The 113835-nt window shown below is 72.0% G+C and carries 107 protein-coding genes and 1 pseudogene (2 of these 108 only partly in view); 51 read left to right on the forward strand and 57 right to left on the reverse strand.

Going from position 1 to position 113835, the window contains the following annotated elements:
- Nucleotides 1-489, reverse strand: partial view of a methyltransferase gene (locus tag NI25_RS35680; protein WP_061446436.1) — the 5' end (the start) only. The gene continues 540 nt to the left of window position 1, outside the view; 489 of the gene's 1029 nt are visible here — the first part of the coding sequence; it begins with the start codon at nt 487-489; its stop codon lies beyond the left edge, outside the window.
- A 64-nt stretch (nt 490-553) separates the two neighbouring features.
- Nucleotides 554-1624, reverse strand: coding sequence for a right-handed parallel beta-helix repeat-containing protein (locus NI25_RS35685; protein WP_061446437.1), 1071 nt, complete (start codon nt 1622-1624; stop codon nt 554-556).
- 144 nt (nt 1625-1768) lie between these two features.
- Here NI25_RS35685 and NI25_RS35690 point away from each other — a divergent pair, with 144 nt between their 5' ends.
- Nucleotides 1769-2557: a restriction endonuclease gene (locus tag NI25_RS35690; RefSeq protein WP_061447241.1), complete on the forward strand. Its 789-nt coding sequence runs from the start codon at nt 1769-1771 to the stop codon at nt 2555-2557.
- Between the two features lie 74 nt (nt 2558-2631).
- Nucleotides 2632-3168, forward strand: a complete 537-nt coding sequence (locus tag NI25_RS35695) for a cysteine hydrolase family protein (protein WP_061447242.1) — start codon at nt 2632-2634, stop codon at nt 3166-3168.
- Nucleotides 3169-3208: 40 nt separating this feature from the next.
- Here NI25_RS35695 and NI25_RS35700 read toward each other — a convergent pair whose 3' ends face one another.
- A complete protein-coding gene (locus NI25_RS35700) occupies nt 3209-3700 on the reverse strand; it encodes a DUF5949 family protein (RefSeq protein WP_061446438.1) in 492 nt (163 codons plus the stop codon).
- 247 nt (nt 3701-3947) lie between these two features.
- Here NI25_RS35700 and NI25_RS35705 point away from each other — a divergent pair, with 247 nt between their 5' ends.
- Entirely contained in the window at nt 3948-4313 is a 366-nt protein-coding gene (locus tag NI25_RS35705; protein WP_061446439.1) for a transglycosylase family protein, read from the forward strand.
- Nucleotides 4314-4483: 170 nt separating this feature from the next.
- Here the strand turns inward: NI25_RS35705 and NI25_RS35710 are convergent, their stop codons facing one another.
- From NI25_RS35710 to NI25_RS35730, 6 genes are all read right to left on the reverse strand, one after another.
- Nucleotides 4484-5806 carry an LLM class flavin-dependent oxidoreductase gene (locus NI25_RS35710; protein WP_061446440.1) on the reverse strand — a complete coding sequence of 441 codons (1323 nt, stop codon included), beginning with the start codon at nt 5804-5806 and terminating at the stop codon, nt 4484-4486.
- Nucleotides 5803-6597 carry an ABC transporter ATP-binding protein gene (locus NI25_RS35715; RefSeq protein ID WP_061446441.1) on the reverse strand — a complete coding sequence of 265 codons (795 nt, stop codon included), beginning with the start codon at nt 6595-6597 and terminating at the stop codon, nt 5803-5805. The genes NI25_RS35710 and NI25_RS35715 overlap by 4 nt, the downstream gene beginning before the upstream one ends.
- A complete protein-coding gene (locus NI25_RS35720) occupies nt 6573-7433 on the reverse strand; it encodes an ABC transporter permease (RefSeq protein ID WP_061446442.1) in 861 nt (286 codons plus the stop codon). The genes NI25_RS35715 and NI25_RS35720 overlap by 25 nt, the downstream gene beginning before the upstream one ends.
- Entirely contained in the window at nt 7430-8506 is a 1077-nt protein-coding gene (locus NI25_RS35725) for an ABC transporter substrate-binding protein (RefSeq protein ID WP_078884807.1), read from the reverse strand. Before NI25_RS35725 ends, NI25_RS35720 begins: the two co-directional genes overlap by 4 nt.
- A gap of 50 nt (nt 8507-8556) precedes the next feature.
- On the reverse strand, nt 8557-8631 hold the full coding sequence (locus NI25_RS40855; protein ID WP_356609822.1) for a putative leader peptide: 75 nt from the start codon (nt 8629-8631) through the stop codon (nt 8557-8559).
- 86 nt (nt 8632-8717) lie between these two features.
- Complete coding sequence (locus tag NI25_RS35730; protein WP_061446444.1) at nt 8718-9557, reverse strand: ABC transporter ATP-binding protein; 840 nt, start codon at nt 9555-9557, stop codon at nt 8718-8720.
- A 221-nt stretch (nt 9558-9778) separates the two neighbouring features.
- Between NI25_RS35730 and NI25_RS35735 the strand changes: the two genes are divergently transcribed.
- The gene (locus NI25_RS35735; RefSeq protein WP_061446445.1) at nt 9779-10837 is read left to right on the forward strand and encodes an SCO7460 family lipoprotein; all 1059 of its coding nucleotides are present in this window, start codon (nt 9779-9781) and stop codon (nt 10835-10837) included.
- Nucleotides 10838-10871: 34 nt separating this feature from the next.
- On the opposite strand, the gene NI25_RS35740 is transcribed toward NI25_RS35735, so the two are convergent.
- Together NI25_RS35740 and NI25_RS35745 are read right to left on the reverse strand one after the other, a co-directional pair.
- Nucleotides 10872-11600, reverse strand: a complete 729-nt coding sequence (locus NI25_RS35740) for a S1 family peptidase (protein WP_061446446.1) — start codon at nt 11598-11600, stop codon at nt 10872-10874.
- A gap of 156 nt (nt 11601-11756) precedes the next feature.
- Entirely contained in the window at nt 11757-12509 is a 753-nt protein-coding gene (locus tag NI25_RS35745; protein WP_199561141.1) for a sulfite exporter TauE/SafE family protein, read from the reverse strand.
- A 332-nt stretch (nt 12510-12841) separates the two neighbouring features.
- Here NI25_RS35745 and NI25_RS35750 point away from each other — a divergent pair, with 332 nt between their 5' ends.
- From NI25_RS35750 to NI25_RS35775, 6 genes are all read left to right on the forward strand, one after another.
- Complete coding sequence (locus NI25_RS35750; RefSeq protein ID WP_061446448.1) at nt 12842-14029, forward strand: sensor histidine kinase; 1188 nt, start codon at nt 12842-12844, stop codon at nt 14027-14029.
- Nucleotides 14026-14427 carry a roadblock/LC7 domain-containing protein gene (locus tag NI25_RS35755; protein WP_031047288.1) on the forward strand — a complete coding sequence of 134 codons (402 nt, stop codon included), beginning with the start codon at nt 14026-14028 and terminating at the stop codon, nt 14425-14427. The genes NI25_RS35750 and NI25_RS35755 overlap by 4 nt, the downstream gene beginning before the upstream one ends.
- A complete protein-coding gene (locus NI25_RS35760; protein ID WP_061446449.1) occupies nt 14424-14801 on the forward strand; it encodes a DUF742 domain-containing protein in 378 nt (125 codons plus the stop codon). The genes NI25_RS35755 and NI25_RS35760 overlap by 4 nt, the downstream gene beginning before the upstream one ends.
- On the forward strand, nt 14776-15369 hold the full coding sequence (locus NI25_RS35765; RefSeq protein ID WP_061446450.1) for a GTP-binding protein: 594 nt from the start codon (nt 14776-14778) through the stop codon (nt 15367-15369). Before NI25_RS35760 ends, NI25_RS35765 begins: the two co-directional genes overlap by 26 nt.
- A gap of 14 nt (nt 15370-15383) precedes the next feature.
- Entirely contained in the window at nt 15384-16733 is a 1350-nt protein-coding gene (locus NI25_RS35770; protein ID WP_061446451.1) for a cytochrome P450, read from the forward strand.
- A 207-nt stretch (nt 16734-16940) separates the two neighbouring features.
- Complete coding sequence (locus tag NI25_RS35775) at nt 16941-18068, forward strand: tryptophan dimethylallyltransferase family protein (protein WP_061446452.1); 1128 nt, start codon at nt 16941-16943, stop codon at nt 18066-18068.
- Between the two features lie 106 nt (nt 18069-18174).
- On the opposite strand, the gene NI25_RS35780 is transcribed toward NI25_RS35775, so the two are convergent.
- The 3 genes from NI25_RS35780 to paaI form a co-directional block, all read right to left on the reverse strand.
- On the reverse strand, nt 18175-19473 hold the full coding sequence (locus NI25_RS35780) for a flavin-containing monooxygenase (protein WP_061446453.1): 1299 nt from the start codon (nt 19471-19473) through the stop codon (nt 18175-18177).
- Nucleotides 19474-19584: 111 nt separating this feature from the next.
- Nucleotides 19585-20931 carry a phenylacetate--CoA ligase PaaK gene (gene paaK, locus NI25_RS35785; RefSeq protein WP_061446454.1) on the reverse strand — a complete coding sequence of 449 codons (1347 nt, stop codon included), beginning with the start codon at nt 20929-20931 and terminating at the stop codon, nt 19585-19587.
- Nucleotides 20928-21341: a hydroxyphenylacetyl-CoA thioesterase PaaI gene (gene paaI / locus NI25_RS35790; protein ID WP_061447243.1), complete on the reverse strand. Its 414-nt coding sequence runs from the start codon at nt 21339-21341 to the stop codon at nt 20928-20930. The genes paaK and paaI overlap by 4 nt, the downstream gene beginning before the upstream one ends.
- Nucleotides 21342-21556: 215 nt before the next feature.
- On the opposite strand from paaI, the gene paaA reads away from it, so the two are divergent.
- The 5 genes from paaA to paaE are packed head-to-tail and all read left to right on the forward strand — an operon-like array spanning nt 21557 to nt 25300.
- Nucleotides 21557-22543, forward strand: a complete 987-nt coding sequence (paaA, locus tag NI25_RS35795) for a 1,2-phenylacetyl-CoA epoxidase subunit PaaA (RefSeq protein WP_061447244.1) — start codon at nt 21557-21559, stop codon at nt 22541-22543.
- Nucleotides 22540-22842, forward strand: coding sequence for a 1,2-phenylacetyl-CoA epoxidase subunit PaaB (gene paaB / locus NI25_RS35800; RefSeq protein ID WP_061446455.1), 303 nt, complete (start codon nt 22540-22542; stop codon nt 22840-22842). Before paaA ends, paaB begins: the two co-directional genes overlap by 4 nt.
- 9 nt (nt 22843-22851) lie before the next feature.
- Nucleotides 22852-23679 (forward strand): 1,2-phenylacetyl-CoA epoxidase subunit PaaC, encoded by an 828-nt coding sequence (gene paaC, locus NI25_RS35805; protein ID WP_061446456.1) that lies wholly within the window; start codon nt 22852-22854, stop codon nt 23677-23679.
- Entirely contained in the window at nt 23673-24194 is a 522-nt protein-coding gene (gene paaD, locus NI25_RS35810) for a 1,2-phenylacetyl-CoA epoxidase subunit PaaD (RefSeq protein WP_061446457.1), read from the forward strand. Before paaC ends, paaD begins: the two co-directional genes overlap by 7 nt.
- The gene (paaE, locus tag NI25_RS35815) at nt 24194-25300 is read left to right on the forward strand and encodes a 1,2-phenylacetyl-CoA epoxidase subunit PaaE (RefSeq protein WP_061446458.1); all 1107 of its coding nucleotides are present in this window, start codon (nt 24194-24196) and stop codon (nt 25298-25300) included. Before paaD ends, paaE begins: the two co-directional genes overlap by 1 nt.
- 22 nt (nt 25301-25322) lie before the next feature.
- On the opposite strand, the gene NI25_RS35820 is transcribed toward paaE, so the two are convergent.
- Nucleotides 25323-26540 carry an alginate lyase family protein gene (locus tag NI25_RS35820; protein WP_061446459.1) on the reverse strand — a complete coding sequence of 406 codons (1218 nt, stop codon included), beginning with the start codon at nt 26538-26540 and terminating at the stop codon, nt 25323-25325.
- 265 nt (nt 26541-26805) lie between these two features.
- On the opposite strand from NI25_RS35820, the gene NI25_RS35825 reads away from it, so the two are divergent.
- The gene (locus NI25_RS35825) at nt 26806-28284 is read left to right on the forward strand and encodes a DUF6351 family protein (protein WP_061446460.1); all 1479 of its coding nucleotides are present in this window, start codon (nt 26806-26808) and stop codon (nt 28282-28284) included.
- Here the strand turns inward: NI25_RS35825 and NI25_RS35830 are convergent, their stop codons facing one another.
- A complete protein-coding gene (locus tag NI25_RS35830; protein WP_061447245.1) occupies nt 28285-29187 on the reverse strand; it encodes an aminoglycoside phosphotransferase family protein in 903 nt (300 codons plus the stop codon). It lies immediately after the preceding gene.
- A 74-nt stretch (nt 29188-29261) separates the two neighbouring features.
- Entirely contained in the window at nt 29262-29843 is a 582-nt protein-coding gene (locus tag NI25_RS35835; protein WP_061446461.1) for a tellurite resistance TerB family protein, read from the reverse strand.
- A gap of 269 nt (nt 29844-30112) precedes the next feature.
- Here NI25_RS35835 and NI25_RS35840 point away from each other — a divergent pair, with 269 nt between their 5' ends.
- Nucleotides 30113-30520, forward strand: coding sequence for a RidA family protein (locus NI25_RS35840; protein ID WP_061446462.1), 408 nt, complete (start codon nt 30113-30115; stop codon nt 30518-30520).
- Nucleotides 30521-30599: 79 nt separating this feature from the next.
- Here the strand turns inward: NI25_RS35840 and NI25_RS35845 are convergent, their stop codons facing one another.
- Nucleotides 30600-30938, reverse strand: a complete 339-nt coding sequence (locus NI25_RS35845; protein ID WP_061446463.1) for a hypothetical protein — start codon at nt 30936-30938, stop codon at nt 30600-30602.
- Nucleotides 30939-31113: 175 nt separating this feature from the next.
- Here NI25_RS35845 and NI25_RS35850 point away from each other — a divergent pair, with 175 nt between their 5' ends.
- On the forward strand, nt 31114-32043 hold the full coding sequence (locus NI25_RS35850) for a GNAT family N-acetyltransferase (protein WP_061446464.1): 930 nt from the start codon (nt 31114-31116) through the stop codon (nt 32041-32043).
- A gap of 50 nt (nt 32044-32093) precedes the next feature.
- Here NI25_RS35850 and NI25_RS35855 read toward each other — a convergent pair whose 3' ends face one another.
- From NI25_RS35855 to NI25_RS35870, 4 genes are all read right to left on the reverse strand, one after another.
- Nucleotides 32094-32744 (reverse strand): GntR family transcriptional regulator, encoded by a 651-nt coding sequence (locus NI25_RS35855; protein WP_061446465.1) that lies wholly within the window; start codon nt 32742-32744, stop codon nt 32094-32096.
- Nucleotides 32745-32868: 124 nt separating this feature from the next.
- A complete protein-coding gene (locus NI25_RS35860) occupies nt 32869-33594 on the reverse strand; it encodes an aspartate/glutamate racemase family protein (RefSeq protein ID WP_061446466.1) in 726 nt (241 codons plus the stop codon).
- A gap of 110 nt (nt 33595-33704) precedes the next feature.
- Entirely contained in the window at nt 33705-35192 is a 1488-nt protein-coding gene (locus NI25_RS35865) for an NCS1 family nucleobase:cation symporter-1 (RefSeq protein WP_061446467.1), read from the reverse strand.
- Nucleotides 35193-35357: 165 nt separating this feature from the next.
- Nucleotides 35358-36401, reverse strand: a complete 1044-nt coding sequence (locus NI25_RS35870) for a LacI family DNA-binding transcriptional regulator (protein ID WP_061446468.1) — start codon at nt 36399-36401, stop codon at nt 35358-35360.
- A 197-nt stretch (nt 36402-36598) separates the two neighbouring features.
- Between NI25_RS35870 and NI25_RS35875 the strand changes: the two genes are divergently transcribed.
- The 4 genes from NI25_RS35875 to NI25_RS35890 all read left to right on the forward strand — a co-directional run bounded on the left by NI25_RS35875 (nt 36599) and on the right by NI25_RS35890 (nt 41724).
- A complete protein-coding gene (locus NI25_RS35875; RefSeq protein WP_061446469.1) occupies nt 36599-37972 on the forward strand; it encodes an extracellular solute-binding protein in 1374 nt (457 codons plus the stop codon).
- A gap of 21 nt (nt 37973-37993) precedes the next feature.
- A complete protein-coding gene (locus tag NI25_RS35880; protein ID WP_061446470.1) occupies nt 37994-38935 on the forward strand; it encodes a carbohydrate ABC transporter permease in 942 nt (313 codons plus the stop codon).
- A gap of 2 nt (nt 38936-38937) precedes the next feature.
- Complete coding sequence (locus NI25_RS35885; protein WP_061446471.1) at nt 38938-39837, forward strand: carbohydrate ABC transporter permease; 900 nt, start codon at nt 38938-38940, stop codon at nt 39835-39837.
- Nucleotides 39838-39903: 66 nt separating this feature from the next.
- Entirely contained in the window at nt 39904-41724 is a 1821-nt protein-coding gene (locus tag NI25_RS35890) for a glycoside hydrolase family 2 protein (protein ID WP_061446472.1), read from the forward strand.
- Nucleotides 41725-41779: 55 nt separating this feature from the next.
- On the opposite strand, the gene NI25_RS35895 is transcribed toward NI25_RS35890, so the two are convergent.
- From NI25_RS35895 to NI25_RS35925, 7 genes are all read right to left on the reverse strand, one after another.
- Nucleotides 41780-42718: a TauD/TfdA dioxygenase family protein gene (locus tag NI25_RS35895; RefSeq protein ID WP_107071969.1), complete on the reverse strand. Its 939-nt coding sequence runs from the start codon at nt 42716-42718 to the stop codon at nt 41780-41782.
- 309 nt (nt 42719-43027) lie between these two features.
- Entirely contained in the window at nt 43028-43861 is an 834-nt protein-coding gene (locus NI25_RS35900) for a class II glutamine amidotransferase (RefSeq protein ID WP_061446473.1), read from the reverse strand.
- A gap of 40 nt (nt 43862-43901) precedes the next feature.
- Nucleotides 43902-45380: a glutamate-cysteine ligase family protein gene (locus NI25_RS35905; RefSeq protein WP_061446474.1), complete on the reverse strand. Its 1479-nt coding sequence runs from the start codon at nt 45378-45380 to the stop codon at nt 43902-43904.
- Nucleotides 45381-45528: 148 nt separating this feature from the next.
- Complete coding sequence (locus tag NI25_RS35910) at nt 45529-46026, reverse strand: peptidylprolyl isomerase (protein WP_061446475.1); 498 nt, start codon at nt 46024-46026, stop codon at nt 45529-45531.
- Nucleotides 46027-46075: 49 nt separating this feature from the next.
- Complete coding sequence (gene gap / locus NI25_RS35915) at nt 46076-47074, reverse strand: type I glyceraldehyde-3-phosphate dehydrogenase (RefSeq protein ID WP_061446476.1); 999 nt, start codon at nt 47072-47074, stop codon at nt 46076-46078.
- 125 nt (nt 47075-47199) lie between these two features.
- Entirely contained in the window at nt 47200-48156 is a 957-nt protein-coding gene (locus tag NI25_RS35920) for a GlxA family transcriptional regulator (RefSeq protein WP_061446477.1), read from the reverse strand.
- Between the two features lie 28 nt (nt 48157-48184).
- Complete coding sequence (locus NI25_RS35925) at nt 48185-49060, reverse strand: SGNH/GDSL hydrolase family protein (protein WP_061446478.1); 876 nt, start codon at nt 49058-49060, stop codon at nt 48185-48187.
- A 191-nt stretch (nt 49061-49251) separates the two neighbouring features.
- Here NI25_RS35925 and NI25_RS35930 point away from each other — a divergent pair, with 191 nt between their 5' ends.
- The 3 genes from NI25_RS35930 (at nt 49252) to NI25_RS35940 (ending at nt 53401) form a co-directional block, all read left to right on the forward strand.
- Nucleotides 49252-49767 carry a DUF2975 domain-containing protein gene (locus tag NI25_RS35930; RefSeq protein ID WP_061446479.1) on the forward strand — a complete coding sequence of 172 codons (516 nt, stop codon included), beginning with the start codon at nt 49252-49254 and terminating at the stop codon, nt 49765-49767.
- 120 nt (nt 49768-49887) lie between these two features.
- On the forward strand, nt 49888-51795 hold the full coding sequence (gene htpG, locus NI25_RS35935; protein ID WP_061446480.1) for a molecular chaperone HtpG: 1908 nt from the start codon (nt 49888-49890) through the stop codon (nt 51793-51795).
- A gap of 307 nt (nt 51796-52102) precedes the next feature.
- Complete coding sequence (locus NI25_RS35940) at nt 52103-53401, forward strand: YeeE/YedE family protein (protein WP_061446481.1); 1299 nt, start codon at nt 52103-52105, stop codon at nt 53399-53401.
- Between the two features lie 61 nt (nt 53402-53462).
- On the opposite strand, the gene NI25_RS35945 is transcribed toward NI25_RS35940, so the two are convergent.
- The 4 genes from NI25_RS35945 to ligA all read right to left on the reverse strand — a co-directional run bounded on the left by NI25_RS35945 (nt 53463) and on the right by ligA (nt 58057).
- A complete protein-coding gene (locus tag NI25_RS35945) occupies nt 53463-54038 on the reverse strand; it encodes a TetR/AcrR family transcriptional regulator (protein WP_061446482.1) in 576 nt (191 codons plus the stop codon).
- 10 nt (nt 54039-54048) lie between these two features.
- The gene (locus tag NI25_RS35950; protein ID WP_061446483.1) at nt 54049-54630 is read right to left on the reverse strand and encodes a sugar O-acetyltransferase; all 582 of its coding nucleotides are present in this window, start codon (nt 54628-54630) and stop codon (nt 54049-54051) included.
- 67 nt (nt 54631-54697) lie between these two features.
- Entirely contained in the window at nt 54698-55912 is a 1215-nt protein-coding gene (locus NI25_RS35955) for an MFS transporter (protein WP_061446484.1), read from the reverse strand.
- 57 nt (nt 55913-55969) lie between these two features.
- Nucleotides 55970-58057, reverse strand: coding sequence for an NAD-dependent DNA ligase LigA (gene ligA / locus NI25_RS35960; protein WP_061446485.1), 2088 nt, complete (start codon nt 58055-58057; stop codon nt 55970-55972).
- Between the two features lie 140 nt (nt 58058-58197).
- On the opposite strand from ligA, the gene NI25_RS35965 reads away from it, so the two are divergent.
- Nucleotides 58198-59406 (forward strand): Cmx/CmrA family chloramphenicol efflux MFS transporter, encoded by a 1209-nt coding sequence (locus NI25_RS35965; protein WP_061447247.1) that lies wholly within the window; start codon nt 58198-58200, stop codon nt 59404-59406.
- Between the two features lie 176 nt (nt 59407-59582).
- Here the strand turns inward: NI25_RS35965 and NI25_RS35975 are convergent, their stop codons facing one another.
- On the reverse strand, nt 59583-60569 hold the full coding sequence (locus NI25_RS35975) for a helix-turn-helix transcriptional regulator (RefSeq protein WP_061446486.1): 987 nt from the start codon (nt 60567-60569) through the stop codon (nt 59583-59585).
- Between the two features lie 146 nt (nt 60570-60715).
- Between NI25_RS35975 and NI25_RS35980 the strand changes: the two genes are divergently transcribed.
- Complete coding sequence (locus NI25_RS35980) at nt 60716-61138, forward strand: VOC family protein (protein WP_061446487.1); 423 nt, start codon at nt 60716-60718, stop codon at nt 61136-61138.
- On the forward strand, nt 61135-62235 hold the full coding sequence (locus NI25_RS35985; RefSeq protein ID WP_061446488.1) for a winged helix DNA-binding domain-containing protein: 1101 nt from the start codon (nt 61135-61137) through the stop codon (nt 62233-62235). The genes NI25_RS35980 and NI25_RS35985 overlap by 4 nt, the downstream gene beginning before the upstream one ends.
- Before the next feature lie 36 nt (nt 62236-62271).
- Here the strand turns inward: NI25_RS35985 and NI25_RS35990 are convergent, their stop codons facing one another.
- Nucleotides 62272-63348: a MerR family transcriptional regulator gene (locus tag NI25_RS35990; protein WP_199561076.1), complete on the reverse strand. Its 1077-nt coding sequence runs from the start codon at nt 63346-63348 to the stop codon at nt 62272-62274.
- The gene (locus tag NI25_RS35995) at nt 63336-63977 is read right to left on the reverse strand and encodes an acyltransferase family protein (protein ID WP_233520809.1); all 642 of its coding nucleotides are present in this window, start codon (nt 63975-63977) and stop codon (nt 63336-63338) included. The genes NI25_RS35990 and NI25_RS35995 overlap by 13 nt, the downstream gene beginning before the upstream one ends.
- An 830-nt stretch (nt 63978-64807) precedes the next feature.
- Between NI25_RS35995 and NI25_RS36005 the strand changes: the two genes are divergently transcribed.
- The gene (locus NI25_RS36005; RefSeq protein WP_061446490.1) at nt 64808-67027 is read left to right on the forward strand and encodes an MMPL family transporter; all 2220 of its coding nucleotides are present in this window, start codon (nt 64808-64810) and stop codon (nt 67025-67027) included.
- Nucleotides 67028-67090: 63 nt separating this feature from the next.
- Here NI25_RS36005 and NI25_RS36010 read toward each other — a convergent pair whose 3' ends face one another.
- Nucleotides 67091-68404, reverse strand: coding sequence for an aspartate aminotransferase family protein (locus NI25_RS36010; protein ID WP_061446491.1), 1314 nt, complete (start codon nt 68402-68404; stop codon nt 67091-67093).
- A 107-nt stretch (nt 68405-68511) separates the two neighbouring features.
- On the opposite strand from NI25_RS36010, the gene NI25_RS36015 reads away from it, so the two are divergent.
- Nucleotides 68512-69459, forward strand: a complete 948-nt coding sequence (locus NI25_RS36015; RefSeq protein WP_061447248.1) for a LysR substrate-binding domain-containing protein — start codon at nt 68512-68514, stop codon at nt 69457-69459.
- A 14-nt stretch (nt 69460-69473) separates the two neighbouring features.
- Here NI25_RS36015 and NI25_RS36020 read toward each other — a convergent pair whose 3' ends face one another.
- From NI25_RS36020 to NI25_RS36030, 3 genes are all read right to left on the reverse strand, one after another.
- Nucleotides 69474-70145, reverse strand: a complete 672-nt coding sequence (locus NI25_RS36020) for a CBS domain-containing protein (protein ID WP_061446492.1) — start codon at nt 70143-70145, stop codon at nt 69474-69476.
- Nucleotides 70142-72298: a SpoIIE family protein phosphatase gene (locus NI25_RS36025; RefSeq protein ID WP_061446493.1), complete on the reverse strand. Its 2157-nt coding sequence runs from the start codon at nt 72296-72298 to the stop codon at nt 70142-70144. The genes NI25_RS36020 and NI25_RS36025 overlap by 4 nt, the downstream gene beginning before the upstream one ends.
- A gap of 136 nt (nt 72299-72434) precedes the next feature.
- Nucleotides 72435-73793 carry a family 43 glycosylhydrolase gene (locus NI25_RS36030; protein ID WP_061446494.1) on the reverse strand — a complete coding sequence of 453 codons (1359 nt, stop codon included), beginning with the start codon at nt 73791-73793 and terminating at the stop codon, nt 72435-72437.
- A 248-nt stretch (nt 73794-74041) separates the two neighbouring features.
- Between NI25_RS36030 and NI25_RS36035 the strand changes: the two genes are divergently transcribed.
- The 6 genes from NI25_RS36035 to NI25_RS36060 are packed head-to-tail and all read left to right on the forward strand — an operon-like array spanning nt 74042 to nt 80589.
- Nucleotides 74042-75307, forward strand: a complete 1266-nt coding sequence (locus tag NI25_RS36035) for an ROK family transcriptional regulator (protein WP_061446495.1) — start codon at nt 74042-74044, stop codon at nt 75305-75307.
- Nucleotides 75294-76193, forward strand: a complete 900-nt coding sequence (locus NI25_RS36040; protein ID WP_228952854.1) for an ABC transporter permease — start codon at nt 75294-75296, stop codon at nt 76191-76193. The genes NI25_RS36035 and NI25_RS36040 overlap by 14 nt, the downstream gene beginning before the upstream one ends.
- Nucleotides 76190-77002, forward strand: a complete 813-nt coding sequence (locus NI25_RS36045) for an ABC transporter ATP-binding protein (protein ID WP_061446496.1) — start codon at nt 76190-76192, stop codon at nt 77000-77002. Before NI25_RS36040 ends, NI25_RS36045 begins: the two co-directional genes overlap by 4 nt.
- A gap of 20 nt (nt 77003-77022) precedes the next feature.
- The gene (locus NI25_RS36050; RefSeq protein WP_061446497.1) at nt 77023-78024 is read left to right on the forward strand and encodes an aliphatic sulfonate ABC transporter substrate-binding protein; all 1002 of its coding nucleotides are present in this window, start codon (nt 77023-77025) and stop codon (nt 78022-78024) included.
- The gene (locus NI25_RS36055; RefSeq protein WP_078884808.1) at nt 78021-79577 is read left to right on the forward strand and encodes a sulfatase-like hydrolase/transferase; all 1557 of its coding nucleotides are present in this window, start codon (nt 78021-78023) and stop codon (nt 79575-79577) included. The genes NI25_RS36050 and NI25_RS36055 overlap by 4 nt, the downstream gene beginning before the upstream one ends.
- A 34-nt stretch (nt 79578-79611) precedes the next feature.
- Nucleotides 79612-80589, forward strand: a complete 978-nt coding sequence (locus NI25_RS36060) for a formylglycine-generating enzyme family protein (protein ID WP_199561077.1) — start codon at nt 79612-79614, stop codon at nt 80587-80589.
- On the opposite strand, the gene NI25_RS36065 is transcribed toward NI25_RS36060, so the two are convergent.
- Both NI25_RS36065 and NI25_RS36070 read right to left on the reverse strand, forming a co-directional pair.
- Nucleotides 80576-81433: a glycerophosphodiester phosphodiesterase gene (locus tag NI25_RS36065; protein ID WP_061446498.1), complete on the reverse strand. Its 858-nt coding sequence runs from the start codon at nt 81431-81433 to the stop codon at nt 80576-80578. The genes NI25_RS36060 and NI25_RS36065 overlap by 14 nt on opposite strands.
- A gap of 170 nt (nt 81434-81603) precedes the next feature.
- The gene (locus NI25_RS36070) at nt 81604-81807 is read right to left on the reverse strand and encodes a hypothetical protein (RefSeq protein ID WP_061446499.1); all 204 of its coding nucleotides are present in this window, start codon (nt 81805-81807) and stop codon (nt 81604-81606) included.
- A 209-nt stretch (nt 81808-82016) separates the two neighbouring features.
- On the opposite strand from NI25_RS36070, the gene NI25_RS36075 reads away from it, so the two are divergent.
- Together NI25_RS36075 and NI25_RS36080 are read left to right on the forward strand one after the other, a co-directional pair.
- Complete coding sequence (locus NI25_RS36075; protein WP_061446500.1) at nt 82017-82463, forward strand: nuclear transport factor 2 family protein; 447 nt, start codon at nt 82017-82019, stop codon at nt 82461-82463.
- 67 nt (nt 82464-82530) lie between these two features.
- A complete protein-coding gene (locus NI25_RS36080; RefSeq protein ID WP_061446501.1) occupies nt 82531-82926 on the forward strand; it encodes a YunG family protein in 396 nt (131 codons plus the stop codon).
- A gap of 12 nt (nt 82927-82938) precedes the next feature.
- Here NI25_RS36080 and NI25_RS36085 read toward each other — a convergent pair whose 3' ends face one another.
- Complete coding sequence (locus NI25_RS36085) at nt 82939-83952, reverse strand: LacI family DNA-binding transcriptional regulator (protein WP_061446502.1); 1014 nt, start codon at nt 83950-83952, stop codon at nt 82939-82941.
- A 328-nt stretch (nt 83953-84280) separates the two neighbouring features.
- Here NI25_RS36085 and NI25_RS36090 point away from each other — a divergent pair, with 328 nt between their 5' ends.
- The 4 genes from NI25_RS36090 to NI25_RS36105 all read left to right on the forward strand — a co-directional run bounded on the left by NI25_RS36090 (nt 84281) and on the right by NI25_RS36105 (nt 89169).
- Nucleotides 84281-85591, forward strand: a complete 1311-nt coding sequence (locus tag NI25_RS36090; protein ID WP_061446503.1) for an ABC transporter substrate-binding protein — start codon at nt 84281-84283, stop codon at nt 85589-85591.
- A 107-nt stretch (nt 85592-85698) separates the two neighbouring features.
- The gene (locus tag NI25_RS36095; protein ID WP_061446504.1) at nt 85699-86694 is read left to right on the forward strand and encodes a carbohydrate ABC transporter permease; all 996 of its coding nucleotides are present in this window, start codon (nt 85699-85701) and stop codon (nt 86692-86694) included.
- Nucleotides 86695-86706: 12 nt separating this feature from the next.
- The gene (locus NI25_RS36100; protein WP_061446505.1) at nt 86707-87630 is read left to right on the forward strand and encodes a carbohydrate ABC transporter permease; all 924 of its coding nucleotides are present in this window, start codon (nt 86707-86709) and stop codon (nt 87628-87630) included.
- 99 nt (nt 87631-87729) lie between these two features.
- A complete protein-coding gene (locus NI25_RS36105) occupies nt 87730-89169 on the forward strand; it encodes a GH1 family beta-glucosidase (protein ID WP_061446506.1) in 1440 nt (479 codons plus the stop codon).
- A gap of 67 nt (nt 89170-89236) precedes the next feature.
- Here NI25_RS36105 and NI25_RS36110 read toward each other — a convergent pair whose 3' ends face one another.
- The 5 genes from NI25_RS36110 to NI25_RS36130 all read right to left on the reverse strand — a co-directional run bounded on the left by NI25_RS36110 (nt 89237) and on the right by NI25_RS36130 (nt 94770).
- Complete coding sequence (locus NI25_RS36110; RefSeq protein ID WP_061446507.1) at nt 89237-90433, reverse strand: glycoside hydrolase family 64 protein; 1197 nt, start codon at nt 90431-90433, stop codon at nt 89237-89239.
- 140 nt (nt 90434-90573) lie between these two features.
- Complete coding sequence (locus tag NI25_RS36115; protein WP_061446508.1) at nt 90574-91107, reverse strand: nucleotide triphosphate diphosphatase NUDT15; 534 nt, start codon at nt 91105-91107, stop codon at nt 90574-90576.
- A 44-nt stretch (nt 91108-91151) separates the two neighbouring features.
- On the reverse strand, nt 91152-92003 hold the full coding sequence (locus NI25_RS36120) for a glycerophosphodiester phosphodiesterase (protein ID WP_233520810.1): 852 nt from the start codon (nt 92001-92003) through the stop codon (nt 91152-91154).
- 5 nt (nt 92004-92008) lie between these two features.
- Nucleotides 92009-94258: an alpha-N-acetylglucosaminidase gene (locus NI25_RS36125; protein ID WP_233520811.1), complete on the reverse strand. Its 2250-nt coding sequence runs from the start codon at nt 94256-94258 to the stop codon at nt 92009-92011.
- A gap of 167 nt (nt 94259-94425) precedes the next feature.
- Complete coding sequence (locus NI25_RS36130) at nt 94426-94770, reverse strand: STAS domain-containing protein (RefSeq protein ID WP_061446510.1); 345 nt, start codon at nt 94768-94770, stop codon at nt 94426-94428.
- Nucleotides 94771-95021: 251 nt separating this feature from the next.
- Here NI25_RS36130 and NI25_RS38990 point away from each other — a divergent pair, with 251 nt between their 5' ends.
- Nucleotides 95022-95168 carry a hypothetical protein gene (locus NI25_RS38990; RefSeq protein WP_061446511.1) on the forward strand — a complete coding sequence of 49 codons (147 nt, stop codon included), beginning with the start codon at nt 95022-95024 and terminating at the stop codon, nt 95166-95168.
- 87 nt (nt 95169-95255) lie between these two features.
- On the opposite strand, the pseudogene NI25_RS36140 reads toward NI25_RS38990, so the two are convergent.
- The 3 genes and pseudogenes from NI25_RS36140 to NI25_RS36150 all read right to left on the reverse strand — a co-directional run.
- Nucleotides 95256-96107 (reverse strand): annotated as a pseudogene (locus tag NI25_RS36140) (glycoside hydrolase family 16 protein); the annotation flags it as partial.
- Between the two features lie 103 nt (nt 96108-96210).
- Nucleotides 96211-97404, reverse strand: a complete 1194-nt coding sequence (locus tag NI25_RS36145; protein WP_061446513.1) for a glycoside hydrolase family 64 protein — start codon at nt 97402-97404, stop codon at nt 96211-96213.
- Between the two features lie 72 nt (nt 97405-97476).
- Entirely contained in the window at nt 97477-97980 is a 504-nt protein-coding gene (locus NI25_RS36150; protein WP_061446514.1) for a hypothetical protein, read from the reverse strand.
- Nucleotides 97981-98250: 270 nt separating this feature from the next.
- Between NI25_RS36150 and NI25_RS36155 the strand changes: the two genes are divergently transcribed.
- Nucleotides 98251-99126, forward strand: a complete 876-nt coding sequence (locus NI25_RS36155) for a helix-turn-helix domain-containing protein (RefSeq protein WP_061446515.1) — start codon at nt 98251-98253, stop codon at nt 99124-99126.
- Nucleotides 99127-99179: 53 nt separating this feature from the next.
- Nucleotides 99180-99995: an SAM-dependent methyltransferase gene (locus NI25_RS36160; protein WP_061446516.1), complete on the forward strand. Its 816-nt coding sequence runs from the start codon at nt 99180-99182 to the stop codon at nt 99993-99995.
- A gap of 21 nt (nt 99996-100016) precedes the next feature.
- Here the strand turns inward: NI25_RS36160 and NI25_RS36165 are convergent, their stop codons facing one another.
- Together NI25_RS36165 and NI25_RS36170 are read right to left on the reverse strand one after the other, a co-directional pair.
- The gene (locus NI25_RS36165; protein ID WP_061446517.1) at nt 100017-101663 is read right to left on the reverse strand and encodes a vWA domain-containing protein; all 1647 of its coding nucleotides are present in this window, start codon (nt 101661-101663) and stop codon (nt 100017-100019) included.
- A gap of 18 nt (nt 101664-101681) precedes the next feature.
- A complete protein-coding gene (locus NI25_RS36170; RefSeq protein WP_061446518.1) occupies nt 101682-102899 on the reverse strand; it encodes an AAA family ATPase in 1218 nt (405 codons plus the stop codon).
- Nucleotides 102900-103039: 140 nt separating this feature from the next.
- On the opposite strand from NI25_RS36170, the gene NI25_RS36175 reads away from it, so the two are divergent.
- Complete coding sequence (locus NI25_RS36175; protein ID WP_061447253.1) at nt 103040-104947, forward strand: glycoside hydrolase family 9 protein; 1908 nt, start codon at nt 103040-103042, stop codon at nt 104945-104947.
- 42 nt (nt 104948-104989) lie between these two features.
- Here NI25_RS36175 and NI25_RS36180 read toward each other — a convergent pair whose 3' ends face one another.
- Entirely contained in the window at nt 104990-105562 is a 573-nt protein-coding gene (locus NI25_RS36180) for a TetR/AcrR family transcriptional regulator (protein ID WP_061446519.1), read from the reverse strand.
- 228 nt (nt 105563-105790) lie between these two features.
- Here NI25_RS36180 and NI25_RS36185 point away from each other — a divergent pair, with 228 nt between their 5' ends.
- A complete protein-coding gene (locus NI25_RS36185; RefSeq protein WP_420710817.1) occupies nt 105791-107080 on the forward strand; it encodes a phosphatase PAP2 family protein in 1290 nt (429 codons plus the stop codon).
- Between the two features lie 16 nt (nt 107081-107096).
- On the opposite strand, the gene NI25_RS36190 is transcribed toward NI25_RS36185, so the two are convergent.
- Together NI25_RS36190 and NI25_RS36195 are read right to left on the reverse strand one after the other, a co-directional pair.
- Nucleotides 107097-108017 carry an SDR family oxidoreductase gene (locus tag NI25_RS36190; protein WP_061446521.1) on the reverse strand — a complete coding sequence of 307 codons (921 nt, stop codon included), beginning with the start codon at nt 108015-108017 and terminating at the stop codon, nt 107097-107099.
- 208 nt (nt 108018-108225) lie between these two features.
- Nucleotides 108226-109746: a catalase gene (locus NI25_RS36195; protein ID WP_061446522.1), complete on the reverse strand. Its 1521-nt coding sequence runs from the start codon at nt 109744-109746 to the stop codon at nt 108226-108228.
- Between the two features lie 372 nt (nt 109747-110118).
- On the opposite strand from NI25_RS36195, the gene NI25_RS40410 reads away from it, so the two are divergent.
- On the forward strand, nt 110119-110517 hold the full coding sequence (locus tag NI25_RS40410) for a hypothetical protein (protein ID WP_061446523.1): 399 nt from the start codon (nt 110119-110121) through the stop codon (nt 110515-110517).
- A 169-nt stretch (nt 110518-110686) separates the two neighbouring features.
- Here the strand turns inward: NI25_RS40410 and NI25_RS36205 are convergent, their stop codons facing one another.
- Complete coding sequence (locus tag NI25_RS36205) at nt 110687-111640, reverse strand: LysR family transcriptional regulator (RefSeq protein ID WP_078884811.1); 954 nt, start codon at nt 111638-111640, stop codon at nt 110687-110689.
- A gap of 112 nt (nt 111641-111752) precedes the next feature.
- Here NI25_RS36205 and NI25_RS36210 point away from each other — a divergent pair, with 112 nt between their 5' ends.
- The 3 genes from NI25_RS36210 to mgrA form a co-directional block, all read left to right on the forward strand.
- Entirely contained in the window at nt 111753-112646 is an 894-nt protein-coding gene (locus NI25_RS36210; RefSeq protein WP_061446524.1) for an NAD(P)H-binding protein, read from the forward strand.
- A 41-nt stretch (nt 112647-112687) separates the two neighbouring features.
- On the forward strand, nt 112688-113053 hold the full coding sequence (locus NI25_RS36215) for a darcynin family protein (protein ID WP_061446525.1): 366 nt from the start codon (nt 112688-112690) through the stop codon (nt 113051-113053).
- 130 nt (nt 113054-113183) lie between these two features.
- A protein-coding gene (gene mgrA / locus NI25_RS36220; RefSeq protein WP_061446526.1) for an L-glyceraldehyde 3-phosphate reductase crosses the window boundary here: on the forward strand, nt 113184-113835 show its 5' portion. 395 nt of this gene lie beyond the right edge of the window; 652 of the gene's 1047 nt are visible here — the first part of the coding sequence; it begins with the start codon at nt 113184-113186; the stop codon falls past the right edge of the window.

A 113835-nucleotide genomic window follows, 5' to 3' on the forward strand; every position in this document is an offset into this window, starting at 1 on the left:
GGCCGACTGCCGGCTGGACGTCGTCATGGCACGGTTGAAGACCTCGGCCGACTGCGGCGCGTCCTCGTTGAGGTAGGTGAAGAACTCCTTGCCGTACAGGCCCTCGACGACGTTGGAGCCGGTGCGCACCGCCTCGTCGAGCAGGGGCCAGGCGTCCCAGGTCCACGGTTCGGTGCACCACAGGGTGATGTTGCGCAGGCTGTGCGGGTCGTCCTCGCGCAGCAGCCGGGACATGTCGGTGTGCGCGAACGTCCCGTTCTTGTGCTCGGTGAAGACGCCGTAGCAGGTCAGGGCGCGCAGCAGCCGGCGCAGCGGCTTGGGCTCGGTCTTCACCGCGGCCGCGAGGTCCTCCACGGCCATGGGGGTGTCGCCGAGCGCGTCGGCGACGCCGAGCCGTGCGGCCGCGCGGAGGGCGGCGGCACATGCCGCCCCGAACACGAGCTCCCGCAGCCGCATCGGCGGGGGTGGGGCAGTCTGTGCGGTCGTCATGTGCCGCTTTCCTTCCTTCTTCGGTCCATGGGCCTTCTTCGGGCCACGGGTCGTTGCGGCCGGCTCAGCACAGACCCGCGGGCTTGGAGGCGCCGCAGGTGTTGCCGGTGAAGGTGTTGCTCTTGGCGGTGTCACCGGTCCCGGCGTTGACCAGGTCGGCGGGGGAGTTGTCGCTCAGCCGGTTGCCGTTGATCTCGTTCTTCGCGTTGGCGGTGCCCACCATGCTCGCGGCCAGGACGATGCCGCCCGACATCGACGACTTGCCCGCGTTGCCCTCGACCGTGTTGTCGGCGACCAGGACCTTCTCGACCCCGGTCAGCACGATGCCGGAACCCTGGAGCGCCTCCAGCCGGTCGGTCTTCGGGCACGACTTGTTGTTGCGCACGACGTGGTTGTCGCGCACGACCAGGTCGCCGGCCTTGGGCGTGTTCTCGTCGCCGACGACGAAGACGCCCGCGCAGTTGCCGGCGATGTGGTTGTCCGCGACGGCGAGGTTGCGCAGGCGCCGGACGGTGACGCCGATGCGGTTGCCCTCGAGCCGGTTGTGCGCGACGAGCGTGCCCTCGGTGTCGGCGGCGCCCTCCTCGGCCTTGATGTTGTTGGCGAGGAAGATGCCCGCGTCGCCGTTGTCGCGGGCGGTGTTGCCGCGGAAGACGCCGTGGACCGAGCGCTCCTGGGCGATGCCCCAGACGCCGTTCTTCACGGCGTTCACGTTGCGGACCGTCAGCCCGTCGGTGGCCATGGAGAACACACCGGTACGGGTGAACCCGGTCACCGTCAGGTCGGCGACGGTGACGCCCTTGACGTTCTCGTCCTTCGTGCCGATCACGCAGATGCCGTTGCCGCCCTCGGCACAGGTGTTGTCGGCCGCCTTCTTCGTGCTGGGCTTGATGACCGTACTGCGGCCCACGCCCCGCAGGGTCAGCCCGGGGGTGCTCACCTTGACGCTCTCGTGGTAGACGCCGGGAGTGACCAGGACGGTGTCGCCCGAGCCGGCGGCGTCCACCGCCTTCTGGATCGACTCCCCGGGGTGGACCACGTGGGTCAGGGGGACGGAGGACGCCGGGGCCGCACCGAGCCCCGTTCCGATCATCGCTGCGGTGCACACGAGGTACACGACATGGCATTTCTTCATATTCCGAAAGGTATGCCTGAAATATTCCCCGACGGCAGGGATGCGCCATCCGACGGCGTGTCATGAACGGGCGCTGAAAGGGCGGTTCGCGGGCACAAGGCGTACGTGATCTTCGTGTACGCCATCCGGGGAGGGACGACCATCGTGACCGTGCCTGAACACCGTGTCCGAGACGGAAGCGCGAGGCGTCGCTTCGACCTCCGGGCGACCACCGTGACGTTCGGCCTCGCCGCCATGGCCCTGGTCCTGGCGGGATGGGTCGTGCGGATGGTGTACGACGCGGCGCAGCGGCGACCGGTCTGGGTGTTCGCCCTGGTGCTCGGCGCGACCGCGGCCGTCCTCCTGGGCCGGCGCGCGCGGGGCCGGCACACCGCCGAGCGGGCGGCCCTGCGCACGACGGACGCCCTGGCGGCGGCCACGGCGACGACGCTGGACGCGCTGGAGGAGGACCAGGCGCCGGCGCGGTGCGCGAGCGGTGAGGAGACCACCGTGGTCCTCCCCACCGGGTACGAGGAACTCGGCCCCGACGAGTTCGAGGAGGCGATAGCGGAGCTGTGCCGGCGGGACGGCTGCTTGGACGTCGAGGTCGTGGGCGGGGCGGGCGACCTCGGCGCCGACGTGCTGGCGGTGACGCCCGACGGGCGGCGGATCGTCATCCAGTGCAAGCGCTACAGCGAGGACCACAAGGTCGGCTCCCAGGACCTCCAGCGCTTCGGCGGCACCTGCTTCACCGTCCACGGGGCCGACGTGGCGGTCCTGGTCGCCAGCACGGAGTTCACCGCACCGGCCGTCGACTACGCCGAGCGGTGCGGCATAGTCTGCGTGAACGAGGAGCGGCTGCGCGACTGGTGTCAGCAGGGCGGGCCGGCGCCCTGGGAGCTGCCCCCGCCCGGCGAGGACGGGGTGGAGCCCGAGGACCGGGCGTCGTGGTGAGCCGGCCGGCCCGTCCGCCCGCGGTCGGCGGGGGGAGCGGGGATTTCGCGTCGCACGGTGGCAACCTGGGCCTCATGGGCAAGACCGCGCTGATCGTCATCGACATGATCAACACCTACGACCACCAGGACGCCGAGTTCCTGATCCCCGCCGTGGAATCCGTACTGCCGAAGGTGACCGGCCTGCTGGAGCGGGCGCGGCGGCAGGGGGTTCCCGTGATCTACGTCAACGACAACTTCGGGGAGTGGCGCTCGCACCACGGCGAGATCCTCGACAAGGCCCTCTCGGGGCCGCACTCCCGGCTCGTCGAGCCGCTGAAGCCCGACGAGTCCTCCCTCTTCGTGGTCAAGGCACGCCACTCCGTCTTCTTCGAGACCCCGCTGACCTATCTGCTCCACCAGCAGGGAATCGACCGGCTCGTGCTGTGCGGGCAGGTGACCGAGCAGTGCGTGCTCTACTCGGCGCTGGACGCCCACATCCGCCATCTGCAGGTGATCGTGCCGCGCGACGCGGTCGCCCACATCCACGCCGATCTGGCGGACGCGGCACTGCGCATGATGGAACGGAACATGGGCGCCCGCGTGTGCGACAGCGCCGAGTTGTGGACGTGAGACGACCGCCGCCGGACGGTGGCGGGGCGGTTGGGCCGCGTCAGGTCCGAAGGCTGCGGACGGGCAGGACGACCTGCGCCGCCGTGGAGAGCGTCTCCTTGTCGTTGGCGAAGGCGGCGACCGCCGCGCCGTCACCGGTCTCGCCGCCGGACCAGGGCCGGGTGGCGAAGATGAGGCAGGCGTACCCCCGCTCGTCCACCGCCGCCCGCCACCGCGGGGTGGGAACGAACTGGGCGTTGACGCCCGGCATGGTGAGGGCCGCCGCGCCCGGTACGACGAGCAGGCCGATCGGCAGGCCGGGCAGGACGGTGCCGTCGAGCACCGTGTCGCCGCCCACCGCGAGCCCGGAACGGCTCAGCAGCCCCTCCACGGCGGCCGGGGTCGCCTCGGGGCCGCCCTCCCCGTCGCCGAGGGAACAGGCGAGAAGGAAGGGAACGTCGCCGTCGGGCGTCTCCCGGCTCCAGCACATGATGACGAGCGTGCCGAGGTCGGCGGTTCGCAGGGGGCGCGGGTCAGTGGAGATCGAGGTCACCGCGAAACCGTAAGCGCACGCGGCCACGCGCCTGCCCGGCCGTCACCCGACCGGACGACACTCTCGCGGTTCTTCACACGAACGAGGGGTGCCCGCCCGGGGTGTTGCCCGAGTTCGTCGCGGGGCACCTCCCGACCGCGTCCCCGGGCCGGTCGTCGGCCGTGCGGCGGTGGGTTCCTGCTCCGACCGGCCCAAGACGGGTGAGCCTGTGCGGCGGCGACCGGTCACCTGATGTAACAGTCATCTTATGATCTGTAGACGAAATGATCGTCAGAGCGACGTGCGCGCTGCGCGTGGCCGCGGGATCCGCACCGCCGCGGCGGCGCTGGTCGCCGCCACCGCCCTCGGCGCGACCGGCCAGGCGGTGGCCGCGCCGTCGGTGCCCCTGCGCACCGACTGGGACGCCATCGCCGCCTGCGAGTCCAGCGGCAACTGGCAGGCGAACACCGGCAACGGCTACTACGGCGGACTGCAGTTCGCGCCGTCGAGCTGGGTCGCGGCCGGCGGCCTCGAGTACGCCCCCCGCGCGGACCTCGCCAGCCGCGCCGAGCAGATCGCCGTGGCGGAACGCCTGGCCCGCATGCAGGGGATGGGTGCCTGGGGCTGCGCCTGACAACGGCGCCGTCCCCGCCGGGTTGACCGGGTAGCCCGTGGGCGTGCACGTGGAGCCGATCACCGCCGTTCCCGTTTCCCCCGCGCGGTGGACGGGCAGTCCCCGGCGGGGGAGCAGAGTGGCGGTCCCGGACGTTGTGTACGCCGAGACGCCCGGGGCCGCCGTCGCCCTCAGCCGACGGGCTCCGCTGCGGGCCGCGGCAGACCGTAGTGCTCGCGCAGCGTGCTGCCCTCGTAGGCGCCGCGGAACAGGCCCCGCTGCCGCAGGATCGGCAGCACATGGTCGGCGAACAGGTCGAAGCCGCCGGTCAGCCAGGGCGGCATGATGTTGAAGCCGTCGGCCGCGCCCTGCTCGAACCACTCCTGGACCTGGTCGGCGACCTGCTCGGGCGTGCCGGCGACCACGCGGTGACCACGGGCACCCGCGAGACGGTGCAGGAGCTCGCGCACGGTGGGCTGTTCGCGGTCGATGATGTCCAGGACCAGCCGGAAGCGGCTGCCGTTGCCGCGCTCGCCCCGGGTCTCGACGAGCTGCCGGGGCACGGGACCGTCCAGCTCGGCGGCGCTCAGCTCCAGCCCCAGCAGGCGCTGGAGCAGCTGCAGCGAGTACTCGGGCTGGGTGAGGTCGTCGAACTCCTTGTGCAGCGCCCGCGCCTCCGCCTCGGTCGAGCCGATGAACGGACTGATGCCGGGCAGCACGAGCACCCGGCGCGGATCACGGCCCAGCGCCGCGGCCCGCGCCTTGAGGTCGGCGTAGAACTCCTGACCGCTGCGGAGCGTCTGGTGCGCCGTGAACACGGCCTCGGCGTGCGCGGCGGCGAAGGAGCGGCCGTGCTCGGACGACCCCGCCTGGACGTACACCGGGCGGCCCTGCGGGGAGCGGGGGAGGTTCAGCGGTCCGCGCACCCTCAGACGGCGGCCCGTGTGGTTGATCTCGTGAATGCGGTCGGTGTCGGCGAAGACGCCGGTCTTCTGGTCGACGACCAGTGCCTCGTCCTCCCAGCTGTCCCACAGCTTCGTCACGACTTCCACGAACTCCCGGGCGCGGTCGTACCGTTCCGCGTGCACGGGGTGCTCGTCGAGGCCGAAGTTCCCGGCCGCCTGCGGGGCGCCGGTGGTGACGATGTTCCAGCCCGCCCGGCCCCCGCTCAGATGGTCGAGCGAGGAGAACAGCCGGGCCAGGTTGTACGGCTCGGTGTAGGTGGTCGAGGCGGTGGCGATCAGACCGATGCGTTCGGTGGCCGCGGCGATCGCCGACAGCCATGTGAAGGGTTCGAGCCGGAAGCGGCTCGCGTAGCGCACGTTGTCCGCCAGGGACGGGCCGTCGGCGAAGAACACGGCGTCGAAGGCTGCCGCCTCGGCCCGGCGGGCGAGGTCCTGGTAGAAGCCGATGTCCAGCAGCCGGTCGGGGTCGGTGCCGTGATGACGCCAGGCGGCCTCGTGGTGCCCGCCCGGGTAGACGAACAGGTTCAGGTGCAGTGTCCGGGCGCTCATGCCGCCTTCTCCTCGCCGGTGTAGTCGGTGTCGTCGGTCATGTCGGTGCCGTCGGCGGTGTTCACTCCCAGCCGCTCCAGCAGCCGGTCACGGAGGGCCGCGTACGCGGTGCCGCCGTGCCGGCGTGGCGTCGGCAGCTCCACGGGAAGGTCGGCCGCGATCCGGCCCCGGTCCAGCACCACGATCCGGTCCGCGAGCGAGATGGCCTCGTCGACGTCGTGGGTGACGAGCAGCACGGCGGGCCGGTGCCGCTCGCACAGCCGCCGCAGCAGCGCGTGCATCCTGGTCCGGGTCAGTGCGTCGAGGGCGCCGAAGGGTTCGTCGGCGAGCAGCAGTCGGGGTTCGCGTACGAGGGACCGGGCGAGCGAGACGCGCTGTTGTTCACCGCCCGACAGCTCCACGGGCCAGGCCCGCTCGCGCCCGGCGAGCCCCACCTCGGCCAGGGCGTCCCGGCCCCGGTCCGCGGCGAAGGGGCCGGGCAGGCCGAGGACGACGTTGTCGAGCAGCCGCTTCCACGGCAGCAGCCGTGCGTCCTGGAAGACGACGGACACGTGCTCGGGCGCGGTCAGTGCGCCGCTGCCGGCCACCTCGTGGTCGAGTCCCGCCAGGGCCCGCAGCAGCGTGCTCTTGCCGGAGCCGCTGCGGCCGAGGAGCGCCACGAACTCACCGGGTGCCACGGACAGGTCGAGCCCGTCCAGCACCCTGCGGTCACCGAAGGACCGCACCAGGTTCTCGACGCGGACCGCCGCGCGGTCCCCGCTCGTCCTCAGCCCGCCAGCGTGCGCCGCCATGACAGGGCCCTCCTCTCCACGAGCCGTACGAGTGCGTCGGAGACCAGGCCGAGCAGGCCGTACACGACGAGCCCGACGATGATCACGTCGGTCTGTCCGTACGTCCGCGCCAGCTCCATCATGTAGCCGATGCCGCTGGTGGCGTTGACCTGCTCCACCACCACCAGGGCCAGCCAGGCCGAGGTCACCGCGAAGCGCATCCCGAGCAGGAAGCCGGGCAGGGCGCCGGGAAGCACGACGTGCCGGACGAACGCGAACCGGCCCAGGCGCACCGTCTCGGCGAGTTCCGGGTAGCGGCTCTCGATGGTGCGCAGGCCGTTGTGCGTGTGGATGTACACCGGCACGAGCACACCGAGGGCGATCGTGACGACCTTCATCGTCTCGCCGATGCCGAACCAGAGGATCAGCAGCGGAATCAGGGCCAGGGAGGGGACGGAGCGTTTGATCTGCACCGGGCCGTCGATCAGCGCCTCGCCGATCCGGCTGAGACCGGAGACGAGCGCGAGCACCAGACCTGCCGCCACACCGAACAGGAGCCCCAGCAGCGCGCGTTGGGCAGAGGTGGCGAGGTGGGACTGGAGCTTGCCGCTGTCGATCAGATCGCCCGCGGTGGCGGCGACGGTCCACGGCGCGGGCAGGGCGCGGACGTCGAAGAGGCCGAGTCCCGAACCGGCCGCCCACAGCCCGAGCAGTAGCACCGGGCCGATCGCCCAGCCGTACGGGACGGCTCTGCCGGGGCCCAGCCGCCCGCGGCGTGAGCGCCGCGGGCGGACCGCGACCGGCGCGTCCGGCGCGGGCGCCGGGGGTGCCTGTTCCTCGAAGGTCGTGGTGCTCATGACGACGTCCCCTCACCGGCGACGGCCCGCGCGGCCACCGCCTCGTAGCGGCGGTCGAAGAGCAGGCCCGCGTCGAACGGTTCGCGGTCCTGCTCTTCGGCCAGCAGGTCGATGGTCTGCTGCTGCCGGTGGATGGCCTCGGTCCAGTCCGCGGGCAGATCCGGACGGCCGGTGCGCCGCACGAGGTATTCGCCGTCCTCGCGGCTGAGGCCCTGGTCCTTCTCGTAATAGCCCGCCACCCATTCCTCCGGGTGCCGGTCGATCCATATCTGCGCACGCGCCCAGAACTTCACGAGTTCGCGGACGGCGGCCGATTTCCCGGCGTCGGCCACGGATCGGGTCAGCGCCCACAGATGTGCCGGGTCGTCCCGCAGACCGTGTTCGATCGTCGAACCGCCCTCCTTTCCGTACAGCGCCAGATAGCGCTTGATGTTGACGTCCGCGATGGGGGCGGCGTCCACCTGGCCGTTTCCGAGCGCCGTGGGATAGACGTCACCGGTGCTGGCGAGTTCGACGAGTTCGACGTCCTGCCGGGTGAGTCCGGCCTTCTGCAGGATGCGCAGTACCAGCGCGCCCTGGGCCTGGCCCGGGCTGTAGGCGATCTTCTTCCCGCGCAGGTCCGCGAGGGTCCTGATGCCGGAGCCCGGGGCCGTGCCCAGCTCGTAGACGGGGTTCTTGAGGGGGTCGGCGCGGAACTTCACCGCCACGAGCTTCGTGTCGAGGCCCGTCCAGTGCGCGTTGATCGACGGGATGTCCGCGGCCGAGCAGACGTCGAGGGCATCGGCGCGGAAGGCCTCGGAGCACTTGGGGCCTCCGCTGATGTTGGCCCACTTCACCTTGAAGGGGAGCCGGTCGATCTGTCCCGACAGTTCGAGGGCGACCTTGAGGTCGGGCGCCCCGACCGTGAGCGTGGTGTCGCGGTCGACCGCGGCCGGGATCGGCCGGTCCGAGAGGTCCCTGCCGTCCGGCGAGGACTGCGCCGGGGTCACGCAGGACGTGAGAACGAAGGGAAGGGCCAGTGCGGCCAGGAAGGAAAGGCGCCGGAATCCGGGCATGCGTGTGCGAGAGGTCATGACGGCCTTCACGGGATACGGGAGAAAAGGGGGCAGCCGAGCGGTGGGGTTCAGCTACACACCGCGGTCGCGACGCGCATCAGATCGATGGCGCGCCGCTTCGTGAACTGCCGGAATTTCCGCATGCCGTGGACGCTAACCAGGGGGTGAGAGGCGGTCAAGGCGGATCGGCCCGTTCAGCCGGGACCGCAATGACACCTTCGCGGGCCCGTCACGTTCCGGAAACGCGCCGCCCCGAATAGGCCGACCAGCGGCCGTCGCGCCGGGCTACCGTGATGTCCCGGCCGAAGCAGGCGGTCAGCAGGGAGTCGGTCAGGACCTCGGCCACCGCGCCCCGGGACAGGACCCGGCCCTCGCGCAGCAGCAGGGCGTGACTGACGGCCGGGAACAGCTCCTCCAGGTGATGGGTGACCGTCACGGTGGCCAACTGGGGCCTGCCCTCGGCCAGCTGGTGCATCGCCTCGACGAGGTCCTCGCGGGAGGGCAGGTCCAGGGCGTTGAACGGCTCGTCCAGGAGCAGCAGGGCCGGGTCTGCCATCAGCGCCCGAGCGATCAGGACGCGCGCCCGCTGCCCGCCCGAGCAGACGCCGTACGGCCGGTCGGTGAGTTCCTTGACGCCGAGCTCGGTCAGGAGGTCGCGGGCGCGCAGGCGCACCTCCTCGTCGTACGTCCGCCACAGGGGTTGCACGGTGCCGCTGTGGCCGGTGAGCACGACCGCGTGGGCGGTGAGGTCCTGCGGCACCCGCTGGGCGGAGTTGACGTGGCCGATGCGCGCCCGCAGCTCACGGACGTCCACCCGGCCGAGCCGGCTGCCCAGGACCTCGACCGTGCCCGTGGTGGGGTGCATGAGCGCGCCGAGCAGCCGCAGCAGCGTGGTCTTTCCGGCGCCGTTGGCCCCCAGCAGCGCCCAGTGCTCGCCCGGCCGGACGGTCCAGTCGACGGCGTCGAGGATCAGCTGGTCCGTGGTGAAGCGGCGGACGCTCACGTCCTGGAGCCGGAGCACGGCCGCCCCGTGCCCGTTCTCCCGGAAGTCGGCAGTCTGGCCGGTCATGCGGCGGCTCCTTCGCGCGCGGGACACCCTCGGTCGGTCACCCCGCACCGTAGATGTAGTCACCACACGCCTGCCGGGCCGTCCGCGTTGTGGACGGTGCGCGGTGAGCGGCGCGCGGGCGTCAGCGGCGCACCCAGGGCGCGGATGAGTTCCCGTACTCATCCGCGGCACCGGGACCGGCTCCTATCGTGACGGCGTCGGTGGGAGACGGAGGGGGAGCCATGGGGCGTCGGCGCACGGCACGGGGGAACGGACGGCGGTGGCCGGGGCGCGTCGCCGGGAGCCTGGCGGCACTGCTGGCCGGCGGCTGCGCGGCGTTCGGCACGGACGACGACGTACGGCGGGCCAGGGAGCTCGCCGACGACCTGTACCCCGGCGAACTCGACGTCGTCGACGCCCGGCCCCTGTTCCCGGAGGCCACCGGCTCGGAGGTCACCCTGTCCGTCGCCGGCGACCCGGACGCCGCCGTCAGGTTCCGGGTGGACGCGGCCGAGGACCGCTGCGACGGCGGCCCGGACTGCGCGGACGCCCTCCGCGCGGCGGTGGACCGGGCCCGGCGGGAGGCCGGGCGGCTGCGCGCGATGCGCCACGCGTTCGACGGCTGCGGGCATCCGGTCCTGGCCACGGACGAGAAGCTGACGGCCCCCTGGATCGAGGCACGGCTGACCGACGAGACGCTGGACGACGTCCTCAGCCGCCTGGGCGCCTGCGCGCAGCGGTGGGTCACCGCCCGCGCGGACCGGGACCCCCGGGCGGCGCAGGGCTGGGTGACCGTCAACGTCGCGGCCCCCGGCACGGCCGGCGACCTCCCGGCCGCGAAGAGCACGCTGCCCGCCGTCCTGCGGTTCACCCACGGTCCGAGACGCGCGGCCCTGGCGGGCAGGCCGTACCACGTGGCCGCCTACCCGGTCGGGGGCGACGCCGGGCGCACCGTCGACGCGGCCTCCGTCCGGCTGCGGATCGTGTCGCCCTTCGAGGAGCGGCGGGCCTTCTCCCGGCGGATCGACGCGTCGGTCCTGCCCGCGCTGCGCGCGACGTACCCGGACGCCGTGACGAGCGGCGGGGCGGGCATGGGGGTGTGGCGCCTGGAGCCGGGGACGGTGCACCGGGTGCGCGGCTACGTGCTGTTCTGCGAGCGGCCGCCCGCCGGCGGCAAGCGGTGCCTCGGGGACCTGGCCGCCCTGGTGACCTCGGACCCCGAGGGCCGGGACGCCGAGGTCGTGCGGGTGCTCACGGACATCCGGGACGAGCACGGGGTGCTGCGCCTGCCTCCGGAGTGACGGAGGCGGGCGCAGCACCCGGAGAGCGGGAGAGTCAGACGCCCGCCACCGACTGGATCCAGGAACGGTAGGCCGTCACGTTGGTGTACGCCGTGGTGGTCTGCCGGTCGCTGGTCGAGGCGACACCCACCTGGACGCCGCCGGCCATCATCGGACCGCCGGAGTCGCCGCCCGCGGTGATGCCGTCGACCGGACGGGCGCATATTGCCTGGCCGTAGTAGGCGTCGTAGCAGCCGCGGGTGACGCTCACGTTGGCGACCTTGAGGTACTGGGACTGGCAGTTGATCTCCGAGCCGCACCGGGAGGTCGCGCCCCAGCCGTAGACCTGCACGGTCTGGCCGACCCGCACCGTGCCCGGCTGACCGAGCCGGGCGTAGGTGGCGGAGACGGACCGGTCGAGCCGGACCAGCGCGAGGTCCGCCGAGGGGCTGGTGACGGTCTGGACGCCGTTGGCCACCGTGCCGCCGGAGCCCTGGTCGAGGCTGCCGATGCGGAAGGCGAGGTTGCCGCCGCTGACGCAGTGCTTGGCGGTGAGGATCCAGGTGGGGGAGATGATGGTCGAGGTGCAGGTCTGCTGGCCGTTGGAGAACAGCCGTGCCGCCCAGGGGGCGTTCTGCGCGTAGCCGCCGCCGATGATCGGCTGGGGGCCGCCGTCGCCGGGCCGGGGCTCCACCGCCGAGGCGGTCGGGGCGAGCGCCAGGGCGGACAGCAGCGCGGCCACGAGGGCGGCCAGCAGGGCGGGGACGAGTCTCGTTGTTCGCAAGGCTCCTCGATTCCGACGACACGCGCGCCGGGCGCGTGCTGATGTGTGGGGGCGCCCACAGCATGTCGGGCCCGGCCGACGGCCGAACAATCCCGGCTTCGCATAACGCGGCGTTATGCCGGGGCCGGGCCGCCGTTCGGAGCGGCCGGACAGGCCCTAGCGGAGCAGCAGTTGTACGAGGGCGACCGTGCCGACCGTCACGACCAGTATCCGCAGCACCGTGGGGCTGAAGCGGCGGCCCACCCTGGCGCCGGCCCAGCCGCCGAGGCCCGAGCCGACCGCGAGGAGCCCGACGGCGGTCCACTCGAAGTCCGCGGCGAAGAGGAAGAAGAGTGCGGCGACGGCGTTGACCACGGCGGAGAGGACGTTCTTGACGCCGTTGAGACGTTGCAGCGGCTCGTCCAGGAGCATGCCCATCAGGGACAGGTAGATGATCCCCTGGGCGGCGGTGAAGTAGCCGCCGTAGACGCTGGCCAGGGTCAGGCCGACGAGGAGCAGCGGGCCGCCGTCCCGGCGGGGCGAGGCGCCGGTGCGGGCCCGGCGGCGCTGGACCAGCCTGCCGATCTGCGGCTGGAACGCCACCAGGAGCAGGGCGAGGCCCACCAGGACCGGCACGATCGTCTCGAAGGCGTCGGCGGGCAGCATCAGCAGCAGGGTCGCGCCCGAGAGGCCGCCCAGCAGCGCTCCGCAACCGAACTTCAGGACGCGCCGGCGCTGGCCGCGCAGCTCCTCGCGGTAGCCGATGGCCCCGCTGATGGAGCCGGGGATCAGGCCCAGCGCGTTGGACACGGTGGCGGTGACCGGTGCCAGCCCCGTGGCCAGCAGCACGGGATAGGTGATCAGGGTGCCGGAGCCGACGACGCTGTTGATGGCGCCGGCCCCGACCCCGGCCGCGAACACCGCGGCCATGGCCTCGGGCGTCACCCCGTGCCGCCTCGCACCCGGCCCCTGCTCGGCCGGAAGGTGTCTTGTGCATCTTTCACGGGGCCGACTGTACCCACCGGTCCGAGCGGCGTGTTTACCGGTCTCAACCAGTCGCGTTCAGGCGCTTCTTGACGTGAATTCACCTGATCATGCGGTGATACGATCACCGCGTTTGCGGAGCGGGCGGATGGGTGAAAGACGGCATCCCCGACGTAAAGGGCGGCCCGGGCAGCTACCCCCGGTGCGGGCAGTCCACCGGACCGCCCGCACGGACGGGAATTCAGCAAGCCGGCTGCCAGTCGCCTGAAGAGAGTCTTATGACGGAATACACAGGGAACCCCTTGCTCTGGGTCGCCCTCGTCGCCCTCGTCGCCGCCGCCGTGCTCATCAGCCGCCAGCGCAGGGCGGCCCGGGCGTTGCGGCAGCAGATCCAGGGGCTCAGGGATCACTACACCGAGCTGGAGAGCGATTACGGAAAGTCCGTGCAGGCCGCCCAGGAGCGGGCCGAGGACGAGACCAAGACGGTGCTGAAATCCGCCATGCGGACCCTTCAGGGCCTCGCGGCCGAACAGCAGCTGGTGCTCTCCCGGCTGCAGAACAAGTACGGCGACTCGGCCCTCCTCCAGGACCTGCTGGAGATCGACCACACCAACTCGCAGTTCGGCCGGCGCGCCCAGTCCATCGCCGTGCTGTGCGACGGCTGGCTCGGCGGGCGGCGCGACACCGCCTCGGTGTACGACGTGGTGCGCAGCGCCCAGGGCCGCATCCGGCACTTCCGCCGGGTGGACATCCTCTCCCAGGTCGACTTCGGCATCACCAGCCGGGCCGTCGAGCCCGTCGCACTGGCCCTCGCCGAGCTCCTCGACAACGCCACCAGCTACTCCAGCCCGGACACCGTCGTCGAGATCAACATCCGGACCGTGCCCAAGGGCATCTGCGTCGTGGTCGACGACGCCGGTGTCGGCATGAGCGACGAGGAGCGGGCCCGCGCCGACAAACTGCTCGCCACCGAGCGCGCCTCGGGCGTGGCGGGGCTCGGCAACCCGCCGCAGTTCGGCTTCGCCGTCATCGGCCTGCTGTGCGAACGATTCGGCTTCGAGGTGTCGGTGGACTCCTCCTCCCCCTACGGAGGTGTACGGGCGGTGGTCCTGCTGCCGCACGAACTGCTCACCGCGATGCCGGAGAAGAAGGCCCCCGCCCCCGCCGCGGCCACCCGCGGCACGGCCCGGCCGGCCCCCGACGGCGGACCGGAGGCCGCGCTCCCCTCCTCCCAGACCGGCGACGGCCTGCCCCGGCGCCGCCGCAAGCGGCCGATGGCCATCGTGCCCGGCAGCGCGTCCACCCCCCGCGCGACGGGCCGCTCGGACTCCGAACAGGCACAGGTCATGGGCGCCTTCCAGCGCGGAACGCAGTCCGGCCGGGTCACCGAGCCGGACAGCCCGGACCACACCGGACGGACGAGCGAAACACCTGGTGCAAGCAGCGAAGGACATGAGGTCTCGTGAACGACGATCTGTCATGGATGCTCGACAGCGCCCTGGAGATTCCAGGCGCCCTGCACGCGGTCCTGATATCCGCCGACGGCCTGCTGATGGCCCGGACGCAGGACTTCGACAAGGACGACGCCGACCGGGTCGCCGCGGCGATGAGCGGCGTGCAGTCGCTCAGCCGCACCCTCGCCTTCTTCTGTGAGGACCCCAGCCAGACCTGGCGGCAGACCCTGGTCGAGTTCGACGGCGGCTGGGTCTTCCTGATCTCCGCCGGCGAGGGCGCCTACCTCGGCGTGTCCGCCTCCCCCGAGGTCGACATGGCGGACATCACCTTCCGGATGCAGCAACTCGTCGCCCAGCTCGGCAAGCGGCTGACGACACCGCCGCGCGAGAACCTGGGCACCCGCTCGTGACCGGCCACGACGGCTGGCAGCCCGAGGCGCCCGAATTAGTACGGCCGTACGTCATCACCAAGGGGCGCGGCCTGCCCGACGAGGACGACCTCTCGCTCATCACCCTGGTCACCGCCTCCGCCGAACAGCAGCAGCGGCCGGCCCGGCTCTCCCCCGAGGAGCAGAGCCTGCTCGACCTCTGCTCCGCCGGCTATCTCTCGGTCGCCGAGATCGCCGGACACTCCCACTTCCCGCTGGGCGTCGTACGGATCCTGCTGGCCTCCCTGATGGAGGGCGGACACCTCACGACCCGCCCGCCGGTGGCCCGCGCCCGCCTCGCGGACCGAGAGATCCTGGAGGAGGTGCTCCATGGGCTCCGCGCCAAGTTTGGGTGAGCGGGACTACGTACGCGAGGGAGCGACCCAGACGGCGGTCAAGATCCTCGTCGTCGGTCACTTCGCGGTGGGCAAGACCACCCTCATCGGCTCCATCTCCGAGATCGAGCCGCTGTCCACCGAGGAGACGATGACGCAGGCCGCCGAGCCGGTCGACGACCTCAAGGGCGTCCAGGGCAAGACCACCACCACGGTCGCCATGGACTTCGGCCGCCTGACCATCAGCGACCGCGTCGTGCTCTACCTCTTCGGCACCCCCGGCCAGCAGCGCTTCGTGCAGATGTGGGAGGACATGGCCCGCGGCGCGCTCGGCGCCCTGGTACTGGTCGACCCCGAGCGGCTGGCGGACTCCTTCCCCGTGATCGACCTCATCGAGCACTACGGGCTCGACTACGCCATCGCCGTCAACCACTTCGACGGGACGCCCCTGCGCGACGAGCGGGCGCTGCGCGAGGCACTCGACCTGCTCGACGACACCCCCGTCGTCACCTGCGACGCCCGCGACGAGAAGTCCTCGGCCGCCGCACTGACCACCCTCGTCCGCTACTTGCTGGACCGCACCCGCTAGGAACTGGGAGCAACATGAACGCCCACGACACCGCCCCGGTGCCGCCGCCCGGCTGCCCGGCCCACGGCTCCGGCGCCCGGGTGCCGCTGTACGGGCCGGAGTTCGCCGCCGACCCGCAGGCGTACTACGAGTACCTGCGCCACTACGGGGCCGCGGCCCCCGTCGAACTGGCCCCGGGGGTGGAGGCGACCCTGGTCACGGACTACGCGGCGGCGCTCCAACTGCTGCAGGACTCGGGGACCTTCCGCAAGGACGCGCGCCGCTGGCGGGCCTTCAACGAGGGCAAGATCAGCCCGGACAGCCCGGTCGCGCCCCTCCTGGCCTACCGGTCCAACTGCATGTTCGCCGACGGAGCCGACCACCTCCGGCTGCGCCAGGCGGTCACCGACAGCATGGCGCGGGTGGACACCCGGCGTCTGAGCCGCAGCACCGAGCAGATCTCGGGCTACCTCATCTCCCAGTTCGCCGCCCGCGGCTCGGCCGACCTCCTCGGGGACTACGCCAAGCAGCTGCCGCTGTTCGTGTTCAACGAACTCTTCGGCTGCCCCGCCGACATCGGCGACCGGGTGCTGTTCGGCATCTCCGGCATGTTCGACGGCGTCAACGCCGAGAAGGCCACCGCGGTGCTCTTCCAGGCGGCGGGGGAGCTCGTCGCGCTCAAGCGGCGCAAGCCCGGCGACGACGTCACCTCCTGGCTGATGCGGCACGAGGCGGGCCTCGACGACCAGGAGATGGTCCACCAGATCGCCCTGCTCCTCGGTGCCGGCGCCGAGCCGCTGCGCAACCTCCTCGGCAACACCCTGCACCGGCTGCTCACCCACGAGCGGTACGCCCGTGAGGGCGGCCTGATCGACGAGGCGCTGGACGACACGCTGTGGGAGAACCCGCCCATGGCCAACTACGCCCCGCACTACCCGGCCGCCGACACCGAACTGGCCGGGCACCCACTGCAGGCGGGCGACCTCGTCCTGGTCAGCTTCGCCGCGGCCAACACCGGCCCCGCCCTCACGGCGTCCCGCCAGGCGGGCAGCAACCGGGCCCACCTCGCCTGGAGCGCGGGCCCGCACGCCTGCCCGTCCAAGGAACCGGCCCGGCACATCACGGTGACGGCCGTGGAGCACCTGCTCAACGAGCTGCCCGACGTCGAACTCGCCGTTCCCGAGGACAGTCTGACGTGGCGTCCGGGACCCTTCAACCGGGCCTTGGCCACGCTGCCGGCCCGGTTCACCCCCGTCCGCCCCGCCCGGCGTGCCGAACCGGGACACGCCTCCGCGGCGGCCGGGCGGGAGCAGGCGGCGAACGCCGCCCGCCCGGCCGAACCCAAGGGCATGTGGAGCCAGTTCCTCAACTGGCTCACACGGTGATCTGCGCAACACCTCCCCAACCCGCCCCATTCGCATGAAGATCGAACGGCACGGGTAGTGAGCAACGCGGTACTCAAGTTGCTTACGAGTCAAAGGAGGTGTCGTGGAGCACATATCCACGAACGCCGCTTTCCCGGCGCCGGACCCCCTGATACCCGCCCCCCGAGGCGGGTATCGCTTTGTGCGGCTGCGACCGGGGACGGGCCGGTGACCGCCGCACCGACGGGCACGGACCCGCGGAGCACACCGACGCTCGGTTCCCTCACGGGCGGTCAGCTGCGAAGACTCGGGCTGGTCGCCGGCCTGTCCCGCTCCGACGTCGAGACCTACGCACAGGTCCTGGCCGGCTCACTGGGCCCGGTGGCCGAGCGGCCGCTGAGCCTGCCGCCGCCCGCCCGCACCTTCCTGTCCGACGACCACACCCCCGTGGAGTTCTCCCTCTCCTTCCGACCGGACGCGGCACCCTCCATGCGGGTCCTCGTCGAACCCGGCTGCGGCGCAGACAGCCTGGCTCACAACGGCCGCGTCGGACTCGAGGCGATCCGGACCATGGCGCGGCGCTGGCACTTCGCCACCGACGCCCTCGACGAACTCCAGGACCTGTTCCTGCCGGACGACCCGCGGGGCCCCCTCGCCCTGTGGTGCGCGCTGGAGCTGCGGCCCGGCGGCACACCCAAGGTCAAGGTCTATCTGAACCCGGCGGCGCGAGGGGAGGAACGTTCCGCCGCGACGGTGCGCGAGGCCCTGCACCGGCTCGGGCACCGGCAGGCGTACGACGGCCTGCCCCGGGGCGCCGGACATCCGTTCCTCGCCCTGGACCTCGGCGACTGGGCGGAACCCCGGGTGAAGGTCTACGTGCGGCACGACAACCTCACGGCCGGCCAGGCCGGGCGTCTGTCCCGGATGGACTCGGGCCCCGGGCCCGCGGCCGTCGAAGGGTTCTTCCGCGCGGCGGCGGGGCTCGGGCCGGACACGACGGGTCTCGGCAGGAGGCCCGGCCTGTCCTGCCACTCCTTCACCGACACCCGCACCGCACGGCCGAGCGGATTCACCCTGCACATCCCGGTCAGGGACTACGTCCGGCACGACGGGGAGGCCCTGGCCCGGGCGTCGAGAGTGCTGCGCCACCACGGCATGGACGCCTCCGTGCTCGAGCGGGCCCTGGCGGCCCTCACCGAGCGTCGGCCCGAGGACGGGGTGGGCCTGATCGCCTACCTGGCCCTGGCCCACCAGCGGAACCAGGCACCGAGGGTGACGGCGTACCTCTCCTCGGAGGCGTACGCGGTCCGGCCGCCGGCCGTGGAGACCGTCCGCAGACCGGTGCCGGTCTCCTGACCGGCCGTCCGCACACGACGAGGGCTCCCGGCGCGGTCCACCGGGAGCCCTCGTCACAGACGTGACCGGGTGCGTCGCCACCGTGCGGTGGCGCCCGGCGGGACGCTCACACGGGCAGCGACTCCCGGAGCTCGGCCAGGTACGGGCCCACGTCGACCTGGATCGAGGCGCCCTCCGTCCGGCCGTAGCGCTGGACGATGCCGGTGAGGTACGTGCCGATCTCCTCGCGCATCTCGTCGGCCGCGGGCAGCACGGCGGCGCCGTCGACGAGGCGGGCCACCCACTCGGCCTGGGCCTCCACCAAGCGGGTGATCGCGCCCACGGGGCGCACCAGCCCGACGAAGTACAGACCGGGCCGGTCCGCCGGGACGACCCGTCGGTACAGCTCGACCGAGCCGTCCGCCGACACCGGGCAGCCGGCCGGCAGGAACGGGAAGGTCATGTGGAAGCCGGTGCAGTAGACGACCGCGTCGGCGGGCTCGGAACCGCCGTCCGCGAACACGACCCGGTCGCCGTCGAACGAGGCGATCGCGGGCTTCGGGGTCACCGCACCGTGCCGGATCCGGCTGAGGATCTCGTCCGAGAGGGTCGTCGCGGAGGAGAAGACCGGGTGGTCGGGCTCGGGCAGGCCGTAGTCCGACAGTCTGCCGCGCGCCACCAGCAGGGCCTGCTCCACCCACCGGCGCCGCTCGGCGAAGGACATCTCGTTCCACCAGGGGGCCTCGGCGATCTCGTCGACCGACATCCCGAAGAGCTGCTTGGGCACGATGTGCAGCCCCCGGCGCACCGACAGCAGGGTCCGCTCCGCGTGCCGGGAGAGGTCCGCCGCGATGTCCACCGCGGAGGCGCCGAGGCCCACCACGACGACGCGCCGGCCGGCGAAGTCGCCGCCGTCGCGGTAGTCGAGGGAGTGAAGAATCGTTCCGGCGAAGGAATCGGCACCGGCCGGAAGAGGGTCGGGCAGGGCCGGCTCGCTGTGGTGTCCCGAGGCGACGACCACCCGCTCGAACCGGCGCGCGGTTTCTGCGCCGTCCGCGCCCCGGCTGACGACGGTCCACAGACCGTCCGCGTCCTGACGGACGGAGACCACCTCGGTCCGCAGTTCGACGTGGTCGAGCAGGCCCGCCCACTCGGCGAAGGACCGCAGATACGCGGCGACCTGGCTGTGCCGGGGGTAGAGGGGGTACGAGTCCGGCATCGGGAAGTCCGCGTAGCCCGTGAGCTGCTTGGCGGTGTTCAGGTGCAGGGTCTGGTACCCCGGGCCCCGCTCGCCGGCCCCCGGCTGACGCCAGATCCCGCCGACGTCGGGTGCCTTCTCCAGGCAGACGAAGGGGATGCCGCGCTCCTTCAGGGCATGGCCCACCGCCAGGCCCGACAGGCCTGCACCGATCACACACACACGCACGGGATGTCCCCCCAGGATGTACTCAACCTCCCCCGATCAAGCGTTTCCTGCCCATCCGCATCACCGTGCACACCAGTACGGCCGGGGAACGGGCGTGTCGGTGATCACGTTTCACGCGCCCCGCAGGTCCCACACCCGGCGGATCTTGCCGACCGAGCGCTCCAGGGTTTCCGGGTCGACCACCTCCACCTCGACGCTCACGCCCACACCGTCCTTGACGCCCTGTCCGATCGCCCGCGCGGCGGCCTCGCGCTGCTCGGGACCGGCGTCGGGGCGGGCCTCGACCCGTACGGTCATGTGGTCCATGCGGCCGCGTTCGGTGAGGCGGATCTGGAAGTGCGGGGCGACGCCGGGGGTGCGCAGCACGATCTCCTCGACCTGGGTGGGGAAGACGTTCACCCCACGCAGGATGATCATGTCGTCGCAGCGGCCCGTGACCTTCCGCATCCGGCGGAAGGCCGGACGTGCGGTGCCGGGCAGCAGGCGGGACAGGTCGCGCGTGCGGTACCGGATCACCGGGAGCGCCTCCTTGGTGAGGGAGGTGAAGACGACCTCGCCCTCCTCGCCCTCGGGCAGCACGGCGTCCGTGAGGGGGTCCACCACCTCGGGATAGAAGTGGTCCTCCCAGATGTGCAGCCCGTCCTTGGTCTCGACGCACTCCTGGGCCACGCCCGGGCCGATCACCTCGGACAGGCCGTAGATGTCGACGGCGTGGATGTCCATGCGCTCCTCGATCTCGCGCCGCATCTCCTCGGTCCACGGCTCGGCGCCGAAGATGCCGACCTTGAGGGAGCTGGTGCGCGGATCGACGCCCTGGCGCTCGAACTCGTCGAGCAGGGTGAGCATGTAGGAGGGGGTGACCATGATGATCTCGGGCCGGAAGTCCTGGATGATCTGCACCTGCCGTGCCGTCATGCCGCCGGAGGCGGGGATCACCGTGCAGCCGGCCCGCTCGGCGCCGTAGTGGGCGCCGAGGCCGCCGGTGAACAGGCCGTAGCCGTAGGAGATGTGCACCTTGTGGCCCGGGCGGCCGCCGGCGGCGCGGATCGACCGGGCTATGACGTCCGCCCACATGGACAGGTCGCTGTCCGTGTACCCGACGACGGTGGCGCGGCCGGTGGTGCCGCTGGAGGCGTGCACGCGCCGTACCTCGGACATCGGGACGGCGAACATGCCGAAGGGATAGGTGTCCCGCAGATCGGCCTTGGTGGTGAAGGGGAACCGGGACAGGTCGGCCAGGCTGCGGCAGTCGTCGGGCGTGACCCCGGCGGCGTCGAACTTCTTGCGGTACAGCTCCACATTGTCGTAGGCGTGGCGCAGGGTCGCGCGCAGGCGGTCGAGCTGGAGCTCCCGGAGCTGCTCGCGGGAGAGCCGCTCGGCGTCGTCGAGCAGGTCGTGGGGGAGGGGCTCGCCCGGTCGGGGTGCCGGGACCGCCCCGGTCGTCGGCTCGCTGCTCATCGCGACTCCTTCGTCGTCGTGCCCGGCGCCTCGCGCGCCGTGTCGTCCCGCGCGCTGCGGCTGCGGCCGCGGAACTCCGCGATCAACTCCTCGCCGCGGCGCACGCTCACGTCGTAGATCCCGCTGCGCCCGTACCGGGCACGCTCCTCGGCGCGGGCCACGAGCACGTCGCCCTCGCGCGCCGGGGCGACGAAGACGATGTCGGCGCCGGCCGCGACGGTCACCGGGCCGTAGGCGTTGCAGGCGCAGGCGAACGCGGTGTCGGCGAGCAGGAACACGAAGCCGCCGTGGGCGATCCGGTGGCCGTTCACCATCGCCGGGGTCACGGTCATGCGGGCCACGGCGGTCCCCTCGCCGTGCTCCACCAGCTCGATGCCGAGCCCCCGGGAGGCCTCGTCCGCGGAGAACATCGCCTCCGTGGGCGTCTGCTCAGTGGTCTGCGACACCGTACCCACCACCTTGTGTTTCCCGACCGACCATTCGGTTAGCGCGCGGCAAGGTCAAGTAATCCAGCCACGCGACGGGGCTGTCAAGAGTGTGACCGGCGGTGATCCGGCTCTTGCCCGGCGCGGGGAAACACGTCACACTGATACCGAACGAATGGTCGGTTGGGAAGCTGGTGACGATGACCACGACACACGCCGCCGAGGCGCCGCCCCCTCACGCGCCGGACGGACTCCAGGAGCACTTCGACGCGACGATCGCACGCGACCAGCGCATCGAGCCGCGGGACTGGATGCCCGACGGCTACCGCAAGACGCTGATCCGGCAGATCGCCCAGCACGCGCACTCGGAGATCATCGGCATGCAGCCCGAGGGCGAGTGGATCACCCGGGCCCCGTCCCTGCGCCGCAAGGCGATCCTCTTCGCCAAGGTCCAGGACGAGGCCGGCCACGGCCTGTACCTGTACTCGGCGGCCGAGACGCTCGGCGCGGACCGCGACGACCTCACCCGGCGGCTGATCGAGGGCCGCCAGAAGTACTCCTCGATCTTCAACTACCCGACCCTCAGCTTCGCCGACGTCGGCGTGATCGGCTGGTTCGTGGACGGCGCCGCGATCTGCAACCAGGTGCCGCTGTGCCGCAGCTCCTACGGGCCCTACGCCCGCGCGATGGTGCGCATCTGCAAGGAGGAGTCCTTCCACCAGCGGCAGGGCTACGAACTGCTGATGACGATGATGCGCGGCACCGCCGCCCAGCGCGAGATGGTCCAGGACGCGGTGAACCGCTGGTGGTGGCCCTCCCTGATGATGTTCGGCCCGCCCGACGACGCCTCGCCCAACTCGGCGCGGTCGATGGCCTGGAAGATCAAGCGGCACAGCAACGACGAACTGCGCCGCCGCTTCGTCGACATGACCGTCCCGCAGGCCGAGAAGCTCGGCGTCACCCTGCCCGACCCGGAGTTGCGCTGGAACGAGGAGACCGGGCACCACGACTTCGGCACCCCCGACTGGGACGAGCTGATGCGCGTCATCAAGGGCGACGGCCCGTGCAACGACCGGCGGATGGAGCGGCGGCGCACCGCCCACGAGGAGGGCGCATGGGTGCGCGAGGCGGCCACCGCCCACGCCGCCAAGCAGGCCGCCCGCGCACGGAAGGGAGCGGCCGCATGAGCGCCGAGCAGTCCGGGAAGCAGGGCTGGCCGCTGTACGAGGTCTTCGTGCGCGGCAAGCGCGGCCTCAACCACGTCCACGTCGGCTCGCTGCACGCCGCCGACGACGCCATGGCCCTCACCCACGCCCGCGACCTCTACACGCGGCGCAACGAGGGCGTGAGCATCTGGGTGGTCCGCTCCGAGCACATCGCCGCCTCCACCCGGGACGAGAAGGACCCCTTCTTCGCCCCCAGCGCCGACAAGGTCTACCGCCATCCGACCTTCTACGACATCCCCGACGACGTCCCCCACATCTAGGAGCAGGGCATGAGTGACGACCACGTCTACCTCACCCTGGCCGAGGGGCACGAGGACGACACCCGCTGGGCCTACGGCACCGGCTTCGAGGACCCGCTGCACGGCGTCGCCACCACCGTGCCCGAGGGCGTCGACGCCGGTGCGCTGGCCGCGGACTGCGTGGCGCTCGCCGACGACGCCCTGGTGAGCGCCCAGCGGCTCGCCGAGTGGGTCACCCGGGCGCCGGAGCTGGAGGAGGAGGTGGCGCTGGCCAACATCGGCCTCGACCTCCTCGGCCAGGCCCGCCTGCTCTACTCCCGCGCCGGCCAGGTGGACGGCACCGGCCGGGACGAGGACGCCTACGCCTACTTCCGCGAGGCCGACGACTTCCGCAACGTACGCCTGGCCGAACTCCCCGGCGGCGACTTCGCGTTCACGGTCGTGCGGCTGCTGGTGCTCTCCAGCTGGCGCCTCGCCCACTTCCGGCGGCTCGAGACCCACCCGGACCCGGTACTCGCCGCGGTCGCCGCCAAGGGCGTCAAGGAGCTGGCCTACCACCGGCAGTACGCCGCCGAGTGGTGCGTGCGCCTGGGCGACGGCACGGACGAGTCCCACCGGAGGATGCGCGCCGCGCTGGACGAGGTCGCCCCCTACCTCGGCGAGCTGCACACGGCGTACGACGTCCGGGACGAGGTCGCCGACGACCTGCGCCAGGTCACCGAGGCCGCCGGACTGCCGCTCCCGGTCTACCGCCCACTGCCCGGCTCGGGCCGCGCCGGCGAGCACACCGAACACCTGGCGCCGCTCCTGACCGAGCTGCAGGGCGTCGCCCGCGCCCACCCGGAGGCGACGTGGTGACCGGCATCCCCGCCCCCCTGGACGCCGCCCGCCGCGCCCGGCACGTCGCCGAGCAGGTGCCCGACCCCGAGCTGCCCATGCTCACCCTCGCCGACCTCGGCGTCCTGCGCGACGTCGAGGTCGGCGAGGACGGCACCGTGGTCGCCGGGCTCACCCCCACCTACTCGGGCTGCCCCGCCATGGCCGAGATGCGGGCGGACGTCGCCGCGCGACTGCGGGCGGCGGGGTACGCGCGCGTGGAGATCCGCACCGTCCTGGACCCGCCCTGGACCAGCGACTGGATCACCGAGGCGGGCCGCCGCAAGCTCGCCGAGCACGGCATCGCCCCGCCCGGGGCCGCACCCCGGGGCGGTCCCGTCCCCCTCGTCCTGTCGCCCACCCGGCCGGCCGTGCCCTGTCCCCGCTGCGGCTCGGCGGACACCGAGGAGACCTCCCGCTTCGCCGCCACGTCCTGCAAGGCGCTGTGGCGCTGCCGGGCCTGCCGCGAGCCGTTCGAGTACGTCAAGGAGATCTGATGGCCCCGACCGCCCCCGTCCCGGCGGCCCCGGTGCGCACCCGCCGCCGGCCCGCCTTCCACACCCTGCGCGTCGCCGCCGTCGAGCGGCTGTGCGCGGACGCCGCGGCCGTGAGCTTCGAGATCCCCGACGAGCTGGCCGGGGAGTTCGCCTTCGCGCCCGGCCAGTCGCTCACCCTGCGGCGCGAGGTGGACGGCCGGGACGAGCGCCGCTCCTACTCGATCTGCGCACCGGCCGGCGCGGCGCCGCGCATCGGGGTGCGGGTGGTGCCGGGCGGACTGTTCTCGGCGTGGCTGGTCAACGACGTGCGACCGGGCGACTCCGTGGAGGTGATGGCCCCCACCGGCCTCTTCACTCCCGACCTGACCACCCCCGGCCACCACGTCCTGATCGCGGCCGGCTCGGGCATCACGCCGATGGTGTCCATCGCCGAGTCGGTGCTCGCCGCCGACGACCGCTCCACCGTCACCCTCTTCTACGGCAACCGCCGCACGGACACGGTGATGTTCGCCGACGAGCTGGCCGACCTGAAGGACCTCCACCCCACCCGTTTCCACCTCGCCCACGTGCTCTCCCGTGAACCCCGCGAGGCCGAGGTGCTCTCCGGGCGTCTGGACGCCGGCCGGCTCTCCGCACTCGTCGACTCCCTGCTGGACGTCGACAGCGTGGACCACTGGTGGCTGTGCGGCCCGCAGGGCATGGTCGCCGGCGCCCAGCAGGTCCTGGCCGGCCTCGGCGTCCCGGCGGAGCGCGTCCACCGGGAACTGTTCTTCGCCGACGACGAGCCCGTGCGGGAGGTCCACCACGAGGAGAGCGGCCCCGAGGGCCCCGTCAGCGAGGTCACCGTCACCCTGGACGGCCGCTCCACGACCGCACCGCTCTCCCGGGAGCGGTCGGTCCTCGACGGGGCCCAGCAGACCCGCCCCGACCTGCCCTTCGCCTGCAAGGGCGGGGTCTGCGGGACCTGCCGGGCCCTGGTCACCGACGGCAGCGTCGACATGCGCCGCAACTACGCGCTCGAGGCGGCCGAGGTCGACGCGGGCTACGTCCTGACCTGCCAGTCGTACCCGGTCTCCGACAAGCTGACCGTGGACTACGACAGCTGACCGGGCGTCGCACACCGTCCACTCAGGCGGGGTTGTCGCCGTGGGTGAGGGTCTCCCAGGCGACGAAGAGGTTGTTCGTGCCCGAGGGGCGGGTGCGCTCTGTCAGGGCCTGGGTGTTGGTCATGGCGAAGCCGAGGCGGTTGTGCATGGCGTTGTAGCCGACCTCGGTGACCGGGCCCAGGCCGAGGTCGAGTTCGCCGCCGCACAGCCAACTCGGGGCCACGGCGCCCTGCTCGTACCTGGCCTGGAAGCCGAGCGCCTGCCGCAGCCGCTCGCCGACGTCGGTGCCGTACAGGTCCTGCCCCTGGATCCGGCTGGTCTCGGCGACGTGCGAGATGGACGAGATGCCGTATCCGGTGTGGGTGAAGTCCCGGCAGGTCTCCTGGGTGAGGCCGGTGACGAAGACGGACTGGCCCTGCCAGTACCTGACGATCTCTTCCCTGGTGTCGAGGTGCTGGCTCGGGACGGTCTTCGGCAGGTCCCCGTCGGACTCCAGGTACACATAGGCGGCCGTGCGGGTGCGGAACCTGGCCATGGCCCGGTCGTAGGACGCCCTGTCCTCCAGGAAGACGGAGATGCCGACGGCGGCCTCCGTCATCGTCAGCTCCCAGTTGCCGTTCGAGTTCGACCCGTTGATGACCTCGGGCAGGTACACGTCGCGGAGCATGGTGGCGAAGCGGCCGGAGTTCGCCCACGTTCCGGTGTACGTGTACTTGATGATCTCGGCGGCCTTGGGCCATGAGGAGCCCGCCCAGCCCGTCTGCAGCGGGGCGTTGCTGTTGGTGTGGTCCCGGATCACGGCGGACCACGCGTCCATCAGCTCGATCGACTTGCGGGCGTAGCGCTCGTCACGGGTGATGTACCAGGCCAGCGCGTTGGTGTAGGCCGCGATCGCGTCTTCGCGCTCGTCGGTGCAGCCGTGGTTCGGGTTGGAGTAGGAACCGCACTCGACCACCGCGCGGGGCTTCGGGGTGCGGTTCGGGTCGGCGTACCTGCTCGCCGTCATCCGGTCGAAGGCGCCCTTCCAGAGCTGGGCCCCGGCCTCGACCTTGGCACGGGCGAAGTCGAGTTGGCCCCGGGAGACGGTGACTCCGGGATGCGTGAACGCAGCCGGTGCGGCGTCCGCGCGGGGAGCGGTCGCCCCGGGTCCGGCCAGCAGGGTGCCGACGAGCGCGGCGGTGACGGTCGCGAGGAGGGCGGCGCGGGATCTGCGGTGGCGGTGCGTCGGAGCAGAGGACATGTGGGGGGTCCATCCGTTCAAGTATGTGAACGCTGAGTGGTGTTCTGAACGTTCGGCTGGGCGGTGACGATAGGTAGAGACCAATGGGCCGTCAAGAGGGCACGCAGGAGGGGTCCGAAGGCCCGGAGCGGGCGGAGCGGGCGAACACTATGAACGCAACGGCGGAAGGGGTGGCTCCGGCTCCGGAGGGTTCCTAACATCCCGGCTCGCAGCGCAACTTCGCGCCGGTCCGCAGCACCGGCGCACCACCCACAGGAGCCGCACCTTGCCCACGCCCCACGCTCCCGCGCACGACACCAGGCCCGCCCACCGCAGAAGCCGCCCGGCGGTGGTGGCCGCCGCACTCGCCACCCTTCTCCTCGGCACTCTCGGCAACGTCTCCGCGACCCCCGCACGGGCCGCGGCGGAGCCGGGGAGCGGGCAGCCGGCGGCCGCCGACTGCCCGCCCGCCCTCGCGCAGAAGGCCACCTGCTACACCGGACGGGACGCCAACGGCGCCTACTACGCGATGGCGGTGCCCCATCGCTGGAACGGCTCGCTCGTCGTGCACGCCCACGGCGGCCCCGACCTCGGTGACGCCTCCGACCCGGCCCGCAGCACCGAGGACCTGGAACGCTGGGCGGTGATGGTCGACCAGGGGTACGCCTGGGCCGGCTCCTCCTACCGGCGCGGCGGCTACGGGGCCCGTATGGCGGCCGCCGACACCGAGAACGTGCGCCGCCTGTTCACCGACCGGTTCGGCCGGCCGCAACACACCTACCTGCACGGTCAGTCCTGGGGCGGGAACGTCGCCGCCAAGGTCGCCGAGACGTACGGCCGGCGGCCCGGCGCCTACGACGGGGTGCTGCTGACCAACGGTGTGCTCGGCGGCGGTTCGCGCGGCTACGACTACCGAGTGGACCTGCGGGTGGTCTACCAGTACTACTGCCACAACCATCCGCGCCCGGCCGAACCGCAGTACCCGCTGTGGCAGGGCCTGCGCCCGGGCTCCGCCATGACGACCGCCGGTCTGCGCGCCCGCCTCCAGGAGTGCACCGGCTACGCCTCCGAGCCGGCCGACCGGACCGCGCTGCAGCAGCGCAACCTCGACGACATCCTCGGCGTCACGGGCATCCCCGAGCGCACCCTGGAGTCACATCTGCGGTTCGCCACCTTCACCTTCCGGGACATCGTGACCAACCGGCTCGACGGGCGGAACCCCTTCGGCAACCGGGGCGTGCACTACACGGGTTCGCACGACGACAAGGCGCTCAACGCCGGTGTCGAGCGCTTCTCGGCCGATCCCACCGCACGCCGTGACCTTTCCTGGGACAGCGACCTCACCGGCAAGGTCTCCCTCCCCGTCCTCACCCTCCACGCCATCGACGACCCGACGGCCTTCGTGGAGCACGAGGCGGCCTACCGCGCCACCCTCCGAGGGGCCGGCCGGGAGGGGAACCTCGTCCAGACCTTCACGCGGGAACACGAGCACAGCTCGCTGAGCGACTCCGAGTACGCCGGCTCCATATCGGCGCTGGACACCTGGGTGCGCACCGGCCGCAGGCCGAGCCCGCGTTCGATCGCCGCCTCCTGCGGCACCTTCGACGCCACCTACGGCGAGGGCTGCTTCTACGACCCCGGCTTCCGTCCCTCGCCGTACGCCTCACGGGTGCGGCCCCGTCCGGGCGGCCTCGCCTGGCCTGCCATGACGGCAGCTCAGGAGCGGGCGTGGAGCAGGATCGAGGGCGTGGGGATCGCGCCCTAGTCAGCCGCTCTCGCTCAGTACCTCCCGGATCACGTGGCGGGCGTTGCCGGCCATCGCGGGGTTGGTCTTGCGGTAGTACGGCAGGGCGATCAGCGCCTGGGAGAGGGTGCGGCCCCGGCCGCGCCGCCAGGTCGCCCCGTCCACGCCGAGTGCCTCGCGGAAGACCTCTCGCGCACCGGCCGGCAGCAGATTCCAGGCAGGGAAGAGGTCGCAGGCCGGATCGCCCACGCCCGTGCACCCGAAGTCGATCACCGCGGACAGTCTGCCGCCGGTCACCAGCAGGTTGCCCGGCATCAGGTCCGCGTGCAGCCACCGGGGCGGCCCGTCCCAGGCCGGGGCGCGCAACGAGTCCTGCCACACCTCGGTCAGGGCGTCGCAGTCGGCGCCCTCCTCGGGCAGGCCGCGCAGGGCGTCGAGAGCGGCCCGCGTGGCGGCGTCGAGCGTGGCGAGCGGCCCGCCGCGGTACGCCTGCGGCGCGTTCGGCAGGGTGATGCCGCGCATCGCCGTCACGAAGCCGGCCAGATCCACCGCCAGCGACTCCGGGTCCGTCAGCCTCCCGGCCTCCGGGAGCTCTCCGGGCAGCCACCGGTAGACCGACCAGGGCCACGGGTAGCCCTCCGCCGGCGCGCCTTCCCCGAGGACCTCGGGTACGGCGGTGGGCAGCAGCGGCGACAGCCGGGGCAGCCACTCCCGCTCCGTCGTCACGTCCGCCACGCCGCCTTCGGCCAGCGGCAGCCGTACGACCATGTCCTCGCCGAGGCGGTACATCGCGTTGACCGTGCCCCCGGAGGGATGGCGCCCGAGGGGCAGCCCCGCCCACTGCGGGAACTGCCCCTCGACCAGCCGCCGTACGAGGCGGTCGTCGAGGCCGTACGGGCCCCGGTGCGTCTGCCCTGAACTCATGGGCGCCATCGGACCCTTCCGCGCCGACGGCCGTCAACCGTCTTATCGGGCGCCGGCCGGGGGAGTGACCGGGATCAGACGCCGAACTCCGAGGGCGGGATGTCGAGCGCGGTGCAGGCCTCGCGGATCGCGTACTGCTCGGACGGCTCGAAGGTGCCGTCGGCCCCGGCGACGACCATGCCGGTCTGGACGACGGCACGGGCCTCCGCGGGCTTCTTGGCGGCCTTGGCGATCACCTGGAGGGCCTCGGCCCTGCCCTGTTCGAAGTTGGCGAGGAGCCGGTCCACATGCTGGTTGAACCGCTGGCGGAGCTGGTCCGCCGGGAAGTTCTGCAGCACCTCGTTGGAGACGATCAGCTCCTCCACACGCTGCCGCTCCGAAGGCTCCACCCGTCCGTCCGCGGCGGCCACCAGCGCGCACATGGCCATACTGGCGTCCCGGTAGGCGCCGCTCTTGAGCTCGTTCTTGGCGGAGGCGAGCTGGGACTTGAACATCCCGATCAGCTGGGCCTTGGAGCCGCCGCCGGAGGACGAGCCCGGCCTGCCGCCTCCCAGGGGGCCGCCGTGCGATCCCTGCCCCGATCCGCTCGCTCCCCGGGCGCCCTGGGACTGCTGGAAGGTCTTGGCCTGGTCCTTGATCTTGTCCCACATCGCCACTCGTGCCACCTCGGCTTCTGTCGCTGCGTACCGGTCTGTCCTCGGCCGCGATTCCCGCGGTCATCACGATGAACGCGCCCGGGAACCACAGGGTTCCCGAAAGGCAAAGGAAAGGCAAAGAGGCGGACGTCGTGGCCACTTGCCGGTGAGCCGCACGGTCACCTTCTGGTTCCCGAGTCACCGGAAAGTGCGTTCTTCCCTGTTCGCGCCCACTCTCCTACGGTTCCCGAGTAACCACAGGAGAGTGCGAAAGCAAGGAGGCAGAAAACATGGCCGTCACCCTGGTGAACCCCGGCGGGCTGCCGGAGATCGACGTGTACCGGCAGGTGTCGATCGCGTCCGGAGCCAAGCTGGTCTTCGTCGCCGGGCAGGTCGCCTGGGACGCCGACGGCGTCACCGTCGGCGAAGGGGACCTGGCCGCGCAGACCGAGCAGTGCTACCTCAACGTCGCCACCGCCCTGGCGGCGGCCGGGGCGTCCTTCGCCGACGTGGCGAAGCTGAACGTCCACGTCGTCGACTGGACCCCCGACAAGATGCCCCTCCTGCTGGACGGCATCGCACGGGCGGCCGCGAGGCTGGGGGTGACCCCGGCGGCCCCGGCCACCCTGCTGGGCGTCGCGGCACTCGACGTGCCCGAGCACCTGATCGAGGTCGAGGCCACCGCGGTCGTCGGCTGAACGGCCGCCGCTGCGTTCATCGCGGACCCCCGCCCGCGCTCCGGCGGCGGGCCCGTACGGCACGCGCCCGTCGCCGCGCCTACTGGGATGCGGGGCGGGCGCGGCCCTGGTCCGGCGCGCCCGTGTGCCGACGGCAGGACGCGTCGTGCCGCGTACCCAGAGAGGTCCACCACCGCTCGCAGCAGTCCACGGGGACGGGCACGGCGCCGGGGCGGGCCGGGCGCCCGGCCCGCCCCGCCAGGAGGAGCCCGCGACGGTGCAGCGCGCCCTCACGCGCGGCGCACCAGGCGAACACGGCGGCGGCGTACAGGCCGGGCAGGGCGAGCCACGGATGGTGGGCGGCCGCGTATCCGGCGGAGGCGAGAAGGAGCACGGCGGCGGCACGGCACGCACGGGCGGTGCGCAGGCTCGGCGTCACAGGGGACTCCCGTGGGTCGGCGGAGGAGAAGGCCTCGGGCCCTCCGTATGCCCCCGGTTCGCCGTCCTACGTCCCCGCGTCATGTCTTTCGCGTACGTTCCCAGGCCCCGTCCTTCCCCCGCGCCGGCGGATATTCCGTTGCGGTCACCCGTCGCCGTCCCCGAACCTGCTCCTCATGCCCCCTGCCGACCTGCGTCCGGCCACGCTCGCCGACGCGCCCGCCGTCACCGCACTCCTCAACGAGATAGACCGGATCGAGATCGGCCGCCCCGAGACCGACCAGCACACCGTCGAGGCCGATCTGAAGCACCCGCGCACGGACCTGACCCGGGACTCGTGGCTCGCCTTCGACGACGGCCGGCTGGTGGCGTACGGACTGCTGTGGGACGACTCCGGCGCAGAGCGCGTCGACATCGACCACTACGTGCTGCCCGACCACCAGCGGGCCGGGCTGGACATGCTGGCCGCCATGGAGGCCCGCGCCCTGGCCGTGGCACGGGCGAACGGCGCGGAGCGTGCCGTCGTCCACCTCCACCTCAACGCCCGGCCCACGATCGACACCGCGCTCCTCACCGGGCGCGGCTGGAGTGTCGTGCGCACCTACCACGTACTGCGCCGCCCGCTGGACCCGGCGGCCGACCTCCCGCCCGAGGTTCCCGCCGGTGTGCGGGTGCGGGCGTGCACCACGGAGGCGGACCGCCTCAAGGTGCACGAGCTGTACCAGCGGTCGTTCGCCCGGCACTTCGACTTCCAGCCGCGCGAGTACCGGCTGTGGCTGGCCGACATCGACGCCGCGGGGCTGGACTGGTCCCTGGTGTGGATCGCCGGAACCGACGACCTGGGCGACGCCGGATTCCTGCTGGCCCGGGACGACCGCGAGGCCATGGGCTGGATCCGCAGCATCGGCGTGCTGCGCGAGGCCCGCGGCCGGGGCCTCGGCGGCTTCCTCCTGCGCCACGCCTTCGCGCACTTCGCCGCGCGGGGCAGGGACACGGTGGGCCTCGGCGTGGACACCGCCAACGCGACGGGAGCCCCGCGGCTGTACGGCCGCAACGGCATGACGGTCCACTTCGCGGTCGACACGTGGGAGGCCGTGATCGCCTGACGCCGGCGATTCAGCCGCGGGGACGACCTCGCGGGCCGGGCACCCAGAGGCTAGGACCGATCCTGCGCGTGGTGGCCGAGGGCCGCGGTGCGGCTCGTCGCCAGATGGTGCAGGACCAGCTCCTGGACGCGGTCCACGTCGCGGGCCGCGATGGCCTGGTAGAGGGCCTCGTGTTCCAGGGCGACGGCGAGCAGGTCGTCGTGCTGGCCCAGGAGCCAGCGCAGCCGGCTGCGCAGGACCCGCTCCAGTTCGTTGAGCAGCTCGTTGGCGGCCAGCGAGACGACCGTCTCGTGGAAGTCGGCGGCCGCCCGGCGGGCCCGGACCGCGTCGTCGGCGCGGGCCGCGTCGAGTTCGGCGTCCACCGTCGCACGCAGCCGCTCCAGACCCTCCCGCGTGTGCCGTTGGGCGGCGAGCCGGAACCCCAGGGTCTCCAGGCCCGAGCGGACCTCGTCCAGGTCGGCGATGTCGCTCGTGGTGAACTCCCGCACCACCGCCCAGCTCCGCGGCCTCGGTGTCACCAGACCCTCCGACACCAGGATCTTGAGGGCCTCGCGGACGGGGAGCCGGCTCACCCCGAGGGACTCGGCCAGCTCCCGTTCGACCAGGCGGCTGCCGGGGCTGCGCACACCGTCGATGATCTCGTCGCGCAATTGCCGCGTGACCCGCTCGGACTCGGGCATGAAGCCCTCTGACGCAGCCATCGCCGTCCCTCGTCTGTTCCCGTTCCCCGGCACGCCGACCGCGCCGTGCGGAGCGGCGGTCGGGCGGCCCGTCAGGATACCCCGGGGGCCGCGGGCGGCCGGGGCCGGAGGGCGCGACGCCGGATCAGCCCGCCTGCGGGGGCCAGTTGACGATCCGCTTGGGACGCGGGCGGGCGTAGGTGCGCACCTTGGACGTCGACAGGCCGAGCCTGACCAGGGACTCCGCGACCGTCACGGCCGCGGCCACCCCGTCGACCACGGGGACACCGGTACGCTCCACCACGCGTTCGGCGAGACCGGCCATGCCTCCGCAGCCCAGGCAGATCACCTCGGCCCGGTCGTCCTCGACCGCGCGGGCCGCCTGCTCGGTGATGGCGTCCACGGCGGCCTGTTCGTTCCGTTCCAACTCCAGTACGGCGAGCCCGCTGGCCCGCACCGAGGCGCACCTGGCGCTCAGCCCGGCCACCTCCAGCCGCTCCTCGATCAGCGGGACCGTACGGTCGAGGGTGGTGACGACGGAGTAGCGGCGGCCCAGGTACTGCGCGGTGCTCGCCGCCGCCTCCGTGATGTCGACGACGGGCACGTCGAGCAGCTCCTGGAGCCCTTCGCGCCCGTGTTCGCCGTAGCCGGCCTGGATCACCGCGTCGAACGGCTCCGGATGGGCGCGGACGGCCTCCATCACCGCGACCGCGGCGAGGTAGCTCTCGTAGTTGCCCTCGACGGACTCGGCGCCGAAGGCCGGTGTGAGCGGCACGATCTCGGTGCCCGGGGAGGCCGCGCCGGCCGCCTGCTTGCCGATCGCGTCGGTGATGGACTGCGTGGTGTTGACGTTGACCACGAGGATGCGCATGGGGGCCTGGGCCTTCTGCTCGAACGGGGTGGTTCCGCGACGGGGCGGGCCGGGGGGAGGCACGCGCCGGGGGAAGCGTGTGGAGGGGGCCGGGGGAGGAGCGTGCCGGACTATTCCGCCGCGACGGCGATGGACTCGCCGTCCACGTCACGGAACAGGGACGCACGGTCGGCGATCAGCGCGTACAGCGCGGCCGCGATGATCGCCCCGATGAACCAGGAGAACCCGGCCGCGGCGTGGAAGAAGGGGACGAGGGCGACGACGACGGCGATCGCGGCGCTGGGGACGAAGGCGGCGACGGCGCGCGGGTTGTAGCCGCGACGGTAGTGGTACTCGGCGCCGGCGTCCTCCGTGTAGAGGGCCGGCACGTTCACGCGGGACCTGCGCAGCAGCCAGTAGTCCGCCATGATCACGCCGAAGAGGGGGCCGAGCAGCGCGCCGAGCCCGCCGAGGAAGTAGTTGACGACGACCGGGCTGTTGTAGAGGTTCCAGGGCGTGATGACCAGGCCGAGGACCGCGCTCACCAGTCCCGCGCGGCGGAAGTCGAGCCGGTGCGGGAAGAGGTCGACCAGGGCGTAGATGGGTGCGACGAAGTTGGCCAGCAGGTTGACCGCCACCGTCAGTGCGATGAGGCACAGCGAGGCGACGGCGAGCAGGAACATGTTGGGGATGGTCCGGACGATGTCCGTCGGACTGGTGATCACATGCCCGTCGAGGGTGAACTGGGCTCCGCTGAGAACGGCCACGATGACGGCGAAGAAGAGCATGTTCACCGGGATGCCGATCACGTTGCCGCGCACGATGGAGCCGCGGCTGCGCGCGGACCGGGTGAAGTCGCAGAAGTTCAGTACGAACGTCCCGTAGATCACCACCCACAGGGCGGCGGCCTGGAGCACCTGGAGCCACATCGCGCCGCCGGTGAGCGGGTCGTCGATCGACACGGAGACCGACCCGTCGGCCCGGACGAACATCCACACCGCCAGGGCGCACATCGTGAGCAGGGTGGTGGGCGCCGCGAAAGCCATGTACCGGCGGATCATCTGCATCCCGTAGCTGACGATGAGCACCTGGAGGGCCCACAGCGCCAGGAAGGTGATCCAGCCGAGTGTCGACTGGCCGAGCAGCGAGTTCGTGTCCAGGGAGGCCAGGGAGGGGAACATGGCGACCAGGAGAGCGCTCAGTACGGCGGAGGCCAGATACGTCTGGATACCAAACCAGGCGATGGCCACGGCGCCCCGGACGGCCGCCGGAACCTTCGCTCCCCTGATGCCGAACGCGATGCGGCTCATGACGGGGAACGGCACCCCCGTCTTGTGTCCCATGAACCCGGACAGCGTGAGCAGGAGGAACAGCAGGACCGAGGCGAGCGCGAAGGCGGCGAGGATGCCCCACACGTTCAGGCCGAGGGCGAACAGCCCGATGGCGAAGGCGTAATTGCCCAGGCTGTGCACGTCGTTGGCCCAGAGTGTGAAGACGTTGTAGGCGCCCCAGCGGCGCCCTTCCCGCTTCGTCGGGGCCAGGTCGTAGGTGTAGAGGCCGGAGCTGGTGGCGGTGTCGCCGGTCCGGGCGGACGAGCGGCGGTCTTCCAGGGCAGTCATACGGGACTCCTGGGATCAGGTGCGGGGAGTTGGAGGCTTTCACAAAGCGGAAGCGGCTTTCCGGTGAACAGAACGTAGTTTTGCCCAAAGCGCACCGTCAAGGGGTCTGCGGAAAATGGAATACCATTTTTGGGGCCGCCGGCAGCCCTGTGAGCCACTCCCGTCTCAGTGCCGCCCGGAGCCCTCCGTGCTCTCCCGCAGGACGAGCCGGTGATCCACCACGAGATCCTGGGGTGCCTGCGCCTCCGACTCCGCACCGTCCGGCGCCGTCGCCTCCTCGATGCGGTGCTGGAGCAGCTGCACGGCGACCCTGGCCACCGCCGCCTTGTCCGGAGCCACCGTGCTCAGCGTCGGAACGCTGAACCGCCCGCCCTCCACGTCGTCGAAGCCGATGACGGCGACGTCCTCGGGCACCTTCACACCGTGCTCGTGCAGGGCGCGCAGCGCACCCAGTGCCAGCTGGTCGTTGAGGCAGAGCAGCGCGTCCGGCCGCGCACCCGCCGCGAGCGCCCGCGCCACGGCCTGCGCACCGTCGGGCATCCGGAAGGAGCCGACCGGAAGCAGGGCGGCCGGATCGTAGGCGATGCCCGCCTCCGACAGGGCCGCCCGATAACCCCGGGTGCGGGCCTGGGCCGTCCCGAGTCCCGCGTCGTCGCGCCCGCCGACGGCGAGGATGGTGCGGCGCCCGAGCCCGATCAGATGGCGTGTCGCCTCACGCGCCGCGCCCTCGTTGTCGATGGCCACATGGTCGGCACCCTCCTCGAGGAGCTCCCCGAGCAGCACCGTGGGCGGGAAGCCCGCGCGGTCCCGCAGGTCGTCGGCGGTCAGCGCGAGCGGACTGAGGATGATCCCGTCCACGAAGGTGGAGCCGAACCCGGCCAGCGCCGCCAGTTCGTGGGCGCGGTCCGCGCCGGACTGATGGATGAGGACGGTCAGGGACCGTTCCTCCGCCGCGCGGACGACATGCCGGGCCAGCTCCGCGAAGTACGGTATGTCCAGTTCCGGGACGACGAGCGCGATGATGCCGGTCCTGCCCCTGCGCAGATGACGGCCGGCCAGGTTCACCCGGTAGCCGAGGTGCTCGATGGCCTCGCGCACCACCTGCCTGGTCCGGTCGGAGACATGGGCGTAGTCGTTGATGACATTGGACACCGTCTTCTCCGACACGCCCGCATGACGTGCGACGTCCTTGATCCTGGGCCGTGCCACCGAGACCTCCCTGGCTCTTTCGCGCTGCCCGAGTCTATGTCCCGGCACGGCGGAGGACGGCGGTGCCGGGACGGCGGTGCGGGCCCGCACCGCACCTCCGTCACCAGCGAGAATCAGCGGCCTCAGCTCTTTACAGCCCATGTACATCGATGTAAAAACTAGCCACCGCATGAGCTCCGGCCGTCGAAAGGTCCGCGATGAGTTCCCGTCTGCCTGTCCAGGGGGTGCCGGCCGTGTCCGATCCGGTCCGGAGCCCCAGCCGCCGCCGGTTCCTGCGCAACGCCCTGGCCGGGACGGGAGCCCTGCTCGCCACCGGCCCCCTGGCGGGCTGCGTCTCGCCGGCCTCGGCCTCCGGGGCCTCGTCGCTGAGCGTGTGGGACCTCTTCCAGGGCGGCGACGGCATGCTGATGGACGACATGATCGAGGCCGTGTCCAAGGGGGCCGGGGGAGCCCAGGGCTTCGACATCGACCGGACGATCCTGGACTGGGGCCCGTCGTACTACACCAAGCTCGCCATGTCCGCGGCCGGCGGCCGGGCCTCCGACGTGGCCGCCATGCACCTGTCCCGACTGGCGGGCTACGCGCCGGGCGGCCTGGTGGACGCCTTCGACCTGGACCTGCTCGCCGAGTACGGCGTGACGGAGAAGGACTTCACCCCGGCCGTGTGGTCGCGCACCCGGCACGAGGGGACCGTCTACGCGATCCCGCTGGACGTCCACCCCTTCATCGTGTTCTACGACAAGAAGGCCGCCGAACGGGCCGGACTCCTCGACACCTCCGGTGAGCTGGCCCCCATGGGCTCGCCCGAGGCACTGCTGGAGGCGGGCAGGGCACTCGCCGAGGCGACCGGTGAGGCGGGCATCCTCTTCGGCCACGTCACCGACACGGCACAGAACTGGCGCCTGTTCGCCGGGCTCTACGCGCAGACCGGCGCCGCGTTCGACCTGCCGGACGGCGGCCCACCCAGGATCGACGAGGACGCCGCCGTACGCGTCGTGACCCTCATGACGCGGCTCTTCGACGGGAGGACCAACCCCAACAACCTGGACTACAACGGCGCACTGGCCGCCTTCACCAGCGGTCGCGGAGGCATGGCGATGCTCGGCGAGTGGGAACTGCCGACGCTGAAGAAGTCCGGCATGGACCTCGGCGCCGCGCCCTTCCCCCAGGTCTTCGACAAGCCGGCCGTCTACACCGACAGCCACAGCTTCGTCCTCCCGCACCAGGACAGCCCCGACCCGGCCCGGCGCCGCGAGGCCCACCGGTACGTCGCGCAGATACTCAAGCAGAGCCTCACCTGGGCGGGCGCCGGACACATCCCCGCCTACCGGCCCGTCCTCGCGGAGCCGGAGTACGCGGCGCTCGACCCCCAGTCCTCCTACGCCGACGCCGCCAAGGTGGCGGTGCTCGACCCGCCCAACTGGTTCGCGGGCGCCGGTTCGAACTTCCAGAACCGGATGTGCCAGCCGCTCCAGTCGGCGCTGCTGGGCAACACCACCCCCGAGAAAGCGGTGCGGCAGATGGTCAGCGAGGCCGACACGCTGCTGCGGCAGCCCAACCCGGTGGCCTGACCGGCGAAAGGAGTGACCGACGTGACCACCACCGCACCCCTCGACGCCCAGGCGCGGACGAGTTCACCCCCTGTTTCCGGGGGCGGCCGCCGCAGCGCCCTCGGCCGCATACGCACCGGCAACGGGCTCGTGTTCGTCCTGCCGTTCCTGCTCGTGTTCGGCCTCTTCATGGTCTGGCCGATCGTGCAGGGGCTCTGGATGAGCCTCACCGACAGATCCCTCGCCCTGCGCGACACGCACTTCGTGGGCTTCGACAACTACACCGAGGCGTTCCGCGACCCGGACGTGTGGAGCAGCCTCGGCAACACCGTCTTCTTCACCGTCATCTCCAGCGTGCCGCTCGTGCTGGTGGCGCTCGCGATGGCCCTTCTGGTGCACAGCGGGCTCGCCGGGCAGTGGGCGTGGCGCCTGTCGTTCTTCGCGCCCTACCTGCTGCCCGTGACCGTCGTGACCATGATCTGGACCTGGCTCTACCAGCCCGAACTGGGCATGGCCAACCAACTCCTCGACACCCTCGGCATGGCACCGGTCGGGTGGCTGTCCGACGAGTCCGTCGCCATGTGGTCCGTCGCCGCCCTCACCGTCTGGTGGACGGTCGGCTTCAACTTCCTGCTCTACCTCGCGGCACTCCAGTCCCTGCCCGCGACCTTCGACGAAGCGGCGGCACTCGACGGGGCGGGCGCCTGGCGCCGCCTGTGGTCCATCACCCTGCCGCAACTTCGCAGGACCACCGGCCTGGTCGCCATGCTCCAGATCCTGGCCTCCCTCAAGGTCTTCGACCAGATCTACATCCTCACCAAGGGCGGCCCCAACGGTTCCACCCGCCCGGTACTCGAGTACGTCTACGACGTGGGCTTCACCGGATACCGCCTCGGCTACGCCTCCGCCGTCTCCTACCTCTTCTTCGCCCTGATCATCCTCGTCCCGCTCGTGCAGCTCCGCCTCTTCCGCCGGGAGGACTGACCGTGTCCGCCACCGCCGCCACCCTCCGTACCCGGCGCCGTCCACCCCGCGAAACGGCCGGCTCACCCCTGCTCCTCGGCCACGGAAGGCTGCCCCGCGCCCTGGCCGGGACCGCGCTCGTCGTCCTCGCCGTCCTGTGGCTGCTCCCCTTCGTGTGGGCGGTCATCACCTCGGTGCAGAGCGAGGAGGACGTCAACACCACCGGGCTGTCGCCGTTCAAGGGCGCCTTCACCCTGGACGCCTACCAGCAGATACTGGAACGCGGGAACGTCACCCTCTGGGCCTTCAACAGCTTCCTGATCTCCGCCCTGGTCACGCTGATCACGGTGGTGGTCTCCACCCTCGCCGCGTACGGCCTCTCGCGCGGCACCTTCCGCGGCCGCAAGGCGCTGCTCGGCGTCACCGTCGCCGCCATCATGGTCCCGCCGCAGCTGCTCGTCGTGCCGCTCTTCGACCAGATGACCCTGTTCAACCTGGTCGACACCTACGCGGCGGTCATCCTTCCCCAGGTCGTCGCACCCATGATGGTCTTCATCCTCAAGCGGTTCTTCGACGGCATCCCCAAGGAACTGGAAGAGGCGGCCCGGATCGACGGCGCCTCCGAGTTGCGGGTCTTCCGGTCGATCGTGCTGCCGCTCTCCCGGCCGATCGTGGCCGCGGTGGCGATCTTCGTCTTCATCGGCGCCTGGAACAACTTCATGTGGCCGTTCGTCGTCACCAACGACCCCGACCTGATGACCCTCCCGGTCGGCCTGGCCACGGTGAAGGACGCCTATGGCATCCAGTACGCGCAGTCCATGGCCTCCGCCCTGCTGGCCGCGCTGCCGCTGATCGTGGTCTTCCTCCTCTTCCAGCGCCGCATCGTCAACTCCGTGGCCACCACCGGCCTCGGCGGCTCCTGAACCCACCCGGCCGTACCCACGGGACCGGCGATCACGCGCCCGGCCCACCGATCGACTGGAGCATGTGTGCCCACTCACTCCGTACCGCGCCCGGAGTACCCGCGACCGCAGTTCGTGCGCCGCGACTGGCTCAACCTGAACGGCGTCTGGCAGTTCGAGACCGACCGGGGGGACAGCGGACTCGAACGCGGGCTGCTCGACCGCGAGCTGCGTGAGGAGATCCTCGTCCCCTTCCCGCCCGAGTCCGAGCTGTCCGGCATCGGCGACACCGACTTCCTCGAGGCCGTCTGGTACCGGCGGGTCGTCACCCTGCCGGCCGCCTGGGCCGGACGCCGCGTCCTGCTGCACTTCGGCGCCGTCGACCACGACACCACCGTGTGGGCGGACGGCAAGGAGGTCGCCCGGCACCGCGGCGGCTTCACGCCCTTCACCGCCGACCTCGGGGACATCGCCGGGGCGGGGGAGGAGGTCGTGATCACCGTGCGGGCCCGCGATCCCAAGTCCGGCCCGCAGGCGCGCGGCAAGCAAGCGGTCAAGTACGCCAACCACGACTGCAACTACACCCGGGTGACCGGCATCTGGCAGACCGTGTGGCTCGAGCCCGTCCCCGTCACGCACCTGCGCCGCCCCCGGATCACTCCCGACCTGGCCGGTTCCGCCTTCCACCTCGAACTGCCCCTGTCCGGCAACCGCCCGGGCCACCGGGTACGGGCCGTCCTCGGCGACGCCGACGGGGAGGTGAGCCGCGCCGAGGCACGCGCCGACGTCGACCTCGCCCCGCGCCTGCACCTGCCGGTGCCGGACGACCGGCGGCGCGAGTGGGGACCCGGGGACCCGCACCTGTACGACCTGCGCCTCGAACTCCTGGACGCCGCAGGACGGGTGGTCGACAGCGTGGAGAGCTACGCCGGACTGCGCGCCGTGGGCCTGCGCGGCAAGGCCGTCCTGCTCAACGGCCGCCCGGTCTTCCAGCGTCTCGTCCTCGACCAGGGCTGGTACCCGGACGGGCTGATGACCGCGCCGACCGACGAGGCCCTGGTGCGGGACATCGAGCTGGCGATGGCGGCCGGTTTCAACGGCGCGCGGCTGCACCAGAAGGTCTTCGAGGAGCGCTTCCTCCACCACGCCGACCGCCTGGGCTACCTGGTCTGGGGCGAGTTCGGCGACTGGGGCTGCGAGACCGGAGGCTCCTCGGGCGACAACCAGAAGCCGGACGCCTCCTACGTCGCCCAGTGGCTGGAAGCACTGGAACGGGACTACTCGCACCCTTCCGTCATCGGCTGGTGCCCGCTCAACGAGACGTACCAGAAGCTGCACGACCGCATCACTCAACTCGACGACGTGACCCGCGCGATGTTCCTCGCCACCAAGGCCATGGACACCACCCGCCCGGTCGTCGACGCGTCCGGCTACGCCCACCGGGTCGCGGAGACCGACGTCTACGACTCCCACAACTACGAGCAGGACCCCGCAGCCTTCCGGCAGCTGATGTCCGGCCTCGCCAAGGACGCGCCCTTCGTCAACGCCCACGAGAGCGGCGCGCCCTACTCCCAGCCCTACCGGGGCCAGCCGTACTTCGTCAGCGAGTTCGGCGGCATCTGGTGGGACCCCGAGGCGGCGGCCGACCGCTCCGGCGAGGACCGCACCGTCTCCTGGGGCTACGGGGAACGCGTCCGGAACGAGGACGAGTTCCACGAACGGTTCGGCGGCCTCACCGAGGTGCTGCTCGGTGACCCCGGCATGTTCGGCTACTGCTACACCCAGCTGACCGACGTCTTCCAGGAGCAGAACGGCATCTACCGCTTCGACCGGAGCGAGAAGCTCGACGTCGCCCGCATCCGCGCCGCCCAGCTGCGCCCGGCGGCCATCGAGGAGCCGGAGGACTGAGGCCGCGCCCGCGGCGGGGCCGGAGGCGGTGCTCCGCCGCCGGCCCCGCTCCGGATCAGAAGGGCCGGTCACCCTCGACGGCGACGCGTTCGGCGACCCGCCGCTCGGACCCGTAGTCACCCACGGCGTAGTGCTGGGTGGCGCGGTTGTCCCAGAAGGCGACGTCGCCCGCCTGCCAGCGCCAGCGGACCTGGTACTCGGGCACGTGCGCCTGCTGGAAGAGGAGGCGCAGCAGCCGGTCGCTCTCGTCGCGGTCCATGCCGGTGATGTGGGTGGTGAAGGACGTGTTGACGAAGAGCATGCGCCGCCCCGTCTCGGGGTGCGTGCGCACGACCGGGTGCTCCACGGGCGGGAAGAGATCCTGGTGCGGCACCAGCCGCTCGGGGCCGTAGAACCGCGCGAAGCCCGGGATGAAGTCGTGCACGGCACGGGCGCCGTCGATGCGGTCCTTCACCTCCTGGGGCAGGTTGTCGTAGGCCGCCGCCATGTCCGCCCACATCGTGTCCCCGCCGAACGGCGGCACCTCGCGCAGCTGGAGCACCGCGCCGAGCGCGGGCCGCTCCCGGAAGGTGACGTCGGTGTGCCACACGTTCTCGTACGTCGGTACGGCGCCGGCGCCCTTGTCGAAGCGGACGACGTCGTCGCTGGAGCCGGCGGCGAGCAGGGGGTTGGTCTCCAGCTCGCCCCAGTTGCGGGCGAAGTCGCGCTGCTGGACGGAGGTGAGGTGCTGAGCCCGGAAGAACAGCACCTTCCACTCCAGCAGGGCGCGGTTCAGCTCCTCGCGCAGCGCGGGGGTGAGCGGGTGCGAGAGATCGACGCCGCGGATCTCCGCGCCGATGGTGCGCGCCTGCGGGACGACCTCGAAGTGGGCGTAGGGCCGGTCCTCCCACCCGTCGGGCAGGCGGCGCAGGATGCGCCGGCCCTCGTACATTCCGTCCGCCGGGATACGTGCTTCGCGCAGGACGGTGTTCGGGCCGGCGGACGTGACGGTCATGGGAGTCCTCCCCTTGGGCAGCGGGTTGCGGGTATGCGTGGAAGTCCGGCCGGGGGCGCGCGAGGCGGCACCGGGTGGCCGGGTACGCGAAGGTGAAGGTGTGTGGAGGGTGCTCCGGGCCGTGGTCCGGAGAGAGTCCGACGGGTTACGACGCGACGTGCGACGAACGGTCGGCGGGGAAAGGGCCGTTAGAGGCCGGAACGCTCACAGCCGGTGCGCTCGGGCACGCGGGGACACTCCGCGGTGGTGCCGAACCGGTATGTGGTCATGCCACCGATTGTGTGATCTTCTTTCGCCCCTGTCAACGGGTCAGGGGTGACGGGGAACGAAGGGGCGCAGGTCGTCGCCCTCCGGCTGGACGACGCCGTAGCTGCTCTCGGGCACCTTGTTCCACACGCCGGGCAGGTCGCCCAGCGGCTCCGAGACGATGAGGCGGCTGTTGTCGGAGGCCTCCTTCAGGAAGGGCAGCCCCGGATGCAGCGCGCGCAGACTCTCCACCCGGCTGCTGTAGTACAGGGACCGCGACTGGCCCTGGCTGGAGTAGCGGAAGCCCCACAGCCGCTGTCCGTCGGTCACGGCGACCGTCATCTGCAGCGGGAACTCCACGCCGTGTTCGTGGCCGATCTCCTCCACCAGTCCCGCCATGTGGGCCACGGCCGTGGGCGGGTCGTTCTCCAGGCCGAGGGTGAGCGCCAGGTAGAACATCATCTCCGAGTCCGTCGATCCCTCGATGTCGAGGAAGAGCCGCGGATCGACGGCCAGGGCGAGGTCCCGGCGCAGCCGGTGGAACTCGGCGATGGCGCCGTTGTGCATCCACATCCAGCGGCCGTGGCGGAAGGGATGGCAATTGGTCTGCTGCACGGGGCTGCCCGTCGAGGCCCGAATGTGCGCGAAGAACAGGGGCGAGCGGACATGGCTCGCGATCTCCCGCAGGTTGCGGTTGCTCCAGGCCGGCCCGATCTCCCGGACGATCGCGGGCGTCGTCATCTCCGGCCCGAACCAGCCGACTCCGAACCCGTCCCCGTTCGTCGTCTCGACGCCCATGCGGGCGTGCAGGCTCTGGTCGATGAGCGAGTGCTCGGGCTGGTACAGCAGGGTCTCCAGGAGCACGGGCGTCCCCGAGTAGGCGAGCCATCGGCACATCGCTGCGTCGCCTCCCTAGTGGCCTCGGGCGCCCCGGACGTCAGTCGACCGGCCAGGTGTGGACCGGGGCGTTGAGGTGCATGTAGTCCATGTACTGCTGGGTCATCCGGCGCAGCGCCTCGTGCCGGCCGGGCCGGGCGCCGGCGTCGATGTGGTGGAACATCTCCTTCTGCCAGACCGCGCCGTTGCGGCCGGTGACGCACCGCTGTTCGATGATGCCGAGCAGCGGCTCCCGCCAGGCGGAGTCCATGCCCGACAGCTCCAGCCCCCGGTGGGCCAGCGGCAGCAGGCGGCGCAGGACCAGTTCCGGCACGGTCACCTCGCCCACGCCGGGCCAGTACAGGTGTGCCTCGATGCCGTGCCGGGCGGCGGTGTGCAGGTTGTCCTCGGCGACCGAGAAGGACATCCGCGACCACACCGGCCGCTCCTCCTCCACCAGGGCGCGGGTGAGCCCGTAGTAGAAGGCGCCGTTGGCGAGGGTGTCGGCGACGGTCGGGCCGGCCGGCAGGACCCGGTTCTCCACACGGACGTGCGGTTTGTCGTGGGCGACCGCGTAGACGGGCCGGTTCCAGCGGTAGATGGTGCCGTTGTGGAGGGTGAGTTCGCCCAGTTCCGGTATGTCGCCCCGGTCGAGGGTCTCGGCGGGGTCCTGCTCGTCGCACAGCGGCAGCAGCGCCGGGAAGTAGCGCAGGTTCTCCTCGAACAGGTCGAAGACGCTGTTGATCCAGCGCTCCCCGAACCACACCCGCGGTCTGACCCCCTGGGCCTTGATCTCCTGCGGCCGGGTGTCGGTGGCCTGTTCGAACAGGGGGATGCGGCTCTCGTGCCACAGCTCCTTGCCGAGCAGAAACGGCGAGTTGGCGGCCAGGGCGACCTGGACGCCGGCGATGGCCTGGGCGGCGTTCCAGTAGTCGGGGAACTCCTCCGGGGCGACCTGGAGGTGGAACTGCGTGCTGGTGCACGCCGCCTCCGGCGTGATGGTGTCCGCGTAGGTCCGCAGACGGTCGACCCCGTCCACCTCGATGTGCAGGTCCTCGCCCCGGGCCGCGAACACCTGGTCGTTGAGCAGCCGGTAGCGCGGGTTCTCCGACAGGGCCGCCTCGCCCACGTCGGACTGACGCAGCGTGGGCAGGGTGCCGACCATGATCAGATGGGCGCCGACCGACGCGGCGCGGTCCTCGGCGTGGTTCAGGGCGGCACGGATCTCGGTCTCCCAGGCGTCGGGACCGCCCGCCGTCAGCTGCCGGGGCGGGATGTTGATCTCCAGGTTGAACCGGCCCAGCTCGGTGGACCAGGCGGGGTCGGCGATCGCTTCGAGGGCGTCACTGTTGCGCATGGCGGGTTCGCCCCGGTCGTCGACCAGGTTCAGCTCGATCTCCAGGCCGACCTGGGGCCGCTCGGTCTCGAACCGGGACTCGCGCAGCATCTGCGCGAAGGCATCCAGGCACTCTTGCATCTTGATCCGGTACCGGCGGCGGTCCTCGCGGGTGAAGACCAGCGCCGGGACGTCCCGTCCCATCGGTCCTCCCGGGGCCTTCCTCGGACGCTCCTCCACCCCAGCGTCGCACCACCCGGCGCACCCCACCAGACGGGACGGGAACGGGGGCCCACCGCACCGTGTGCGGCGGACCCCCGTCGGTTCCGGTCCCGGTGGGGCTGATCAGGCCTTACAGCTTGCCGGAAGCGCGCACCGTGATCTTCGCGGAGGTCTTGCCGGCCGGCGAGGAACCGTAGCCCTCGATCTTGTCGACGACGTCCGTGCCCTCGACGACCTTGCCGAAGACGACGTGCTTGCCGTCCAGCCACGGGGTGGGCACCGTGGTGATGAAGAACTGCGAGCCGTTGGTGTTCGGCCCGGCGTTGGCCATCGACAGCAGGTACGGGCCGGTGTGCTTCAGCTGGAAGTTCTCGTCCGCGAACTTCTCGCCGTAGATGCTCTTGCCGCCGGTGCCGTTGCCGTTGGTGAAGTCACCGCCCTGCAGCATGAACTGCGGGATCACGCGGTGGAAGGGCGAGCCCGCGTAGCCGAAGCCGTGCTCGCCGGTGGCCAGCTCAATGAAGTTCTTGGCGGTCTTGGGGGTGACGTCCTCGAAGAGCTCGAAGACGATGCGGCCCGCGTCCTGATTGTCGATGTCGATGTCGAAGTAAACCTTGGAATTGCTCATCGCACCATTGTTACGTGTGACCCCCGGTGATGCCGAATCGGCTGCCCGTTCAGCGAGTGGCGAGCAGTCCGAGGGTGTCGATCACGCGGTTGGAGAAGCCCCACTCGTTGTCGTACCAGGCGACCACCTTGACGTGCCGGCCGTCCACGCGGGTCAGCGCCGAGTCGAAGATCGACGAGGCCGGGTTGCCGGTGATGTCCGAGGAGACCAGCGGGTCCTCCGAGTACTCCAGCACACCGGCGAGCGGTCCGTCGGCGGCGGCGCGGTAGGCGGCCAGGACGTCCTCGCGCGTCACGTCGCGGGCGACGGTCGTGTTCAGCTCGACGATCGAGCCCACCGGGACCGGCACGCGGATCGAGTCGCCCGAGAGCTTGCCGTCCAGTCCCGGCAGCACGAGGCCGATGGCCTTGGCGGCACCCGTCGTGGTCGGCACGATGTTCACCCCGGCGGCGCGGGCGCGGCGCGCGTCGCGGTGCGGGCCGTCCTGGAGGTTCTGCTCCTGCGTGTAGGCGTGCACCGTCGTCATGAAGCCGTGCTCGATGCCGGCCAGCTCGTCCAGGACGGCGGCCAGCGGTGCGAGGGCGTTGGTGGTGCAGGACGCGTTGGAGACGATCGTGTGCGCGGCCGGGTCGTAGGCGTCCGTGTTCACGCCGTAGGCGAGCGTCACGTCCGCACCGCTCGACGGGGCGCTGACCAGGACCTTGCGCGCGCCCGCGGTGAGGTGGGCGCGGGCCGCTTCGGCCGAGGTGAAACGACCGGTCGACTCCAGCACGATGTCGACGCCCAGCTCGGCCCAGGGCAGCCGGGCAGGCTCGCGCTCGGCGAGCACCTTGATGCGGTGCCCGTCCACGACCAGGGTGTCCCCGTCGACGGCCACCGGGCGGCCGAGCCGGCCCGCGGTCGAGTCGAAGGCGAGCAGGCGGGCGAGGGTGGCGGGCTCCGTGAGGTCGTTGACGGCGACGACCTCCAGCTTCGTGTCGCGCTCCAGCAGCGCCCGCAGCACGTTGCGCCCGATGCGGCCGAAGCCGTTGATGCCGATGCGAGTCATGAGTGGTGTGTCCCTTCGTTCGCCACCAGGTCCTTCCCCCTCAGGCTCGCCTACGCCGTCCGGGTGCGGCAGCGGCGCGAGAGCCACGGTTCGCAAGGATCCCGCCAGCCTCGCGGGGCGCGCGGCTACTCGCCCCGGGCGAAGGTGCGGCGGTACTCGCTGGGAGTGGTGCCGAGGATGCGCTGGAAGTGCAGCCGCAGGTTGGCGCCGGTGCCGAGACCGACGTCGGCGGCGATCTGCTCGACGCCGCGCTCCGAGCGTTCGAGCAGCTCGCGGGCCATGTCGATACGGGCACGCATGATCCACTGCATCGGTGTGTACCCGGTGTCCTCGACGAAGCGCCGGGAGAGGGTGCGCGCCGACACGGCCGCGTGCCTGGCCAGTGTCTCCAGGGTGAGCGGCTCGTCCAGCCGGCGCAGTGCCCACTCGCGGGTGGCGGCGAACCGCTCGCCCAGAGGCTCGGGCACGCTGCGCGGCACGTACTGGGCCTGACCGCCGCTGCGGTAGGGGGCCGCCACCAGGCGCCGGGCCGCGTGGTTGGACGCGGCCACCCCGAGGTCGCCGCGCAGGATGTGCAGGCACAGGTCGATGCCGGAGGCGGCGCCCGCCGAGGTCAGGACGCTGCCCTCGTCCACGAACAGCACGTTCTCGTCGACCCGTACGCGAGGATGCTTCGCCGCGAGGGCACGCGTGTAGTGCCAGTGCGTGGTGGCACGTCTGCCGTCGAGCAGGCCGGTGGCGGCCAGCGCGAAGGCGCCGGTGGAGATGGCGGCGAGCCGGGCGCCCCGGCCGTGGGCCGCCGTCAGCGCCCCGACGACGGCCGGCGGCGGGTCGTCGACGTCGGGCGACCGGTAACCGGGCAGGAAGACCACGTCGGCCCAGTCCAGGGCCTCCAGACCGTGGGCGACGTGGTACGACAGGCCGTCGCCGCCGGTCACCAGGCCCGGAGCCGCGCCGCACACCCGTACCTCGTACGGCATGCTCGCGCGCGTCGTGAAGACCTGCGCCGGGATGCCGACGTCGAGCGGTTTCGCCCCTTCGAGCACGAGGACGGCGACGCGGCGCAGGCGGGAGGACGACACGGCAGAAGCGTACGGGGAAGTACGGCGGTCAGCTCAGCCCGAGGACGTTCATCGTGTGCTCGGCCATGCGCCGCTCGCCGAGGGCGTTGGGGTGGACGGGCACGAGGCTGCCGCCGAAGAGCAGCGGTTCGATCCAGCGCGTACCGGGGGCCTCGCAGGCGTCGTGGCCGTCGGACACCTGGGAGAAGTCGACGTACGTGGCGCCGGTCTCCTCGGCGGCACGCCGGACCGCGTCGTTGAGGTGTGCCTGGATGTCCCGCAGGTAGGGCACGTCACCGGCGGCGACGGGCAGCTTCAGGAAGCAGGACGGGTCGGCGGTGGCCGGTGTGATCCACGGGTAGCCGAGGGCCGCCACCCGGGCGTGGGGCGCCCTGGCGCGGACATCACGCAGCGCGGTCCTGAGCGCGGGGTACGTGTTGGCCTCGATCTCGTCCTCGAAGGACGTGCCGTGCTTGTCCTTGCAGGGGCTGCCCTTTCCGCCGCTGAGGACGCCCGCCGTGCCGCAGGCCGTGATGGCGTTGATGAACGTGTTGTTGTCGTTGCCGCCGATGGTGAGCGTGACCAGGTCCGTGCCGGCGCTGAGCGCGTCCAGTTGGGGGGCTACGCCCGGGTACTGGGCCTGCGCGAAGTCGGCGGTCTGGGCGGCGCCGCAGGTGACGTCCTTGAGCCGGGCGCCCGTCGCATCCGCGATGACGTGGGGGTAGTTGGCCGTCGAGCGCAGACAGAGCAGGTTGGTGAGGTCGACGGGCAGGACGCCCGATCCGGCGCTGTAGCTGTCGCCGAGGGCCACGTAGTCGAGGGTGGCGGGCGCGGCGTGCGCGGTGGCGTCCGTGAGGCCGAGGGTGAGCGCGCCGACGGCGGCTGTTGTCGCGGCCATGACACGGCGGAGGACTTGCTTCGGCATGTGCTCTCTCTTCTTCGGGAGGGCGGAAGCGGGGTTACCGAGCGGTTCTACTTTGAAGTAATGTGCAGGGCTGTTGACTCGAAGTCAACGTTGTTGACCGAAGTTCTCCCAGATGTCGTGGCGTCTTCCGGGCGTCCTCGGGTACGGCCGATCGGGTTGATCCCGGGCCGGTCTCCCCCGAGGATCAGTGCATGCATCGTCTGATCATCACCGCGCTCCGGCTCGGGATCGCCGTCGCGATCCTGCTCGGTCTCTTCGGCCAGGTCGTCGTCATCCCCACGACAGCGGCCGACGAGGTCGACCGCTTCCCGCCCTACGAACCCTTCGCCGTGCCCTACGCGGCGGTGGCGATCGCCGGGGTCGCGTGCGTCCAGGTCGTGCTCGGCGCGGTGTGGATGCTGCTCGACCTGGTCGAACGCGACGCCGTCTTCACCCGCCGGGCGTTCCGGTGGGTCGACACCGTCATCTGGGCCGCGGTCGTGGCCACACTGCTGGCGTCGGGCACCGCCGTGCACCTGGCCGTGGCGGAGATCCCCTCCGACGACGACGGCATGCAGGTGCTGGGCGCGCTCGGCGCCGCCGTCGTTTGTGTCGGGGCCGGCGCGGCGTTCGCCATGCTCACCTTCGTCATGCGCGGCCTGCTGCACAAGGCGACCGCGCTGCGCGAGGCGATCGCGCTGCGCGGTGAGATCGCCGGGGCGGGCTGACGGCCCCTGCGCCGCGATGTCGCAGGACGGGTGACCGGACGGCGCTCCAGCGTGCGCCGGGGCTGTTTTAGAGTGACTTCCGCCAGTTCGCACGACGGACCTGTGAGGTACTCACCAGCCATGACGACCGAAACGTTTGAGTTCCAGGTAGAGGCGCGTCAGCTCCTGCAGCTGATGATTCACTCGGTCTACTCGAACAAGGATGTCTTCCTGCGCGAGCTCGTCTCCAACGCCTCCGACGCGCTGGACAAGCTGCGCCTCGCCGCCCTCCGGGACGACGTCCCCGGCGCCGATGTGAGCGACCTGCACATCGAGTTGGAGGTCGACAAGGACGCCCGCACGCTGACCGTGCGGGACAACGGCATCGGAATGTCGTACGACGAGGTCACCCGGCTGATCGGCACCATCGCCAACTCCGGTACCGCCAAGTTCCTCCAGGAACTGCGCGAGGCCCAGGACGGGGCCGGGGCCGACGGGCTCATCGGCCAGTTCGGCGTCGGCTTCTACTCGGCGTTCATGGTCGCGGACGAGGTCACCCTGGTCACCCGGCACGCCGGTGAGAGCGAGGGCACCCGCTGGACCTCCAAGGGCGAGGGAACCTACACCCTCGAACGGCTCGACGACGTCCCGCAGGGCACCACCGTCACCCTGCACCTCAAGCCGGCCGACGCCGAGAACCAGCTGCACGACTACACCTCCACCTGGAAGATCAAGGAGATCGTCAAGCGGTACTCGGACTTCATCACCTGGCCGGTCCGCCTGCTGCCGGAACCGGGTCAGGACGGCGACGGCGCCGAGGCCCGCGAGGCCGAGACGCTCAACTCGATGAAGGCCCTGTGGGCGCGCCCGCGCGACGAGGTGTCCGACGACGAGTACCACGAGCTGTACAAGCACATCGGCCACGACTGGCGCGACCCGCTGGAGACGATCCGGCTCCAGGCGGAGGGCACCTTCGAGTACCAGGCTCTGCTCTTCGTGCCCTCGCACGCCCCGCACGACCTGTTCACCCAGGGTTACCAGCGCGGCGTCCAGCTCTACGTGAAGCGCGTCTTCATCATGGACGACTGCGAGGAACTGCTGCCTCCCTACCTCCGTTTCGTCAAGGGCGTGGTCGACGCGCAGGACCTCTCGCTCAACGTCTCCCGCGAGATCCTCCAGCAGGACCGCCACATCCGCATGATCCAGCGCCGTCTGACGAAGAAGGTCCTCTCGACGGTCAAGGATCTCAGGACGTCGGCGCCGGACCGCTACGCCACGTTCTGGCGCGAGTTCGGCGCGGTGCTGAAGGAAGGCCTGGTCACCGACTCCGACAACCGGGACGCGATCCTCGCCGCCTGCTCGTTCGCCTCCACCCACGACGCCGCCGAGCCCACCTCGCTCAAGGACTACGTGGAGCGGATGAAGGACGGGCAGGACGACATCTACTACATGACGGGCGAGTCCCGTGCGGCCCTCGAGAACTCCCCGCACATGGAGGCGTTCCGGGCCAAGGGCGTCGAGGTCCTGCTGCTCACCGACGCCGTCGACGAGGTCTGGGTCGACGCGGTGGGGGAGTACGAGGGCAAGACGCTGCGCTCGGTGGCCAAGGGCGAGATCGACCTCTCCGGCACCGAGGACGACAAGAGCGACGCGGAGAAGGAGAAGCAGGGCGAGGAGTACGCCGGGCTGCTCGGCTGGATGACCGAGCACCTGGGCGAGGACGTCAAGGAGGTCCGCCTCTCCTCCCGCCTCACCGTCTCGCCCGCCTGCGTCGTCTCCGACGCGGGTGAGCTGACGCCGGCCCTGGAGAACATGTACCGGGCCATGGGGCAGGAGGTGCCCAGCGCCAAGCGCATCCTCGAACTCAACCCGGAGCACCAGCTGGTGAAGAGCCTGAACCGGGCCTGGACCGACCGGCGGGACCGCACGGAGCTCACGGAGACCGCCGAACTGCTGCACGCCCTCGCGGTGCTCGCCGAGGGCGGCCGGCCCAAGGAGCCCGCCCGGTTCGTGCAGCTGATGGCCGACCGCCTGGAGCGCACCCTGTAACCGTCCGGAAGGGCACGACTTCGGAAGGGGCACCACTCCGGAAGGGCACGACTCCGGAACGGCCCCGATGCCGCGCCGTCCGTCATCCGCATGGCGAGACGGCGTGGCATCCGGACCAGCACCTTCCGTATATTCGTACGCATGTATGCATCGGCTCCGCTGCTGTGCCTCGCGCTCTTCGCGTGCTCGGCGTGGTGCGTCGACGACGGCCTCTGTCGCCGCTGACCCTCCGGACCGGCCGCGCTCCCCGCGCCGCCGGTCCGTCCGCGTCCGCCGTCCCCGTGCACACCACCCCGGAGATTCTTCCGTGACCACCGCACCCCCGGCCGGGTCCGCCCCGGCCGCGCCGCCGCGCGCGTCCACCCCGCTGTTCGCTCCCTCGCCCACCTCCTCGCGACGTCCCGAGGCGCCGCCCCTGCCCCCGGTGCGGCGCACGCCGCTCGCGGTCTCCGGGCTGCTCGCCGCCGTCCTCACCGCGTACGTCTGGTCCGCGCACGGCGCCAAGCCCGGCGTGCTGCTCCTGCTGGGCCTCGGCCTGGGCGTCGCGCTGTTCCACTCCCGGTTCGGCTTCACCTCCGCCTGGCGGCAGCTGGTCGCCGTCGGCAACGGGGCCGGACTGCGGGCGCACGCCCTGCTCCTCGGCACCACGGCCACGCTGTTCGCGCTCGTCATCGGTACGGAGACCGGGCTGTTCGGCTCCCAGCCGGCGCCGTCCGCCGGGCCGATCGGCGTCGGCCTGTTCGCCGGTTCCGCCCTCTTCGCCATCGGCATGCAGCTCGGCGGGGCCTGCGCCTCGGGCACCCTCTTCGCGGTCGGCTCGGGGCAGACCTCGATCGTGCTGACACTCGGCGGCTTCGTCGCCGGCGCCACGCTGGCCGCCTGGCAGTTCGACCTGTGGAAGGACCTCCCCGCCTGGGAGCCCGTCGTGCTGTCCGAGCACATCGGCTGGTTCGGCTCCTGGGGCGTGACCATCGCCGCGCTGCTCGCCGTGGTGCTGGTCAGCCGGCGTGTCCAGGCCCGCCGCAACCCGCCGCCGCTGGGCGCCGTGCCCTCGGCGCGCAGGGCCGCCGTCCGCGCCGTCCGCGGGTCCTGGCCGCTCGCCGTCGGCGCCCTGGCGCTGGCCGTGCTCGGCGCGGGCGTCCTGCTGGTCTCCGGCGGCGCCTGGGGAGTCACCAGCGCCTTCAGCCTGTGGGGCTCGGAGCTGGTGGGCGCGCTCGGCGGCCACCCGGAGCACTGGACCTGGTGGCAGCGGCCCGGCAACGCCGAGATGCTGGCCGGCCCGGTGCTCGCCGACAAGACCAGCCTCACCGACATCGGCATCATGATCGGCGCGGCCGTCGCCGCCTCGCTCGGCGGCACCTGGGCGCTGCACCGGGGCATCCCCTGGCGCACCGCGGTCGCGGCCGTGCTCGGCGGCGTGCTGATGGGCGTCGGCGCCCGACTGGCGGGCGGCTGCAACATCGGCGCCTATCTGGCGGGCATCGCCTCGGGCAGCCTCAGCGGCTGGCTGTGGGGCGCCTTCGCGCTGGCCGGCACCTGGGTGGGCCTCAAGCTGCGTCCCCTGTTCGGCCTGGGCAACCCCAAGCCGGGCGACGGCGTCTGCTGACGGGGGATGCCCGTGCGGCGCAGGGGTCAGGCCTGTGCCGCACGGGCCGCTGAGGGTGCCGCTAGGGAGTGCCGCTTCCCTGCGGTGCGCGCCGCTCCGTCGCGGTGACCCGGGCGATGGCCTCCAGGGTCAGGGCCCGGCCGTGGGGCTCACGGGCCAGGGCGCGGTGCAGCGTCAGGCCCTCGATGAGGGCGTCGAGCTGGCGGGCCGTGTCCGGGTCGAAGTGCTTCTCCAGGTGGACGCGGCTGCGGCGCATCCATTCGTGGGTCAGCTCCCGGTAGGCGGGCCGGCGCGCGGCGAGCGTGTACAGCTCCTGGGTGAGCACCAGGTCGCGCTGGCTGTCCTCGGACAGCTCGTGCACGAGGTCGGCCACCGCCTCCCGGGCCTGGTCGCGGTCGGCGGCGGCGCCGAGGTGCTCGTCGAAGACCGCGACGATGTGGTCGGTGAAGCGGCCGAACGCCTCGCGCAGCAGCTGCTCGATGCCGCTGAAGTGGTACGTCATCGAGCCGAGCGGCACCCCCGCGCGCTGTGCGATCCTCCGGTGGGAGACGCGCGCGATGCCCTCCTCGGCGATCAGGTCGAGGGTGGCCGCGAGGATGCGTTCGCGCCGCTGCGGATCCGTGTGTCCGGTTGCCATGGGAGCAGACTTACACGTTCCGCACCGGCCGGGCAGGGTTGCCGACGGCCACGACGTTCGCCGGCACGTCCTTCGTGACCACCGCGCCCGCGCCGATCACGGCATTGTCCCCGATGGTCACGCCCGGCAGGACGATCGCGCCCCCGCCGAGCCAGACGTTGTCGCCGATGACGATGGGCCGGGCGGCCTCCAGCTTGTCCCGCCGCGGCCCGGGCTCCAGGGGGTGCGTCGGGGTCAGCAACTGGACGTTCGGGCCGATCTGGCAGTCCTCGCCGATGGTGATCGCCGCGACGTCCAGTGCCGTCAGGTTGTAGTTGACGAAGGTGCGCGCCCCGATGCTGATGTTGCTGCCGTAGTCGACGTACAACGGAGGCCGCACCTCTGCCCCGGCGCCCAGCGAGCCGAGCAGCTCGGCGAGGAGCGGCCGCGCGGCCCGCGCGTCCTCCGCATACGCCGCCTGGTAGCGGGCGGCCAGCCGCACGGCCTGCTGCTGCCGGCGGGCGATTTCGGGATCGTCGGCGATGTAGAGGTCGCCCGCCAGCATGCGTTCGAGGTTGGTGCGGGAGTCGCCCGCGAAGTGGTCCGTCGGCATGCGTCCGATCCTACCCGGAGAGCGTACGAACGTACACTCCGGCGCCCGTGTCGGCGGGTGGTCCGGCTCAGCCCCGCCGGGGCCGGAGCACTCCGCCGCACACGAGGACGAGCACCCCCGCGAGCGGCACCACCAGCAGGCCCACCCGCAGACTCGTCGCGTCGGCGACCAGACCCACGACCGGCGGCGAGAGCAGGAAGCCGAGCCGCATCAGCCAGGAGACGAGAGTCAGCCCCGACCCGGGCTTGAGTCCCGGCAACTCGTCGGCCTCGTGCATCGCCGCCGGTACCAGCGTCGCCACCCCGAACCCGGCCGCGGCGAACCCGAGGACCGTGCCGGGCACCGTCGGCACGGCCAGTGCCAGTCCCATGCCGACCGCGGCGACCAGGGCGCCGGAGCGGGCCACCGCGCGCTGGCCGAAGCGGTCGACGAGTCGGTCGCCGACGATCCGGCCGATGAACTGCGCGCCGACCAGGGCGACATACCCGGAGGCGGCCAGTGCGGCCGTCGCGTGGAGCGATTCGGAGAGGTAGAGGGTGGCCCAGGACATGCCCGCGTCCTCGACCAGGGTCCCGGCCGTGGCGATGAGGACGAGCGCGGCCAGCACCCAGCCGGTCCGCAGGCCCGTCGCCGAGGCCCGGGCCGGCGCAGGCCCCCGGTCCTCCGCGTCGGTCTCCCCGGCCGGTTCGGCATCGGTCTCGGGGCCCGGCAGGCAGTACCGCAGGGCGACGCAGGCCGCGACCGCGAACACCACGGCGGAGAACAGCAGGTGCGGGCCCCGCGCCACGCCGAGCGCGATCGCGGCGGCGGCCATGGAACCGCCGGTGACGGCGCCGATGGACCAGATGGCGTGGAAGGAGTTGATGATGGACCGCCCGTAACGGCGCTGCACCCGCAGCCCGTGGGCGTTCTGCGCGACGTCGGTGAACGCGTCCATCGCCCCCGCCAGGAACAGCGCCCCCGCGAACACCGCCACCGAGTCGGCGAGTCCGGCGGCGAGGATGCCCACCCCGGTCAGCAGCGTGCCGCCGACCGCCACCCGTGCCGAGCCGAACCGGCGCACCAGGATCCCGGCCGCGAGTCCGGCCGCGATGGCACCCGCCGGGAACGCCGCCACGGCCAGTCCGTAGGCGGCGTTCCCGACCCCGAGGTCCGCCTTGATCTGCGGATACCTCGGCAACAGGTTGGCGAACAGGGCCCCGTTGGTGAAGAACAGCACGGCGACGGCCAGGCGAGCTCGCCGATCGGCCGGGGCGGGCCGGCGCAGTACGGCAACAGTCATGCGCGGGAGCCTACCGCCGGGGCGTACGAACGTACACTCCTGCTCGTGCGCGGTGCCTCAGCCGAGCAGGTCGGCGACGAGCGCGGCGAACTCCTCGGGAGTGGCGAGCCGGATCCCGAGCTGCTCCGCCTTGGCCCGCTTCGAGCCCGCTCCCTCGCCCGCGACGACGAGCGTCGTGTTCTTGGAGACGCTGGAGGAGGAGCGCCCCCCGGCCCGCTCGACGAGTTCGTTCATCTCGTTGCGGCTGAGCCGCGCCAGGCTTCCGGTCATCGCGCCGGTGACCACCACCTTCATGCCCGCCAGCGGGCCGGTCCCGGCCGCGGCGGGCGTGGCCGCGTCCGCGCCGCCCGCGTCGGCGGCGGGGGGTGGGGTGGCGCCGGGCTCGGTCATGTTGACGCCGGCGGCGGCGAGCTTGTCGATGAGCGGGGCGAGTTCGGCGATCTCGGCGACGATGGACGGTGCCTTCTCCACCCCGATCCCGTCGACCCGCTGCATGGCCTCGGCGTCGGCGGCCCGGATGTGGTCCATGGTGGTGAAGTACCGGGCGATGCGCCGGGACATGGACCGGCCGGTGCCCCGGACACCCAGCGCGCACAGCACCCGGGACAGCGGCTGCTCCCTGGCCGTCGCGAGCGCGGCCAGCAGGTTGTCCGTACTGGTCTCGCCCATCCGCTCCAGGGCGAGCAACTGCTCCCGCCGGAGCGTGAACAGGTCGGCCAGGTCGGCGACCAGACCCGCCTCGACGAGCTGGACGACGCGGGTGGTGCCCAGGCCCTCGATGTCGAGCTGGTCGCGGCCGGCCGCGTAGGCGAGCGAGGCGACCAGGTGGCAGTTGCGGCCCTGCGCGCACCGCCACCGCTCCTCGCTCGTGTCGATGTCCGACCCGCAGCGCGGACACGCCTCGGGGAACACGATCGGCCGCTCCTCGCCCGTGCGCAGATGCGCCACCGGGGCCTCGATGCGCGGGATGACGTCACCGGCGCGGTGCACCATGACGTGGTCGCCCAGGCGCAGTCCGCGCCGGGTGATGTCGGCCGGGTTGTGCAGCGTGGCGTAGGTGATCGTGGAGCCCTCGATGACCACCGGTTCCAGGACGCCGCGCGGGGCGACGATGCCGGTACGTCCGACGTTCCACTCCACCTCCAGCAGCCGGGTGATCTTCTCGACGGCCGGGAGCTTGTACGCGATCGCCCACCGGGGCGCCCGTGAGCCGGACCCGGCGGCCCGCCGGTCGGCGGCGAGGTCGGCCTTGACGACGATTCCGTCGATGCCGAACGGCAGTTCCGCGCGGAGTGCGGCGATCTCCTGGACCCGGACGACGACCTGCTCGGGCGTCTCGACGACCACGTCCGGGACGGCGGTGCCGGCGCTGGTGTGCACGCCGAGTCCGGCCGCCGTCGACATCAGCTCGCTGTACGGCAGCTCCCCGAGCCGCTCGGCGAGCGCGGCGTCGGTGCCGGGCAGCGCCAGCAGGCCGTAGCCGAAGAACGTCATCGGCACCGTGTAGGCGCGCTCCTTCGCACGCAGGGTGCCCGCGGCGGCGTTGCGCGGGTTGGCGAAGGGCTGCCCGCCGTGCCGTATGCGCACCTCGTTGGCGTGCTCGAACTGGGCCGTCGTCATGAGGATCTCGCCGCGCACCTCGACGGTCACCGGCTCGGCCAGCGTCTCGGGAAGCCCTTCCACGGTGCCCATGGCGTGCGAGACGTCCTCGCCGGCCGTGCCGTCGCCCCGGGTGATCAGCCGGGTCAGGCGGCCCTCGTGGTAGCGGGCGGCCACCGCGAGGCCGTCCAGCTTGGGACCCACGCTGAACCGGGTGACCTCGCGGTCGATGCGCCGGGCCAGGGACGCCGTCCAGGCGGTGAACTCCTCCGGCGAGAACACGTTGTCCAGGCTGAGCATGGGCATCGTGTGCGGAACGTCGCCCTCGGCCGCACCACCGGCGACCTTCCCGGTGGGCGAGTCGGGCAGCACCTCGTCCGGGTGCTCGGCCTCCCACGCGGCGATCCCTCGCGCCAGCCGGTCGTACGCGTCGTCGTCCAGAGGCGAGGAGCCGCCCGCGTAATAGGCGGCGGCCGCGCGCGCGGCGTCCTCGACCGCCTGGGCGTAGGCGGTGGCGTCGACGATCACTGCTGCAGGAGTAGTCATGGACGGAATCATGCCGCCCACCACTGACAACGGGCCCCGCCCGCATGCCGGGACGGACCCCGCCGCGGGAATGGCGGGAAGTACGGCCGGCGTTGACACCTGTCATGCCCGACTCTTCCTCACGGTCCGCGGCCGGCCGCATGCCGCTCGCCGTCTACATCCTCGGCCTGTCCGTCTTCGCGCTCGGCACCAGCGAGTTCATGCTCTCCGGGCTGTTGCCGCCCATCGCCGACGACATGGACGTGTCCATCCCGCAAGCCGGGCTGCTGATATCGGCGTTCGCGATCGGCATGGTGGTCGGCGCGCCGCTGCTCGCCGTCGCCACCCTGCGGCTGCCGCGCAAGACCACACTCGTCGCCCTCATCTCGGTGTTCGGTCTGGGACAGGTCGCGGGGGCGCTCGCCACGAGCTACGAGGTCCTGTTCGTCTCTCGCGTGGTGAGCGCGCTCGCCTGTGCCGGCTTCTGGGCCGTGGGCGCGGCCGTGGCCATCGCCATGGTGCCGGTGACCGCGCGGGCCCGCGCGATGGCCGTGATGATCGGCGGACTGTCCATCGCCAACGTCCTCGGGGTGCCGGCCGGCGCCTTCCTCGGCGAGCACCTGGGCTGGCGGTCCGCGTTCTGGGCCGTGGGCGGCGCGTCCGCCGTCGCGCTCGTCGGCGTCGTGACCCTGATCCCCCGCATCCCGCTGCCCGAGCGGCGGCCCCGGCTGCGCGGCGAGCTGGCCATCTACCGGGACCGCCAGGTCTGGCTGTCCATCGTCGTGACCGCGCTCGCCGCCGGCGGCGTGTTCTGCGCCTTCTCCTACCTCGCGCCGCTGCTCACCGACGTGGCCGGACTGGCGGACGGGTGGGTCCCGACCGTGCTGGCGCTGTTCGGCGTGGGTGCGCTGATCGGCACGACGATCGGCGGCCGGGTCGCCGACGCGCACCTGTTCGGCGTGCTGCTCTCCGGCATCACCGCCTCGACGGTCCTGCTGGCCGCACTCGCGCTCTTCGCCTCCAGCCCCGCCGCCGTGATCGTCCTCTCGCTGCTGCTGGGCGTCTCCGCGTTCTACACGGCGCCCGCGCTCAACGCGCGCATGTTCAACGTCGCCGGAGCCGCGCCCACCCTCGCCGGCGCGACCACGACCGCCGCGTTCAACCTGGGCAACACCGGCGGCCCCTGGCTCGGCGGCACGGTGATCGACGCGGACTTCGGCTACGCCGCGACGGCCTGGGCCGGCGGGGCGATGACGCTGGTCGCGATCGCCTTCGTCGCCGTCTCCCTGCGGCTGCACGGCCGGTCGCGCATCGTGACGGGCGGCCTGGCCGCCGAGCCCGCGGCCTCGGACCGAACCCAGCGGGTGTGACGCCGGCCGGAACCCGGACGCTCACCGGGCGTTCGAACAGGACTGGCATGGGATCACGGGCCGGGGCGGGGTCGTAGCACGGAGGCAGTGCGCCGCGACATCATCTCGGAGGACGCCGGTTCGAATCCGGTCGCCCCGCCCCTCCGCCCGACGCACGTCCGGGTCCGGGCGCCTCCTCAAAGGGCCGCGGGCCCGGCGGCGGCCCTGGCACAGCGGTCGGCCAGCGCGGCGAACGCCTCCCTGAGCGCGGGCGGGCCGACTACCTCGACGTCCGAGTCGAAGAGGCAGAACGCGGCCGCGAGCGAGGGCCACGACCAGGAGCCCAGCGTGAGCCGGCAGCGGTCCGGGCCGAGTTCCTCGACGGTTCCGTCATCGGCGTGCGGGAAGACCGCGGAGGCGGGCAGGTGGAGCACGGCCTCGCCCCGGCAGGGCCAGTCCGGGGAGCCGTCGGAGCCGCGGAACCTGGCGGTCAGAAAGGCGGCCACGTCCTTGCCGGGCAGTTCACGGGGGACGAACCGGGGACCGGTGGGGGCGCGCGGAGTGATCCGGTCGGCGCGGAAGATCCGCCAGTCGTCGCGGTCCAGGTCCCAGGCCACCAGGTACCAGCGCCCGCCCCGGGCGACGAGATGGTGCGGCTCCACCCGGCGCCGGGGTGGCACGGCCTTGGGCCCGCCGTCCCCCGGGCGGGCCGGGGCGTGGTCGAAACGCACCACCTCGCGGGCGTGGACGGCGGCACTGAGCGCCATGAGGACACCGGTGTCCGCCTGGGGCGCGGACCGGGCGACGGAGGTGACGGGGAGGGCGTCGATCCGGTGCCTCAGCCGGGCGGGCATCACCTGACGCAGCGTGGCCAGGGCCCGTGCCGCACCGTCCTCGATGCCGGCGCCGGTGACTGCCGCCGTGCGCAGCGCGACGGCGAGCGCGACCGCCTGCTCGTCGTCGAAGAGCAGCGGGGGCAGCCGCGTTCCGGCGTCGAGCCGGTAGCCCCCGTCGGGTCCCTTCACCGCCAGGACGGGATACCCCAGCTCCCGGAGCCGGTCGACGTCGCGGCGCAGCGTGCGCGGGCTGACCTCCAGCCGCTCGGCCAGCACCGCGCCCGGCCAGTCCCGGCGGGCCTGGAGCAGCGAGAGCAGGGACAGCAGCCGGGCCGAGGTTTTTCGCATGCCCCCATGCTCCCGCGCATAGCGGCCACAACCTGACCGCTACCTCGAGCAGAGTGGGCGCAGCGGGGCCGAACCGGCCCCGCTGCCGGCCCGCTCCCGCGGGCCGTCGCGCAGTTCCGCACGTTCCGCGAGGCAAGGAGCCCGTCATGACCGCCAAAGCCGTGACCCACCTGAACTTCCGTGGTGACGCCCGCGAGGCACTCACCTTCTACCAGTCCGCGTTCGGCGGGGACGTGACGCTGGTGACCTACAAGGACGCAGGGAACGTCCAGGAGCCGGCCGAGGCCGACCAGGTGATGTTCGGCCAGGTCTCCACCGCCGACGGCCTGTGCGTGATGGCCTACGACGTGCCGTCCGCCTTGCCCTGGAACCAGGGGGAGAACGCCTTCTTCGTCTCCGTCCGGGGCGAGACGACGGAGGAGATCACCGCGTACTGGGGGAAGTTGTCCGACGGCGCGACCGTACTGCGGCCGCTGGGCGCCGCGCAGTGGGCACCGCTGTACGGCATGCTGCGGGACCGGTTCGGCGTCACCTGGGTCCTCGACGTGGTGAGCGAGTACACCGCGTGAGCGTGCTCGACGCCCGGTCGCTGAACCGCGCGGCGCTCGCCCGGCAGTTGCTGCTCGACCGTTCGGACCTCCCGGTCCCGGACGCCGTCGCGCACCTCGGCGGCCTGCAGGCACAGGAACCGCAGGAACCGTTCGTGGGACTGTGGTCGCGGCTGCGCGACTTCGCCCCGCAGGCGCTCGACGACGCGCTGACCGGGCGCCGGGTGGTGCGCACCCACCTGATGCGCCGCACCGTCCACCTCGTCACCGCCGAGGACGTCCTGGCCTGGCGTTCCCGCCACGACGCCATGCTGCGCGGACGCGTCCTCGGCACCTACCGCCGCGAGCTCGAAGGAGTCGACCTCGACGAACTCGCGGCGGCGGGCCGAGCGGTCCTGGCCGACGGCGAACCCCGTTCCATGGGCGCGCTCGCCCGGGCCGTGGCGGAGCGGTGGCCCGCGGTGGGGTCGCGGCCGCTGGGGGAGATGCTGGTCGCCGCGCTGATCCCGACGGTGCAACTGCCGCCGCGCGGGCTCTGGCGGGCCAAGGCCCCCGTCCGCAACGCCCCGGTCGCGGCCTGGCTGGGCCGCGAGGTCGACCCGCCGGCCCCGCCGGGCACCGATCCGGTCGGGGAGGCACTGGTACGGCGCTACCTCGCCGCCTTCGGACCGGCCGCCTCGGCGGACCTGCGCGCCTGGTGCGGGCTCGCGGGGCTGCCCGCCGCCGTCGCCGCCGTACGCGGGGAGCTGGTCACCTTCCGCGACGAGCGCGGCAGGGAGCTCCTCGACCTCCCCGACGCACCGCGACCCGATCCCGGCACCCCCGCTCCGGCGCGGTTCCTGCCGGCGTTCGACAACGCGGTCCTCGGCTATCAGGACCGCGGCCGCGTCATCGACGACGCGCACCGCGGTCTGTCGGTCACCGGCGCCCGTTTCGTCCTCGTCGACGGCCGGGTCGGCGCGACCTGGACCGTGGAGGACGGCACGGTGGCCGTCACCCCGTTGCGCCGGCTCACCCGGCCGGAGCGCACCGAGGTCGCCGAGGAGGGGCGAGCCCTGGCGTCGTTCCTCACCGAAGGGGAGAGCGACCGGGTCCGGGTCGGGACGGCACCGCCCTGATCCGGGGGCGGCTCGAGACGGCCGGCCCCGGCCGGGTCAGGTGCCCGCGACGACGTCGGCGACCACGCAGCTGACGTTGTCCGGGCCGCCGGCCCCGTTGGCGAGGGCGACCAGTTCCCGCACGGCCCGCTCGGGTTCCGGGGCGCCGGTGAGCACCCGCTGGATCTCTCCGTCCGGCACCACCGTCGGCAGCCCGTCGGAGCAGAGCAGGTAGCGGTCCCCGTCCCTCGCGTCGTGCAGGCGCAGGTCGGCGGTGGCGTCGGCGCCCCTGCCCAGGGCCCGCACCAGCATCGACCGCTGGGGATGGGAGGCGGCCTCCTCCGGGGAGATGCGTCCTTCGTCGATCATCGTCTGCACCACGGTGTGGTCGTGCGTGATCCGGAACAGCTCGCCGTCGCGCAGCAGGTAGACGCGGCAGTCGCCGATGTGGACGAGGGCCAGTTGCGACCCGGTCCAGAGCATCGCGGTGAGCGTCGTTCCGGTCCCCTCGGTGGCGGCACCGGTCCGGACGGCGCCGTGCACCGCCTGTTCGGCCTCCTCGACGGCGTCCGCCAGGACGTCGAGGAGCCCGCCCGCCGGAATGCCGTCCGCCTCCAGGTACTTGAGTGCCTCGACGGCGGCCGCGCTCGCCGGGGCGCCGCCGTCGCCGAATCCGTCGGCGACGGCGAGCAGACGGGACCCGGCGTACGCGGTGTCCTGGTTGGCCTCGCGGACCAGGCCCACGTCGGTACCGGCGGCGTAACGGATGCTCAAGGGGCTCGCGGTGGCTGTCATGGCGGGGTCCTCCCGTTCCAGATGACCGACGAGGAAGGCGACCAGGTCGCGCCGTGCGGCGAAGTCGGCCTCGGCCCGCGCCCAGAAAGCGCGGATCTCCCGAGCCGCGTCCCCCGCGTCCAGCGAGCACACGTGCCGGATGCGGACCAGGGGCATGCCCAGCCGCCGCAGCCAGGCGACGAGCCGGGCCCGCTCCACCTGGTCCGGCGCGTAGCGGCGGTAGCCGGTGACCGGGTCGACGTGGGCGGGCGGGAGCAGCCCCAGCTCGTCGTAGAGACGCAGCGCCTTCGGCGAGAGCCGGGAGGCCTTCGCGAACGCCCCTATGGTCAGCAGTCCCATGCCCACTCCTCCTCGTACCGGGCGGGTCGCCCGGTGACACCGATGCTGTGGCCTGCCCCAAGGTGAAGGTCAACCACCGCCCTGCCGTCAGCCCGTCGGCCGCCGTCCGGCACGAGACGTGTGACGTCGACCGAGCCCTTGCCGGTTCGCGGCTCGGGAACGGCCGTCCACAGCGCGGCCAGCGCGGCGAAGGCGGCGACGAGGGCGACCGCCCCGGTACGGCCCTTCGCCCAGCGGGCCCGGAACCGGACCGGGTCCTCCACCAGGACCTTGGAGATGTGGGCGAGTGCCACCGACACGGCGAGCAGCACGAGCGTCCGAGGCGCACCCTCGAGACCGAGCCGTTCCTCGCCGAGCAGCAGGTACACCGGCCAGTGCCACAGATACAGGCTGTACGAGACCGTGCCGAGCCGGCTCAGGGGAGCGGCGCCGAGGAAGCGGCCGACCGGACTGCGGGGGGCCCGGGCGAGGCAGGCGACGAGGAGGGCGGAGGCGAGGGCGTGGAGGAAGAGCCCGCCGTGGAAGAGGGACGGGGAGTCCTGTCCGTCGGCCGCGCCCCAGTACGCCCCGATGGCGGCCGCCAGGACCAGGCTGCACCGGCCGGCCGCGCGTCGGCCGGCGCGGGACACAGACGCGTGGCCGGCTCGGTGGCCGCCAGCGCTCCGAGGAGGAGGGAGAACGCGCGGGTGTCGGTGCCCTCGTAGGCCCGGGTGGTGTCGGCCGGGGCGGTGAGCGCGATCATCAGGACGAGGGACACCGCGGCTCCGGCCGCCCGCGTCCGGCGTCCAGCGGCCCGGCACCGAGGCGAGCACCGTGCGCCTGTACTTCGCCGGCCCCTACGGCACCCGCCCCGTCACCCGGCCGACGGACGCACCTCTCGGCCCCCGGCAGGCGCTCGGCCTCCTCCTGGACGGTCCCACCCCCGCGGAGCGCGAGAGTGGTCTGACGACACACGTGGAGCCCGAGGTGGCCGGACGGCTCAACGCCACCGCGGGCGACGGAGCCGTCGACGTCGTCGTGCCGGTCCAGGTCAGCAGCGGTGAACTGGACGTGACCGCGGTCAGCCAGCTGGTCTGCACCGCGGCCCACGCCGACGTCCCGGGCGGCCTTCCCGCCACCGAGGTCGACGTCCGGATCCACGAGAACGGGACCGTCTCCACCAGGCCCTGGACTCTGCGCTGCGGCCCGGGGGGGCAACGCCGCGCCCGTCACCGGCTGACCGACGTCGGCTGCCCGTGGCAACGAAATGCGGAGTACACCCATCTTCGTCGCCTACGCCCGGGGGAGCGGGGCTCGGTGGCCCACTACATCGGACGCAGTACGCCAGTCCAGACCCAGGGTCGGATCAATCGCCCCGAACCCCGGGCGAGCATGGACGTGTACCCCGGTCAGCGCCTTCGCCCTCCCCCCATGTGCCGGGACTTCGTCCTGCCCGCAACCCGACGGATTGGTCCAAAAGGTGGCTACGTTTCTCTATCGACTCGGCCGGAGGGCGTTCCGGCGCCGCGGCCTCGTCGCCCTGCTGTGGGTGGCCATACTCGTGGGCGCCGGCGCGGCCTCGTCCGTCGCGCCCGCCCCGCCCGAAGACTCCTTCTCCATGCCGGGCACCGAGTCGCAGAAAGCGTTCGACCTGCTCGACGAGCAGTTCCCGGCCGCCGGCGCCGAGGGCGCGACCGCGCGTGTGGTGATCCGCGCTCCCGAGGGCGGAAAGATCTCCGACCCGGCCGGCAAGGAGCGGGTCGAGGAGCTGGTGACGGCGCTCGGCGCGGGCCCGCAGGTCTCCTCGGTGGACGACCCGTTCAAGGCGAACGCCGTCAGCGAGGACGGCACCACCGCGTACGCCTCCGTGACCTACGAGGTCAACGCGATGGAGCTGACCGACGAGGCCCGGGACGCCCTCACCGCCGCCACCGACGAGGCCCGTGAGGGCGGGTACACCGTCGAGACCGGCGGCGACGCGGTCGTGGCCGAGACGGAGATGGGCGGCACCGCCGAACTCATCGGCATCGGGGTCGCCGCGGTCGTGCTCCTGCTGACCTTCGGCTCACTGGTCGCGGCGGGCATGCCGCTGCTCTCGGCGATCATCGGTGTCGGCATCGGCATCTCCGCCATCGGGGCGCTGGGCAGCACGCTGGAGCTGTCCGCCACCACCTCCACCCTCGCCATGATGATCGGCCTCGCGGTCGCCATCGACTACGCCCTGTTCATCGTCTCCCGCTACCGGGCGGAGATAGCCGAGGGCCGGGCGCCCGAGGAAGCGGCGGGTCGCGCGGTCGGCACCGCGGGCTCCGCGGTCGTCTTCGCCGGACTGACCGTCGTCGTGGCCCTGGCGGGTCTCGCGATCGTCAACATCCCGATCCTCACCAAGATGGGCCTGGCCGCCGCGGGCACCGTCGGCATCGCCGTGCTGATCGCCCTCACCCTCACCCCGGCACTGCTCGGCTTCGCCGGCAAGCGGGCGCTGAGCCGCAAGGACCGCAAGGCGTCCGCCGGGGCGCGGGCCGCGGCCGGCAAGCCCAAGCTGGGCACGCGCTGGGCCCGCTTCGTGCAGCGGCGCCCGGTCACCGTACTGCTGACCGCGGTCCTCGGCCTCGGCGTGATCGCCGTACCGGCCGCGGGCATGCAGCTGGGCCTGCCCGACGAAGGCAGTTCGGCCCCCGACACCACCCAGCGCAAGGCCTACGACATGCTGTCCGAGTCCTTCGGCGCCGGGTTCAACGGTCCGTTCATGATCGCCGTCGACGCGCGCGACGCGGACGACCCGAAGGCCGCCGCCGAGACCGTGGGCGAGAGGATCACCGACCTGGGGAAGGCCGCCGCGGTCACCCCGGCCACCTTCAACGAGGAGGGCGACACCGCGGTCCTCACCGTGGTGCCCAGGACCGGCCCGAGCGACGCCGCCACCGAATCACTGGTGCACGACATCCGCTCGCTGTCCGGCGGGATCAAGGCCGACACCGGCGCGACCATGCTGGTCACCGGCGCGACCGCGATGACGATCGACTTCTCCCAGACCCTGGACGACGCGCTCATCCCCTACCTGGCCCTGGTCGTCGGCCTCGCCTTCCTGCTCCTGATGCTGGTGTTCCGCTCCGTCCTCGTCCCGCTCAAGGCGGCCCTGGGCTTCCTGCTCTCGGTGGCCGCGGCACTCGGCGCGGTGGTCGCGGTCTTCCAGTGGGGCTGGCTCGCCGACGTGTTCGGCGTGGACCAGCCGGGCCCGATCATGTCGATGATGCCCATCTTCATGATCGGCGTGGTCTTCGGCCTGGCCATGGACTACGAGGTCTTCCTGGTCACCCGCATGCGGGAGGCGTACGTCCACGGGCAGTCTGCCGGCGAGTCCGTCACCACGGGCTTCACCCACGGCGGCCGGGTGGTCGCGGCGGCCGCGATCATCATGATCAGCGTCTTCTCCGGCTTCATCCTGGAGAACGACGCCATGATCAAGATGATGGGTTTCGGCCTTGCGATCGCGGTCCTCTTCGACGCCTTCGTGGTCCGCATGGCCATCGTCCCGGCCGTGCTCGCCCTGCTCGGCACCAAGGCGTGGTGGCTGCCCAAGTGGCTGGACCGCATCCTGCCCAACGTCGACGTCGAGGGCGAGAAGCTCCACCGGGAGCTCGGCGACACCACCGTGCCCCCGGAGCCCACCCGCGAGCCGGAGACGGCCGGAGTCTGACACGTCCGGCACCTCGCCCGCGGCCCCGGTGACCTGGAACCCCAGGCCACCGGGGCCTTCGCGCTAGAGGTCCGCCACGGCGTCGGCGAGCGCCCGGTCGAGGACGGCCACGCCGCGGGCGATCTCGTCGTCGCTCGCGGTCAGCGGGGGCGCGATACGGAAGATGCCGCCCATCCCCGGGAGCTGGACGATGTTCATGTGCAGCCCCAGCTCGAAGCAGCGCCGGGTGACGGCGGCCCCGAGACGGTCGGCGCCGCCCTCGCCCAGTACCTGGTCCCCGACCAGTTCCATGCCCAGCAGCAGCCCCCGGCCGCGGACGTCACCGACGACGTCGTGGCGGACGGCCAGCTTGTCGAGGCCCTCGCGCAGCGCCGTGCCGAGCTCCCGCGCGCGCTCGTCCAGCCGGTCGCGGACCAGGACGTCGAGAACGGTGTTGCCCACGGCGGCCGGCAGCGGGTCGTTGACGTGGGTGGTGAAGAACAGGAAACCGCGCTCGTGCGCCCGCTGTTCGATCTCCGCGCTGGTCAGCACCGCGGCCAGCGGCAGCCCCGCGCCGAGCGTCTTGGACAGCACGAGGATGTCCGGGACGACCCCCTCGTACTCGAAGGCGTACCAGTCGCCGGTGCGGCACAGCCCGGTCTGCGCCTCGTCCAGGATCAGCAGCATGCCGCGCTCGCGGCACTTGTCCGCCAGCGCGGCGAGATAGCCCGGGGGAAGTTCGACCACGCCGCCCGAGGACAGGATCGGCTCGACCAGGCACGCGGCCAGACTGCCGACCGACTGGGCGTCGATCATCTCGAAGCCCAGGTCCAGCTGGCGGCGCCAGTCCAGTTCGCCGTCCGAGCCGACGACGGAGGGGTGGTGGCGGTCCGGCACCGGCAGCGCGAAGTTGCCCGGCGCGGCGGGGCCGTAGCCCTTGCGGCCGGCGCTGTAGGTGGCGTTCGCGGCGGCCTGCGTCATGCCGTGCCAGGACCGGGCGAAGGAGACGATCTCGTGGCGGCCGGTGACGAGCTTCGCCATCCGCACCGCGGCCTCGTTCGCCTCCGCCCCGGTGGTCAGCAGCAGCGCCTTCTCCAGCGGCTCGGGCACGGTGCCGGCCAGCCGGCGGGCCAGCTCGACCACCGGTCGGCTGAGCATCCCGCTGTGCAGGTGGTCGAGGTGGGCGACCTGCTCGCGCACCGTCGAGACGACCGCCGGATGGGAGTGCCCGAGGATGGCACTCATCTGGCCCGACGTGAAGTCGAGGAGCTCACGGCCGCTCTCGGTGAACACGGAGGTGCCCGCCGCGCGGACGACGACCTCCGGCGAGAAGGGTGCGTGGCCGGAGTAGCGGATCAGGTGGCGCCCCGGGTCGGCGCCGGGAGTCTCGGAAGGCATGGGACCGACGGTAGGGACGGTGTGCTGCGCGTGTCCATCGCACGGAGTCGATGCCGCTGTACGGCAAAACCGTACAGAGCGAGGGTGAGTCGTCGTACCATCGCCGCGTGCTCAACTCCGGACGACTGCACCTGCTCAGCCGGCTCGACACGCTCGGAACCGTCCGCGCGGTCGCCGACACCCTGCACCTGAGCGCGTCCACGGTCTCCCAGCAACTGGCGGTCCTCGAGACGGAGACCCGGTGCCGGCTGATCGAGCGGACGGGACGGCGGGTGCGGCTGACACCGGCGGGGCTCCTGCTGGCCCGCAGGGGCCGGGAGATCCTCGACCGGATGGCCGACGTCGAGGCAGAACTGCGCGCCCTGAACGACGAGCCCATCGGCACCGTCCGGCTCGGCGTGTTCCAGAGCGCGATCTACAGCCTCGCCGTCCCCGCGGCGAACCGCCTGGCCACCACCCACCCCCACCTGCACCTCGAACTGGTCGAGATGGAACCGCACGAAAGCGGCCCCGCCCTGCGCTCGGGCGACGCGGACGTCATCGTCACCACCACCGACTACGCCGGCCTGACCCCGGGCGCGGACCTGGAGGTCATGTCGCTGGGCAGCGACCCGGTCGTGCTCGTGCTGCCGCAGGGGCATCCGCTGGCCTCCCGCACCGCGGTGGACCTCGCGGCGTGCAAGGAGGAGACCTGGGCCTGCGACCGGCCGCAGTCGTACATGGCGGACCTGACGCTGCGGCTGTGCCGCGAGGCCGGGTTCGAACCCCGGGTGGCCTGCCGGTTCAGCAACTACCTCATGCTGTTGCGGCACGTCGAGACGGCGGGGTCGGTGGCGCTGCTGCCCGCCCTCGCCGTCACGGCCGACCACGCCGTCGTCACCCGGCGGCTGAGCCCGCCCGTGCACCGCAACGTCGCCGTCGTGGTGCGGCGCGGAGCCCCGCAGCGCGCGGCGGTGAACGCGGTCATCGCCGCACTGCGCGACCACCCGGAGATCGAGGCCCTGGCCGCCCCGGACCCGGCCCGCGACCACGGGGACGGCGACCACCGCCCCTGAGGAGCGGCCCGCGGTCAGGAGCCGACGGTCGCGGAATCCTCGGCGCCGGTCTCGCCGGCCGGCCGGAACTCGACGGCCACGACGCCGTCCACGCCCCGGCAGTGCTCTTCGAGGAGCGGGGCGGACACCTCGTCCGGAAGCCGGCCGCTGAGCACGACGTGACCGTGTGTCACATCCACCTGCACCGACGAGGGCGCCAGGCCCAGCGCCTTCACCAGGGCCTCCTCGATGATCTCGGTGCGGATCGCGCGGTCCGTGCGCAGGAAGACCCGCAGCAGGTCGCTTCTGCTGACGACCCCGGCCAGCCGCCCGTCCTCGTCGACGACCAGCAGCCGCTTGATGCGGTGCCGTGCCATCACCCGCGCGGCGTCCACGACGCTCCAGCTCTCCCGGGCGCACACGGCGGGCGAGGTCATGAGCCCGGCCGCGTCCGTGGCGCCGGCCTTGCCCGCCGACGCGCGGGACCACTCGGCGTGCTCGCGGGAACCGTCGGGCTCCCCGCCCCACATCTTCTGCAGCAGGTCCGCCTCCGACACCACTCCCACGGGACGGTTCTCCCCGTCGACCACCGGCACCGCCGTGATGTCGTATTCCAGCAGCAGATGAGCGATCTCCTTGAACGGTGTGCCGCGCTGCACGCGCACCACGGCGTCGCTCATCAGATCGCGCACCCTCTGGTGTTTCATCGAGCGTCTTCCCCTCCGCTGCCCGTCCGCGCGGACCGGCGTTCGTCCTTCTTGTCCGTGAAAACGATCGATCGGCCCTCGGAGTGCCCCGCCGCGCCGCGGGGACCGACGAGGAGCAGGGCGATGTCGTCGCCCGGAGCGGGCGCGTGCCGGATGAGGGTGTGGGCCATGGCGTCGAGATCGCCGGGGTCGCCGTGCTCCAGGAGCCCGGCGAGAGCCGCGATCGCGTCGTCGAGGTCGACTCCGGGCGCCTCGACGAGCCCGTCGGTGTAGAGGGCGAGCACACAACCGGGCGGCAGGGGGAACTCCAGCGAGGGGTACACCGTCTCCGGCTCGATGCCCAGCAGCAGACCTGGCGGGACCCGCAGGGCCTCGACGCGCCCGTCTGCGTGGCGCAGCAGGGGAGGGGGATGCCCGGCGAGGGCCACGCAGGCACGGTGGGTGGCGAGGTCGAGGTGGACGTAGGCGCAGCTGGTGAAGAGACCGGGGTCGAGATCGGTGAGCAGGCGGTTGGTGCGGGCCAGCACGTCGCCCGGGGGCGCGCCCACGGTGGCGTGCGCGTGCACGGCGGTGCGGACCTGACCCATGAGGGCCGCCGCGTCCACGTTGTGGCCCTGCACGTCGCCGATGGTGACGGCGGCGGTGTGCTCGTCGAGACGGATGACGTCGTAGAAGTCGCCGCCGATGCCCAGTCCCCGGGCCGCCGGGAGGTAGCAGGCGGCGACGTCCAGCCCCGCCACGCGCGGGAGGGTGTGGGGCAGCAGGGCGGACTGCAGACGGTGGGCGAGATGGTGCTTGGCGTCGTAGAGCCGGGCGCGGTCCAGGGCCTGCCCCACCAGACCTGCCAGCGACGTGAGGGCGGCCCGTTCGCCGGGCGGGAAGACGTGGGGCCGCCGGTAGGAGAGCAGGAGGGAGCCGATGGGCCGGCCGGAGGCGATCAGCGGGAGTACGGCCCAGGCGGCCATCCCGTCCTCGTGCGTCATGGCGGGATAGGCCGCCTGGAGCTCCTCGAACGTCGGCCAGAAACCGGGGACCCCCGTCGCCATGACGTCGGCGCCGGGGATGGCCGAGGACAGGGGGATGCCGTCGAACTGCTTCAGCAGCTCCGGGCGGTAGCCCCGCTGCCCGACGATCCGCAGGTGGCCTTCCTCCGGGACCATCACCACCATGCCCTGCGCGCCCAGTGCGGGCATCAGCTGGTCGGCGGTCTGCTCGACCACGTCCGGCACGCTCACGGCCTCGGTCAGGGTGGAGGCCAGGTGCATCAGGTGGTACAGCACCGTGGCGCGGCTGGGCCCCGAGGTCTGCACCGACCGGGCCGGGGGCGCGTCCGTGTCCGGGCCGCCGGGGGTGATGCGGACGCTCAGCCCGCTGGCGTCCGGGTACAGCTCGAAGGTCAGCCACGTCTTCGGCGGGCGCAGCACCGTGAAGGCCTGCGGCCTGCGGCTGACCAGCGCGGCCCGGTAGCGGTCCTCCACGTGGGGCACGTCCATCCAGGGCAGCGCCTCCCACGGCAGCGCGCCCATCAGCAGGGACCGGTCGACGCCGAGCAGCTCGGCCGCCCCCGGGGTGACGAGGGTCAGGCGTCCGTCGAGGCCCAGCGCGCACGAACCGCCCGGCAGGCGGTCCACGAACGCGGACAGCGCGGACGCCTCGACGGGGGAGGACGGGCGCGGGGCCGGCGGCGGCAGGGTCCGGGGGCGGTCCGGCGGCAGCGGCTCGCCCCGGTCGAGGGCCCGCTCCAGGCTGTCGTACAGGCGGGCGCAGCCCGCCCGGACGGCGTCCTGCTCACCGCTGCTCAGCCGGCCCGGATGACTCCCGGCCCACAGCAGCACCAGCCCGCCCCGGACGGTGGGCCCCGAGGCCAGTGGTGCGGCCGCCAGCCCGAACTCGTACGGCAGGACGAGCGCCAGCCGCGGATACCGGCGGGCCATCTCCTCCCGGCCGCCGGCCCACACCAGGCGGCGTTCGCGCACCGCGTCCGCGACGGGCATGGGGTCCTTCAGCCCGACCCGGCGCCACGGAGCGGCCATCTCCTGCGGGACCCCCGTGATCAGGACCTGCCACACGGCGTCCTCGCCCGGCGGCAGTACGTACAGGATTCCTCCGTACGCACCGCTCGCCCGCACCACCGCGGCCATCGCGGAGTCCATCAGCCGTCCGCCCGCGTCCGTGCCGACAGGTCTGCCCGACGCCGGCCACCCCGAACATCGCCCATATCTGGACACTACGCCCGTACCGCAGTGACGGCATGCGAGGCAGCGGCGGGCGGGGAGCGACCGCTCTCGCTCAGTCCCGGCCGTCGTGCCCCCGGGACCTGCGCTCGACATACAGCCGGCCGTCCGACGGTCCGGTCCACTCCAGCCGTACGACACCGGGCACGGCGGACTCGGCGACGCGTGAGGCGTCGGACCAGTAGCCGGCGGCGGGGTTGAGGAAGTACGTCGCCCACAGGCCGCCCCGGTGATCGACGAAGAAGTTGTTGTGCCCGGCGCCGACCCCCGCGGTGTACCGCTTCGAGTAGGGGCCCTCGAACCGGTCGGCCACGGCGACGATCGCGTCGTACTGGTACTGCACCCGTCCGGCCGCGGGCACGTCGTAGGCCTGGCGGACGGTGCCGTCGGCGTTGACGGAGGTCCGGTCCCAGACGGCGTGGACGAGGTGGTACTTGCCCCGGTACTTGAACACGTAGGCGCCCTCGAGATACGGCTCGGGCGAGTACGGCGTCTGCCGGAACCGGGGCAGGTCCGTCGTCGTGACGATGTCCTCCATGTCGTCCCGGAACTTCGCGTACAGGTCGTTGTGCAGCACGAGCCACGCGTCGTCGCCCTCGGTGAACAGGCCGCCGTCGATGTGGTGGTAGGCGCCCGGCTCGATGAACTTCGGACCCCCGATGAACGAGTCGCCGAAGGGCTTCTCCAGGTTCCCCTCGATCAGGCGGTACGGGCCCTCGACCCCGCCCTCGCTCACCAGCATGAACGAGCCGACCTTGCGGGAGTGGTCGCCCATGCACGCCACGATGTACCAGGTGCCGCGGAAGTGGTGCAGTTCAGGCGCCCAGGCCTGGCCGCGCTTGCCGAACCGCTCGTCGTGCCAGTACTCCTGCCAGGGCGCGACGACCGTCCGGCCGGGCCGGTTCTCCCCGGCGAACTCGGGCGACCACACCTTGCCCCGCTCGGCGCCGGGCCGGATGCCGGTGGTGTCCGCCAGCCGCCACGGGCCCTCGAGAGAGGGGGCCAGCCACACGAAGATGCCGTCGTTCCACGGGCCCGCGGCGTCGAGTCCGGGCACCCGGGAGGTGCCCGTGGCGACGTACACCGGACGGCCGTCGACGACGAAGCAGTTCACGTAGGTGTCGCGCATCCACACCGTGCCGCGCTCCTCGTCCCGGGGGCGCAACTCCAGCGGCAGGACGAACGAGTTGTCCTCGCGCGGCCACAGGTCCACCCGGGTGTCCGCGACGCCGTACGGCTCGGGATCGGGCCAGTTGCGCGGGTGGCGCCGTGGCGCCCCGGCCGCGGGAGAGGTGGCGGGGCCGGCGGCCGGAGCCGCCTGTGCGGCGCTCGCGGGCAGGGCGAAGGCCGCCCCCGCGCCGGCCGCGCCGGCCAGCAGGGATCGCCGGTGGAGTCCGTACTCGGCATCGGTCATCAGTCGGGTTCTCCTTCGTCGTCCCCGTCCGGGAACCGAGGGGCGGCGCACGAGCCGCGCGACGGGGGCATGGCGCACAGCATGCGAACGCCCGCGCATTTACGTCAACAGTGCGGACGAATAATCCAGTCCGAGCCCGCTCACCCATAGCCGCTCCCATCAGGTGCGGCGCAGGCATTGTGAACGCTTCATTGCATCTTTCCGTCGGAGTGTTGACGGAATAATCGAGCCTCCCTACCTTGACCGGCATGCAGATGCCCAGCGGAGTGCACGCACTGGTCCGGCGGACCCACGAAGAGCGCGTGATGCGTGCGCTGCAGGAGAACGGCGCCATGAGCCGCGGCGAGATCGCCCGGGTCGTGGGCCTGTCGCGCACCACCCTGTCCGAGATCACCGGCACCCTCCTGCAACGGGGCGCCATCGTCGTCGTGGACACCGACGCCTCCCGGCGCGAGGGCAGCGGGCGGCCGGCCGAACGGCTGGCGCTCGACCCCGCCTCCGCGCAGTTCATGGGCGTCGACTTCGGACACCGGCGGGTCCACGTCGTCGTCGCCGACGCCTCGCACGAGATCATGGTCTCGGGCTCCGTCCGCTACGAGGACACCGCCACCTGGAAGACCCGGACCGAGCTGGCCCTGGAACTCGTCGACCGGCTGAGCGGCGAGGCAGGCGTCCACTACGGGGCGCTGCAGGGCATCGGCATCGGCGTGCCCGGCCCCTACCCGGCACCTCGGGGCGCGGCCTGGCCCCGCGCCACGGCGGGCACCACCGTGCTCCGCCCGGCACCCGAAGGCGTCGACGTGGCCTTCGCCGAGCGCTTCGACGCACCGGTGATCGTCGACAACAACACCCGCCTGGCCGCCCTGGCCGAGGCCATCAGCGGCGCCGACAGCGTCGCCGACCTGGTGTACGTACGCCTGTCGGACGGCGTCGGCGGCGGTCTCGTCGTCGGCGGACAGCTGGTGACCGGCTCGTCCGGGCTGGCCGGCGAGCTGGGCCACGTGACCGTCGAACCGGCGGGCCGGCCCTGTCGGTGCGGCAAGCGGGGATGCCTGGAGACCGTGGCCTCCGTCCCCGGGATCCTTGCCGCCTGCTGGGAGTTCGGCCTGCGCCTGGAGACCCTCGACGACCTCGCCGCCGCCGTGCGCCGCGCCCACCCCGTCGTGGACCGGGTCCTGCGGGAGGCCGCGGGGGCGCTGGGCCGGGTGGTCGGCGCCGCGACCATGATGCTGAATCCGGCGAAGGTGGTCGTCGGCGGCGAGATCACCCGGCTGGCGCCCGTCCTCGTGGAGCAGGTCGCCGCGACGCTCGCCGCCGAGATCTTCCCGACCGCCTCGGCCGGTCCCGTCGTCACCGCGGCCCGGCTCTCCGACGACGACGGCGCCATCGGCGCGCTCGCCGCGGTCTTCCACAGCTCACCCCTCCTGGCGAGGTATCCCGAAACCGCCGACGTGAAGGGCCGTTCCGATGCATCCGACTCCGCCACCGAAGGAGCCGCCCATGTCCGTCCTTGACAAGCGGAGCGCCGACCGGAAGCACCCGCGGCCCGAGCGGCGGACCGGGCCCTCACCCGACGCCGAGGCGGACGGCGGCACGGTGCGCGCCGCCAAGGACGGGGACGCCGAGTCCGCCTCGCGGCGCACGCGTTCCGGCCGGCGGCGCGGGCTGCCGCTCGCCCTGAACGCCGTCTCCGTCGCGCTCGGCATCGCCGTCTGGTGGGCCCTCGCGTCCGCCGGCTTCAAGCTGCCGACACCGCCCCAGGTCGTCGGCCGCGCCTCCACCCTGATCAGCGACGGAACACTCGCCGACGACGCCCTCGCCAGCCTGACCCGCGTCCTCATCGGCTTCGCCCTGGGCACGGCGGTGGCCGTCCCGGTGGGCTTCCTGATGGGCTGGTACGGCATCCTGCGCGGACTGATCGAACCCTGGATCCAGTTCTTCCGCACCATCCCGCCGCTGGCGATCATCCCGCTGGCCGTGGTCGCCATGGGCATCGACGAGACACCGAAGATCTTCGTCATCTTCCTCGCCGCATTCCTGGCCTGCGTGATCTCCACCTTCCAGGGTGTGGTGAACGTCGACCGCACCCTGATCAACGCCGCCCGGGTGCTCGGCGCGGGCGACGCCACGATCTTCGCCCGTGTGGTGGTGCCCGCCTCCACGCCCTTCATCCTCGTCGGCATGCGAGTCGGCCTCGGCTCCGCCTGGGCCACGCTCGTCGCCGCGGAGCTGATCGCCGCCCAGGAGGGCCTCGGCTACCGCATGCAGAACGCCCAGCTCTACTACGACCTCCCGACCATCTTCGTCGGGCTCATCTCGATCGGAATCCTCGGTCTCCTCATGGACCGCGTCCTCCTCCTCGCCGAACGCCGGCTCACCCGATGGCAGGAACGCCGATGACCAGCACCCCCGCCAAGATCTCCGTCCAGCACGTCACCAAGACCTTCTCGCTGGGCCGGGAAACCTTCACCGCCCTCGACGACGTCAGCCTCGACATCGCGAACCACGAGTTCGTCACCGTCGTCGGCCCCTCGGGCTGCGGCAAGAGCACCCTGATGAACATCCTCGCCGGGCTCGAGACACCCACCGAGGGCCGTGCCCTGGTGGACGGCGCCCCCGTCTCGGGCCCCGGGCCCGAACGCGGCGTCATCTTCCAGCAGTACGCCCTCTTCCCCTGGCTGACCGTGCGTCAGAACGTCGAGTTCGGCCTGCGGACCACCGGCGTGCCCAAGGCGGAACGCAGGGCCAGGGCAGAGCACTTCATCGAACTGGTCGGCCTGGAACGCTTCGCCGACGCACTGCCCAAGACCCTCTCCGGCGGCATGCGCCAGCGCTGCGCCATCGCCCGCGCCTACGCCGTCGACCCCTCGATCCTGCTGATGGACGAACCCTTCGGCGCCCTGGACGCGCTCACCCGGGTCAAGCTCCAGGAACAACTGCTGAAGACCTGGAGCCAGGACAAGCGCACGGTCCTGTTCATCACCCACGACGTCGACGAGGCCGTGTTCCTGGCCAACCGGGTCGTCGTGATGGCCGCCCGTCCCGGCCGCGTCTACGACGTCGTCGAGGTCGCCCCCGCCGTCGAACGCGACGAGGCCTTCCGGCTCAGCCCCGAGTTCGCCGCACTGCGCAACCGCGTGTGGCACTCCGTCTACCACCAGGAAGGCCGCACCGCCGCCCTTTCCGGTTCCCACTCCTCCACGCCATGACCCGGAAGGGACCCACCGCCATGTCACCCGTCCTCACCCGCAGAAGCCTCACCACCACCCTCGCCGGCGCGGCCGCCATGGCGCTGCTCGCGGCGTGCGGCGGCGGCTCGTCCTCCGGCGGCTCCTCGGACCAGGTGCGCTTCGGCTACATCAACGACTTCAACGGCGCCAGCCTGATCGCCATCGCCGAGGCCAAGGGCCTGTGGAAGAAGCACGGACTGTCGGCCGACGCCAAGGTCTTCACCAACGGCCCGCTCCAGATCCAGGCCCTGGGCACCGGCAACCTCGACTTCGGCTACATAGGCCCGGGCGCCATGTGGCTGCCCGCCTCCGGCCAGGCCAAGGTCGTCGCCATCAACACCCTCGGCAACTCCGACCGGGTCCTCGCCCAGCCCGGCATCACGTCGATGCAACAGCTCAAGGGCAAGACCGTCGCCGTGCCCGAGGGCACCTCCGGCGACATGATCCTCACCCTCGCCCTGGAGAAGGCCGGGATGACCAAGGACGACCTCAAGGTCGTCCCCATGGACCCGTCCACCATCGTCTCCGCCTTCTCCTCCCACCAGGTCGACGGCGCCGGGTTCTGGTACCCGGCCGCGGCGACGATCAAGAAGCAGGTCCCCGGCCTGGTCGAACTCGCCAAGAACACCGACTTCGAGCAGGACGTGTCCTTCCCCACCGCGTTCGTCGCGGGCAACAAGGTGGTGGCCGACCAGCCGGAGAAGACCAAGAAGGTCCTCGCCGTGCTGCGCGAGGCCATGACGTTCCGCTCCGAGCACACCGACGAGGCGATCGAACTCACCGCCGCCAAGCTGAAGATCCCCGCCGGCCAGGTGAAGGCGGACGCCGCCAACAACAAGGTGCTCGGCGTCGAGGAACTCGACAAGCTGACCGAGGACGGCACCGTCGTCACATGGCTCGAGGGCATGAACGACTACTTCGTCGACGCGGGCAAGCTGAAGAAGCCCGTCGACCCGAAGACCTACTACACCGGCGACCTCTTCACGGGAGCGGGCAAGTGACCCAGTCGAGCACCAGCACCGCCCCCCGGCCCGGCGGCGAGTCCGGCGGCCCGTCCGGCCCCTCCCGGAAGAACATCCTCTTCCTCATGACCGACCAGCACCGCACGGACACGCTCGGCGCCTACGGCAACCCGCTGGCCCACACCCCCGCACTCGACGAGCTGGCCGCCACGGGAACCCGCTTCGACCGCTGGTACACCCCCACCGCCATCTGCACCCCGGCCCGCGCCAGCCTCCTGACCGGCCAGGCACCCTTCCGCCACAAACTCCTCGCCAACCACGAACGCAACGTCGGCTACCTCGAGGACCTGGCCGAGGACCAGTTCGCCTTCTCCCGCGCACTGCGCGAACACGGCTACAACTGCGGCCTGTTCGGCAAGTGGCACACCGGCAACCGGCGCACCGCCGCCGACTACGGCTTCGACGGCCCCGACCTGCCCGGCTGGCACAACCCCGTCGACCATCCCGACTACCTCGCCTACCTCGCCGAGCGCGGACTGCCTCCGTACGGGATCAGCGACCGCATCCGCGGCACCCTGCCCAACGGCGGCCCCGGCAACCTGCTCGCCGCCCGGCTGCACCAGCCGGTCGAGGCCACCTTCGAGCACTACCTGGCCACCCGCGCCATCGAGCAGCTGGAGCGGTACGCCGCCGACACCCGGGAGCGCGACCGGCCCTTCTTCCTGGCCCTGCACTTCTTCGGACCGCACCTGCCCTACATCCTGCCCGACGAGTACTTCGACCTGGTCGACCCGGCGGACGTGGAACTGCCGCGGTCGGTGTCCGAGACCTTCGAGGGCAAGCCCCCGGTCCAGCGCAACTACAGCGCCCACTGGACCTTCGACACCATGCCCATCGAGACGACCCGCAAGCTCATCGCCGTCTACTGGGGCTACGTGGCCCTCATCGACCGGCAGATCGGACGGGTCATGGACGCCATGGAACGGCTCGGCCTCGCCGACGACACCGCGGTGTTCTTCACCTGCGACCACGGGGAGTTCACCGGCTCGCACCGGCTGCACGACAAGGGCCCCGCGATGTACGAGGACATCTACCGCACCCCCGGCCTGATCCGCGTCCCGGGCGCGCCCGCAGGACAGGTGCGCGACGAGTTCGTCAGCCTCCTCGACTGCACGGCCACCATCCTCGAACTCGCCGGCCTCGACCCGAAACCCGCCGTCGACTCCCGCAGCCTGCTGCCCCTCGTGCGGGGCGACGCGGTCGAATGGGACGAGGACATCGTCTGCGAGTTCCACGGCCACCACTTCCCCTACCCGCAGCGCATGCTGCGCGAGGACCGGTACAAACTCGTCGTCAATCCCGACTCCGTGAACGAGCTGTACGACCTGCACACCGACCCGGACGAATTGCAGAACGTCTACGCCCACCCCGAGCAGGCGGAGGTCCGCGGCCGCATGATGCGCAGACTCTACGACGTACTGCGCGAGCGCGGTGACAACTTCTACCACTGGATGACCTCGATGTACGAGGTCGGCGAGGTGGGACACGACCCGACCCTCAGCGGGCTCGACGAGTCCACGTACAAGGCGTAGCACCGACACGTCCGCAGCCCGATTCGAGGATCCCATGACCAGCGCCCACCGCCCGTGCTGCACCCCCGCGACAGCACCCGTCGCCGTGGACACCGACGTCCCGCCGGCACCGGTCTCCGTCGCCGGCCCGCGCTCGACCCGCGGCCAGGTGCGCCTGCCGGGCGGTGAGTTCGCGATGGGGGACGCCTTCGGGGAGGGGTATCCCGCCGACGGTGAGACACCCGTCCACACGGTGCGTCTGAGCCCCTTCCACATCGACGAGACCGCCGTGACCAACGCCCGGTTCGCGGCCTTCGTCAAGGCCACGGGTCACGTGACCGACGCCGAACGGTTCGGCTCCTCGGCGGTCTTCCACCTCGTGGTCGCCGCCCCGGACACCGACGTCCTCGGCGCCGCGGCAGGCACCCCGTGGTGGATCAACGTCCGGGGCGCCCACTGGCGCCGCCCCGAGGGCGCCCGCTCCGACATCACCGGCCGCCAGAACCACCCGGTCGTCCACGTCTCCTGGAACGACGCCACCGCCTACGCCCGGTGGGCCGGCAAACGCCTGCCCACCGAGGCCGAGTGGGAGTACGCGGCCCGCGGGGGACTGGCCGGCCGCCGCTACGCGTGGGGCGACGAGCTGACTCCCGGCGGCCGGTGGCGCTGCAACATCTGGCAGGGCCGCTTCCCCCACGTCAACACCGTCGAGGACGGCCATCTGACCACCGCACCGGTCAAGTCCTACCGTCCCAACGGCCACGGCCTGTGGAACACCGCGGGGAACGTGTGGGAATGGTGCGCCGACTGGTTCTCGCCGTCGTACTACGCCGAGTCCCCGGCGGCGGACCCGCACGGTCCCGGGACCGGGACGGCGCGGGTCCTGCGCGGCGGCTCCTACCTGTGCCACGACTCCTACTGCAACCGCTACCGGGTCGCCGCCCGCTCCTCCAACACCCCGGACTCCTCGTCCGGCAACCTCGGTTTCCGCTGCGCCAACGACGGGGACGGAGCCGGATTCAGCGCTGGGTGAGGGTTTGGGGGTAGTCGGTGATGATGCCGTCGACGCCGAGGGCGGCCATCTTGCGGATGGCGCCGGGTTCGTCGACCGTCCAGACGTTGATGGTCATGCCGAGTTGGTGGACGCGGTCGACGAGGGCCTGGTCGGTGACGGTGTGCTGGGGGTTGATCTGGTCGGCCCACTGGCCGAGTTCGACGAGTTCGCTGTCGGTGGGGCGGTCGGCGTCGAGGATGCCGATGGGAATGTCGGGCTGGGCGCTGTGGAAGGTGCGGGCGTCGTCCGTCTCGAACGACTGCACGGCCAGTTGCTTACGGGCGAGGGCCTTGCGGACATAGCCGGGCTTGCCGCGCAGTGCGTCGGCGAGGTCGGTGGCGATGGTGGTGCCGTACTGGCCGCAGGGGCTGATCTCGGCGAGGAGTCCGGTGCGGGTGTGCTGGATGTGGCGGATGACGGTGTCGAGGGTGATGAGGGGTTCGCCGGTGTAGTCGGGGTGGAACCAGGAGCCGGCGTCGAGGCGGCGCAGTTCGTCCCAGGTGAAGTCGGAGACGCGGTAGCTGGGCCGTCCCGGGTAGAGGTCTTCGATGTCGGTGGTGCGTTCCATGGTGCAGTCGTGGAAGTTGACGAGTTTGCCGTCCTTGGTGCGCTGGACGTCGATTTCGACGTGGTCGGCGCGTTGGCGGACGGCGAGGTCGATGGCGGCGGCGGTGTTCTCGGGTGCCATGCCCGAGGAGCCGCGGTGGGCGATGACGTCGGGGCCGTCGGTCGCGGCCTGCGCGGTCGTCGACGACCCCGCCAGCGCCAGACCACTCAGCACGGCCACCACGGCACCGGCGCGCCTCTTGCTCGGAAACTTCACTGGAGCCTCCCGCGTTCGAATGACTCCCTGGAGGCTCCAGGACCGTGGTTACGGGAAACCTGCCGCGGTCTTGCCGGCCCGGGATGGGCCGGTGGAGCGGAGCGTCGAACCGGTCATCGGAGGCGGGAGGGGATGATTGCGCGCAACCGCCCCCTCCCGCCTCACGCCTTTCAGCGGCCGAGGATGCCCTGAGGCAGGAGTGACTGCGGGGAGGTGGCAGGGTGCCCCACCTCGAGCGAGCCGAGAAGGCTGTCCAGGAGCCGACCACCGGGAACACCCGTGGACGGGCCGGGTTCCGGGGCCGCCTCGGCGACCGGAGCGGAGACCAGCAGAGCGCCGGCCATGACGGAGACACAGGCGAGCTTCTTGATCATGCCCGTCCCAACGACCGGAGGACCCGGGGGAAACGCCCGCCGGGCGCGGACTGGGCCAGTCGGGTGCACGTCGGGCCACGACCCTCCGACGGGGCCCGGCCGCCCGCCTTACCCGCGGGGTAATCGACCGTACCCGTCCGTCCCGGCAGGATCGGACACGCCGATGCAACACCGGCCGGACAACGGCCCATCGCAGCGAGGAGCACAGCATGTCCGACACCCGTACCGCACCCACGGGGGACCAGGTCGCCGAGGCCACCCGCTCCGTCGTGCGCGACTTCCTCACCGCCCGCATGGCCGGCGACACCGGGCGGCTGGTCGAGCTGTTCGCCGACGAGGTCGACTGGCTGCTCGCCGAGAACCCCGCCGTCCCCTGGATACGGCCCCGCTCCACCGGAGCCGAGGCGGCCGCCCAGTCCACGGAACTGGCGGAGCACACCGTGCCCGAGGACGCGCGGGCCTCGGTCGACACCTTCCTCGTCGACGGCACGGACGCCGTCCTGATGGGGCGGTTGTCCGGGACCGTACGGGCGACGGGCAAGTCCTTCGAGGGGCCGTTCGCACTGCGCCTGACGGTCGAGGCCGGCCGGATCACCCGACACCACCTCTACGAGAACAGCCTGTCCATCGCCGAGGCCTGCGTCCCGGGCACGTGAGGACCAGACTCGGCCGAACCGGTCTCGTCGCGGGCGACTGTCGGTGCCCGCCGACACAATGCACTGCATGACACCGTTGCTTCTCATCGACATCGAGCAGGCCGTGCGCGACAGTTGGAGCGCCGAGACGTGCACACCCGAGTTCCGGTCGCGGTGGACGGCGGACAACCCGGCCAGGGACCAGTGCGGCGTGACCGCCATGGTGCTCAACGACCTGCTGGGCGGCGAGCTGATTCGCGGCGAGGTGCACGTCGCGGGCGAGCGGGTCGACTACCACTGGTGGAACCGGCTGGCACCCGACGTCGAGATCGACCTGACCCGCGAGCAGTTCGGCCCGCACGAGACCGTCGTCGGCGGCGTCGTCGTTCCTCGGCCGCCCGAGATCCGCCGACTCCGCGAGGAGTACGAACTGCTCCGCGGACGTGTCCTGGAGCGTCTCGGGCGGCAGCCGGCCGCCTCGTAACAGCGCCGGTTCCTACGACGACTCGCGTACCACCAGCTCCGTCGGCAGTGTCGTCTGCTGCCGGGGCGCGCCGTGCTGCGTGATGTCGGTGAGGATGCGGGCCATGGTCCGGCCCAGTTCCTCCACCGGCTGGCGCACCGTCGTCAGCGGCGGGTTGGTGTGCCGGGCCAGGACGGAGTCCTCGAAGCCGACAACGGCGACGTCCCCCGGCACCTGCCGCTTGCACCGGCGCAGTTCGGCCAGCGCGCCGACGGCCATGAGGTCGGACGCGGCGAAGACGGCGTCCAGATCCGGAGCGCGTTCAAGAAGCAAACGCATGGCGTTCGCACCGCCCTCCTCGGTGAAGTCACCCACCTCGACGAGCAGTTCCGAGGCGGGCACGCCCGCCTCCGCGTGCGCGGTGCGCCAGCCGGCCAGCCTGCTGCGGCCGACGTCCATGTCCAGCGGGCCGGTGATCGTGGCGACCCGTCGCCGTCCGCCGGCCAGCAGATGGCGCACCGCGGCGGCGGCCCCGCCGGCGTTGTCGGAGTTGACGTAGCTCAGCCGTTCGCCCGCGTCGCGGCGGCCGGCGAGCACGGTGGGCAGGCCCATCTCCTCCAGCATGCCCGGCAGCCGGTCCTCGGAGTGCACGGAGACCAGCAGCACGCCGTCCACGCGACGGGTCGCGACCGACTCGGTCAGCTGGTCCCGCTCGGCCTGGTCGCGGACGAGCATCAGCTGCAACTGGGTGCGGCTCTCGGCGAGGGCGCCGCTGACGCCGCGGATCAGCGCGGCGAAGAACGGCTCGGAGCCGAGTCGGCTCTCCGACTCCGGGATCACCAGGGCCACGGCGTTGGTCCGGTTGGTGACCAGACCGCGGGCGACCGAGTTGGGAACGTAGTTCAGTTCCTTGATCGCCGCAAGCACTCGCTCCCGGGCATCGGCACTGACCAGCTCCGAACCGTTGACGACACGGGAGACCGTGGTGCGGCCCACGCCGGCGCGGGCGGCGACCGTTTTGATCGTTGGACGGCGGTTGCCGGTCATGTACTCCCCCCTCGGCGGCCGCGGCGGCGGTGCCTGCCGCGGAGGTGACCTGCGGCAATTCTTGCAGACACGCGGCCGCTGGAGCACTCCCGGGCCGTCGGGAGGCGAAAGCGGTGGGCGGGCGGCTGCGGGAACTTGCGTTCAAGTCATTGACAGATCGGCACCGGAGCCATGAGTCTTCGATGCATCGTTGGGAACGTGCCCACCAAGATTGGGCACGTTCCCACCCCGTGTTCGAGCCGCTGTCTTTCATCGCTGTAGCCATCGCAGTAGTCATCGCAGAACTCGTCACTCCGATGTGTCAGCGCCGTCGCTAGGAGGAAGATCCATGGGCACTTTCGGTTCGTTGCGCAGAAGGGCGGTGGCGACGGCCGCGGCCGTCGGCGCGCTGGCACTCGTCGTCGGCTGCGGCGGCAGCGACGACTCGGCCACCGGCGGTGGCAAGAAGGACGGCAAGGTCACCATCACCATGGGCATGTACGGCGTGATGGGCATCAAGGAGACGGGCCTCCTCGAGCAGTACGAGAAGGAGAACCCCAATGTCGACATCAAGGCCGAGATAGCCGGTGACGAGCAGACCTACTACACCGCACTGCAGACCAGGCTCGCCGCGGGCAAGGGCCTGAAGGACATCCAGGGCATCGAGATCGGCCGCGCCAAGGAGATCACCGAGACCCAGGCGGACAAGTTCGCCGACTTCTCCAAGGTCGAGGGCACGGACCACTTCCTGCCGTGGAAGGAGTCCCAGATCACCACCAAGGACGGCAAGGTCCTGGGCCTGGGCACCGACATCGGCCCGATGGCCGTCTGCTACCGCAAGGACTACTTCGAGAAGGCGGGCCTGCCCACCGACCGCGAGGAGGTCGCCAAGCTCTGGGCGGGCGACTGGAGCAAGTACGTCGAGGTCGGCCGCACCTTCAAGAAGGGCTTCAAGGGCGGCGACGTGGCCTACATGGACGCGGCCAGCGGCCTGTTCAACGCCATGGTCTACGGCTACCCCGAGCAGTACTACGACGAGAACGGCAAGCTGATCTACAACACCAATCCGGCCGTCAAGGAGGCCTGGAACCTCGCCGCCGACGCGGCCGAGGACGGTCTGACGGCCAAGCTCCGCCAGTTCCAGCCGGGCTGGGACCCGGGTCTGGCCAACGGGACCTTCGCCACCGCGGTGTGCCCGGCGTGGATGCTCAGCCACATCAGCGAGAAGGCCGGCGACGCCAACAAGGGCAAGTGGGACGTGGCCAAGGCTCCCAAGGGCGCCAACTGGGGCGGCTCCTTCCTCGGTGTGGTCGAGCAGAGCCCGGTGAAGGAGGAGGCCAAGAAGCTCGTCGCCTGGCTGACCGCGCCCGAGCAGCAGGCCCACATCTTCAAGGAGATCGGCAACATCCCCTCCTCGCGCACGGCGCTGGACAGCCCCGAGGTGAAGGACGCCAAGTCCGAGTACTTCAGCGGCGCCCCGATCGGTCAGATCTTCGGAGCGGCCGCCCAGGAGATCCCGGACAAGCAGGTCCTCGGCCGCAAGGACGGCACGATCAAGGACACCTTCTCCCAGGGCCTGGCCCTGATCGAGCAGGGCGACGCCACGCGTGACGAGGCGTGGAAGACCACCGGGGAGCGCATCGAGAAGGCGGTCGGCTGACGCTCCGCTCCCGAGGCCGGCCGGGCCCGCCCGCGTCCAGGACCAGGTCCTGGCCGGCGGGCCCGGCGCGGGCCCGCACATCGATCCGCTCTCAGGAAGGAAGTCCGGTGGCCACCTCCACCACCAAGCCCCTGACCGGGGGCGAGCCTCCGCGTCCGTCCCCCGGGACGAGCGGCGGGGACGCTCCCCGGCGGCGCGGCGCGCTCTGGCACCGGCTCGACATCAAGGGCGCCCCGTACGCGTTCGTCGCGCCGTTCTTCATCATCTTCGCCGCGTTCAGCTTCTACCCCCTGATCTACACCTCGTGGATCTCCCTGCACGACGTGGAGCTGGCCACCCTCGATGTCATGGAGTGGGTGGCGTTCGACAACTACGTGGAGCTGTGGGGCGATTCACGGTTCTGGAACGCGCTGCAGAACACCATCACCATCGGCGTCATCTCCACGGTGCCGCAGCTGCTGATGGCGCTCGGCATGGCGCACCTGCTCAACTACCGGATGCGCGCCTCGCTGTTCTTCCGGGTCGCCTCGCTGGTCCCCTACGCCACCTCGGTCGCCGCGGCCGCCCTCGTCTTCACCATGATCTTCGAGCGCGACTTCGGCATGATCAACTGGGCGCTCGGCTCGGTCGGGATCGACCCGGTGGACTGGGAGGCCGACAAGTGGCCCGCCCAGATCGCCATCTCCACCATCGTCATCTGGCGCTGGACCGGTTACAACGCGCTGCTCTACCTGGCCGCGATGCAGGCCATCCCCGCCGACCGGTACGAGGCGGCCTCCCTCGACGGTGCCACCCGGTGGCAGCAGTTCATCCACGTCACCGTGCCCGGGATCCGCTCCACCATCGTCTTCACCATCGTGCTCTCCACGATCGGCGCCACCCAGCTCTTCGGCGAGCCGCTGATCTTCGGCCAGGGGCCCAACGGTGTCACCGGCGGCGCGGACAACCAGTACCAGACGCTGGGCCTGCTGCTGTACGAGGAGGGCTGGAAGAACTACCAGATGGGCCGCTCCGCGACCGTCGCCTGGGCGATGTTCATGCTGCTGGTCCTCGTCTTCGTCGTGCAGCGCGTCGTCAAGCGCCTGCGCTCCCGTACGTCCTGACCTGGAGCCGTCATGACCACCCAAAGTCTCCCGGCCCGGACCGACGCCCCGGCCCGGACCCCCGCCGTGAGGGCGAGCGGCCGCGGCGGCCGCCGGCTGCTGCGCCAGCGCGCGGGCCGCCAGCACCACGCCGGCCCCCTCGCCTATGTGCTGCTCGCCATCATGGCGATCCTGTCGATCTTCCCGCTGTACTGGACGATGGTGGCCGCGTCCACCGACAACACCCGGGTCAGCCAGACCCCGCCCCCGTTCCTGCCCGGCCCGAACCTGTTCAGCAACCTCGCCCGGGCCTGGGACGAGGCGGCGATGGGCAAGGCCATGATCAACAGCCTGATCGTGGCCGGGGTGATCGCCCTGTCCACCGTGCTGTTCGCGACGCTCGCCGGGTTCGCGTTCGCCAAACTGCGGTTCAAGGGACGCAACGCCCTGCTGATGCTGGTGATCGGCACCATGATGGTGCCGCCGCAGCTCGCCGTCGTACCGCTGTTCATGATGATGGCGGACCTCGGCTGGTCGCAGCAGTTGCCCGCCGTCATCTTCCCGACGCTGGTGAGCGCGGTGGGCGTGTTCTTCATGCGGCAGTACCTGACGGAGGCGCTGCCGGACGAACTCGTCGAGGCCGGACGCGTGGACGGGGCGCACTCGCTGCGGATCTTCTTCAGCATCGTGCTGCCCATCGCGCGCCCCGCGATGGCCGTCCTGTTCATGATCACGTTCGTGCACGCCTGGAACGACTTCTTCTGGCCGTTCGTGGTCCTCGACATGACCAACCCGACCGTCCCCGTCGCGCTCACCCAGCTCAGCGCCGGCTACGTGCGCGACCAGTCCCTGATCATGGCCGGCGCGCTGCTCGGCACGCTTCCGCTGCTGGCGATGTTCATCGTCTTCGGCCGCCAGATCGTCAGCGGCATCATGGCGGGCGCCGTCAAGGGCTGACCCGCCGCCGTGCGGCCCGGCCCCGCGCCGTCCGGGCCGTACGCCACCACTTCACCGGGCGCGCGCCCCGCGCACTCACCCACCACTGAAAGGACTTACGTGGTCACCGCAGCACAGCAGACCGCCTCCGCCCCGGACGCCGCCCGCACCTTCCCCAAGGGCTTCCTCTGGGGCTCCGCGACCGCCTCCTACCAGATCGAGGGAGCCGCCGCGGAAGACGGCCGCACCCCCTCCATCTGGGACACCTACGCCCGCACGCCCGGCCGGGTCCGCAACGGCGACACCGGCGACGTCGCCACCGACCACTACCACCGCTGGCGCGAGGACGTCGCCCTCATGGCCGAACTCGGCCTGGGCGCCTACCGGTTCTCCCTCGCCTGGCCCCGCATCCAGCCCACCGGCCGGGGCCCCGCCGTACAGAAGGGCCTGGACTTCTACCGGCGTCTGGTGGACGAGCTGCTGGAGAAGGGCATCCAGCCCGTCGCCACCCTCTACCACTGGGACCTGCCCCAGGAGCTGGAGGACGCGGGCGGCTGGCCCGAGCGCGCCACCGCCGAACGGTTCGCCGAGTACGCGGCCCTCGCCGCCGACGCCCTCGGCGACCGGGTGAAGACCTGGACCACCCTCAACGAGCCCTGGTGCAGCGCCTTCCTCGGCTACGGCTCCGGTGTGCACGCCCCCGGCCGCACCGACCCGGTCGCCGCCCTGCGCGCCGCCCACCACCTGAACCTGGCGCACGGGCTGGCCGTCCAGGCCCTGCGCGACCGCGTGCGCGCCGACGCCCAGGTGTCCGTCACGCTCAACGTCCACCACGTCCGCCCGCTCTCCGGCGGCGACGGCGACGTCGACGCGGCCCGCCGGATCGACGCGCTCGCCAACCGGGTCTTCACCGGCCCCATGCTGAACGGCGCCTACCCGGAGGACCTGCTCAAGGACACCGCCGAGCTGACCGACTGGTCCTTCGTCCAGGACGGCGACCTGCGCCAGGCCCACCAGCCGCTGGACTTCCTCGGCGTCAACTACTACACGCCCACCGTCGTGTCCGAGACGGACGGCAGCGCCACCCACACCTCCGACGGGCACGGCAACAGCGCCCACAGCCCCTGGCCGGGAGCCGACCGGGTCGCCTTCCACCAGCCGCCCGGCGACACCACCGCCATGGGCTGGGCCGTCGACCCGAGCGGCCTGTACGACCTGCTGCGCCGCCTGTCCGCCGACTTCCCGAGGGTGCCGCTCGTCATCACCGAGAACGGCGCCGCCTTCGACGACTACGCCGACCCCGCCGGCCAGGTCAACGACCCCGCCCGGATCGCCTACGTACGCGACCACCTGGCCGCCGTCCACCGGGCCATCCTGGACGGCGCGGACGTGCGCGGCTACTTCCTGTGGTCCCTGCTGGACAACTTCGAGTGGGCCCACGGCTACAGCAAGCGCTTCGGTGCCGTCTACGTCGACTACCCGACCGGCACCCGCATCCCCAAGGCCAGCGCCCGCTGGTACTCCGAGGTCGCCCGCACCGGCGTACTGCCCGGCGCCTGACACCGGACCGCCCCCGTCCCCCACCGCACCGGCGGGGGACGGGGGCGGACTCGTACCCGCCGACGGGTCAGTCGAGCGGGGCGAGGGTGAGCCGGGCCTCGACCGGGTTGCCGTCGTGCACCAGCGACTCGTGGTTGCCGACGTCGTCGAAGGCGAACGCGTACGCCTTCCCGTCGGCCATGCGCTCGTGGATGATCCGGGCGTAGTGGTTGGTGACGGAGTCCCGGTAGAAGTCCGCCGCCGAGGAGTCGGGCTGGTCGGGGTTGCTCAGCAGCGTCGAGCGGTTGAAGCCGGCGCACAGTGTGCGGGAGATCGGCCCGCGCACCTGGTCGTTGGGCGCGTCCAGGAGCCGGTGGCAGCCGAAGACGCTGGAGGCGTCCGGCTTCTGGAAGCTGGTGACGACCGCGCCCGAGGTGTCGGTGAAGTTCATGACGTTGCCGGACACACGCCCGAAGTACTTGATGTCGGGCCGGTCCCCGAAGGGTGTCACGGTGAGCGTGGTCGTCGCGTACTTCTGCCACACCCGGTTGATGTAGTCGTCCATCACCGAGGCGGGCAGCGCCCCCGTCTCCACTCCGTACAGCGGTGCCAGCGCCCGCAGCACGGTGCCGTCGGGCCGGGTCTGGATCAGCCCGCCCCAGCCGGGCTGCGCCCGCAGCGCGTCGAACACTCCGTGGTAGCCGCCGGGCTCGAGCTGCCCGGCGCTGGTCACACCGCCGTCGGCGCGTTGCACGCCGACCGTGTAGGGCGCGGAGAACATGTCGACCTGGGTGCTGTTCAGCCACAGCCCGCCGTCATTGAGCGTGTACTCGGACCAGTTGAAGAGGATGTCGCGGTTGGGGTCGCTCGGGTTCTGGACGGCGGGCTGGACCAGGCCGCCGGTGGTCAGCCGGAAGTCGAGCTTCTGGCCGTAGGAGAAGTAGATGCGTCCCGACAGCTTCGGGATGCGGATCGTCTTGGTCTGTCCGGCGGCCGGTCCGGGGATGGACGCGTCCGGGGCGGGCGTGGGGGGATTGCCGCCGGCGGGCCAGGCGTGGAAGGTGCCGTTCTCGTCGGCCCAGCCCTGCTGACCCGTCGTCAGCGAGGTGCCCAGGTTGTAGATGTGGACGGCGTCGCCGCGGGCGGAGTTGTTGGTGATCTTCAGGGGGATGGTGGCGGGCACCGCGGCGTCCGCGGGCGGCGCGGCACCGAACGTGAGCAGGGCGCCGGTCAGGCCTGCGGCCGCGGCCACGGCGAGCAGACGGTGTCTGAGTCGGGAGAGCACTCTCCACCTCCGTGCGGGTGTGGGGGAATTGGTCCGTACCGATTCTGAGAGCGCTCTCAGCGTTGCGCCGGGACGCGTCCATGTCAATGCATGCGGCGGCCCCGCCCGCGGTCAGGAGTCCCGGGGCGAGGTGAGGGCACCTACCGCGACGCGGCGCGCCCGTCCCGGCTCGTGCTGCCGTTCACGACGGGGTCGGCCAGCGCGTAGTGCCGGACCCTTGCGGCGCCCCGCCGCTCCGCCTCGGGCCAGACGCAGTCCAGGACCGAGGCGGACGGCGGGAAGAGCGCCGAGGGAACGGCCTCGCGGGCGAACCACTGCCAGCGCTCGATCTTGTCGGGCTCGGTGACCCGGGGCGTACCGGTCGCCCGCTCGGTGACGGCCGCGGCGGTCACCCGGGTCAGTCCGCCCACGCCGTCGACGAGTACCGCCAGTACCCGCACGTCCGCGGGAGACACCACGAGCCCGGTCTCCTCCGCCAGCTCCCGGACGGCGGCCGTCTCGAAGTCCTCGCCCGCGTCCACCTTCCCGCCCGGCAGCTCCCAGCGCCGGTCGTGACCGAGTCCCAGCAGCACCCGTCCGGCGGGATCGAGGACGGCGAGCCCGACACCGGTGAGGCTCTGTGCGGCGGGACGGGCACGCTCGGGGCGCTCGGCGCGCGCTGCGGAATCACTCATCGGGCCATTCCACACCGTGCCAGCGGCCGGAAGCCAGCGCGGCGTCACCCCCGCTGGGTGAGGGTCTGGGGGTAGTCGGTGATGATGCCGTCGACGCCGAGGGCGGTCATTTTGCGGATGGCGCCGGGTTCGTCGACGGTCCAGACGTTGATGGTCATGCCGAGTTGGTGGACGCGGTCGACGAGGGCCTGGTCGGTGACGGTGTGCTGGGGGTTGATCTGGTCGGCCCACTGGCTGAGTTGGGTGAGTTCGGTGTCGGTGGGGCGGTCGGCGTCGAGGATGCCGATGGGAATGTCGGGCTGGGTGCTGTGGAAGGTGCGGGCGTCGTCGGTCTGGAAGGACTGGACGGCGAGTCGGTGGTGGGCGAGGGCTGTGCGGACGTAGTGGGGTTTGTCGTGGAGTGCGTCGGCGAGGTCGGTGGCGATGGTGGTGCCGTACTGGCCGCAGGGGCTGATCTCGGCGAGGAGTCCGGTGCGGGTGTGCTGGATGTGGCGGATGACGGTGTCGAGGGTGATGAGGGGTTCGCCGGTGTAGTCGGGGTGGAACCAGGAGCCGGCGTCGAGGCGGCGCAGTTCGTCCCAGGTGAAGTCGGAGACGCGGTAGCTGGGCCGTCCCGGGTAGAGGTCTTCGATGTCGGTGGTGCGTTCCATGGTGCAGTCGTGGAAGTTGACGAGTTTGCCGTCCTTGGTGCGCTGGACGTCGATTTCGACGTGGTCGGCGCGTTGGCGGACGGCGAGGTCGATGGCGGCGGCGGTGTTCTCGGGTGCCATGCCCGAGGAGCCGCGGTGGGCGATGACGTCGGGGCCGTCGGCCGCGGCCTGCGCGGTCGTCGACGACACCGCCAGCGCCAGACCGCTCAGCACCGCCACGACCAGCCCGGCGGCTTGGCCGCTCACGCGCCTCACCGTGCCCTCCCGGACGCGGCCGGCGCCGACGGCACCGTCGTGGGCAGGGCCTCGAGCACCTCGGCGGCCGTCGCCACGGGGTCGCCCGAGGCCTCGACGGGATAGCGGTCGTGCCGCTGGTTCCAGGCGTTCTCCAGCGCGAACCAGTCGACGGCGGCCGGTGGCCGGCCGGTGACCAGCGCGGTGTCGAGGGAGTCGAGGTACGTCGTCCAGCGCATCGCGTAGAAGTCGGAGACCAGCCCGGACCACTCCCGGTTGGCGTAGTCCCGCAGTCCGCCCGAGTCGCTGCCGGACCGGTGGCCCCAGGTGGTGAGGATGGAGCGGGCGTCGAACTCGGCGGCGTCCTTCTCCGCCGCGGTGCGTCCCCAGGACCTGGCGTCCTCCAGCCACGGGCCGAGGAGGAAGCGGGTGTCGGTGGCGAGCAGCCGGTCCAGCAGGGCCAGATCGCTCTTCCACTCGGCGGCCCCCGCACGGAATCCGGGCAGATCCCCGGCGTCGTAGGCTGCCTTGATCTCCGGCAGCAGTGAGCGGCTGCGGTTGGCCAGCGCCTGACGGGCGACGTCGACCAGGTCGAAGCGGTAGGCGTCGGTCGTACGCAGCGAGGGTGCGACCTGGAGGAGTTCGGCCAGCGCCTCGCGCACCGTGTCCGGGTCGTAGCGCATCGCGCCGGGGCTCCAGCTGGCCGCCGAGGTGGCCGTCAGCCCCGGGCGGGCGGTGAAGAGGCTGTCCTGTGCCTCGCTCCACTTGCCGGACGGCATGCTGTACGGGCCCGTGCGGAGCAACTCCCAGGCCCGGGCCGCGTGCGGGTCGGGCCGGCCGTACCGGCGTTCCGCGTACGCCGCGAACCAGGCGCAGTGGTCCACCGGGGCACTGCGCCAGGCCAGTTCGGTGAACAGCTCGTAGGCGACCGGATTGCCGCCCGTGCCCTCCGGAAGGTACGCGATGCCCGCGAGCGCGCTGCCGGGCTTGGTGCGCCACCGGTCGAAACGCTCGGCCCACACGGCGGTGTTGGCGCCGACGGTGGTGTGACCCCCGAAGTTGGGGATCGTGCCGAACGCGTAGGGCGCTCCGTGCCAGGTGGTCTCGCGGTCGAGACCGTCGTAGCGGTCGGACAGGCCGTCGACGATGAGTAGCCTGCTCTTGTCGACGGCGTCGATGATCTGTGGCGAGGGGTTGTTCTGCCAGCCGATCAGGGTCCACACGGCGCCGGGGTGTGCGGTCTGGAGCGCGTTCATCACGGCCCGGGCGGCGTCCCCGACGGGCACGTCCCCCGGCCGGCCGCCCTCGTGCAGCAGATCCATCTTGTACATCTCGGAGTCGCCGAACAGCTCGCGCTGATGGCGGTAGAACGCCGCGGCGACCCTGGAGAACACTCCCGTGCGGGGATCCAGCCAGTCGGGCCGGTCGAAGCCGACCCACTCGCCCTGCGGGACCACCGTGCCGCCGGGGTTCCGTTCCGTGAAGCCCGGCGGCACGGTGCCGTAGTAGCCGGGCAGTACGGGCGTCATGCCGAGCTCGCGCAGCCGGTTCGCGATCCTGCGGCCGAGTGCCGCCCGGTCCTCGATCAGCCGCTCGGAGACCGGACCGGCGAAGCCGGACATGTTCTGCATCAGCCACCACGGCTGGTGCGCCGGACCGGGGATCCAGGCTCTGAGCTCCTTCTTCGAGTAGCCGAACTCCCGGAAGGTCTCGTAGTAGACGGCGTCGGCGCCCATCTGGACGAACACCTCGTTCACCCCGTGCAGCGCGAGGAGGTCGATCTGCCTCTCGTAGGAGGCCCAGTCCCGGTAGGCACCCGAGTAGCCGTCGTCGGTGTCGTTGAGCGCGAAGCGATGCGGCACCGAGGCGTGCCGGCGGACGGTGCCGTCCGGTGCGGGAAGGGTGCGCGGCAGTTTCGCCGTGCTGCGTCCGGGCCAGCCGACGTCCACCTTGGCCGTGTACTTGAGGTACCAGTTGACCCCGCTCAGGAGCACGGCCGGGCTGGTCCCCGTGACCCGGACGTGGCCGGCGCGGCCGGAGACGCCGAACCAGTCGCCGGAGGCCGGGCGGCGCGCCGGGACCAGCGTGATCTGCGAGGCGTGCCGCGGCAGCAGGCGGGCGAGTGCCGCCCTGGCGGAGTGCGGCGAGAAGGCCGGCCCGCCCGGCGGGGAGGCCGCCGCGGGGGAGGAGGCGGGGGTGAGCGTGGTGGTGAGAAGGGCGAAGGCGATGGCTGCGCAGACGGCAGCCCAGGGTCTGAGGCTTCTCACGGTCACCTCTGGGGAGTTGTCGACGGGGTGTTGGTGAGAATGGGGGCGGGCGAGCAGCCAGTCAAGACGGCCTCGCCGTGCGCGGGTGGGTCTTCGGCCATCACCGTGTTCGGCCGCCACCGGCCTGCGGGCAGACCTGGCCGAAAGGGCACTCGTGTCTGCGACGGCTACGACGTTCGTCGCGCCTGGTACACCGAGTCGTAGATCGGGAAGACGTGCCGCAGGCCGGTCAGGGCGAAGAGCTGCTTGGTGTTGGCGTCGGTGATGACCAGTTTCAGCTCGCCGTGCACGCACTGGACCCGTTTGAGCGCGCCGACCAGCACACCCAGGCCCACGGAGTCGATGAACGCCACGCCGCGCAGGTCGACGACGAACCGGCGGAGGCCGTCCGCCAGCCGCTCGATCACGAACTGCTTGATCGTCGGCACGGTGTACACGTCCACCTCTCCGCGGATCTCCACGACGGTCCAGTCGCCGACGGCGCTGTGGCTGATCTCGATGGGAGGTTCCATACGTACTCAACGGCATGCCCTGGGCAGAGGTAGTGCCGAGACGGTCCCGCACATTCGTTCTGCATATGCATGAACGACTGGCCAAAGGATCACCACAGGTGGTGCCGGAGTGGTTCCGGTGCCTCGGTCAGGGCGCGGCCGTCGGCCCCTCCGTAACGGTCCGGGACCCTCCCGCCGTGCGAGTTCCGCCATTCGGGTCCATCCTTGAAGCCGGGCCACGAAGCCCACAGACCGACCCGCCGGGAGGTCCTGTGATTCTGCTCGCGCTGCTCCTGCCAGTCGTGATGATGGCCTTCCTCTTCGCCGCGGACGCGCTCGAAGACCTGATCTTTCCGCCTCCGGCGGCCCCGGACGAGGACGCCCCGGCCGCCGACGTCGCTCCAACGACCTCTCTCTGAGACGGGGAGGGCACGCGCCGCCCGGTCACAAGACCCGTCCGGCCACGGACCGGGCGGCGCGCGGCGTACCGCCGGAGCCCGTCAGCCGTCGCTCGTGGTGACCTTCACCTCGTCGACCACCAGCTGCTGCGGGAACGTGGTCGAGCCGTCGGGGTCGCCGGGCCAGTAGCCGCCGACCGCGAGGTTGAGGATGAGGAAGAACGGCTTGTCGAAGACCCACTCGCCGCCGTTCAGGTCGGCCGGCGTACGGGTCTGGTACACGTTGCCGTCGACCGACCAGGTGATGCTGTTGGGCGCCCAGTCCACCGCGAAGGTGTGGAAGGCGTCGGCGAACGCCTCGCCGCCCGGCAGCGTGTAGCCCGCGCCGATGCCGCCCGAACCGGAGTAGCCGGGGCCGTGGATGGTGCCGTGGACCGTCGACGGCTCGAAACCGACGTTCTCCATGACGTCGATCTCGCCCGAGGCGGGCCAGCCGACCTCGCCGATGTCCTGGCCCAGCATCCAGAACGCGGGCCAGATGCCCTGCCCGCGCGGGATCTTCATCCGGGCCTCGACGTGGCCGTACGTCGCGGTGAACTTGCCGGAGGTGTTCAGGCGTGCGGAGGTGTACTCACAGGTGCCGTACCAGCACTGGTAGTTGCCCGGATTCTCACGCCGTGCCTCGATCACCAGGTGGCCCTGGCCGTCGAGCTTCGCGTTGTCGGTGCCGGGCGTGTAGTACTGCCGCTCGTGGTTGTTGATGTTGTCACCGGTCTCCAGCTGCCACTTGGCGGTGTCGACGCCGGATCCGGCGGGTCCGTCGAACGTGTCGGAGAACGTCACCGCCGCGGCGGACTGCGGCCGGTGCTCCGCCTGGGCGGGGGTCACGGCCGCGGCCGCGACGAGGGTGGCGGACAGGGTGGCGAGAAGGCAACTGCGGAGCAGTCGTGGGGAGGCCATGTCTCTCCGTTTCGTGGGCCCGCTCCCACGGTGGGGGAGCGGGCGCCGAGGTGGGGGGAAGGTGTTCGCGGTTCCGGGCGCGGGTGGGGCCGGCCGGGATCGGTCAGTCGAACGACTCGAGCGTGATCGCGGCGTCCTGGGGGTCGCCGTCGTGCACCAGGGACTCGTGGTTGCCGACGTCGTCGAAGGCGAAGGCGTACGCCCGGCCGTCCCGCATCTGCGCGTGGATCAGGCGGGCGTAGTGGTTGGTGACGTCGTCCTGGTAGAAGCCGGAGGCGTCGGCGTCGGGCTGCTCGGAGCTGCTGAGCAGCGTGGAGCGGTTGTACGCGGCGCACAGCGTCCGCGAGATGGGTCCGCGCACCTGGTCGTTGGGGGCGTCGAGCTTGTTGTAGCAGCCGAAGACCGAGTCGGAGTCCGGCTTCTCGAACGACGTCACCACGGCGCCGCCGCCGTCGGTGAAGTCCATCCGGTCGCCGTTCACCCTGCCGTAGAACTTCGTGTCCGGCTGTTCCTTGAACGGCGTCACCGTCAGCGTCTCGGCGCCGTACTTGCTCCATACGCGGTCGATGTAGTCGTCCATCACGCCGGCGGGCAGGTCGCCGGAGCCGATGCCGTGCCCCGGGGCCAGGACGCGCAGCGGCGAGCCGTCGCTCCGGGTCTGGACCAGTCCCTCCCAGCCGCCGCCCTGCCGCGTGAGCCCGTCGGCGACCGCCTTGTAGCCGCCGGGCTTCAGGGAACCCGTCTGCTTCGTGGAGCCGTCGCCCGCGGTCAGCCCGACGGAATAGGGCGCCGAGAACATGTCCACCTGGGTGGAGTTGATCCACAGCCCGGAGTCGTTGAGCGTGTACTCGGTCCAGTTGAACAGGGTGTCGTGGTTGGGGTCGTCGGCGTTCTGGACGGCGGGCTGCACGAGTCCGCCCTCGGCGAGCCGGAAGTCCAGCTTCTCGCCGTAGGAGAAGTAGACCCGCCCCGAGAACTTCGGAAGCCGAACGGTCTTTGACCCGCCGTTTGCCGGGCCGGTGAACGAGGCGTCCGGGGCCGGGACCGGCGGGGCGCCGCCGGCCGGCCAGGCGTGGAAGGTGCCGCTCTCGTCGGCGTATCCCTGCTGCCCCGAGGCGAGTTCGGTGCCGATCACGTACACGTAGACCGGTTCGGTGCTGCCCGACTCGTTCTTCAGGGTGAGCGGGATGGTGTCCGGTACCGCCGAAGCCGGTTCGGCCGGCCCGACGAGGACGGCGACGGCACCGATCGACGCCGCGACGGCCAGGGACGCCGTCAGCTTGCGTGGGGAAAGCACACGGTCCTCCTTGGTGTGGGGGGAGTTGCAGCCTCGTGTCCTTCCCTGAACATGTCAACTAGTTGAACGAGATCAATCGGAAGAAGGCGCTCCGGGTTCGGAAGGTGAAGCGGTGGACCAGCGCGGTGGTACACCGGCGAGGTGGCAGACGACGAAGTACAGCGGGAGCGGCGCCGTGTAGGGCGAGCCTCCGTCGGGGCCGTGGACCAGGCGCGGACCGGCCGGCCCGCCCGCGGGTCGCGGCCGTGTCCAGGAGGGCTCACCGACGACGTAGTGGGTGCCGAACGGCCACGCGACCCCGATGTCGGAGCCGGACGGGACGATCCACCACCAGCGCTCCCCGTCGGCGAACACGCAGCCGGCGCGGGGCAGGCGGGCCAGGATGCGTTCCCCGTGGGCGGCGGAGGTGCCCACGGCGTCGTGCCCCAGCCCGGCGTGCACACCGACCGGGAGGCGGAGCGAGGCGGGGGCCGGGGTGCGTCGACGGGGCGGACGGGCGGCGGCGCCGGACGGGCGGGAGCGGTCGCGGACGGTGGCCGCGGAGGGACGTGGATCGCGAGCGTGCTGCAGGTCCATGGGGGGAGTGTCCTTTGGCCGCGACGGACGGCGGGGAAACGTTGTCAGGCACGACCGTCCCGCAGGTCGGCGGGTGGCCGAAAAGGAACGGTCCTGGTCGTCGGTCGAGGAAGGCAGGGGGCGGTGTCGTCACTGTGTCACCCCTCAACAACCGTGCGCAACCGCCAAGTTGAAATTTGCAGCTGTCCGGATGCATGCTCCTGCGGCAGCAGCTTGCGTGACAGACTCGTGTGCCGGGTCCCGGGCACGGGACGGTGAAAGGGTGACGGTGTGACCGCGGAGACCGACTGGGGCGGAGCCCCCTCCGTGCTGCGGATGATCCTCGGCAGACAGCTCGAGGAGTTGCGCACCCGTGCCGGTCTCACCTTCGAGCAGGCCGGTGAGGCCATCGGGGTGAGCCACTCCACCATCCGCCGGCTCGAGGCGGCGAAGGTGGCCCGGCTGCGCCTTCCCGACGTGGAGAAGCTGCTCCAGATCTACGGCGTCCGGGACCAGCAGGAGATCGACACCTTCCTGAAGTCGGCGCGGGAGGCCAACAAAAGAGGCTGGTGGCACACCTACCGCGACGTCATGCCGGACTGGTTCGCGGCATACCTGAGCCTGGAGCAGGCGGCCCTGCACATCCGCGCCTACGAGCCCGGGTTCGTGCACGGCCTGCTGCAGACCCCGGCGTACGCACGGGCCCTGCTCGGTGCCGGCAACCCGCACGCCTCCTCCGCGGCCACCGAGCGGCGGGTGGCCCTGCGGATGCGGCGCCAGGAGATCCTCACCCGGCCTTCCCCGCCCCGTCTGTGGGTCGTGATGGACGAAACGGTGCTGCGCTGGCCTGTCGGCGGCACCGAGGTGATGCGGCAGCAGGTGGACCATCTGATCGAGGTGGGCCGGCTGCCCAACGTGACGCTCCAGATCATGCCGTTCGCGGGCGGCCCGCACCCCGCCATGCGCGCCGGCGCGTACGACCTGTTCCGGTTCCGGGCTCCCGAGCTTCCCGACATCGTCTACCTCGGCGGGCTCGTCGGCGCCGTCTACCTGGACAAGACCGACGACGTGGTCGTCTACCGCGAAGCCCTGGACCGCCTGGGCGCCCAGGCGGTGCCGGCCCGGGGCACCGAGGAACTCCTGGGCGCGCTGCGCAAGGAGCTGTGAGGCCACGACCGGGAGTCCACTCGTACCAACCACCCGACGGAGAGGGGCGGACGTTGTCCGACAGCGGATGGCCTGCCGACCGAATCGACACCGAGCACGCGCACTCGGCGCGGATCTACGACTACATCCTGGGAGGCAAGGACTACTACCCCGCCGACCGCGAGGCGGGTGACGCGATGGCCCGGGAATGGCCCGCCCTGCCCGTCCACATGCGCGCCAACCGGGACTGGATGAACCGCGCCGTGCGATGGCTGGCCGAGGAGGCGGGCGTACGCCAGTTCCTCGACATCGGCACCGGTATTCCCACCTCGCCCAATCTGCACGAGATAGCGCAGTCGGTGGCCCCCGCCTCGCGGGTCGTCTACGTGGACAACGACCCGATCGTCCTCACCCTGTCCCAGGGGCTGCTGTCCAGTACGCCCGAGGGCCGCACGACGTACATCGAGGCGGATTTCCAGCACCCGGAAGCCGTCCTCGACTCCGAAGAGTTCCGCAAGACCCTGGACCTGAGCGAGCCTGTCGCGCTCACCGTGATCGCGATCGTGCACTTCGTCCTGGACGAGGACGACGCGGTCGGCATCGTCCGCCGCCTCCTGGAGCCGCTGCCCGCGGGGAGCTACCTTGCCATGACCATCGGCACCGCCGAGTTCGCCCCCGAGGAGGTGGGCAGGGTCGCGCGCGAGTACGCCGCCCGCGGCATGCCGATGCGGCTGCGGACCCTCGACGAGGCCCACGAGTTCTTCGAGGGCCTGGAGCTCGCCGAACCCGGCATCGTCCAGGTCCACAAGTGGCGTCCGGACGGCTCGGGCGAGCAGGGCATCCGGGACGAGGACATCGCGATGTACGGGGCGGTCGCCCGCAAACCCTGACGGCCGCGAGGCGTGAGGGGGTCAGATCACGCGGAACAGGTCGGCCGCGGCGTGGACGTCGGTGAAGTCCTCGACCGAACGGAGGTTGTCGCACAGGGCCTCGAGGACCGAGCCCGCTGCCGCGACGCGCGGGGAGCCGATGCCCACGCCGAAGACCCGGAAGCCCAGTCGGCGCTTGGCGTCGTTCCAGCCGCGCATCCACTCCTCGGTGACGCCGCAGTCGTCGTCGGTGAGCATCACGATGTCCCCGCGCGTACGGGCGGCGGCGTTGAACTCCTCCTCGAGCAGTTCGCCCGCCGCCGTCAGCGGCCGCTGGTAACTGGTGCCGCCGCCCAGGAACGTCTCCGCGAAGTCGAGGGTCCGGCCGAGATCGGCGGGCCGGTCGGCCGGGAAGCGGAAGACCCGGAGCTTGTCGGCGGCGGAGAAGACGATGCCGACGAAGTCGCGCCCCGCGTGGCGGGCCTGGTCGAGCAGCGCCAGCGCGCACGCCTTCGCCCACGCCTCCCTGGTGATGCCGCCGGGGCCCGCCTCGTACATGGAGTGCGAGGTGTCCACGCACGCGATGACGGCGCCCCGGCCGGTGGCCTTCTCTCCCTGGCTGTCGTAGAGCATCAGCTCTTTGGCGGCGTAGCGCGCGGCGAAGACCGCCCGCAGTCCCGGCAGTCCGAGATTGGCCAGCTCCGACGGGACGACCCGGGAGAGGTCGTCGCCGAGGGTGACCCCGATCAGCTCTCCGGTGGCGTTCTCCACCTTGCGGGCCCGCTCCCCGTCGGCCATCTGCCGGAAACGGCCGATCAGTTCGGCCCACTCGGCGAGCCGGCCGGTGCGCAGCCGCTCGGCCAGCCGAGCGCGTTCGTCGAAGGGCATCCGCTCCAGCTCGCCGGACCCGACACCCCAGGCCCGCATCAGCGCTGCCTCCTCCCGTACGGCCGCCGCCGACCTCGCCACCGCCTGCCGCGCGGCGGCGCGGACGCCGGGTGCCGCCGGCGCGAGGGCCTGGCCGGACTCGTCGTCGGCCCGGCGCGCGGCGGCCTCCGCGGCCTCGACCGCCTGTCGTACGGCGTGGGCGGCCGGTCCCGGCACGGTGCCGTCCTCGTCGGCCTCGTCGGCGGCCTGCCGCAGTGCCTCGGCCACGGCGGTCGCCGCGTCCCGGGCGTCCCGCCGCGCCCGGCCCGCCCGCTCGTCCCGGGGGCGGGCGTCCCGGGCGTCGTCCAGCATCCGGCGCAGCGCGGTGCCCTGCGCGAGTACGGCCAGGGCGGCGGCGTACGGGTCACCGGCCGTCTCCCGGTGCAGCTCGGCGAAGTCCGGCGACTCCAGCAGGGCGGCGACGACGCGATGGTTGACCAGCCGCGAGTGCTCCATCTCGGCGGGCTGCCGCAGGCGCGGGGCGGCCTTGTACGCCGCCAGGAAGACGTCGGTGAGGAGGTCCGCGGTGTACGCGTGCCGCTCGCCCAGCTCCCCGGCCAGCTCCCGCAGCGCGGCGGACTGCTCGTAGGTGTCGTGCCAGGCGATGCGGTCGAAACGGTCCGCGACCACGGCGCCGGTGTGCCGGGCGGGAGCCGCGGCCGACAGGGCCAGCCATTTCCCGGCATGGTCGGCCAGCTCGCCCAGCCGGCCCGCCGCCCCGTCCTCGGTGGCGTCCGGGTGCGCGTGCGCGTCGTCGTCCACGGTGTCGTCCGCTCCCGCTCAGAGCTGGGCCTGCACCGTGCTCGCGTCCACGCCGAGGGCCTCGGTGAGCACCCGGGCGCGGACCGCGCGCTGGCGGCCGGTGACCCGGTCGATGGCGGAGGTGGAGCGGCCGGCGACCACCGCGTCCTCGCGCAGTCTCTCCAGCCGCTTGCCCGCCGTGGCCAGCTGGTGGTGGGCCTTCTTGATGACCCACTCGCTCAGCGCCTCGCGGGACTGCCCGGCCATCGCGTCCAGCTGGGTCTCCAGCTCGTCGATGGTGTCGGCGAGGTCGAGGGCCTCCTTGGCGTCCGGGTTCACCAGGTGCAGCACCTCGCGTTCTACCGTCGGGCGCTGGGCGGGGGAGTCCCACAGCACGTGCGTCAGCACCGACAGGTCGCTCTCGGCGACCGCGGGCCGCCCGTCGAGGAACGCGGACGCCTGGAGCAGGCGCACCGCCTGCCGCCAGCGGCGGTCGGAGGCGATCAGCTCCTTGCGGCGCAGGGCGGCCCGCAGGGTGCACACCGCGTCCACGATGCCGTCCGGCACCTCCACGGCGGGGACGGCCTCGGCCACGGCCCGTTGCAGCGCGGCCAGTTCCACGGTGGTCCGCTCCCGCGGTGCCGGGCGGTCGACCGCCGAGCGGACAAGGGCGGCGAAGTTCGACGGGTCTTCCAGGTACTTGACCTCGATGCGCACCAGCAGCCGGTCGTAGATGGCGGCCGAGTCCTCGCCGTCGGGCAGCTCGTTGCTCGCCGTGATGGCCCCGATCAGGGGGCAGCGGACGGGCTCGCCGCCGCTCTCGGGGTGGTAGATCCGCTCGTTGAGGAAGCCCAGCGTCTCGTTGAGGGCCGCCGTGGAGCACTTGAAGATCTCGTCGATGAACGCGACGTGCGCGGTGGTGGCGCGCCCCTCGTAGACCTGGCGGTACTCCCCGCGCGCCAGCGCGGCGACGTCGACGGGGCCGAACATCCGCGTCGGCGCGGTGAACTTGGACAGCAGGATCTCCCAGTACGACGCTCCCACGATCCTGCCGGTGAGTTCCCGGGCCAGTTCGGACTTGGCCGTCCCCGGCGGGCCGAGCAGCAGCGAGTGCTGGCCGGCCAGCAGCGTCACCAGCAACGTCCGTACGACGTCGGCCCGTTCGAGGAAGCGGTCCGACAACTCGTGGCCGATCGACCGGAGCCGCACGGCCGTGTCCTGGGCGGCCGGTGCCTCCTGCGGGTCCTGTGGGCCCATGGCCGACTCCTCCTGTGACGGTCCGGGTGGGCTGGCAGGTCAGAGCCTATCCCGCCCGAACGTCCGTTCTCGCGGCCCCGTGGTCCCGGATCGGAGGCTCGGTCCGCACCGCGGTGGTGCCGTCGACCAGACTGTCCACCATGAACCACTTCTTCTCGCCGCCGGGACGCACCGGGCCGGCCGTGACCGCCGCCGCGCTGGCGGCCTGCTGCCTCACCGCGTGCTCCGAGGCAGGCGACAGCCACGCACCGGCGGCCATCCGTGTGAACCAGGTCGGATACGCGACCGGCGAGAAGAAGTTCGCCTACGTCATGGGCGACGGGAAGCAACTGGCCGACGCGGAGTTCGAAGTCCTGGACGAGCGGGGGAACAGGGCCGGGCACGGCCGCCTCGGCCCCTCGCTCGGCGGCTGGAACGGCACGTACACGGCCGTGCGCGCCATCGACCTGTCGTCGGTCGACCGCACCGGCACCTACCGGCTGCGCCTGGTCGGCGCGGACGCCGGCGCGCAGACCCGCTTCCGGGTGGCGCCGGCCCGGCGGTTGCTGGACCCGCTGCGCGCCGACACCGTGCGCTTCTTCGGCACGCAGCGGGACGGCGAGGACGTTCTGGCCGACGTCACCGGGCGGGCGCCCTCGCACCTGACCGACGAGCGGGCCCGCGTCTACGAGCCGCCGCGCACCGGGCCGGCGGCCGACGGGACGACGGCCGGTCCGCAGCCGTCCGAGGCCGCCGGCTCCGTGGACGTGTCGGGCGGGTGGTTCGACGCCGGCGACTTCCTGAAGTTCACGCACACGACGTCCTACGTGGTCGCACAGATGCTGAGCGCCGTCCGCGACACACCCTCGGTGCCGGGGCTGCGGGAGGAGGCACGTCACGGCCTGCGGTGGCTGGACCGGATGTGGGACGGGGAGACGGGCACGCTCTACGCGCAGGTCGGGCTCGGGTCCGGCGGCGAGGAGGTCCGCGGCGACCACGACGTGTGGCGGCTGCCCGAGGAGGACGACCGGCTCACCGTGGCGCCGGGGGACGCCGACTACCTGATCAAGTACCGGCCCGTCTTCCGGGCCAACGAACCCGGCGAGCCCGTCAGTCCCAACCTCGCCGGCCGGGTGAGCGCAGCCTTCGCCCTCGCCGCGCAGACCGAGGCCGCCGAGCACCCCGCCGAGGCCCGTGCGTGGCTCGACAAGGCGGCCGCCGTCTACGCGCGGGCGAACACCCGGCCCGGCCGCGGAGCCTTGGTCACCACCACGCCCGCGGACTACTACCAGGAGAACTCCTGGCGCGACGACATGGAGTGGGCGGCCGTCGAACTCTCCCGCGGCGCCGAGGCGCTGGGTGACGCGCGCCGCTCACGGTGGAGCGGCGAGGCGGTCGCCTGGGCCCGCGCGGCCCTGCGGGAGGAGCGGGGCAGCATCCTGGGCCCCGCCGACGTCAGCGCCCTCGCCCACGCCGACGTGCTCACCTCGGCCCACCCCGACGCAGGCCTCGCGGCCGCGCTGAAGGCGGAGCTGCGGCGGCAGGTGGAGACGGGAAGGAAACGGGCGGCCTCGGACCCCTTCCGGTCGGGCGTCGTACCCGGTGACTTCGACGCGGTGCCCAACACCTTCGGTCTGCTCGCGACCGCCGAACTGTACGCCCGTGTCACCGGTGACCACCGGTACGAGGACTTCGCCGCGCGGCAACTGGCGTGGGTCTTCGGGGCCAACGCCTGGGGCACCAGCTTCGTCGTGGGCGCCGGCGACCTCTACCCGCACTGCCTCCAGCACCAGGTCGCCAACCTGGCCATGAGCCGCACCGGCCGCGGAGACATCCTGCGGGGCGCCGTCGTCAACGGTCCGAACGACGCGGACCTGCTGAAGGAACCGGACACCTTCGACGGGGCCCGTCCCTGCTCCTTCGCCCCTCAGGGCGGGTCGTGGTCGGAGTTCGACGGCCGCGGCGCCGGTTACGTCGACGACGTGCGGGCCTGGCAGACGGTGGAACCGGCGGACGACTTCGCCTCGACGGCCCTGTACGCGCTCTCCCTCACCGCCGCGCGGTCCTGACACCCGGCGCGGACCACGTCGGCACCCGGGGCGGGGGCCGGTTCAGGAACTGGTCGGCCAGGTCCGCAGCAGGGCGTCCAGCGCGTTGAGGATCTCCGTCCAGCTCTCCTGGGAGCCGGGGGCACTGTGGCTGAAGCCCCCGGCCGTCTCCAGGCCGACGTACCCGCTGAAGACGCTGCCCAGCAGCCGCACGGCGTGCGTCTGGTGCGGTTCCGCGAGGTGGTATCCGCGCAGGATCGCACGCGACATCTGGGCGTGCCGCACGCCCGCGCCGGACGCCGCCGCCTCCGCGTCGAGGGGAAACCGGGTGGCGGCGAAGCGGCCGGGGTGTTCGAGGGCGTAGTCGCGGTAGACGTTCGCGAAAGCGATCAGCGCGTCCTTGCCCGCTCGGCCGGCCACCGCCTCGGAGGCACGGTCGGCCAGCTCCTCCAGAGCGAACAGCGCGATCCCGGTCTTGAGGTCGTGGGCGTTCTTCACGTGCGAGTACAGGCTGGCCGTCTTCACCCCGAACCGCCTGGCCAGCTCCGTCGGAGTGGTGCGCTCGAAACCGATCTCGTCGGCCGTCTCGGCCCCGGCCCTGATCAGGCCCTCGGTCGTCAGCCCTACCCGCGCCACACCCGTCCTCCGCATCGATTGCGCCGCATCCGTGGAAGATTATGGGCTTTCCTAACATGATTAGGCAACCTGTGCCGTTAGCATGTTCGAACTCGTGACGATCCGTACGAGTGACCCATGTGTCCGACCCCTAGCAAACGGGCCAAACAAGTGAAGACCACACCCACACGAATATCGTCGCGCAGAGACCCCGGCCCCCTGTTCGCCGTCCGGCGCCGGCCGCGGGCCGTGCTCTGGACCGCGGCGGGTGTGGTGACCCTCGGGTTCCTCGTCGCGCTGGAGTTCGCCGCCCGCCACTACGGCGAGCGGGGCCCGATCACCGAACAGGCGCGAGAGGTGATCTTCGCGCCCGACTCGGGACCGCTGCTGTACGCCGGGCTCGCCCTGACGATGGTGGTGCTGACCTGGCGCCAGCGCCTGATCGCGGCCGGTGCGGCGATCGGCATCGACGTCCTCTTCTGGCTGGTGCGCTGGGCGGTCGGCGCCGGCATGAACTTCGGCAACGGCGCGCTGTGGGTGGTCCTGGGCTGTGCGGTCGTCGCCGTGACGCGCCGTACGGGCGACGAGCGAGCCCTGCTGCTGAAGGGCTCGGGGCTGGGCCTGCTGCTGGTGGCCGGGCACAAGACCGGCGACACCTGGCTGCTCATCACCTCGGAGACCCGCAAGGCGGTGCTCGACCCGTACGTGGCCACCGCCGACCAGGCACTGGGCAACCCGTCCTGGCTGGTGGGCCGGTTCGTCGAGGCCACCGAACCGGTCGGCGGTCACGTGCTCCACCTCGTCTACGGTCAGCTGCCCCTGGCCGCGGCGCTCGTCGGGCTGTACCAGCTGCGTCACGTGGCGGCCGAGCGCCGCTTCCCGAGCCATCACCTCGTGCGGACCTTCCTCGTCATCGGCCTGCTCGGACCCGCCGTCTACATGATCTTCCCGGTCGTCGGACCGGTCTTCGCCTACGGCGCCGACGGCGGCCAGTGGGCGGTGGCCAACCTGTGGCCGCACACGCCGCCACCCGGCGGCGCCCCGCACGCGATCCCCTTCGACGACATCACCCCGCGCAACTGCATGCCCAGCCTGCACACGGCCTGGGCCACCACGCTGTTCATCCACTCCCGCAAGGGCTCCGGGCCCATGCGGTTCGCGGGTGCCTTCTGGCTGGCCGCCACGCTCACCGCGACGCTCGGCTTCGGCTACCACTACGGTGCCGACCTCGTCGCCGGCGTGGTGTTCGCGCTCACCGTCGAGGCCGCGATGCGCTCGTTCGCCCGGGGCTGGGACCGTGCGGGCGTCGGGCTGGTCGCCCACGGCACCACAGTGTTCGCCGCACTGCTCGTGTCGTACCGCTACCTGCCGGAGCGGATGGCCGGGCACCCGTGGGTCGCCGGGCCGCTGCTCGTCCTCGCGATGGCCTCCGTGGTCCTCGGATACATGCGCACCACCAGGCGGTGGGAGTCCGAGGCCGCGGCGGTGCGGCAGCCGGAACCGCCGCGCCCCGCGGAGCCGCGGCCCGAACTGGTCTGAAGCCCGGACCGGGGCGCTACTCGAAGTAGTGGCCCTGCTCGAGATCCTCGACCAGCCCCGGCTGGAGCGGCCGCCACCCCAGCAGCTCCCGGGTGAGGGCGCTGGACGCGGCGCGGTTGGCCGCGAACGGTCCCGCCAGCCACGTGAAGTGGGCGCCCGCCTCGGCGGCCGGGACCGACACCACCGGCAGGCCCAACCGCCGGCCGATCACCTCGGCGATGTCCCGGACGGGGACGCCCTCCTCCGCGACGGCGTGCAGCGTCGAGCCCCCGGGAGCCTTTTCCAGGGCGAGGCGGAACAGGTGCGCCGAGTCGAGACGGTGCGCGGCCGACCAGCGGTTGGTTCCGTCCCCGATGTATCCGGAGACTCCCTTCTCGCGGGCGATCCCGATGAGGGCCGGAACGAACCCGTTGTCGCCCTCGCCGTGATTGGTCGGGGCCAGCCGCACCACGGAGGAGCGGACACCACGGGCCGCCAGGGAAAGGGTCAGTTCGGCGGTGGCCGCCCGGACGTGCTGGGCGTCGCCCCGGGCGGCCGCGGCGAGATCCGGGTCGTGGCCGTCGCGTTCGGTCGCCACCCGCCCGGGAATCGCGGGAGTCCCGGACGCGATCGTGAACGGCCGGCCGGAGCCCGCGAGCGCCTCCCCCATCACCTCGACGGCCCGTCGGTCCGCCTCGCCCGCGCCCTTGAAGTCCCCCGAGAAGGCGATGTCGTGCTTGAAGGCCAGGTGCACGACCCCGTCCGAGCCGGCGGCCGCGCCCCGCAGGACGTCGAGGTCGTCGAGGGTGCCGCGGACCACTTCGGCCCCGGCCGCGGTGAGCGCGTCGGCCGAGGCGTGCGACCGGGCGAGGCCCACGACCTGGTGACCCGCCCCGATGAGCTCGGGAACGACGGCTGAGCCGATCCAGCCGGAGGCGCCGGTGACGAAAACGCGCATGAGAATCCTCCAGTCATGCCTGTGCAAGGGCGGCCCATGATTGATGACAGCCGCTGTCATCGACCGTAACACAGGCGATGTCAGTCACTGTCGTCGTGGCGAAGTGAGGGGCATGACGCGGAAGACGCGACGCGGGGCGTGTGCCGGGTGGCGCACGCCCCGCGTCGACGAAGAGCGGAGACCGGAGGTCTCCCGCGGAGGGTCCGGGTCAGGCCTTGCCCTGCATGGACTGCCGGGCGGGATTGCTCTGCTCGGCGGCCTTGAAGTCCTTCTCGCCCGCCTTCGCCCGCACCCCCCGCTCGATGCGTTCACCCGTGGTCTTGTCGATGTTCGACCAGTACTCGAAGGCGCGCTTGAGCACGGGCTCGGTCACCTCGTTGAGGAGGTGGTCGACCACGTTGTCGACGAGCCGGTCACGGGCGGCGTCGTCCATGACGTCGCGCACCAGCGTGCCCGGCTGGGTCCAGTTGTCGTCCTCGGCGTGGTCGACGTAGGCGCTGCGGGTGATCGCCCCGTCCGTCTGCCAGCTGGGCGGGGTGCCGAACCGCTCGGTGTCCGCGGCGGGGCCGCCCTTGGAGTTCGGCGCGTAGACCGGGTCGGACTTCTTCCGGTAGGCCATCTGGCCGTCCTTGGAGTAGCTGTGGACGTCGACGACCGGGGCGTTCACGGGGAGCTGCTGGTAGTTCGCGCCGATCCGGTAGCGCTGGGCGTCCGGATACGAGAACAGCCGGGCCAGCAGCATGCGGTCCGGGCTCGGGCCGATGCCCGGGACCATGTTGGCGGGTGCGAAGGCAGCCTGCTCGATCTCTGCGTGGTTGTCCGTCGGGTTGCGGTCCAGGGTCATGCGGCCGACCGGGATGAGGGGGTAGTCGCCGTGCGGCCACACCTTCGTCAGGTCGAACGGGTTGAACCGGTAGCCCGGGGCGTCCTTGTACGGCATGACCTGCACGTGCAGCGTCCAGCTCGGGAAGTCGCCCTCACGGATGTGCTCGAAGAGGTCCCGTGTGTGGTAGTCGGTGTCGGCCGCCGCCATCTGGTCGCCCTCGTGCTGGGTGAAGCACTCGATGCCCTGGTCGGTCTTGAAGTGGTACTTCACCCAGAACTGCTCGCCCTTCGCGTTGATCCACATGTAGGTGTGCGAGGTGTAGCCGTTCATGTGGCGCCAGGACCGCGGGATGCCCCGGTCTCCCATCAGCCAGGTGACCTGGTGGGCCGACTCCGGCGAGAGGGTCCAGAAGTCCCACTGCATGTCGTGGTCGCGCAGGTTGCTGTCCGCCCGCCGCTTCTGCGACCGGATGAAGTGCTGGAACTTCATCGGGTCCTTCACGAAGAACACCGGCGTGTTGTTGCCGACCACGTCGTAGTTGCCCTGGCTGGTGTAGAACTTCACGGCGAAGCCGCGCGGGTCGCGCCAGGTGTCCGGGCTGCCGCGCTCCCCCGCGACGGTCGAGAAGCGGGCGACGAGCTCGGTGCGTGTGCCCGGCTGGAAGACGGCCGCCTTGGTGTAGGCGCTCACGTCGTGCGTGACCTCGAAGTGGCCGAAGGCGCCGCTGCCCTTCGCGTGCGGCTGCCGCTCGGGGACGCGTTCCCGGTTGAACTGCGCCATCTGCTCGATGAGATAGGCGTCCTGGAGGAGGATCGGGCCCGCCGGGCCCGCGGTGAGCGAGTGTTCGTCGCTCTCCGCCGGCGCGCCGGAGTCCGTGGTGGTGGCGGGCGGGGTGTCCGTCATGAGGCTGCCTTTCGTGGGGGAGTGGCTGACGCACGGGGGCCGCGCGACTCGCACCCGGGACGCGGAGCGGCCCTGATCGCGCTGCCCGGCGAAGGGGCCCCGCCGACACCCGCGCCGTGCCCGGGGCCGCGGTTCACGCGCTCTCCGCGGGACGCGTGCCTCGCAGCGGCCACGCCGATCCGGCCGAGGTGCGACCACGTGCCGAGCGGTGCCGGGCGGCGGAGCCCGTCGGCCCGGTCGTCGTGCCGGGTCCCGGTGCCGGAACGCACCGTGTACTCGCCCTCGCCCATCCGTCCAGGACCCTCCGGAGTGCCGTCGTCCGTATCAGTCTCCGCCGCCTTCCGGCCCTCGCAAGCGGAGCGGCCGGCGGCGGTGACGCGCACCGGCGGCCCGGGCTGCGGCACGCTCGCCGAACCGGCCTCGGCCGGGACCCCGTTCCTCGCGGCCGGCCGGAACGCCGACCTCGGGGCCGGCCGGAACGCCGCCGGTGATCGACAGGACGCCTCCGCAGCTCCGGCAGCTCAGACGCCTCCGACGTCTCTGGACACGACCCCGCTCTTCGGCCGGCTCCCGGACGCCGAGCCCGACCCGCTGATGCCCCTGTACTTCGCTTTCGGCCTGCCGCGCCTCGCCACCCGCTGCCTGTACCCGGACCGAATCGAGGGCACCCGTTTGATGCGCCGAGCGCCATCCCGCATCGCCGAGTTCCGGGAGACCGTCGTGACCGCCGGCCCCGCGCGGCAGACGGGAATTGCCAGACAGGCCCTCTAGGTGTACTGACCCGCAGGGTTGTTCACGCGGCTGATCGGTGGGTGGCCGCCGAGTGCCGACGCTCCGCGTCGACGCCCTCCTCCGCCTTGCGGCTGCACGCACCAGACCCCGCTCACCGGCGTCGACGAGGTGCCGTGCCTGTCCTGCGACCTGATCCGCCGGACAGGCCCTAGCCGGCCCGGCTGGGCGCCAGCACCCGGCGGACGGCGGAGCGGAGCCAGTGGTGGGCGCCGTCGGCGGTGTGCCGGGGATGCCAGGCCATGCCGATGGACACGGGCGGCAGCGTCAGCGGAACGTCGAGGAGGCGCAGCCCGAGGGCCGAGGACTGCTCGGTGAGCGGGCTCGGAGACGCGCCCGCGGTGTCCGGCACGGCGGGGACCAGGGCGACGACGTCGGTGCGGGCGGCGAGGGAGAGCGCGGCCAGGTGCGACGGGAGGACCACGGCGACCCGGCGGCTGAGGCCGTGCTCGGCGAGGGCGGCGTCGACGGGACCCTCGAAGCGGCCCCGGCGGCTGACCGCGACATGCTCGGCCGCGGCGAACCGGGCCGGGGTCAGGGGCCCCTCGGTGAGCGGGTGGCCGGGCCGGACGGCCGCCGTCATCCGCAGGGTGACCAGGTCCTCGACCCGGGTTTCCGGATCCACGTGCTCGATCGCCCCGACCTCCAGGTCGACCCGGCCGTCACGGAGGGCCGGCCCCGCCTCCAGCTCCTCGGCCCGGAACCGCAGCGAGATCCCCGGCGCCTCCTGCCCGGCCAGCGTCAGCAGACCGGCGGCGAGGGCCGCGCCCACCAGATCGGCGGTCTGGAGGCTGAAGGTGCGGCGCAGCGTGGCGGGGTCGACGCCGGTGGCCGGAGCCAGCAGTGCGCCGAGCCCGCGGACCACGGCGGCCGCCTCCTCCCGCAGGGCCAGTGCCCTCGGGGTCGGCACCATGGTCTGTCCGGCGCGGACCAGGAGAGGGTCCTGGAGGATCCGGCGGAGGCGGCCCAGAGTGCGGCTCATCGCCGCGGGGGAGGTGTGCATGCGGGCGGCGGCGCGGGTGACGCTCTGCTCGGTGAGCAAGGCGTCAAGGGCGACCGCGAGGTTGGCGTCGATGACCGGCGCGACCGGATCCGTGCTGTTCACCAGTGTTATTCCGTTCCAGGCAACAATCGCTTGCTGAAGTTCCCATTGTGGCAACACCGCGTGGCTCCCCAGGATGAGGCCGTACCGAAACGGCACGACCCACGAGGTTTTCATGATCGTCATTACTGCTCCGACCGGGAACATCGGGCGACGGCTGATGCCCCTGCTCCTGGACTCCGCCCCCGCCCGCGGCGAGGAACTGCGCGTGATCGTGCGCGACCCCGCACGACTGCCCGACACCGTGCGCGAGCGCGTCGAGGTGGTCACCGGCTCGCACGGGGACCCCGCGGTCGTCGACCGGGCCTTCGACGGTGCCGACGCCGTCTTCTGGCTCGTCCCGCCGGACTCCTCCCGCACCCCGGACGACGCCTACCGGGGGTTCACCCGTCCCGCCGCCGAGGCGCTCGCCGCGCACGGCGTGGGCCACGTCGTCGGCGTCTCCGCCCTGGGCCGCGGCACCCCGGTCGCCGGCCGCGCCGGACTCGTCACCGCGTCCCTCGCCATGGACGACCTCATCGCGGCGACCGGTGTCGCCTACCGGGCCCTGGCCAACCCGTCCTTCTTCGAGAACCTCCTCGAGGAGGCCGACTCCATCCGGGACGAGGGCTGCTTCACGGACACGGCGGCCGCCGACCGCAAGGCCCCCTTCGCGGCCGTCGCCGACATCGCCGCCGTGGCCGCCGGCCTGCTGCTCGACCGGTCCTGGACCGGCAACGGCAGCGTCCCGGTGCTCGGTCCGCGCGACCTGTCACCCAACGACCTGGCCCGCATCATGACCGAACGGCTCGGCCGCCCGGTCCGCTACGAACGCCAGTCCCTCGACGGACTGCGCACCGCACTCGTCGGCCACGGCGTCGACCCCGCGTTCGCCCAGGGCGTCGTCGACATGAAGCGGGCCAAGGACGACGGCCTCGACGCGGGCGTCCCCCGGACCCCTGAGACCACGACCCCGACCACCTTCGAGCACTGGGTCGACCAGATCCTCGGGCCCGCGCTCCGGCCCTGATCTCCGCCCGGCCGAACGACGTCCCGGAAAGGGAGGCAACCATGCCCGCACACACCACCGAACCCCCCGTCACCGCGTTCATGCTCGTCAAGACCACACCCGAATGGCTCGCCATGACCGTCGAGGAGCGGATCCACGCCTTCACCACGGAGGTCGTCCCCGTGATCGAGGCGAGGACCACCGGTGTCCGCTCACGCTTCTACGACACGGAGTTCTACTCCGCCCGCGTCACCGACGTCTGGGTCTGGGAGGCGGTCGGCCACCAGGCCTACCAGCTGCTCGTCGACGCCCTGCGCGAAACCCCGTTCTGGGACCGGTACTTCGAGGTCGTCGACCTCCTCGTCGGCACCGAGAACGGCTACGCCCGCACCTACGGCGTGGAGGCGGTCACCGCCATCTCCACCTGAGACACCGCCCGCCCGGCGCGACCGGGCGGGCGGGACCGGGTGGACCGGGCGGTCGACGGCGGTGAGAAACTGACGGGGTCCGCGAAGCCGCCGCGGCCGCCCCACCCCGCTTCACACCGGAGAACGCCCCATGAGCCACGTCGCCGACCCCAGCCGCTACGACGGCACCATGCACTACCGCCGCACCGGACGCTCCGGGCTCGACCTGCCCGCGCTGTCCCTGGGCTACTGGCACAACTTCGGCGACGACAAGCCCTTCGAGACCCAGCGGCAGATCGCCCTGCGCGCCTTCGACCTGGGCATCACCCACCACGACCTCGCCAACAACTACGGCCCGCCCTACGGATCCGCCGAGATCAACTTCGGCCGGATCATGCGGCAGGACCTGGCGCCGTACCGCGACGAGCTGGTGATCTCCACCAAGGCCGGATGGGACATGTGGCCCGGCCCCTACGGCCAGGGCGGCGGCTCGCGCAAGTACGTACTCGCCTCCCTCGACCAGTCTCTGAAGCGCATGGGCCTCGACTACGTCGACATCTTCTACTCCCACCGCCTGGACGCCTCCACGCCGCTGGAGGAGACCATGACCGCGCTGGACACGGCGGTGCGGCAGGGCAAGGCGCTCTACGTCGGCATCTCCTCCTACGACGCCGAACGCTCCCGGCAGGCCGCCGCCATCCTCCGCGACCTGGGCACGCCGCTGCTCATCCACCAGCCCTCCTACAACATGCTCAACCGGTGGATCGAGACCGAGGGCCTGCTCGACGCGGCGGCCGACGAGG

Origin of the sequence: Streptomyces sp. CCM_MD2014 (assembly GCF_000772045.1) — a bacterium.
In the GTDB taxonomy this organism is placed as follows: domain Bacteria; phylum Actinomycetota; class Actinomycetes; order Streptomycetales; family Streptomycetaceae; genus Streptomyces; species Streptomyces salinarius.

What these genes read in the sequence shown, in the direction of transcription:
- NI25_RS35685 (WP_061446437.1), bottom strand. Translation starts at nt 1,624, where the DNA reads ATGAAGAAATGCCATGTCGTGTACCTCGTGTGCACCGCAGCGATGATC.
- NI25_RS35695 (WP_061447242.1), top strand. Translation starts at nt 2,632, where the DNA reads ATGGGCAAGACCGCGCTGATCGTCATCGACATGATCAACACCTACGAC.
- NI25_RS35705 (WP_061446439.1), top strand. Translation starts at nt 3,948, where the DNA reads ATGATCTGTAGACGAAATGATCGTCAGAGCGACGTGCGCGCTGCGCGT.
- NI25_RS35710 (WP_061446440.1), bottom strand. Translation starts at nt 5,806, where the DNA reads ATGAGCGCCCGGACACTGCACCTGAACCTGTTCGTCTACCCGGGCGGG.
- NI25_RS35715 (WP_061446441.1), bottom strand. Translation starts at nt 6,597, where the DNA reads ATGGCGGCGCACGCTGGCGGGCTGAGGACGAGCGGGGACCGCGCGGCG.
- NI25_RS35720 (WP_061446442.1), bottom strand. Translation starts at nt 7,433, where the DNA reads ATGAGCACCACGACCTTCGAGGAACAGGCACCCCCGGCGCCCGCGCCG.
- NI25_RS35725 (WP_078884807.1), bottom strand. Translation starts at nt 8,506, where the DNA reads ATGACCTCTCGCACACGCATGCCCGGATTCCGGCGCCTTTCCTTCCTG.
- NI25_RS35730 (WP_061446444.1), bottom strand. Translation starts at nt 9,557, where the DNA reads ATGACCGGCCAGACTGCCGACTTCCGGGAGAACGGGCACGGGGCGGCC.
- NI25_RS35735 (WP_061446445.1), top strand. Translation starts at nt 9,779, where the DNA reads ATGGGGCGTCGGCGCACGGCACGGGGGAACGGACGGCGGTGGCCGGGG.
- NI25_RS35745 (WP_199561141.1), bottom strand. Translation starts at nt 12,509, where the DNA reads ATGGCCGCGGTGTTCGCGGCCGGGGTCGGGGCCGGCGCCATCAACAGC.
- NI25_RS35750 (WP_061446448.1), top strand. Translation starts at nt 12,842, where the DNA reads ATGACGGAATACACAGGGAACCCCTTGCTCTGGGTCGCCCTCGTCGCC.
- NI25_RS35765 (WP_061446450.1), top strand. Translation starts at nt 14,776, where the DNA reads ATGGGCTCCGCGCCAAGTTTGGGTGAGCGGGACTACGTACGCGAGGGA.
- NI25_RS35770 (WP_061446451.1), top strand. Translation starts at nt 15,384, where the DNA reads ATGAACGCCCACGACACCGCCCCGGTGCCGCCGCCCGGCTGCCCGGCC.
- paaK (WP_061446454.1), bottom strand. Translation starts at nt 20,931, where the DNA reads ATGAGCAGCGAGCCGACGACCGGGGCGGTCCCGGCACCCCGACCGGGC.
- paaI (WP_061447243.1), bottom strand. Translation starts at nt 21,341, where the DNA reads ATGTTCTCCGCGGACGAGGCCTCCCGGGGGCTCGGCATCGAGCTGGTG.
- paaA (WP_061447244.1), top strand. Translation starts at nt 21,557, where the DNA reads ATGACCACGACACACGCCGCCGAGGCGCCGCCCCCTCACGCGCCGGAC.
- paaB (WP_061446455.1), top strand. Translation starts at nt 22,540, where the DNA reads ATGAGCGCCGAGCAGTCCGGGAAGCAGGGCTGGCCGCTGTACGAGGTC.
- paaC (WP_061446456.1), top strand. Translation starts at nt 22,852, where the DNA reads ATGAGTGACGACCACGTCTACCTCACCCTGGCCGAGGGGCACGAGGAC.
- paaE (WP_061446458.1), top strand. Translation starts at nt 24,194, where the DNA reads ATGGCCCCGACCGCCCCCGTCCCGGCGGCCCCGGTGCGCACCCGCCGC.
- NI25_RS35820 (WP_061446459.1), bottom strand. Translation starts at nt 26,540, where the DNA reads ATGTCCTCTGCTCCGACGCACCGCCACCGCAGATCCCGCGCCGCCCTC.
- NI25_RS35830 (WP_061447245.1), bottom strand. Translation starts at nt 29,187, where the DNA reads ATGAGTTCAGGGCAGACGCACCGGGGCCCGTACGGCCTCGACGACCGC.
- NI25_RS35840 (WP_061446462.1), top strand. Translation starts at nt 30,113, where the DNA reads ATGGCCGTCACCCTGGTGAACCCCGGCGGGCTGCCGGAGATCGACGTG.
- NI25_RS35850 (WP_061446464.1), top strand. Translation starts at nt 31,114, where the DNA reads ATGCCCCCTGCCGACCTGCGTCCGGCCACGCTCGCCGACGCGCCCGCC.
- NI25_RS35855 (WP_061446465.1), bottom strand. Translation starts at nt 32,744, where the DNA reads ATGGCTGCGTCAGAGGGCTTCATGCCCGAGTCCGAGCGGGTCACGCGG.
- NI25_RS35860 (WP_061446466.1), bottom strand. Translation starts at nt 33,594, where the DNA reads ATGCGCATCCTCGTGGTCAACGTCAACACCACGCAGTCCATCACCGAC.
- NI25_RS35865 (WP_061446467.1), bottom strand. Translation starts at nt 35,192, where the DNA reads ATGACTGCCCTGGAAGACCGCCGCTCGTCCGCCCGGACCGGCGACACC.
- NI25_RS35875 (WP_061446469.1), top strand. Translation starts at nt 36,599, where the DNA reads ATGAGTTCCCGTCTGCCTGTCCAGGGGGTGCCGGCCGTGTCCGATCCG.
- NI25_RS35895 (WP_107071969.1), bottom strand. Translation starts at nt 42,718, where the DNA reads ATGACCGTCACGTCCGCCGGCCCGAACACCGTCCTGCGCGAAGCACGT.
- NI25_RS35900 (WP_061446473.1), bottom strand. Translation starts at nt 43,861, where the DNA reads ATGTGCCGATGGCTCGCCTACTCGGGGACGCCCGTGCTCCTGGAGACC.
- NI25_RS35905 (WP_061446474.1), bottom strand. Translation starts at nt 45,380, where the DNA reads ATGGGACGGGACGTCCCGGCGCTGGTCTTCACCCGCGAGGACCGCCGC.
- NI25_RS35910 (WP_061446475.1), bottom strand. Translation starts at nt 46,026, where the DNA reads ATGAGCAATTCCAAGGTTTACTTCGACATCGACATCGACAATCAGGAC.
- gap (WP_061446476.1), bottom strand. Translation starts at nt 47,074, where the DNA reads ATGACTCGCATCGGCATCAACGGCTTCGGCCGCATCGGGCGCAACGTG.
- NI25_RS35925 (WP_061446478.1), bottom strand. Translation starts at nt 49,060, where the DNA reads ATGCCGAAGCAAGTCCTCCGCCGTGTCATGGCCGCGACAACAGCCGCC.
- NI25_RS35930 (WP_061446479.1), top strand. Translation starts at nt 49,252, where the DNA reads ATGCATCGTCTGATCATCACCGCGCTCCGGCTCGGGATCGCCGTCGCG.
- htpG (WP_061446480.1), top strand. Translation starts at nt 49,888, where the DNA reads ATGACGACCGAAACGTTTGAGTTCCAGGTAGAGGCGCGTCAGCTCCTG.
- NI25_RS35945 (WP_061446482.1), bottom strand. Translation starts at nt 54,038, where the DNA reads ATGGCAACCGGACACACGGATCCGCAGCGGCGCGAACGCATCCTCGCG.
- NI25_RS35950 (WP_061446483.1), bottom strand. Translation starts at nt 54,630, where the DNA reads ATGCCGACGGACCACTTCGCGGGCGACTCCCGCACCAACCTCGAACGC.
- NI25_RS35955 (WP_061446484.1), bottom strand. Translation starts at nt 55,912, where the DNA reads ATGACTGTTGCCGTACTGCGCCGGCCCGCCCCGGCCGATCGGCGAGCT.
- ligA (WP_061446485.1), bottom strand. Translation starts at nt 58,057, where the DNA reads ATGACTACTCCTGCAGCAGTGATCGTCGACGCCACCGCCTACGCCCAG.
- NI25_RS35965 (WP_061447247.1), top strand. Translation starts at nt 58,198, where the DNA reads ATGCCGCTCGCCGTCTACATCCTCGGCCTGTCCGTCTTCGCGCTCGGC.
- NI25_RS35975 (WP_061446486.1), bottom strand. Translation starts at nt 60,569, where the DNA reads ATGCGAAAAACCTCGGCCCGGCTGCTGTCCCTGCTCTCGCTGCTCCAG.
- NI25_RS35980 (WP_061446487.1), top strand. Translation starts at nt 60,716, where the DNA reads ATGACCGCCAAAGCCGTGACCCACCTGAACTTCCGTGGTGACGCCCGC.
- NI25_RS35990 (WP_199561076.1), bottom strand. Translation starts at nt 63,348, where the DNA reads ATGGGACTGCTGACCATAGGGGCGTTCGCGAAGGCCTCCCGGCTCTCG.
- NI25_RS36010 (WP_061446491.1), bottom strand. Translation starts at nt 68,404, where the DNA reads ATGCCTTCCGAGACTCCCGGCGCCGACCCGGGGCGCCACCTGATCCGC.
- NI25_RS36020 (WP_061446492.1), bottom strand. Translation starts at nt 70,145, where the DNA reads ATGAAACACCAGAGGGTGCGCGATCTGATGAGCGACGCCGTGGTGCGC.
- NI25_RS36025 (WP_061446493.1), bottom strand. Translation starts at nt 72,298, where the DNA reads ATGGACTCCGCGATGGCCGCGGTGGTGCGGGCGAGCGGTGCGTACGGA.
- NI25_RS36030 (WP_061446494.1), bottom strand. Translation starts at nt 73,793, where the DNA reads ATGACCGATGCCGAGTACGGACTCCACCGGCGATCCCTGCTGGCCGGC.
- NI25_RS36035 (WP_061446495.1), top strand. Translation starts at nt 74,042, where the DNA reads ATGCAGATGCCCAGCGGAGTGCACGCACTGGTCCGGCGGACCCACGAA.
- NI25_RS36040 (WP_228952854.1), top strand. Translation starts at nt 75,294, where the DNA reads ATGTCCGTCCTTGACAAGCGGAGCGCCGACCGGAAGCACCCGCGGCCC.
- NI25_RS36045 (WP_061446496.1), top strand. Translation starts at nt 76,190, where the DNA reads ATGACCAGCACCCCCGCCAAGATCTCCGTCCAGCACGTCACCAAGACC.
- NI25_RS36050 (WP_061446497.1), top strand. Translation starts at nt 77,023, where the DNA reads ATGTCACCCGTCCTCACCCGCAGAAGCCTCACCACCACCCTCGCCGGC.
- NI25_RS36060 (WP_199561077.1), top strand. Translation starts at nt 79,612, where the DNA reads ATGACCAGCGCCCACCGCCCGTGCTGCACCCCCGCGACAGCACCCGTC.
- NI25_RS36070 (WP_061446499.1), bottom strand. Translation starts at nt 81,807, where the DNA reads ATGATCAAGAAGCTCGCCTGTGTCTCCGTCATGGCCGGCGCTCTGCTG.
- NI25_RS36075 (WP_061446500.1), top strand. Translation starts at nt 82,017, where the DNA reads ATGTCCGACACCCGTACCGCACCCACGGGGGACCAGGTCGCCGAGGCC.
- NI25_RS36080 (WP_061446501.1), top strand. Translation starts at nt 82,531, where the DNA reads ATGACACCGTTGCTTCTCATCGACATCGAGCAGGCCGTGCGCGACAGT.
- NI25_RS36085 (WP_061446502.1), bottom strand. Translation starts at nt 83,952, where the DNA reads ATGACCGGCAACCGCCGTCCAACGATCAAAACGGTCGCCGCCCGCGCC.
- NI25_RS36090 (WP_061446503.1), top strand. Translation starts at nt 84,281, where the DNA reads ATGGGCACTTTCGGTTCGTTGCGCAGAAGGGCGGTGGCGACGGCCGCG.
- NI25_RS36100 (WP_061446505.1), top strand. Translation starts at nt 86,707, where the DNA reads ATGACCACCCAAAGTCTCCCGGCCCGGACCGACGCCCCGGCCCGGACC.
- NI25_RS36115 (WP_061446508.1), bottom strand. Translation starts at nt 91,107, where the DNA reads ATGAGTGATTCCGCAGCGCGCGCCGAGCGCCCCGAGCGTGCCCGTCCC.
- NI25_RS36130 (WP_061446510.1), bottom strand. Translation starts at nt 94,770, where the DNA reads ATGGAACCTCCCATCGAGATCAGCCACAGCGCCGTCGGCGACTGGACC.
- NI25_RS36150 (WP_061446514.1), bottom strand. Translation starts at nt 97,980, where the DNA reads ATGGACCTGCAGCACGCTCGCGATCCACGTCCCTCCGCGGCCACCGTC.
- NI25_RS36170 (WP_061446518.1), bottom strand. Translation starts at nt 102,899, where the DNA reads ATGGGCCCACAGGACCCGCAGGAGGCACCGGCCGCCCAGGACACGGCC.
- NI25_RS36175 (WP_061447253.1), top strand. Translation starts at nt 103,040, where the DNA reads ATGAACCACTTCTTCTCGCCGCCGGGACGCACCGGGCCGGCCGTGACC.
- NI25_RS36190 (WP_061446521.1), bottom strand. Translation starts at nt 108,017, where the DNA reads ATGCGCGTTTTCGTCACCGGCGCCTCCGGCTGGATCGGCTCAGCCGTC.
- NI25_RS36195 (WP_061446522.1), bottom strand. Translation starts at nt 109,746, where the DNA reads ATGACGGACACCCCGCCCGCCACCACCACGGACTCCGGCGCGCCGGCG.
- NI25_RS36210 (WP_061446524.1), top strand. Translation starts at nt 111,753, where the DNA reads ATGATCGTCATTACTGCTCCGACCGGGAACATCGGGCGACGGCTGATG.
- NI25_RS36215 (WP_061446525.1), top strand. Translation starts at nt 112,688, where the DNA reads ATGCCCGCACACACCACCGAACCCCCCGTCACCGCGTTCATGCTCGTC.